Origin of the sequence: Mycobacterium sp. ST-F2 (assembly GCF_001905655.1) — a bacterium.
Lineage (GTDB): Bacteria > Actinomycetota > Actinomycetes > Mycobacteriales > Mycobacteriaceae > Mycobacterium.
Map to the genome: position 1 here is coordinate 1 of NZ_JMHT01000037.1, position 101570 is coordinate 101570.

The 101570-nt window shown below is 67.3% G+C and carries 89 protein-coding genes; 46 read left to right on the forward strand and 43 right to left on the reverse strand.

Annotated features, from left to right (window positions below; genetic code table 11):
* Together EB75_RS14790 and EB75_RS14795 are read right to left on the reverse strand one after the other, a co-directional pair.
* The coding region (locus EB75_RS14790; protein ID WP_142239609.1) for a 2-oxoglutarate dehydrogenase E1 subunit family protein at positions 1-209 on the reverse strand (209 nt) is incomplete at its 3' end.
* A 156-nt stretch (positions 210-365) separates the two neighbouring features.
* Positions 366-1136 carry a hypothetical protein gene (locus EB75_RS14795; RefSeq protein ID WP_073696132.1) on the reverse strand — a complete coding sequence of 257 codons (771 nt, stop codon included), beginning with the start codon at positions 1134-1136 and terminating at the stop codon, positions 366-368.
* A 160-nt stretch (positions 1137-1296) separates the two neighbouring features.
* Between EB75_RS14795 and EB75_RS14800 the strand changes: the two genes are divergently transcribed.
* On the forward strand, positions 1297-2583 hold the full coding sequence (locus tag EB75_RS14800; RefSeq protein WP_073696133.1) for a multidrug effflux MFS transporter: 1287 nt from the start codon (positions 1297-1299) through the stop codon (positions 2581-2583).
* A gap of 187 nt (positions 2584-2770) precedes the next feature.
* On the forward strand, positions 2771-4576 hold the full coding sequence (locus EB75_RS14805; protein ID WP_073696134.1) for a DHA2 family efflux MFS transporter permease subunit: 1806 nt from the start codon (positions 2771-2773) through the stop codon (positions 4574-4576).
* A 452-nt stretch (positions 4577-5028) separates the two neighbouring features.
* Here EB75_RS14805 and EB75_RS14810 read toward each other — a convergent pair whose 3' ends face one another.
* Genes EB75_RS14810 through EB75_RS14820 form a run of 3 tightly spaced genes read right to left on the reverse strand, consistent with a single transcriptional unit; the run spans position 5029 to position 10445 of the window.
* Positions 5029-5637 carry a hypothetical protein gene (locus EB75_RS14810; protein ID WP_142239610.1) on the reverse strand — a complete coding sequence of 203 codons (609 nt, stop codon included), beginning with the start codon at positions 5635-5637 and terminating at the stop codon, positions 5029-5031.
* A gap of 33 nt (positions 5638-5670) precedes the next feature.
* On the reverse strand, positions 5671-7023 hold the full coding sequence (locus EB75_RS14815; protein ID WP_073696136.1) for an FAD-binding oxidoreductase: 1353 nt from the start codon (positions 7021-7023) through the stop codon (positions 5671-5673).
* Positions 7020-10445 (reverse strand): TM0106 family RecB-like putative nuclease, encoded by a 3426-nt coding sequence (locus tag EB75_RS14820; protein WP_073696137.1) that lies wholly within the window; start codon positions 10443-10445, stop codon positions 7020-7022. The genes EB75_RS14815 and EB75_RS14820 overlap by 4 nt, the downstream gene beginning before the upstream one ends.
* An 11-nt stretch (positions 10446-10456) precedes the next feature.
* On the opposite strand from EB75_RS14820, the gene EB75_RS14825 reads away from it, so the two are divergent.
* A complete protein-coding gene (locus tag EB75_RS14825; RefSeq protein ID WP_217267701.1) occupies positions 10457-10837 on the forward strand; it encodes a DUF2200 domain-containing protein in 381 nt (126 codons plus the stop codon).
* Here EB75_RS14825 and EB75_RS14830 read toward each other — a convergent pair.
* Positions 10834-11373, reverse strand: coding sequence for an LppP/LprE family lipoprotein (locus EB75_RS14830; RefSeq protein WP_174557677.1), 540 nt, complete (start codon positions 11371-11373; stop codon positions 10834-10836). The two genes, EB75_RS14825 and EB75_RS14830, sit on opposite strands and share 4 nt — an antisense overlap.
* Before the next feature lie 117 nt (positions 11374-11490).
* Between EB75_RS14830 and EB75_RS14835 the strand changes: the two genes are divergently transcribed.
* Positions 11491-13413: a DEAD/DEAH box helicase gene (locus tag EB75_RS14835; RefSeq protein ID WP_083612292.1), complete on the forward strand. Its 1923-nt coding sequence runs from the start codon at positions 11491-11493 to the stop codon at positions 13411-13413.
* Complete coding sequence (locus tag EB75_RS14840; protein ID WP_073696140.1) at positions 13410-14510, forward strand: acyltransferase family protein; 1101 nt, start codon at positions 13410-13412, stop codon at positions 14508-14510. Before EB75_RS14835 ends, EB75_RS14840 begins: the two co-directional genes overlap by 4 nt.
* Here the strand turns inward: EB75_RS14840 and EB75_RS14845 are convergent.
* Positions 14507-15607, reverse strand: coding sequence for a DUF5685 family protein (locus EB75_RS14845; RefSeq protein WP_073696141.1), 1101 nt, complete (start codon positions 15605-15607; stop codon positions 14507-14509). The two genes, EB75_RS14840 and EB75_RS14845, sit on opposite strands and share 4 nt — an antisense overlap.
* Before the next feature lie 98 nt (positions 15608-15705).
* Here EB75_RS14845 and EB75_RS14850 point away from each other — a divergent pair, with 98 nt between their 5' ends.
* Positions 15706-16431 (forward strand): siderophore-interacting protein, encoded by a 726-nt coding sequence (locus EB75_RS14850; RefSeq protein ID WP_073696142.1) that lies wholly within the window; start codon positions 15706-15708, stop codon positions 16429-16431.
* Here the strand turns inward: EB75_RS14850 and EB75_RS14855 are convergent.
* From EB75_RS14855 to EB75_RS14865, 3 genes are all read right to left on the reverse strand, one after another.
* Complete coding sequence (locus EB75_RS14855; RefSeq protein ID WP_073696143.1) at positions 16416-17000, reverse strand: TetR/AcrR family transcriptional regulator; 585 nt, start codon at positions 16998-17000, stop codon at positions 16416-16418. The genes EB75_RS14850 and EB75_RS14855 overlap by 16 nt on opposite strands.
* Positions 17000-18247, reverse strand: a complete 1248-nt coding sequence (locus EB75_RS14860) for a cytochrome P450 (RefSeq protein WP_073696144.1) — start codon at positions 18245-18247, stop codon at positions 17000-17002. The genes EB75_RS14855 and EB75_RS14860 overlap by 1 nt, the downstream gene beginning before the upstream one ends.
* A gap of 147 nt (positions 18248-18394) precedes the next feature.
* Positions 18395-19819 (reverse strand): FAD-binding oxidoreductase, encoded by a 1425-nt coding sequence (locus tag EB75_RS14865; RefSeq protein WP_286150201.1) that lies wholly within the window; start codon positions 19817-19819, stop codon positions 18395-18397.
* 41 nt (positions 19820-19860) lie between these two features.
* Here EB75_RS14865 and EB75_RS14870 point away from each other — a divergent pair, with 41 nt between their 5' ends.
* Complete coding sequence (locus EB75_RS14870) at positions 19861-20208, forward strand: hypothetical protein (protein ID WP_142239611.1); 348 nt, start codon at positions 19861-19863, stop codon at positions 20206-20208.
* Here EB75_RS14870 and EB75_RS14875 read toward each other — a convergent pair.
* Positions 20195-20833, reverse strand: coding sequence for a TetR/AcrR family transcriptional regulator (locus EB75_RS14875; RefSeq protein WP_286150202.1), 639 nt, complete (start codon positions 20831-20833; stop codon positions 20195-20197). The two genes, EB75_RS14870 and EB75_RS14875, sit on opposite strands and share 14 nt — an antisense overlap.
* Positions 20834-20913: 80 nt before the next feature.
* Between EB75_RS14875 and EB75_RS14880 the strand changes: the two genes are divergently transcribed.
* Genes EB75_RS14880 through EB75_RS14890 form a run of 3 tightly spaced genes read left to right on the forward strand, consistent with a single transcriptional unit; the run spans position 20914 to position 23779 of the window.
* Positions 20914-21864 (forward strand): oxygenase MpaB family protein, encoded by a 951-nt coding sequence (locus tag EB75_RS14880; RefSeq protein WP_073696147.1) that lies wholly within the window; start codon positions 20914-20916, stop codon positions 21862-21864.
* Between the two features lie 28 nt (positions 21865-21892).
* Entirely contained in the window at positions 21893-22723 is an 831-nt protein-coding gene (locus EB75_RS14885) for a uracil-DNA glycosylase (protein ID WP_073696148.1), read from the forward strand.
* 3 nt (positions 22724-22726) lie between these two features.
* Entirely contained in the window at positions 22727-23779 is a 1053-nt protein-coding gene (locus EB75_RS14890; RefSeq protein ID WP_073696149.1) for an LLM class flavin-dependent oxidoreductase, read from the forward strand.
* Here EB75_RS14890 and EB75_RS14895 read toward each other — a convergent pair.
* The 3 genes from EB75_RS14895 to EB75_RS14905 are packed head-to-tail and all read right to left on the reverse strand — an operon-like array spanning position 23776 to position 25156.
* The gene (locus EB75_RS14895; protein ID WP_142239612.1) at positions 23776-24222 is read right to left on the reverse strand and encodes a nitroreductase family deazaflavin-dependent oxidoreductase; all 447 of its coding nucleotides are present in this window, start codon (positions 24220-24222) and stop codon (positions 23776-23778) included. The two genes, EB75_RS14890 and EB75_RS14895, sit on opposite strands and share 4 nt — an antisense overlap.
* Entirely contained in the window at positions 24219-24665 is a 447-nt protein-coding gene (locus EB75_RS14900; protein ID WP_073696206.1) for an HIT family protein, read from the reverse strand. Before EB75_RS14900 ends, EB75_RS14895 begins: the two co-directional genes overlap by 4 nt.
* 23 nt (positions 24666-24688) lie before the next feature.
* Positions 24689-25156, reverse strand: a complete 468-nt coding sequence (locus EB75_RS14905) for a VOC family protein (protein ID WP_073696151.1) — start codon at positions 25154-25156, stop codon at positions 24689-24691.
* A gap of 27 nt (positions 25157-25183) precedes the next feature.
* Between EB75_RS14905 and EB75_RS14910 the strand changes: the two genes are divergently transcribed.
* The gene (locus tag EB75_RS14910) at positions 25184-26011 is read left to right on the forward strand and encodes a helix-turn-helix domain-containing protein (protein ID WP_073696152.1); all 828 of its coding nucleotides are present in this window, start codon (positions 25184-25186) and stop codon (positions 26009-26011) included.
* Here EB75_RS14910 and EB75_RS14915 read toward each other — a convergent pair.
* Positions 26008-26970 (reverse strand): esterase family protein, encoded by a 963-nt coding sequence (locus EB75_RS14915; RefSeq protein WP_073696153.1) that lies wholly within the window; start codon positions 26968-26970, stop codon positions 26008-26010. The two genes, EB75_RS14910 and EB75_RS14915, sit on opposite strands and share 4 nt — an antisense overlap.
* A gap of 76 nt (positions 26971-27046) precedes the next feature.
* Positions 27047-27535 carry a DNA-deoxyinosine glycosylase gene (locus tag EB75_RS14920; RefSeq protein WP_083612284.1) on the reverse strand — a complete coding sequence of 163 codons (489 nt, stop codon included), beginning with the start codon at positions 27533-27535 and terminating at the stop codon, positions 27047-27049.
* Between the two features lie 42 nt (positions 27536-27577).
* Here EB75_RS14920 and EB75_RS14925 point away from each other — a divergent pair, with 42 nt between their 5' ends.
* Entirely contained in the window at positions 27578-28657 is a 1080-nt protein-coding gene (locus EB75_RS14925; protein WP_073696154.1) for an adenylate/guanylate cyclase domain-containing protein, read from the forward strand.
* A 68-nt stretch (positions 28658-28725) separates the two neighbouring features.
* Positions 28726-29526: a glycoside hydrolase family 16 protein gene (locus EB75_RS14930; protein ID WP_073696155.1), complete on the forward strand. Its 801-nt coding sequence runs from the start codon at positions 28726-28728 to the stop codon at positions 29524-29526.
* Here the strand turns inward: EB75_RS14930 and EB75_RS14935 are convergent, their stop codons facing one another.
* Positions 29527-31638: a heavy metal translocating P-type ATPase gene (locus tag EB75_RS14935; RefSeq protein ID WP_073696156.1), complete on the reverse strand. Its 2112-nt coding sequence runs from the start codon at positions 31636-31638 to the stop codon at positions 29527-29529.
* Complete coding sequence (locus EB75_RS14940; RefSeq protein WP_061002753.1) at positions 31635-31838, reverse strand: cation transporter; 204 nt, start codon at positions 31836-31838, stop codon at positions 31635-31637. Before EB75_RS14940 ends, EB75_RS14935 begins: the two co-directional genes overlap by 4 nt.
* Before the next feature lie 97 nt (positions 31839-31935).
* Here EB75_RS14940 and EB75_RS14945 point away from each other — a divergent pair, with 97 nt between their 5' ends.
* The 3 genes from EB75_RS14945 (at position 31936) to EB75_RS14955 (ending at position 33318) form a co-directional block, all read left to right on the forward strand.
* On the forward strand, positions 31936-32148 hold the full coding sequence (locus EB75_RS14945; protein ID WP_073696157.1) for a hypothetical protein: 213 nt from the start codon (positions 31936-31938) through the stop codon (positions 32146-32148).
* A gap of 79 nt (positions 32149-32227) precedes the next feature.
* Complete coding sequence (abmR, locus tag EB75_RS14950; protein ID WP_073696158.1) at positions 32228-32779, forward strand: ATP-binding transcription factor AbmR; 552 nt, start codon at positions 32228-32230, stop codon at positions 32777-32779.
* A 65-nt stretch (positions 32780-32844) separates the two neighbouring features.
* Positions 32845-33318, forward strand: coding sequence for a hypothetical protein (locus EB75_RS14955; protein WP_073696159.1), 474 nt, complete (start codon positions 32845-32847; stop codon positions 33316-33318).
* A gap of 42 nt (positions 33319-33360) precedes the next feature.
* Here the strand turns inward: EB75_RS14955 and EB75_RS14960 are convergent, their stop codons facing one another.
* From EB75_RS14960 to EB75_RS14970, 3 genes are all read right to left on the reverse strand, one after another.
* Positions 33361-33654 (reverse strand): WhiB family transcriptional regulator, encoded by a 294-nt coding sequence (locus EB75_RS14960; protein ID WP_406804307.1) that lies wholly within the window; start codon positions 33652-33654, stop codon positions 33361-33363.
* Positions 33655-33858: 204 nt separating this feature from the next.
* Complete coding sequence (locus tag EB75_RS14965) at positions 33859-35232, reverse strand: cytochrome P450 (protein ID WP_073696161.1); 1374 nt, start codon at positions 35230-35232, stop codon at positions 33859-33861.
* Between the two features lie 33 nt (positions 35233-35265).
* A complete protein-coding gene (locus EB75_RS14970) occupies positions 35266-35973 on the reverse strand; it encodes a dienelactone hydrolase family protein (protein WP_073696162.1) in 708 nt (235 codons plus the stop codon).
* Positions 35974-36122: 149 nt separating this feature from the next.
* Here EB75_RS14970 and EB75_RS14975 point away from each other — a divergent pair, with 149 nt between their 5' ends.
* Positions 36123-36809 carry a TetR/AcrR family transcriptional regulator gene (locus EB75_RS14975; RefSeq protein ID WP_073696163.1) on the forward strand — a complete coding sequence of 229 codons (687 nt, stop codon included), beginning with the start codon at positions 36123-36125 and terminating at the stop codon, positions 36807-36809.
* A 63-nt stretch (positions 36810-36872) separates the two neighbouring features.
* Here the strand turns inward: EB75_RS14975 and EB75_RS14980 are convergent, their stop codons facing one another.
* Both EB75_RS14980 and EB75_RS14985 read right to left on the reverse strand, forming a co-directional pair.
* Positions 36873-37544: a class I SAM-dependent methyltransferase gene (locus EB75_RS14980; RefSeq protein ID WP_073696164.1), complete on the reverse strand. Its 672-nt coding sequence runs from the start codon at positions 37542-37544 to the stop codon at positions 36873-36875.
* Positions 37545-38075: 531 nt separating this feature from the next.
* Positions 38076-39443 carry a cytochrome P450 gene (locus tag EB75_RS14985; RefSeq protein ID WP_083612285.1) on the reverse strand — a complete coding sequence of 456 codons (1368 nt, stop codon included), beginning with the start codon at positions 39441-39443 and terminating at the stop codon, positions 38076-38078.
* A gap of 231 nt (positions 39444-39674) precedes the next feature.
* On the opposite strand from EB75_RS14985, the gene EB75_RS14990 reads away from it, so the two are divergent.
* Positions 39675-41798 carry an Rv1355c family protein gene (locus tag EB75_RS14990; protein ID WP_073696166.1) on the forward strand — a complete coding sequence of 708 codons (2124 nt, stop codon included), beginning with the start codon at positions 39675-39677 and terminating at the stop codon, positions 41796-41798.
* A 26-nt stretch (positions 41799-41824) separates the two neighbouring features.
* Here the strand turns inward: EB75_RS14990 and EB75_RS14995 are convergent, their stop codons facing one another.
* The 3 genes from EB75_RS14995 to EB75_RS15005 all read right to left on the reverse strand — a co-directional run bounded on the left by EB75_RS14995 (position 41825) and on the right by EB75_RS15005 (position 47400).
* Entirely contained in the window at positions 41825-43678 is a 1854-nt protein-coding gene (locus tag EB75_RS14995; protein WP_142239614.1) for a putative bifunctional diguanylate cyclase/phosphodiesterase, read from the reverse strand.
* A 96-nt stretch (positions 43679-43774) separates the two neighbouring features.
* Entirely contained in the window at positions 43775-45670 is a 1896-nt protein-coding gene (locus tag EB75_RS15000; RefSeq protein ID WP_502689374.1) for an ABC transporter ATP-binding protein, read from the reverse strand.
* Positions 45667-47400, reverse strand: a complete 1734-nt coding sequence (locus EB75_RS15005) for an ABC transporter ATP-binding protein (protein ID WP_073696210.1) — start codon at positions 47398-47400, stop codon at positions 45667-45669. Before EB75_RS15005 ends, EB75_RS15000 begins: the two co-directional genes overlap by 4 nt.
* Before the next feature lie 147 nt (positions 47401-47547).
* On the opposite strand from EB75_RS15005, the gene EB75_RS15010 reads away from it, so the two are divergent.
* Positions 47548-48060, forward strand: a complete 513-nt coding sequence (locus tag EB75_RS15010) for a DUF3558 domain-containing protein (protein ID WP_073696211.1) — start codon at positions 47548-47550, stop codon at positions 48058-48060.
* Positions 48057-48596: a DUF3558 domain-containing protein gene (locus tag EB75_RS15015; protein WP_073696167.1), complete on the forward strand. Its 540-nt coding sequence runs from the start codon at positions 48057-48059 to the stop codon at positions 48594-48596. Before EB75_RS15010 ends, EB75_RS15015 begins: the two co-directional genes overlap by 4 nt.
* Here EB75_RS15015 and EB75_RS15020 read toward each other — a convergent pair.
* Complete coding sequence (locus tag EB75_RS15020; protein ID WP_073696168.1) at positions 48593-49093, reverse strand: SixA phosphatase family protein; 501 nt, start codon at positions 49091-49093, stop codon at positions 48593-48595. The genes EB75_RS15015 and EB75_RS15020 overlap by 4 nt on opposite strands.
* 89 nt (positions 49094-49182) lie before the next feature.
* On the opposite strand from EB75_RS15020, the gene EB75_RS15025 reads away from it, so the two are divergent.
* From EB75_RS15025 to EB75_RS15035, 3 genes are read left to right on the forward strand one after another with little or no spacing between them, the layout of a single operon-like run.
* Positions 49183-50322 (forward strand): metallophosphoesterase family protein, encoded by a 1140-nt coding sequence (locus EB75_RS15025; protein ID WP_073696169.1) that lies wholly within the window; start codon positions 49183-49185, stop codon positions 50320-50322.
* A complete protein-coding gene (locus EB75_RS15030) occupies positions 50319-52943 on the forward strand; it encodes an AAA family ATPase (protein WP_073696170.1) in 2625 nt (874 codons plus the stop codon). Before EB75_RS15025 ends, EB75_RS15030 begins: the two co-directional genes overlap by 4 nt.
* 60 nt (positions 52944-53003) lie before the next feature.
* Positions 53004-54521: a GMC family oxidoreductase gene (locus tag EB75_RS15035; RefSeq protein ID WP_073696171.1), complete on the forward strand. Its 1518-nt coding sequence runs from the start codon at positions 53004-53006 to the stop codon at positions 54519-54521.
* Here EB75_RS15035 and EB75_RS15040 read toward each other — a convergent pair.
* Positions 54512-55714, reverse strand: a complete 1203-nt coding sequence (locus tag EB75_RS15040; protein WP_073696172.1) for an acyl-CoA dehydrogenase family protein — start codon at positions 55712-55714, stop codon at positions 54512-54514. The genes EB75_RS15035 and EB75_RS15040 overlap by 10 nt on opposite strands.
* Positions 55715-55792: 78 nt before the next feature.
* Here EB75_RS15040 and EB75_RS15045 point away from each other — a divergent pair, with 78 nt between their 5' ends.
* Positions 55793-57049 carry an alpha/beta fold hydrolase gene (locus EB75_RS15045; protein ID WP_073696173.1) on the forward strand — a complete coding sequence of 419 codons (1257 nt, stop codon included), beginning with the start codon at positions 55793-55795 and terminating at the stop codon, positions 57047-57049.
* On the opposite strand, the gene EB75_RS15050 is transcribed toward EB75_RS15045, so the two are convergent.
* Genes EB75_RS15050 through EB75_RS15065 form a run of 4 tightly spaced genes read right to left on the reverse strand, consistent with a single transcriptional unit; the run spans position 57036 to position 62456 of the window.
* Positions 57036-58733: an ABC transporter family substrate-binding protein gene (locus EB75_RS15050; protein ID WP_142239615.1), complete on the reverse strand. Its 1698-nt coding sequence runs from the start codon at positions 58731-58733 to the stop codon at positions 57036-57038. The genes EB75_RS15045 and EB75_RS15050 overlap by 14 nt on opposite strands.
* The gene (locus tag EB75_RS15055) at positions 58730-60565 is read right to left on the reverse strand and encodes a dipeptide ABC transporter ATP-binding protein (RefSeq protein WP_073696175.1); all 1836 of its coding nucleotides are present in this window, start codon (positions 60563-60565) and stop codon (positions 58730-58732) included. Before EB75_RS15055 ends, EB75_RS15050 begins: the two co-directional genes overlap by 4 nt.
* Positions 60562-61485: an ABC transporter permease gene (locus EB75_RS15060; protein ID WP_073696176.1), complete on the reverse strand. Its 924-nt coding sequence runs from the start codon at positions 61483-61485 to the stop codon at positions 60562-60564. Before EB75_RS15060 ends, EB75_RS15055 begins: the two co-directional genes overlap by 4 nt.
* Positions 61482-62456 (reverse strand): ABC transporter permease, encoded by a 975-nt coding sequence (locus tag EB75_RS15065; RefSeq protein WP_073696177.1) that lies wholly within the window; start codon positions 62454-62456, stop codon positions 61482-61484. Before EB75_RS15065 ends, EB75_RS15060 begins: the two co-directional genes overlap by 4 nt.
* A 226-nt stretch (positions 62457-62682) precedes the next feature.
* Between EB75_RS15065 and EB75_RS15070 the strand changes: the two genes are divergently transcribed.
* The 7 genes from EB75_RS15070 (at position 62683) to EB75_RS15100 (ending at position 71167) form a co-directional block, all read left to right on the forward strand.
* Positions 62683-62928 carry a hypothetical protein gene (locus EB75_RS15070; protein WP_073696178.1) on the forward strand — a complete coding sequence of 82 codons (246 nt, stop codon included), beginning with the start codon at positions 62683-62685 and terminating at the stop codon, positions 62926-62928.
* A gap of 351 nt (positions 62929-63279) precedes the next feature.
* Positions 63280-63525 carry a hypothetical protein gene (locus EB75_RS15075; protein WP_073696179.1) on the forward strand — a complete coding sequence of 82 codons (246 nt, stop codon included), beginning with the start codon at positions 63280-63282 and terminating at the stop codon, positions 63523-63525.
* 121 nt (positions 63526-63646) lie between these two features.
* Positions 63647-64351 (forward strand): response regulator transcription factor, encoded by a 705-nt coding sequence (locus EB75_RS15080; RefSeq protein ID WP_073696180.1) that lies wholly within the window; start codon positions 63647-63649, stop codon positions 64349-64351.
* A complete protein-coding gene (locus tag EB75_RS15085) occupies positions 64329-65933 on the forward strand; it encodes a sensor histidine kinase (RefSeq protein WP_073696181.1) in 1605 nt (534 codons plus the stop codon). The genes EB75_RS15080 and EB75_RS15085 overlap by 23 nt, the downstream gene beginning before the upstream one ends.
* 14 nt (positions 65934-65947) lie before the next feature.
* Positions 65948-67846: a glycosyltransferase family 39 protein gene (locus tag EB75_RS15090; RefSeq protein ID WP_073696182.1), complete on the forward strand. Its 1899-nt coding sequence runs from the start codon at positions 65948-65950 to the stop codon at positions 67844-67846.
* A gap of 131 nt (positions 67847-67977) precedes the next feature.
* Positions 67978-69234 (forward strand): bifunctional glycosyltransferase family 2/GtrA family protein, encoded by a 1257-nt coding sequence (locus EB75_RS15095; RefSeq protein ID WP_073696183.1) that lies wholly within the window; start codon positions 67978-67980, stop codon positions 69232-69234.
* 34 nt (positions 69235-69268) lie between these two features.
* On the forward strand, positions 69269-71167 hold the full coding sequence (locus EB75_RS15100; protein ID WP_142239616.1) for an ArnT family glycosyltransferase: 1899 nt from the start codon (positions 69269-69271) through the stop codon (positions 71165-71167).
* Positions 71168-71258: 91 nt separating this feature from the next.
* On the opposite strand, the gene EB75_RS15105 is transcribed toward EB75_RS15100, so the two are convergent.
* Both EB75_RS15105 and EB75_RS15110 read right to left on the reverse strand, forming a co-directional pair.
* Positions 71259-71672, reverse strand: coding sequence for a PaaI family thioesterase (locus EB75_RS15105; RefSeq protein WP_073696184.1), 414 nt, complete (start codon positions 71670-71672; stop codon positions 71259-71261).
* Between the two features lie 88 nt (positions 71673-71760).
* Positions 71761-75042 carry a LuxR family transcriptional regulator gene (locus EB75_RS15110; protein ID WP_073696213.1) on the reverse strand — a complete coding sequence of 1094 codons (3282 nt, stop codon included), beginning with the start codon at positions 75040-75042 and terminating at the stop codon, positions 71761-71763.
* A gap of 162 nt (positions 75043-75204) precedes the next feature.
* On the opposite strand from EB75_RS15110, the gene EB75_RS15115 reads away from it, so the two are divergent.
* The 4 genes from EB75_RS15115 (at position 75205) to EB75_RS15130 (ending at position 80334) form a co-directional block, all read left to right on the forward strand.
* Positions 75205-76461 carry a cytochrome P450 gene (locus EB75_RS15115; RefSeq protein WP_073696185.1) on the forward strand — a complete coding sequence of 419 codons (1257 nt, stop codon included), beginning with the start codon at positions 75205-75207 and terminating at the stop codon, positions 76459-76461.
* Between the two features lie 297 nt (positions 76462-76758).
* Complete coding sequence (gene cysD, locus EB75_RS15120; RefSeq protein WP_174557675.1) at positions 76759-77709, forward strand: sulfate adenylyltransferase subunit CysD; 951 nt, start codon at positions 76759-76761, stop codon at positions 77707-77709.
* Entirely contained in the window at positions 77666-79591 is a 1926-nt protein-coding gene (gene cysN, locus EB75_RS15125; protein ID WP_502689375.1) for a sulfate adenylyltransferase subunit CysN, read from the forward strand. The genes cysD and cysN overlap by 44 nt, the downstream gene beginning before the upstream one ends.
* Positions 79588-80334 carry a 3'(2'),5'-bisphosphate nucleotidase CysQ gene (locus tag EB75_RS15130; protein WP_073696187.1) on the forward strand — a complete coding sequence of 249 codons (747 nt, stop codon included), beginning with the start codon at positions 79588-79590 and terminating at the stop codon, positions 80332-80334. The genes cysN and EB75_RS15130 overlap by 4 nt, the downstream gene beginning before the upstream one ends.
* Before the next feature lie 69 nt (positions 80335-80403).
* On the opposite strand, the gene EB75_RS15135 is transcribed toward EB75_RS15130, so the two are convergent.
* Both EB75_RS15135 and EB75_RS15140 read right to left on the reverse strand, forming a co-directional pair.
* On the reverse strand, positions 80404-81558 hold the full coding sequence (locus EB75_RS15135) for a hypothetical protein (protein ID WP_073696188.1): 1155 nt from the start codon (positions 81556-81558) through the stop codon (positions 80404-80406).
* Positions 81551-82477: a metal-dependent hydrolase gene (locus EB75_RS15140; RefSeq protein ID WP_073696189.1), complete on the reverse strand. Its 927-nt coding sequence runs from the start codon at positions 82475-82477 to the stop codon at positions 81551-81553. Before EB75_RS15140 ends, EB75_RS15135 begins: the two co-directional genes overlap by 8 nt.
* 109 nt (positions 82478-82586) lie before the next feature.
* Here EB75_RS15140 and EB75_RS15145 point away from each other — a divergent pair, with 109 nt between their 5' ends.
* Genes EB75_RS15145 through EB75_RS15160 form a run of 4 tightly spaced genes read left to right on the forward strand, consistent with a single transcriptional unit; the run spans position 82587 to position 84682 of the window.
* Positions 82587-83207 carry a TetR/AcrR family transcriptional regulator gene (locus EB75_RS15145; protein WP_073696190.1) on the forward strand — a complete coding sequence of 207 codons (621 nt, stop codon included), beginning with the start codon at positions 82587-82589 and terminating at the stop codon, positions 83205-83207.
* 45 nt (positions 83208-83252) lie between these two features.
* Positions 83253-83534, forward strand: coding sequence for a hypothetical protein (locus tag EB75_RS15150; RefSeq protein WP_073696191.1), 282 nt, complete (start codon positions 83253-83255; stop codon positions 83532-83534).
* A gap of 53 nt (positions 83535-83587) precedes the next feature.
* Positions 83588-84184, forward strand: coding sequence for a cysteine hydrolase family protein (locus tag EB75_RS15155; RefSeq protein WP_073696215.1), 597 nt, complete (start codon positions 83588-83590; stop codon positions 84182-84184).
* A gap of 27 nt (positions 84185-84211) precedes the next feature.
* On the forward strand, positions 84212-84682 hold the full coding sequence (locus EB75_RS15160; protein ID WP_073696192.1) for an Rrf2 family transcriptional regulator: 471 nt from the start codon (positions 84212-84214) through the stop codon (positions 84680-84682).
* Positions 84683-85000: 318 nt separating this feature from the next.
* Here the strand turns inward: EB75_RS15160 and EB75_RS15170 are convergent, their stop codons facing one another.
* Entirely contained in the window at positions 85001-85390 is a 390-nt protein-coding gene (locus tag EB75_RS15170; protein ID WP_073696194.1) for a VOC family protein, read from the reverse strand.
* Between the two features lie 75 nt (positions 85391-85465).
* Here EB75_RS15170 and EB75_RS15175 point away from each other — a divergent pair, with 75 nt between their 5' ends.
* Entirely contained in the window at positions 85466-86479 is a 1014-nt protein-coding gene (locus EB75_RS15175) for a nitronate monooxygenase (RefSeq protein WP_073696195.1), read from the forward strand.
* A gap of 20 nt (positions 86480-86499) precedes the next feature.
* Positions 86500-86994 (forward strand): DUF4232 domain-containing protein, encoded by a 495-nt coding sequence (locus EB75_RS15180; protein WP_142239617.1) that lies wholly within the window; start codon positions 86500-86502, stop codon positions 86992-86994.
* Here the strand turns inward: EB75_RS15180 and EB75_RS15185 are convergent, their stop codons facing one another.
* The 3 genes from EB75_RS15185 to EB75_RS15195 are packed head-to-tail and all read right to left on the reverse strand — an operon-like array spanning position 86995 to position 89736.
* Positions 86995-87876 carry a DUF4097 family beta strand repeat-containing protein gene (locus EB75_RS15185; RefSeq protein WP_073696197.1) on the reverse strand — a complete coding sequence of 294 codons (882 nt, stop codon included), beginning with the start codon at positions 87874-87876 and terminating at the stop codon, positions 86995-86997.
* A 19-nt stretch (positions 87877-87895) separates the two neighbouring features.
* Positions 87896-88540, reverse strand: coding sequence for a response regulator transcription factor (locus EB75_RS15190; protein WP_073696198.1), 645 nt, complete (start codon positions 88538-88540; stop codon positions 87896-87898).
* Entirely contained in the window at positions 88528-89736 is a 1209-nt protein-coding gene (locus EB75_RS15195; RefSeq protein ID WP_353651652.1) for a sensor histidine kinase, read from the reverse strand. The genes EB75_RS15190 and EB75_RS15195 overlap by 13 nt, the downstream gene beginning before the upstream one ends.
* A gap of 296 nt (positions 89737-90032) precedes the next feature.
* Between EB75_RS15195 and EB75_RS15200 the strand changes: the two genes are divergently transcribed.
* Complete coding sequence (locus EB75_RS15200) at positions 90033-90929, forward strand: LLM class flavin-dependent oxidoreductase (RefSeq protein WP_073696217.1); 897 nt, start codon at positions 90033-90035, stop codon at positions 90927-90929.
* A complete protein-coding gene (locus EB75_RS15205; RefSeq protein ID WP_083612288.1) occupies positions 90926-92179 on the forward strand; it encodes an amidohydrolase in 1254 nt (417 codons plus the stop codon). The genes EB75_RS15200 and EB75_RS15205 overlap by 4 nt, the downstream gene beginning before the upstream one ends.
* 27 nt (positions 92180-92206) lie before the next feature.
* Here the strand turns inward: EB75_RS15205 and EB75_RS15210 are convergent, their stop codons facing one another.
* The 3 genes from EB75_RS15210 to EB75_RS15220 all read right to left on the reverse strand — a co-directional run bounded on the left by EB75_RS15210 (position 92207) and on the right by EB75_RS15220 (position 97091).
* On the reverse strand, positions 92207-95179 hold the full coding sequence (locus tag EB75_RS15210; RefSeq protein ID WP_083612290.1) for a PQQ-dependent sugar dehydrogenase: 2973 nt from the start codon (positions 95177-95179) through the stop codon (positions 92207-92209).
* A 185-nt stretch (positions 95180-95364) separates the two neighbouring features.
* On the reverse strand, positions 95365-95814 hold the full coding sequence (locus EB75_RS15215) for a hypothetical protein (RefSeq protein WP_073696200.1): 450 nt from the start codon (positions 95812-95814) through the stop codon (positions 95365-95367).
* Between the two features lie 143 nt (positions 95815-95957).
* On the reverse strand, positions 95958-97091 hold the full coding sequence (locus EB75_RS15220; RefSeq protein ID WP_073696201.1) for a helix-turn-helix transcriptional regulator: 1134 nt from the start codon (positions 97089-97091) through the stop codon (positions 95958-95960).
* Positions 97092-97228: 137 nt separating this feature from the next.
* Here EB75_RS15220 and EB75_RS15225 point away from each other — a divergent pair, with 137 nt between their 5' ends.
* The 3 genes from EB75_RS15225 (at position 97229) to EB75_RS15235 (ending at position 101365) form a co-directional block, all read left to right on the forward strand.
* A complete protein-coding gene (locus tag EB75_RS15225; RefSeq protein WP_286150204.1) occupies positions 97229-98938 on the forward strand; it encodes an FAD-binding oxidoreductase in 1710 nt (569 codons plus the stop codon).
* 172 nt (positions 98939-99110) lie between these two features.
* Positions 99111-99755, forward strand: a complete 645-nt coding sequence (locus EB75_RS15230; protein ID WP_073696202.1) for a DUF1942 domain-containing protein — start codon at positions 99111-99113, stop codon at positions 99753-99755.
* A gap of 440 nt (positions 99756-100195) precedes the next feature.
* Positions 100196-101365: a tyrosine-type recombinase/integrase gene (locus tag EB75_RS15235; protein WP_073696203.1), complete on the forward strand. Its 1170-nt coding sequence runs from the start codon at positions 100196-100198 to the stop codon at positions 101363-101365.
* Positions 101366-101570 lie beyond the last annotated feature (205 nt).

Genomic DNA, 101570 nt, shown 5'->3' on the forward strand with positions numbered 1-101570 from the left:
TGCGGGGCCGCCGGAGCCGCGGGTGCGGCGGCGGGGGCCGGGGTTGCCGCGGCCACGGAATCCGTTGTGTCCGTTATGGGTTCGGGGTTGTAGTCACGAAGGAAGTCGTGCCAACTCGGGTCCACCGAGGACGGGTCCTCACGGAATTTGCGATACATCTCTTCGACCAGCCACTCGTTCTGACCGAATGGTGAAGGTGATGTGCTCACGGCCGCTATTCGCCTCGTTTCCTTCTGTCCGACGAGCGCTGGACCTCAGCCCGGCGTTCCCGCCATCTGTTGTGTTGGCGGTCGCCCGCCCGCGTGCCGCCTAAGGCTAACCCGTCGGTCGATTCCTTGGACGGCGGAAGCCCACCTATTGGTGGATCAATCTGCCGAGAGTTTGCTATCGCGTGCCTCAGGTAGCACGAGCAGCGTCTGCCGCCACCGCGCGGGGGCAGGCCCGAAGGCCGCGCGGGCGTTCTCGATGATCTTCTTGCTCATCAACCGGTTGCCGACACCGCCGATCACCGCGCCGACGCCGACCGGCAGCAGCTTGCCGAAGGCGATGGCGCCGCGCTTGAGCGTGTACTTCTTCACGAAGAACTTCAGCAGCCGCGAATTCAATTGCGAGACAGCCGGTAGCGGTACCGTCGCGGCGCCGTCGGCCAGCCACGCGCCGCTGGTGCGGCCGGTGCCGAGCAGGTCCCCGATGGCGTGCTTGCCCTCGTCGCCGACGAGAACGGCGAGCACCAGCGCGCGACGACGTTCCCGCTCGGTGACAGGGATGCCGTGCACCTCGGCCACCGCCAGCGCGAACACCGCGGTCGCTTCGAGGAACACCACCGTCTCGCCGGCGACCGCCGACATCGCGACGAGGGTGCCGATGCCGGGGAAGGCCGCGGCCGATCCGACTGCGGCGCCGCTGGCCATGGTCGCGGCCAGGTAGTGCTTCTCGAGTTTGGTGATGATCTCGGCCGGGGTGGCACCGGGGTTGTGCTCACGCAGCCGGTTCACGTAGGCGGCCACGGCCGGCGCCTGCACCCGGGCGCCGCCTTCGAGGATGCGCGAGAGCGCCTTGGCGGCAGCGCCAGGGTTCTCGGCGTGGGCGTCATGCTTCACAGGCAACTGCCCCTTCATGCTGGAGCGAGCACTCATCGGCCGGCCTCTCCATCTCCGTACTCAGGAATTCAGGCTAACGCGTGGTCAACGATCGGCGCGCCATCTGAGTGCCCAGCACCGGCTGAGCCGGTGATCACATCTGAATGCTGCAGGTTTGCCGGGAAGAAAAAACCGGTATGCATTGCTAACCATATTCATGGCAGCATCGCCCCTTGTGGATCTGACAGCGGTAGGCGACGCCACCGATAGTGGCGTGCCCGCCGAGGCCCCGGACGTACGTCCGGCGCCGAGCCGTACCCGGATGATCGTGGTGCTCGGCCTGCTGGTCGCACTCGGTCCACTGACCATCGACATGTACCTGCCGGCGCTGCCCCGGATTGCCTCTGAGCTGGGGTTGTCGTCGTCGGTCGCGCAGCTGACGCTGACGGGGACACTGGGCGGCCTGGCCCTCGGCCAGCTGATCGTCGGCCCGCTGTCGGACGCGCTGGGCCGTCGGCGGCCGCTGGTCGCCGGCATCCTGCTGCATATGGCGGCCTCGCTGCTGTGCCTGTTCGCGCCGAACATCGAGGTGCTGGGCATCGCCCGCGCGCTGCAGGGTGTGGGTGCCGCCGCGGCTTCCGTGGTGGCCGTCGCCGTCGTGAGTGACCTGTTCGAAGAGTCGGTCGCGGCCGTCGTGATGTCGCGGTTGATCCTGGTCCTGGGCGTGGCGCCGGTGTTGGCGCCGTCGCTGGGCGCCGCCGTGCTGCTGCGGGGTTCGTGGCACTGGGTGTTCGCCGCACTCGCCGTACTGGGCGGCGCGATCCTGGCGGTGGCGGTGCTGGCCCTGCCCGAGACTCTCGCCGTCGCCGACCGGCGCCCGCTGAAACTACGGGCCATTCTTCGCACTTATGTCGAGGTGCTGAGCGATATCCGTTTCGTGGTGCTCGTCCTCGTCGGCGCCCTCGGCATGTCGGGCCTGTTCGCGTACATCGCCGGTGCGGCCTTCGTCCTGCAGGGGCGGTACGGCCTCGACCAGCAGTCCTTCGCGCTGGTCTTCGCCGCCGGGGCCATCGCGCTCATCGGCTCCACCCAGTTCAACGTCGTGCTGCTGCGCCGGTTCGAGCCGCAGAAGATCGCGCTGGTCGCGCTGGTAGCCGCGTCGGTGTTCGGCCTCGCGTTCGTCGCACTGGCGGCGTTCCATGTGGGCGGGCTGGCGGGTTTCCTGATCCCGGTCTGGGCGATGCTGGCCGCGATGGGGCTCGTGATTCCGAACACACCCGCCGTCGCACTGGCCCGTCACCCCGACGCTGCCGGTACTGCGGCGGCCGCGCTCGGCGCGGCACAGTTCGGGCTCGGCGCGGCAGTGGCGCCACTCGTCGGCGCGTTGGGTAACGGTGAGTTGGCGCTCGCGGGTGTGATGACGACGGGCGTCGTGGTCGCGCTGCTGGCGCTGCTGGCAGTGGGGGACAAGGGCGAGTCGGGACACGAACGCCATCCGCATTAGGCCTGCGGTGGCGGCGCGGAACTGCTGAACTTGTTCGGATTCGCGACTGTCCGTAGCGTCGAAGTCGAGACCGGCACATCGGCCGGCCACCCGAACTTGATACCCACTGCATGCATACGTTGATTTCCGCCGGAGTCCGCCGGTGAGCACTGCGCAGGTCAGTCGACCGTGGAACGCCCTCTGGGCCATGATGTTCGGCTTCTTCATGATCCTGGTGGACTCCACGATCGTCGCCGTCGCCAACGTCGTCATCATGCAGAAGCTCGGCACCGACTACGACGGTGTCATCTGGGTGACCAGCGCCTACCTGCTGGCGTATGCGGTGCCGCTGCTCGTCGCGGGACGGCTCGGTGACCGCTTCGGGCCACGCAACCTCTACCTGGCCGGGCTGGCGGTGTTCACGCTGGCGTCGTTGTGGTGCGGACTGTCCGGCAGCATCGGGATGCTGATCGCCGCGCGCGTCGTGCAGGGTTTCGGCGCGGCCCTGCTGACGCCGCAGACGCTGTCGACCATCACCAGAATCTTCCCGCCGGAGCGCCGGGGCGCGGCCATGAGCGTGTGGGGCGCCACGGCCGGAGTGGCGACGCTGGTCGGTCCGCTGGCCGGCGGCGTGCTCGTCGACCACCTCGGCTGGCAGTGGATCTTCTTCGTCAACGTGCCGATCGGCATCGTCGGCCTGGCCCTGGCCTGGGTGCTGGTGCCGGAACTTCCCACCGAGCGGCACCGGTTCGACGTCCTCGGCGTGGTGCTGTCGGGTGTCGGCATGTTCGGCATCGTGTTCGGTCTGCAGGAGGGGCAGACGCACGACTGGGCCTGGTGGATCTGGCTGGTGATCGTCGGCGGCCTGGGCTTCATGGCCGCCTTCGTGTACTGGCAGTCGGTCAACCCCGACGAGCCGCTGATTCCCCTGACGGTGTTCCAAGACAACGACTTCTGCCTGTCGAACGTGGCCGTGGCCACCATCGGCTTCTGCGTCACCGCCATGATCCTGCCGGTGATGTTCCACGCTCAGGCCGTCCTCGGCCTGAGCGCGACGGAGTCGGCACTGCTCACCGCGCCCATGGCGGTGGTGTCCGGCATGCTGGCACCGCTGGTCGGCAAGCTGATCGACCGCTACCCGCCGCAACCCATCGTCGGGTCGGGGTTTTCCGCACTGGCGATCGGGTTGACGTGGTTGTCGTTCGGGCTGACCCCGGAAACCCCGCTGTGGCAGCTGGTGCTGCCGTTCGTCGCCATGGGCATCGGCATGGCCTTCATCTGGTCGCCGCTGGCGGCGACCGCCACCCGCAACCTGCCGCCGCGGCTGGCCGGTGCCGGCTCCGGTGTCTACAACGCCACGCGGCAGGTCGGTTCGGTGCTCGGCAGCGCCGGTATGGCCGCCTACATGACGTCCCGGATCACCGCCGAGATGCCGACGGGCGGCCGGCCTGTCGCCGGCGAGGGTGCGCCGGTGACCCTGCCGCCGTTCCTGCACGAGCCGTTCGCCACCGCGATGTCGCAGTCGCTGCTGCTGCCGGCGTTCGTCGCGTTGTTCGGTGTCGTCGCCGCGCTGTTCCTGCGAGGTCAGGCGACGGCGGCGCCGCTGGTGCGGCCCCGGACCTCCGTGCCGGAACCGCCCGAGCCCAACTACTTTCCCGATGACGACGAGTACGTCGAGTACACCGTCGACCGCGCGGCGTTCGACGCGGTGGACGAATCCGACCCATGGGACTGGCACGACGTGCCCGCCGAGCCGGATGAGCTCGACGAGGACTACGCGCCCTACGAGTCCGAGGAACCCGACGAGGACTACGCGGCCTACGAGTCCGAAGAACCCGCCGAACCCGACGAGCCGCGCACCTCACCTATTGCGATGCGCGTCGACCACTGGCACAGTCCGCGTCGCCCGGAGGTCGTGGTGGCTGATACGACTTCGCCGCCTCGCCGGGGCCGGCACTACCGCGAAGACGACGAGGCCACCGATCCCGGCGTCTACGGCCTGCACTCGATGTGAGTCAGGTTGGGGTCGCCGAGCGTGCAGTCAGATCACCGAGATCGCTGAATCGGTGATCTATTCGCACGCTCGTGCCGCGGGATCGCCGTCAATCCATACGAGTGTGCGATGTACGTATGTAGAACACCGCGGATTCAAGCGATTGCCGCTACACAGTGGACTGCAGGGTGCGTGAGTTCAATCGCGATGGCAGTCGGCGGTTGGTGGTTGAGCTCAGGGATCTCCGACCTCCCGAGAAAGTACCTGGCTTCAGTCGGGACGACCGCCGGTGGCTTTCCACTGAAATCAGGTATCTCTGCGTGTATGCGACGGGCCCGGTGCGCTGGGCACGCGACTAGCAAATCTCTTGAGGTGGTTGAGATTGAGTTGACGCAGAGAAAGTCCGATCAGCCGCCTGCACAGACACACGGTCAACGCGCAGAATGCGAATGCTTGTCGAGCTCCGCCTGCGCTCAGTAGACCCGGCTGCCCTGCGCTGACAGCACGAAACCGTGCGTCTTCCGGTCCTGGCCCCAGGCCTCGCCGGGATTCTGGATCTCGCAGGTGAGGGATCCGTCGCCGGCTGTCGCGCACACCTCGTCGTTCTCGTCGACGGATCCCTTGGCGCCGGGGACGACGATCTTCTGACCGGGCGCCAGCTCCCGGTAACTGGCCGGGTCGACGGGTGCGCCGCCGTTCTGCGTTTCCTTCTGCTTCACGTCCGCCTGGCCGTAACTCGCCACGCCGCCGGCCGCGACCTCCACCTGGGTGACGCCCGCCGGTACGCCCGGCAGCTTCCCCCAGCACGTGATGCTGGAGTAGTACTGCCAGGAGTTCGGCCCGTCGTACAGCTCGCAGTGCACGTCGCCGGTGGCCTTGAACCGGTATGACGACCAGCCGTAGTGGTTGGGCCCGGCGTAGTCGCAGAGGTTCACCGCGGCGTAGCCGTCGAACCCGGTGATGACCGCGGGCGCGCGGCTCGGATCGGGAGCGGCGCACGACGGCGTGGCCTGGCCGGCAGGTGCCGACGTCATCGCGAGCAGGGGCAACGTGAGGGCAACCACCAGGGCGTATCGGCACACCATATTGACGCTACCGGCCAATGTGACCGCGAATCAGCGGAACAGCACTGCGGGATTGAGGTACCCGGTCGGGTCGAACGCCGCCTTCACCGTGCGCATGGCAGCGATGTCGGCGTCGGTGCGCGACATGGTCAGGTAGTCGCGCTTGCGGGTGCCGACACCGTGTTCGGAGCTGACGTTGCCGCCGCAGTCGGCGATCAGGGCCATCATCGCGGTGTAGAGGGCGTGTTCGGTTTCGCCGGAGACGTTGCAGCGCACCAGGTTCAGATGCAGGTTGCCCTCGCCGATGTGGCCGAACAGCACGGGGATGGCCTCGGGTGCGTGCTCGGCCACCACCGTGACGGCGCGGTCGGTGAACTCGCGGATCTTCGAAAGCGGCAGCGACACATCGAATTTCAGTGGCGGACCGTACCAGCCCAGGACATCGCCGATCGATTCGCGCACCTGCCACAGTCGCTGGGATGCGCTGACATCCATGCCCACGGCCGGTTCGCCGACCAGAGCGGCGTCCGCCAGCGCCGAGGCCAGCAGCTCGGTCTGATCGGTGTCGTCGGCCATCTCGATCAGCAGCTGCCAGACACCGTCCACCGGGGCGGCAACCCCGAGATGTTCGGCGGTCAGCGCGCTGCCGCGCGCGTCGACGAGCTCGAGTGCGGCGATGCCGTCCATATCGCGGAATCGGCGGCCGGTAGCGATCAATGCGTCCAGGTTGTCGAACCCCGCCACCGCCGTAACCCGGTGCGGCGGAGCCGGATACAACCGGAGATCGAGTCCGGTGATGACCCCGAGCGTGCCCTCCGCGCCGACGAACAGCGAGGTCAGGTCATAGCCGGTGTTGTCGCTGCGCACCTGGCTGTGCCGGCGCACCAGTGAGCCGTCGGGCAGCGCCACCTCGAGACCCAGAATCTGCTCGCGCATGTTGCCGTAGCGCACGGTCCGCAGCCCGCCCGCATTGGTCGACGCCATGCCGCCGACCGTGGCCGAATCGCGGGACGCGAGGTCGACGCCGAACACCAGCCCCGCTGCCGCGGCGGCGTGCTGCACCGCGGCGCAGGTCGCACCGGCCCCGACCCGGATGCGGCGTTCCGCGGTGTCCACCGCACCGACCGCCGACAGCCGTTCGGTGGACAGCAGGATGTCGTCGCGCTCGGGCACGGTGCCGGCCACCAGCGACGTGCGTCCGCCCTGCACCGTGACGTATGCGCCGGCGTCGCGGCATGCCCTCAACACCGCCGCGACCTCCTCGTCGCTGCCCGGGCGGACCAACGCCTGCGCGTGGCCGCGGTAGCGGCCGGTGTGGTCGACGACCCGGCCGGAGAGCACATCGGCATCGGTGGTGACGTGGCCCGCTCCGACGATCGCGGCCAGCTGGGTGAGCAGTGTCATTGCGCGCCGGTCACCGACAGAAACGCGCCGAGTTCGATCATCCCGTCCGGTGTCGAGGGCAGGTAGTCGGTCAGGAACGTCGAACGCACCACGTAGGCGGCATATTTCGCGCGGCTGATCGCCACGTTGAGCCGGTTGCGGTTCAGCAGGAACGCCATGCCGCGGGGTACTTCGGCGATGGACGACGCCGTCATCGAGACGAACACCACGGGCGCCTGCCGGCCCTGGAATTTGTCGACGGTGCCCACCTGGACGTCGCCGTAGCCGGCGGCGTCCATTCGCTCGCGCAGCAGTACCACCTGCGCGTTGTAGGGCGCCACGATCAGAACATCTTCGGGCCCAAGGGTTTTGGTGCCATCCTCGTCGCTCCACTCCCGGCCGACCAGACCGCCGATGGCGGTGACGATCGCCTCGGCCTCTTCGGAACTCTCGGTCGCGTTGCCCTCGTGGTCGACGGTCATGAGGTGCACACCGGGTTCGATGCCGGCCAACCTCCTTGCGCCGCTGACACTTTCGGCGGACAGTAGCCGGTTGTCGTATGACAGTGCCGATACCGGAGCGCACACCGCCGGGTGCATCCGGTACGACACGTCGAGGAAATAGCCGCGTTCGGCGGGCAGCGTGTGGCGACCTTCGACCAGCCAGCTCAGAGCCGATTCGTCCACCGGCTCGGGGTGGGTGCCCTGGCTGACCTGCGGCAGCTGCTGCGGGTCGCCGAGCAGCAGTAGGTTCCTCGCCGCCGGGGCGACGGCGATGGTGTTGGCCAGGCTGAACTGGCCGGCCTCCTCGATGACGAGCAGGTCCAGGCAGCCTCGCGGGACCCGGCCGTCGTTGGCGAAATCCCAAGCGGTGCCGCCAATGACGCAGCCGTTGCTGTCCTCGATGAAGCGCGCGTACTGGTTGTCCGGCACGTCGGTGAACGGCGCGTCCTCGGGGGCGCGCTTCTTGCCGACCGCGCTGCCGTCGACCCCGGCCTTGACCACGCTGCTGAGTACGTTCTCCACGACAGCGTGCGACTGCGCCACCACACCGATGCGCCAGTGGTCGCGGCTGACGAGGTCGGCAATGACCTTCGAGGCGGTGTAGGTCTTGCCGGTCCCCGGCGGCCCGTGCACCGCAAGGTACGACGAGTCCAAATCCCGCAGGGCGGCGACGATATCCCGGGCCGCATCGCCGGTACGGGGGAGTGGCCCCGTGGACACCGTGCGTGGAGCGGACCGCAGCAGGATGTCGAGCGCCGCATCGGGCGGCAACGAGGGCAGACCGGCGGCGACGTCGGCAGCCGTCGTCTCGATCGAATTCCGCAGCGGTTTGGTGTTCGGAGGCGGACCCGGCGTCAGAGCGAAGGGCAGCTGCGGGAACTGGTCGCCGTCCTTGCCGGTGCGGTGCATGATCAGCACCTCGGTGCCGTCCTCGCTGCAGTCCAGCACCTTCGCGGTACCGGCCGCCCGGACATCGGGATCGTCGGAAAGACCTGGCGGAGAAGGCGGTTCGTACAGTGCGAAGACCTCGGCGCCCGGCGGGACCGAGCCGGCGGCGATCTCACCGCGCAGCAGCACCTGGCGCTGCGGCTTGCGGGCCTTGGGCGGGGTGTTCCAGTCCACGGCGATGTGCGGGGTGGTCGTGGCCACGAAAACGTCTGTGCAGTCGGCCCATTCGTCCACCGGATTGTTGATCCGGTCGAAATGCTCCCACCAGAACGGCTTTTCCTCGCGCTGGTGGTACCCGCGGGCGGCCGCGATCATGGCGACGGCCTGCTGCTTGTCCGAGCGTGCCGCGGTGCCGTCGCCCGCGTACTTCGCCAGCGCGCGCTGCGTCGCGTCATCGGCCAGCGCCGCCGTCTCGGGTTGCGTCAACCCGCCGCGGGCCTGTGCGCGTGGCGCGATGCCCGCGGCCCACGCCACCCCGAGCAGCCACTCGCGCAGCCGCAGCGTCGAGCGGCAGTCGTAGTGGTTGTAGTCCTCGATCTCCTTGAGAACCGTTGCGGCTTCCTCGTGTTCGCCGGCCGCCTCGAGTTCGGTGTAGCGCGCGTACTGCGTGATGGAGTCGGTGGCCTTGGTGACCTCGCCGACACGCAGCTCGCCGCCCATGTACAGCGGCTCCAGATACTTGATGCTGTAGCTCTCGGTGCCGACCCGAATGCTCTTGCGCACCAACGGCAGCAGGTCGACCAGCACACCGCTGCGCAGCAGCTCGTCCACCTCGGCCTCGCCGACGCCGTAACGCCCGGACAGCCGCAGCAGCGTGCTCTTCTCGTAGGCCGCGTAGTGGTAGATGTGCATGTTCGGGTAGCGCTTGCGTTGCCTGCGTACGAGTGCGAGGAAGTCGACGAGCGCCTTGCGCTCACTGGCGCGGTCATGCGCCCAGATGGGGTGGAATTCCCCGGTCGCGGTCAGGGTGCCCCACAGGTACTCCAGACCCCAGTCCCGGCCGTTCTCGGTCCACAACGGGTCGCCCTCGTAGTCGAAGAACAAGTCGCCGCGGTCGGGTTCGGGCAGCCCGGTGAGCGGCTGTGCGTCGATGACCTCGAACTGCGGCTTGTCGTCGACCGGGGGAGCGACCTGCAGCCGTGCCTGGCCGACGAGATTCGCCACGATGCGCGACGAGAGGCCCGGCACCGCACCGCTGTGCTCGGCCAGTTGGTGCATGGTGGTGATCCCGGCGTCGAGCAGCCGGGCCCGCTGGCTGACCCGCATCCCGGCCACCAACAGCAGGTCATCCCGCTCGCGGACCTCGACTTCGCAGTCCTCGCATTGGTGGCAGGCCCGCAGCGTCGGGGTCTCCCAGGACACAGGCGCTTCGCCGGCCCGGTGCTCGTCGAGCAGCCGCTGCAGCGCTGCGCGCCGCGGCAGGTACACCGGAAGCAGTTCGGCCACCGGATAACTGGCGATGGTGCCGTCGCCGAGGACCAGGTCCACCTCGGGCGCCACCGGCACGCCGGCCTGTGCCAGGGCATCGGCGTAGGCCGCCAACTGCAGGAGCGCCTCGACCTTCACCGAACGCGCCAGCTTCGTGTCCCGTAGGCGGTAGCGGCCGTCCTCCAGGATCAGGAAGTCGGCGAAACCCAGGAAGCGGCCGTCGAACATCGCAGCCTGATAGATCACCGGCGCACGGCGGTCGACGGCGGCGCGGGTGGCCTCGGCGGCGCCGATCAGCCCGGCCACGGTGTACGGCCGCGGCCGGCCGATCATCGTGACGTTGTCCCCGGACGCCTCCCGCAGCTGCTCCAGATGCCGCTGCTCATGGGCGTCACCCAGCTCGGCGGTGCGGGCCAACAGGTCGTCGTCCACGACGGCCTTCGGCCCCCAGCCCAGCAGCCCGTCGAACCGGCGCAGCAGCGCGTACTCGCAACGCGCCGCCGCCGCGAGATCCGATGCGCTGTAGATGACCGGCGCAGCGTGATCGGTCGGACTGAGGAACACGTCGCCACCATATGGCAGCCCGCCGACAGAGCGGGGTTACCTTGGCTGGAGTGAGCAGGATTTTCACCACGAGCGTCGCGTCGGTCTATCCCCACTACGTCAACAAGGTGGAGAAGAAGGGGCGCACCACCGCCGAACTCGACCAGGTCATCTGCTGGCTGACCGGCTTCGACCAGGCCACTCTGGCCGAACACCTGAAGGCGGAGACGACGTTCGAGGACTTCTTCGCCGCGGCGACGCTGAACCCGAACGCCGCGCTGATCACCGGCCTGGTGTGCGGCGTCCGCGTCGAGAATGTCGAGGACCCGCTGATGCGCAAAATCCGCTACCTGGACAAGCTGGTCGACGAGCTGGCCAAAGGCAAGGCCATGGACAAGGTGCTGCGCGCCTAGTGCGTGTTGCCGATCAGCTCGACGCCGTTGCCATTCCAGTGGAACCGCACGATGCTCTTGAGCCCGGAGCCCGGGTTGGTGTAGCTCAGGGCGACGGTGTCGCCGGTGGTCTGGGCCAGGTCGATGCCGTTGAATCCGTAGGTGTCGGGCACCCCGGTGGGGATCAGCTGGCCCAGGTGGAACATCACGGCGCGGGTGTTCGGCTGCTCGGCGTTGGTGTTCGCTTTCACAATCACCACCGACAGTGGCGCGCACTGGTTGTAGTTGCCGGCCAGCGGCTCCGGGCTCCAGCCCTGCTTGCTGCGGGGATCGGCCGGCAGTGTGGACACCGCCTTGGCGATATCGGGGGCCGTGAGGCTGACGGCGCAGGGGTCGGCGGGGGCGGCGGTGGTCTTCGGACCTGCGACGACGGTCGGCGCCGCGGATTTCGTGGCGGCGGCCGGCGCGGTCGGGTCGGGGGTCTTGGAGGCGGTGGAGTCGCCCGACCCACAGGCGGACAGGCTTGCCGCCGCGAGTGCGGCCACCGCGATCGTCATCAGTTTCGGTTCGGCGCAGCGCACCCGGCCACCCTATAAGGCGGACCAGCGCGAGTCCGGTCAGCCATGCTGGGCGTACCTGGCCTGATAACCCTCTAGACTCCTTGCATAATGACGATGTCTTCACCCGAGGCCGACCCGGATTCGGGCGGCCCCACCACCACCGCTGATCCCGCTGCAGAAACCTCCGCCGACACCGGCGCCGAGGTCACGTTCGCCGACCTGAACATCCGGCCGGAGGTGCTGCGGGCACTGACCGATGTCGGATACGAATCACCGTCGCCCATCCAGGCGGCCACCATTCCCGCGATCCTGAACGGCTCCGACGTCGTCGGCCTCGCCCAGACCGGTACCGGCAAGACCGCCGCGTTCGCGGTCCCGGTGCTGTCCAAGATCGACCCGACCAGCCGCAACACGCAGTGTCTGGTGCTGGCGCCGACGCGCGAGCTGGCCCTGCAGGTGGCCGAGGCGTTCGGCAAGTACGGCGCGCACCTGAACGTCAACGTCCTGGCGATCTACGGCGGCTCGTCCTACACACCGCAGCTGGCCGGCCTCAAGCGCGGTGCGCAGGTCGTGGTGGGTACCCCGGGCCGCGTCATCGACCACCTGTCGAAGGGCAGCCTGGACCTCTCGCACCTGGACTACCTGGTGCTCGACGAGGCCGACGAGATGCTGCAGATGGGCTTCGCCGAGGACGTCGAGCGCATCCTGGCCGACACCCCGGAGTACAAGCAGGTCGCCCTGTTCTCGGCGACCATGCCGCCGGCAATCAAGAAGATCACCTCGAAGTACCTGCACGACCCGGTCGAGGTGACCATCAAGGCCAAGGCGCAGACCGCCGAGAACATCACGCAGCGCTACATCCAGGTGGCCGGCGCGCGCAAGATGGACGCCATCACCCGGCTGCTCGAGGTCGAGCCGTTCGAGGCGATGATCGTCTTCGTCCGGACCAAGCAGGCCACCGAGGAAGTCGCCGAAAAGCTCAGGGCCCGTGGCTTTTCCGCCGCCGCGATCAACGGCGACATTCCGCAGGCGGTCCGCGAGCGGACCATCAACGGGCTCAAGGACGGCTCGATCGACATCCTGATCGCCACCGATGTCGCGGCCCGCGGTCTGGACGTCGAGCGCATCTCGCACGTGCTGAACTACGACATCCCGCACGACCCCGAGTCCTACGTGCACCGCATCGGGCGCACCGGCCGGGCCGGGCGCTCGGGCACCGCGCTGCTGTTCGTCACGCCGCGGGAGCGGCACCTGCTCAACTCCATCGAGCGCGTCACCCGCAAGAAGCTCATCGAGTCCCAGCTGCCGTCCGTCGACGATGTCAACGCCCAGCGCGTGGCCAAGTTCCGCGACTCGATCACCGACTCGCTCAGTGCACCGAGCGTCGAGTTGTTCCGTCGGCTGATCGAGGACTACGAGCGCGACAACAACGTGCCGCTGGCCGAGATCGCCGCGGCGCTGGCGGTGCAGACCCAGGGCGGCGAAGAGTTCCTGATGAAGGAGCCGCCGCCGGAGAAGCGGCGCGAGCGTCCGGATCGTGACGACCGCAGCGACCGTGGGGACCGCGAGCGCAAGCCCCGGTCGACGCGTGACGACCTGGCCACCTACCGCATCGCGGTGGGCAAGCGGCACAAGGTGATTCCGGGTGCCATCGTCGGCGCCATCGCCAACGAGGGCGGTCTGAACCGCAGCGACTTCGGGCACATCAGCATCCGCGTCGATCACTCGCTGGTCGAGCTGCCCGCCAAGCTGAGCAAGGACACGCTCAAAAAGCTTGAGAACACCCGCATTTCGGGCCAGTTGATCCACCTCGAACTCGACAAGGGTGGGCGCTCGGGCGGCTATCAGGATCGCGGCGGTTACCAGGATCGCGGCGGACGCCCGGACCGGGGCTCGGACCGCGGTTCCTACTCCGACCGCGGTGGCCGCCAGGATCGTGGTCCGCACAAGGACCGCGGCTCCCGGCCCGGCCGCGACGACGATCGGCGCGGTGGCTACAGCGAAGGTCGAGGCGAGGGCAAGCGCAAGTACAAGTGACCCGGGTCGATTCACTTACCGGGGTCCGTGCGGTTGCCGCACTGCTCGTTGTACTGACCCACGCGGCATTCACGACGGGTAAGTACACCCAGGACTACGTCGGGCTGATGTACTCGCGCGCCGAGATCGGCGTACCGATCTTCTTCGTGCTGTCCGGCTTCCTGTTGTTCACGCCGTGGGTCAAGGCGCTGGCGCGGGCCGACGCCGAAAAGCCTTACGAGGCACCGTCGGTGCGGCGCTACGCCTGGCACCGGGTCCGCCGGATCATGCCCGCCTACGTGGTCACGGTCCTGGCGGCCTACGCGCTGTATCACTTCCGGACGGCCGGCCCGAACCCCGGCCACACCTGGCTGGGGCTGTTGCGCAACCTCACACTGACCCAGATCTACACCGACAACTACCTGTTCTCGTGGCTGCATCAGGGCCTGACCCAGATGTGGAGCCTGGCGGTGGAAGTTGCTTTCTACGTTGCTCTTCCGCTGCTGGCCTATCTTCTGATGGTGGTGCTGTGCCGAGGACAGTGGCGGCCCGGAGTGCTGCTCGGTGCGCTCGCGGTGCTGGCCGCATCCAGCCTGGGGTGGCTGACGCTGGTGCACACCACCGATTTCCTGCCCGACGGTGCCCGGCTGTGGCTGCCCACCTACCTGATCTGGTTCGTCGGCGGCATGCTGCTGTCGGTGCTGTCCGTGATGGGTGTGCGGGCCTACGGATTCCTGTGCATCCCACTGGCATTGGTCTGCTACCTCATCGCCTCGACGCCCATCGCCGGCGCACCCACGACCTCGCCCGCGACGCTGCCGGAAAGCCTGTGGAAGGCGGTGCTCTACGCGGCCATCGCGACCCTGGCCGTCGCGCCGCTGGGTCTGGGCAACCGGGGTTGGTACGCGCGGCTGCTGGGGAGCCGGCTGATGGTCTTCCTCGGTGAAATCTCCTACGAGATCTTCCTGGTGCATCTGGTCATCATGGAACTGGTCATGGTCGAAGTGATGCACCAGCACATCTGGACCGGGTCGACGTTCAAGTTGTTCATGCTGACCATGGTGTTCACCGTCCCGGCGTCGTGGCTGTTGCACCGGTTCACGCGGGTGCGGAGCTAGGAACAGTCGCAGCAGCCGTCACAGTCGCAACAGCAGCCGTCGCATTCGCAGCAGCCATCGCAATCACAACAGCAGTCGCCGCAATCGCACGCGCAGCAGCCGTCGAACCAGCCGGCCTTCTGCTGCTTCTTCTCCTCGGGGTTCTCCTCGCCGAGCTGCAGCACGTAATCTCCGTCGAGCGGTAGCTCGCCGGAGGACTCGGCTGGAGGCTCGGTGCCGGGCGGCACGTCCGTCGCCTCGAACCCCGCGCCGCTGAAAGTCCGGGTGACGGCCCGTCGCAACTCGCGCGTCAACAGCCGGTGCACCAGCCGCCCGTCGGTGAATTCCACATCGGCCAAGGCGAGTTCGATGCCGAGGACGGCGTCGTCACACGTCGCGCGGACGGTCCTGATCGGTGTTGCGGTGGCGGACACCGGATTCCACTTCCCGTGGACCCGGTCGTCGTGCAGATCCTCGACCGCGTCGAGCAGGTGCGCGACCCGCCCGAACAGCTGGCCGACTTCCCGCAGCGGCTCCACGTTTCCCGGCCGACCGGCCAGCACCGCGGTGTGTGAGAAGGCCGCTCCCACCGAGGTTTCGGTCGGTTCGGTGACGGCGAGCAACGAACTACCCGGCGCCGCAGCGGCTTCCAGCGTTGCCTGACGGCCGATCGCGTCCGTCAGCACGCCGGTGTCGAAGCCCAGGGCGGAGCCGACGCCCGCGCCCTGACGCTCCCACCGATCGGCGATCCGTCGGGCCGCGGGCCGCACGCCCGCCGCGGCGAACACGCCGTCGCCGTCGTCGACGTGATCGCGCACTCGGGCCGCGGCGAGCACGAGGGAGACGACGGCCGCCAGGCGCACCGATTCACCCACAGCGACGTCGGCCTTGCGCATGCCGCGCAGCGGGCACCGGCCGGCTTCTCGACGTCCCGGCGCCGCGGTGGATTGCGCTTCCACCAACGCCGACACCACCAGTCCGTCGTAGTTGGTGGCGACGCGGCCGCCCTGGCCGTAGTCGTCGCGAAGCGCGAGGCACAGGCCGCACAGTTGGGCGGTCCAGACGGCGGCGAGTTCCTTGCCGAGTCGATGCCGGCAGGGCCGGAGGATGCCGAACACGGCTTGAAGATAGCTGTGGCCAGCGCAAACCGCAGGGCAATCAACCAACACCATTAATTAGGTTATGCTGCCCTAATAGTCCAACCGGAGGGTGCAACATGACCGAGTCGAAGCCATCGCGCGGAATCCAAGGCGCGCTCGTCAAACTGTGGCGGGGCGGCGACTACGAGCTGACCGTCACCGGCCGCACCCAGATCACCCCGAACTACCTGCGCCTGCACTTCACCACCGGCAACCTGCTGGCTGAGCGGCCGGTGCACCCGACCATGTGGGTCCGCGGCTGGTTCCCCGACGGCGACAAGGCGCACCAGCGCGGCTACACGCTGGTCAACCCCGATCCGGCCGCCGGCACCACCGACATCGACTTCGCTCTGCATGACGGTCTGGCCACCCGCTGGGCGCAGGAGGCCAAGCCCGGCGACACTCTCGAGGTGACCCTGCTGGGTAGCAGCTTCGAGTTGCCCGAGCCGGCACCCGCCGGGTACCTGCTGGTCGGTGACATCGCATCGCTGCCGGCCATCAATTCGCTGCTGCGGGCCATCGGCGAGGCGCCCATCCAGGTGTTCCTCGAGGCCGGGCACGACGACGACCGCGATCTGGAGGTGGGTACCGGGGCTCCGGGCTTGACTGTCACCTGGGTCGACCGCAAGAACAACGGGGAAGCGCTGGTCGAGACCGTGCGGGCCTCGGCGTTCGACGCCTCCGACCACTTCGGCTGGGTGGCATGCGACAACCGGACCACGCGGTCGGTGGCCAAGGTGCTGCGTGAGGACTACCAGATTCCGAAGAAGGCGATCAAGGCCCGGGCCTACTGGGAGGCCTGATCGCTCGGAACCAGCTGGGGCACCACGAATTCGTCGATCATGGCGCGTTCGTCGTCTTCGTCGGCGCCGGGGAACATCAACAGCGACACCAACATTCGGACCAGCCAGGTGGCCCGGCGGTGCGCGGCCTCGCTCTCCAGCTCGGGCCACGACGCCGACAGGAACGCCGCCACCAGCCCGGTGATGACGTCGGACTGAGCGGCCACCTCGCCACCGATGGGCCGTTGGGTGGCGACGAACCACGATGACAGGGCGGGGCTTTCCCGCACGCTGCGCAGCGCGATCGCCACTCCGTCGAGCAGGCGGGTGCGTGGGTCGGTGATGTCCGCGATCTGCTCGCCGACGTGGGCGAACACCCGGAACGCCTCGCGGTGCACGTACGCCAGGTGCAGCACGTCGCGGTTCTCGTAGTACCGGTACAGCGTGGCGCGGGAACAGCCTGCCGCCCTGGCGATTTCGAGCATCCCGACGGTCGCGGCGTCCTGCTCGGCGAACAAGCGGTCGGCTGCGTCCAGGATGGCTTCCGCCGCGACCTCGGTGCGTCGGCCGGCCAGCCAGTCGTTTGCCATCAGCGAATGGTAAACGGCACCGACAGTGGGCGTCGCACATAGCTGCCGCCGGCCCAGTCGATGTTGTCCTCGTCGACGGTGAATTCCGGTATCCGCGAGAGCAGTTCGGTCAGGGCGACGCGGGACTGCATCCGCGCGGCCGCCGCGCCCAGGCAGTGGTGCGCGCCGTGGCTGAAGGTCAGGATGTTGCGCGGTGCCCGCGTCACGTCCAATTCGCCTGCGTTCGTACCGTATTGGCGTTCGTCGCGGTTACCCGAACCGTAGAGCAGGAGGGCTTTGCGGCCGGCGGGGATGGTGCTGTCGCCGATGGTGACGTCGCGCGTCGTGGTGCGGGCCAGGCCCTGCACCGGCGAGGTGAGCCGCAGCAGTTCGTCCACGGACTCCGGGATCAGATCGGGGTTTTCGACGAGCAGCTTCCGTTGATCGGGGCGCTGATGCAGCAGTTGCACCGAGCCGCCCAGCATCCCGGTGGTGGTGTCGTTGCCGCCGGTGACCATGGTGAACGTGAAAGCGAGGATCGACAGCACGCCGGTGATGTCGCCGTCGGCGCCGATGCCCGCGGCGACCAGATGCGAAACCGTATCGTCTTCAGGCTCTTTGCGGCGGCGCTCGATCAGTGCGGTGAAGTAGCCCATCATGTCGCCGAGCGCGCTGCCCAGCGTCTCCAGCGCATTGCCGAGCCCGCCCTCGGCCGTGTTGGCCGCGACGATGGCCTCGGTCCAGCCGTCGAACTGGTCGCGGTCGGCCTCGGGGACGCCGAGGTAGTGCGCGACGACCATCGACGGCAGCGGCTTGAACAGCTCGGCCACGATGTCACCACCGCCGGCGGCCTTGAGCTTCTCCAGCCGCTGCACCACGAACTCGCGGACCTTGGGCTCGACGGCCTCGACCTGCCGTGGCGTGAAGCCGCGCGACACCAGTTTGCGGAATTCGGTGTGCACGGGTGGGTCCGTCATCACCATCGGCGGATTGTCCTGCAGGCCAATGAGTTCCAGCTCGCCGTAGTTGACCGTCAGGCCCTGCGCGGAGGAGTAGGTCTCGTGATCGCGCGCGGCGGTCCAGATGTCGGCGTGCCGGGACAGCACGTAGTAGTCAGCGCCGGGATTGTCGGCGGGCACCACGTGGTGCACGGGATCGTGGTCACGCAGCGACCGGTACATCGGCCAGGGGTCGACCCACCCGGCCGAATCGGCAAGCTGGAACGCCACGGGGGAGTCGGATGTCTCATGAGACAAAATCGCCGTCATGTCTTATGTGTACGGCGGCGGGCCGGATGTGTCAAGGGCGTTGGCGGTCCGAGGAACTGTTCTCCAACGCAATGTCGGCCTGAGAGTGTCGTTGAGATATATACAGCTCAACGACACTCTCAGGCCGACATTGTGACTGCGTGGCGGCTAGATACCCGCGCCCGGATTCAGGATGTTGTCGGGATCCAGTGCCGCTTTGATCCGGCGGTTCAGTTCCATGACCTCCGGGCCGAGTTGGCCCGCCAGCCAGGGCCGCTTGAGTCGGCCGACGCCGTGCTCGCCGGTGATGGTGCCGCCCAGCGACACGGCCAGGTCCATGATCTCGCCGAAGGCGATGTTGGCGCGCCGGGTGTTCTCGGCGTCGTTCGGATCGTGGACGATCAGCGGGTGGGTGTTGCCGTCCCCGGCGTGCGCGATCACAGAAATCAGCAGCTCGTGCTTGCGGGCGATGTCACCGACACCGGCCACCAGGTCCGCCAACGCCGGGAGCGGTACGCCGACGTCCTCGAGCAGGAGGGGACCCTTGGCTTCCACGGCCGGGATGGCGAATCGCCGCGCCGCCACGAAGGCCTCGCCCTCGTCGGGGTCGTCGGTCAGGAACACCTCGGTGGCACCGGCCTCGGTGAAGACCCGGGCCATGAACTCGGTGTCCTCGACGCCCGCCGCACCGCGATCGTCCGACGCCGCCACCATCATGGCTTTGGCGCCCCGATCGAGTCCCATCTTGAGCTTGTCCTCGACGGCATTGATCGCGACGTCGTCCATGAACTCGAGCATCGACGGGCGAATCTTGCCGGTGATGGTCACGACGGCATCGGCCGCGGCCCGTACCGAATCGAAGCTCGCCACCACGGTGCAGCCGCGGTGCTGCGGCGGCAGCAGGCGCAGCGTGGCCTCGGTGACGATGCCCAGCGTCCCCTCGCTACCGACGAACAGTTTGGTGAGGCTAAGTCCTGCCACATCTTTCAGTCGCGGCCCGCCGACCCGCACCGCGGTGCCGTCGGCCAGCACCACCTGCAGGCCCAGGATGTAGTCGGTCGTGACGCCGTACTTGACACAACACAGGCCGCCCGCGTTGGTGGCGACATTGCCGCCGATGCTGCAGATTTCGAACGACGACGGATCAGGTGGGTACCAGAGTCCGTGGGCGGCAACGGCTTTCTTCACCTCGGCATTGAGCAGGCCGGGCTGTACGACGGCGGTGCGCGTCGTCGTGTCGACCACGATGTCGCGCATCCGTTCGGTGGTCAGCACGATGCCGCCGTCGACCGCCGTGGCACCACCGGACAGGCTGGTGCCTGCGCCGCGCGGCACTACCGCGATCTTGTGCGCGCTGGCCCATCGCAGGACCGTCTGCACTTCTTCTGTACTCCGCGGCCGCACCACCGCGATGGGGGTGCCGGCGTCGGGATCGAGCGCCCGGTCCTGCCGGTAGGAGGCGACGATGTCCGGGTCGGTGACGACGGCGTCGGCGGGCAGGTCGGCGATGAGGCTCGGCAGCGCGGTATGCACGGGGGCAAGTCTAGGAGTCGGCTGGTACCAGCGAAGACTCGCGTCATGTGCCGTGCGCATTAATCGCATGTAACGACCGTGTTACCGGTATCGTCAGCAATGTGTACAGCAAGGCCCTGTTGGCCGAGATGGAAGCGCTCCGCGACAGTCGTCGCGGAGCCGATGTGTCTGCGACCGCGATCGAGCTTCACGTGCGTTCCGTCTATCACAGTGTGCGTACCTCGCGCCCGACGTTCGTGTCCGATGCCGACCTCGATGCCCTCGCCCCCGGTACGGTGACAAGCGTTGCAGCACTGGAACTTTGGATGGCCGGCCTGTGGCAGCGGGTGCCCGGTGGCTATCTTGTGGTCGACCGGGAATTGATCGCGCATCTGTCGGCCGGCCCGGTTCGGCGGTGGGCGCGCCGGGTGTGGCTGCATCTCAACAGCGAGTCGATCATCCCGTTCTGACGGCACCCGCGGTGGTGCGGACCGCGCGCAATGAAGCAAACAACAGGTCGTTCAGCATGTCGATGAGGTATTCACGCTCGACGGTGATCGCCCCGACGAGGACCGCGGTGAGCGTCTCGCCGACCCCGCCGATGACGAACTGCGCCGCCAACCGCAGGTCGAGCGGTCGGGGGTCGGTGGCCGAACCGCTCAGCCCCGCGACGATGCCGGCGAAGCGCTGAGCCTCGGCGAGCCGGCGCGGGCCGAGCGCGGGCGACGAGGCGGACTCGATCAGGATGACGCGGCCCTTGCGCGGATCTGTCAGCACGAGGTCGACCAGCGACCCGAGCGCCGCCCGCGAGCGAGTCCTGGGACCCCCGTCGGTGTCGGCGATCGCGGCGAGCCCGCGCTCTTCCAGTTCGGCGACGATCTCGTCGAAGACGGCGATGTGCAGGTCTTCGATGGTCGGGAATGATTCGGCGAAATAGCGTGCCGCGAGCCCCGACCGCTCTGCCACGCCCCGCAGGGTCGTTGCGGGGATGCCCTTGGTGCCCATCAGGTCCAGGCCGGCCGCGACGAAGCGGCGCCGCCGCTCGGCTGTGCGGTCGGCGCCACTGAGGCCACCGTATTGCCTGGACCCGCTCACGAATCCAATCTTGACACAGGTGTTGACAGATGGTTGCCTCAATTCATCTATCAACGCTTGATGACAGATTGGATTCGCGCATGACGACGAGCACCGCAGCATCCGTTGGCGCCGCAGTCGAGCCGTGGCATCCCGGTCAGCCGCATGCGGAGCTGGCTGCCGACGTCCGGTGGTGGTTGGGCTCACCGCTGAGTCTCGGGCTATTCGGCCGCCTGGCGCTCGACCAGGTCGCGTACCGCCCCGTCGCCGCCGCGGTCGACCGTTCGGGGCGGTTCCAGGAGAACTTCACCGACCGAGGCATCCGATCACTGACCTACGGCATGTTGATGTTGTTCGGCGATGAGGCGGACCGCCGCTTCGACACCGAGGAACTCAAGCGCCTTCACGCCGCGGTGAAGGGCACCGGCAACGGCGAGTTCGCCGACACCAGGTTCAGTGCGCTCGACCCCGACCTGTGGAAGTGGATCGCGGTGAGCGGATTGAATGTCCTCTATCGGGGCTACCTGGCCGTGTGCGGTCGCGATCTCGACGTGGAGGAACGCGAAATCGTCTACCAGACCACCCGCTGGATGCTGAGCTACCTGGAGCTGCCCAGCGCCCGGGCCAAACTGCCGGAAACGCTGGCCGACATGGAGGCGTACTACGACCAGGTTGCCGAAGAGTGCTTGGCGGACAACGCCTTTCTCCAGTACGCCGACGACAGCTTCGATACCCTGCCCATGCCGGCGTTGTTGCCGAAACGCCTGCGTGGCCTCGTGTCGCCGGTGTGGAAACTGGTGACGCCCCTGGCGTTGCGGGTGCCGAAAGTGTTGGGGCAGCGCCATGCCCACTCGAAGATGCGGGACCTGCTCGACATTCGATCGACACCCGTGACCCGCCTCGAATACGCCCTGTACCTGAAGGCGTCGCAGCTGGCCTGGCGGTACCTATCACGGGCCGTCGTGCTTGATCCGTTGGCGTACAACCGGTACCGCTACGAACGCCTGCGGTCGGCTTACCACGGGCTCCAATTGGACAGCTTCGCGGCGTAGCCGCCCGGGTGGGGCGCAGAATCTGGGGGTGCTGCCGCATCCCCGAACCGGAGTGTTGTTCCCGTCCCCGGTGCCGCCCGGGTCGGGCTGGCCGGGTGATCCCGCCGTGGCCGACACCCCCGTCGCGCGGTCTGCGGCACAGGTGCGGGCGAGGGCCCGACGCTGCACCGAGCTGATCGATCTCGACGCCCAGGTGTCGGTGTGCCGCGGCTGCCGGCGCCTGGTCACCTGGCGCGAAGATGTCGCAACGCGGACGCTGGCCAAGCGCAAGGCCTACGCGGCCGAGCCGTACTGGGGCCGGCCGGTGCCCGGTCTCGGTGTGGAGCGGCCGCGCATCTGGGTGCTGGGGTTGGCGCCGGCGGCGCACGGCGCGAACCGCACCGGCCGCGTGTTCACCGGTGACCGGTCGGGGGACTTTCTCTTCGCTTCCTTGCACCGGGTGGGGCTGGCCAGCAGCGGGGTGAGCATCGACGCGGCAGATGGGCTGACCCTCAACGATATTCGCGTGGTCGCCGCCGTCAGATGCGCACCGCCCGACAACGCGCCGACACCCGAGGAACGCGACACGTGCGAGCCGTGGCTGAGCGCGGAGTGGCGCCTGACGGGTCAGGACGTCCGGGTCGTCGTCGCTCTCGGTGGTTTCGCCTGGAAGGCCGCGCTGGACCTGACGGGAGCGGGACGGCCGTATCCGAAGTTCGGCCACGGAGTGCTGGCCGCGCTTCCCGACGGACGACGGCTGCTCGGCTGCTACCACCCCAGTCAGCAGAACACGTTCACCGGCCGGCTCACTCCGGCCATGCTCGATGACGTGTTCACCGTGGCCAAGGGAATCGCTTCCAGCCCGAAGGAGTTGGATTAGATCGTGCAGTTGTCAGTTCTTGATCTCGTCCCGGTCCGCAGTGACCAGTCCACCGCCGACGCCTTCGCCGCCACCGTCCGCCTCGCCAAGGCCGCCGACCAGTTGGGCTACCACCGCTACTGGGTGGCCGAGCATCACAACATGCCCGCGGTCGCCGCGACGAGCCCGCCGGTGCTCCTGGGGTACCTGGCCGCGCAGACCGACCGCATCCGGCTCGGTTCAGGTGGTGTGATGCTGCCCAACCACGCGCCGTTGGCGGTTGCCGAACAGTTCGCGCTCCTTGAGGCGGCAGCCCCTGGCCGGATCGACCTGGGTGTCGGGCGGGCGCCGGGCACCGACCCCGTCACTTCGATCGCGCTGCGGGGCCCGGCCGGACGCACCGACGAGGACATCCAGCGCTTTCCCGAGTACCTCGACGACGTCGTCGCGCTGATGAGCCCCGGCGGGGTCAAGGTGTCTCTCGAGGGGCGAAACCTGTTGGACAAGAACTACATCCTGAAGGCCACCCCGGCCGCGGTGAGCCCGCCGAAGCTGTGGCTCCTCGGTTCGTCGATGTATTCGGCGCACCTTGCCGCAGCGAAGGGGCTGCCGTATGTGTTCGCCCACCACTTCTCGGGGCAGGGCACCGAAGAAGCGTTGGCCACCTATCGCGAAGAGTTCCGACCCAGCGAATTCGCCGACAAGCCAACGACATTCATGACCGTCAACGCGTGTGTGGCGGAAACTCGCGATGAGGCCGAGCAGCTGATTCGGCCCAACCTGCAGATGATGGCGTGGCTGCGCACCGGCGAACCGCTGCGCGCGCTGGACCTCGTCGAAGACTCGGAGAAGAACCAGCTCACTCCGCAGCAACAGGCCATTGTGGCCGCCGGGATGCAGCGGGCCGTGCTCGGCGCACCCGAAGAGGCCGCCGCCCAAATCCGGGAACTGGCAACACATTTTGGCGTCGACGAGGTGATGGTCAGCCCCGTCGCCGCCGCCCGCCGTGGTTGCGATCCAGCCACCGCCCCGGCTAGGGAGACGACGCTAAGGCTGCTGGCCGAGCAGCTGCTCTAACGCGGGGTCAGCGCGATCACCGGAATCGGCCGGGTGGTGCGCTTCTGGTAGCCCGCGTAGCGGTTGGCATTGTTCTTGTTCACGACCTGCCACAGCCGCGGGTAGTCGGGGTCGTCCTTGCCGACGACACGGGCGGTCACCGGGATTCGCTTTGTCCCGACGTTGATTTCGATCTCCGGGTCGGCCTTCACGTTGAAGTACCAGCCCGGTGCCGTCGGCTCCCCGCCCTTGGACGCGACCACCAGGTAGGAGTCGCCGTCCTTCGCGTAGGTCAGCGACGTGGTGCGCGCCAGGCCCGTCTTGGCGCCGACGGTGTGCAGCAGCAGGCTGGGCGGGACACCGGGGAACTGGTGGCCGATCCGGCCTTCCGTCTTCTGATAGATCCGGTCGTGCATCTTCAGCATCGGGAGGCCGAGGTACTTCTCCCACAGGGGCATACTCATGTGCTCAAGTCTGCCTGCGGATCTTCGAGCCGCGCGACCGCCTCCAGTAGGATTTTTCCACTGGCTTCGCGGTCCGGATCGCGCCGCAGCAGCATGCCCTTGGCAAACGCCAGCTTGTCGCCGGTCTTGCGCGGGACGACGTGCAGATGGATGTGAAAGACCGTCTGAAATGCGGCTTTACCATCGTTGATCGCGATGTTGTTGCCGTCGGCGTGCAGGCCGGATTCGCGCGACGCCTGGGCAACCCGCTGACCGAGCCTGGCCAGGCCGGCGACCACGTCCGGCGGGGTGTCGACCAGGTTCTCGTAGTGCTGCTTGGGCACCACCAGGGTGTGGCCGCGGGCGAACGGCCGGATATCCAGGAAGGCGATGTAGTCGTCGTCCTCGTAGATCCGGATCGCGGGCGCCTTGCCGGCGATGATGTCGCAGAACACACAGGCCATCAGTCCACGGTAAGCCAGCAGGGTCAGACGTTGCTCGCCGCCCACTCCGACAGCCGGCGGTCGCGCTCGGCGGCGTCGACCTCTTCGACCCGCGTCATCACCGCCCACCGCTGGCCGAAGGGGTCGACGATCGACGCGAACCGGTCGCCGGTGACGAAAGTCTGGGTCGCCTCCCGGATCGTCGCGCCGGCGCGCTCAGCCCGTTCGACCACGGCGTCGACGTCGGGGCAGTACAACACCACCGAATGGGTGACCGGCCCGCTGCGTGGTGGCGCCGTCAGTTCGTAATCGGGGTTGGGATCGGACAATTGCAGCCGGCCGGTACCGAAGTCCAGCTCGGCGTGTGCCACGGTGCCGTCACTCGCGTCCATCTTCTCGATCAGTTGGGCGCCGAACACCTCGACGTAGAGGTCGATCGCGGCGGCAGCCCCATCGATCACCAGGAACGGGGTCAGGCTGGTGTAGCCCTGGGGAATTGGTTGCACGCTCATGTCTGCAAGTCTCGTAGGGTCGGTGGTGTGGTGGCTTGGAAAAACCCGACAGCTACAGCGCAACTGGGTGTGGTCGGTCGCGCCAACACGGCCTCGGTGTTCGACCTGCGGCAGTGGCAGCCGTCCGCCGCCGCGGCCGTCTGGGTCGAGAATTTCTGGTCGGTCACGTGGGATCTCCGTGGCGAAGAGCCATTCGACAGCACTGTCATCACGTTTCCCGCCGTGCATCTGACACACGAGTGGGGCACCGACGGTGTGCGGCACGGGCACCGGTTGCCGGCGACGCTGGTGCACGGCGTGGTCGAGCGGGTGTTCACCACCACGCTGTCCGAGAGCGGCTCGGTCGTCGGCGCGCGGTTCCGGCCCGGTGGATTCACCGCCCGGTTCGGCCGGGACGCAGGGGCTCTGACGGGCCGGGTCCTGCCAGTTGACGTCGAACTGTTCGGCGTGCCAGTCGGTTTCGTCGACGATATCCAGCGGACGGCCACCGCCCTCGACGATGCGATCGGCGATCACCCCGACTCCGACACCACGTATCGCGACCTGTTGACGCTGCTCGAGCGGGTCAAGGCCGACGACCAGCTGCACCGGGTCGAGCAGGTGATGGCGCTGTCGCCCTGGAGCGAGCGCACCACTCAGCGCGTGTTCCGCCGCTACGTCGGTGTGCCGGTCAAGTGGGTGCTGTGCCGGTACCGCCTGCAGCACGCGGCGCTGCAGATCGAGACGGTGCCGGACGTCGACTTCGCTGATCTCGCAGTGTGTTTGGGCTGGTATGACCAGGCGCATTTCAGCAACGACTTCCGGGCCATGCTCGGCTGCACGCCGGGGGAGTACGCCAGTCGGCACCGCGGTTAGCGCGCTCCGAGGGCGGCCTGGATATCCGGCTTCATCTGCAGCAGTTGCTGACCCCAATATGCCCAGGTGTGGGTACCGGTCGGCGGGAAGTTGAAGGTGGCGTTGTGGCCGCCTGCAGCCTGGTATGCGCCCTGGAATTTGGTGTTCGACGCGAGCGTGAAACTCTCCAGGAATTGTTGCGGCACACCGCTTGTCGCGCCTGCCAGGTCGTCCGGCGTGCCGGTGCCGCAGTACACCCACAGCCGTGCACCGGACGAGGCGATCCTGCCGACATTGACAGTCGGGTCGTTGCGCGCCCACGCCGAGTCACCGGGAGGACCCCACATGGCACCGGGATTGAAGCCGCCGGAATCGTTCATCGCGAGCCCGACCATCGGTGGCCAGAACCCGTCCGACAGGTTCAGGAATCCCGACAGTGAGCCGGCATACCGGAACTTGTCGGGGTGGTAGGCGACGTAGATCAGGGCGGTGGAGCCACTCATCGACAGCCCGACGACGGCGTTACCGCCTGTCGAGATGTGCTTGTTGGCGGCCAGCCAAGCCGGCAATTCGCTGGTGAGGAAGCTTTCCCACTTGTAGGTCTGCGTGGTGCCATTGCCGACGGCCGGTTGATACCAGTCGGTGTAGAAGCTCGACATGCCGCCGACCGGCATCACCACGGACACGCCCGATTCGTTGTACCACTCGAAGGCGGGGGTGTTGATGTCCCAGCCGTTGGTGTCATCCTGGGCGCGCAGGCCGTCCAACAGGTAGAGGGCGTGCGGACCGCCGGCCTGGAATTCGACTTTTATGTCGCGGCCCATGGCCGCCGACGGCACATTCAGGTATTCGACGGGTAGCCCGGGCCGGGAGAATGCACCGGCAGGCGTCGCTGTGATCAGACCGGCGATCGTCAGCGCCGTCAGCGCCGCACCCAGAAGCTTGGTGAATCCCGGCAGGTTCGTAGTGATGCGTGGCATGGGTAAACCCCCTGGGTCCGGATGCGGATACACACCGCATGCGGCCGGCATACCCCGATCGGCACAGGTGAAACGTTCAGCCGACCACTCGCCACGCTGCGAGCTTCTCGGCGAATGACATGGTCAAGGCCCCGCTGCTCGACGGCAGCCGGCCGGCGGGCAGCGCGGTATCGGCTTGCTGAAACAGTGTGTACGCGGTCAGGCCGTTGATGAAGCCCCGCTCGATCGTCGGGTGCTCGCCGAGGAACGCGCTGAAATCGTTGAGCACCAACGTCTTCCGGTCGATGTTGGCGTCCAGGCTGCCGACCCGCCGACAGCTGTGCACGACGTCCCACAGCGCCACCCCCGCGCCGGTGACGGCCTCGAGGCGCTCGGGGTAGGGCAGGTCCACGTCGAATCCGAGGAGTGCGGCCAGCAGCCGCCAGAACTGGTTGCGGGTGTTGGCGTAGTACTCGCCGGTGTCCAGTGACTTCTCGCTGGGAAACGAGCCCAGGATCAGTACTCGTGGGTTGGCGCCGACGACCGCCGGCAGGCCGGTGCGCAGCGGCATCCGTGGTTCGGTCATGTGCCCATTCTGCGAGGCCTCCGGTCAGGCTAAGTTGGCCGGGTGAGCGAACAAGCTGCCGAGCCGGCCGACAGCGCCGAGCTGACCGACTGGCTGTTGTCGGAAGGCTTCAGCGAGCAGGAGATCGACGAGGCCTTCGCGCCGATGTTGCTGCCGGCCCGGCGCGCCCTCGGCGACGACGGTATCCGGCTCTCGGCCCGGGATATCGCCACCCGGTGGGACATGGATATCGATCTGCTGCAACGGATTCTGCATGCGGCGGGCCGGCCCCGGTCCGATGACCCGACTGCCGCGCTGTACCTGACGGTGGACAGCCAGCTGGTCGGATATGCGCAGCAGTGCCTGGGCCTGGGACTGCCGATCGAGCAGGTCGTCGCGGTGATTCAGGTGATGACGGACGGCCTCGCGAAAACTGTGGAGGTCATGCAGTTTGCCGCGTTGTCGGCGATCCTGCAGACCGACGCGACCGAGTTGGAGAACGCCAAGGCCGTCGCTGCGCTGACCGGAAACGTTGCGCCTCTTCTGGGACCCATGGCCCAGGACATGCTCCGTACGCAGATGCTGCACGCGCTGTTGCAGCAGGAGGTCGCCGCCACCGAACGCCTGACGGGTCCGGCGCTGCCGGGCGCGGGGATGGTGTCGATCGCCTTCGCCGATCTGGTCGGCTTCACCAGCCTGGGTGAGGAACTGCCGCCGGAAGGATTGGAGCGGCTGTCACAGCGGCTGGCTGATCTGGCGCGCACCCTTGCCGAGCCGCCGGTGCGGTTCATCAAGACCATCGGCGACGAGGTCATGCTCGTCAGCCCCGAACCGGTGCCGCTGCTGAACATGATCCTGGACCTCGTCGACGCGGCTGAAGCCGATGAGGCCCTGCCGCGGCTCAAGGCCGGCATGGCGACGGGGCTGGCCGTGAGCCGGGCCGGGGACTGGTTCGGCGGTGCGGTCAACAATGCCAGCCGGGTGACCGGAGTGGCCCGGCCCGGGGCTGTTCTGCTGGCTGAATCGGCACGCGAGGCGGTCGGTGACGCACCTGGTTTCGACTGGTCTTTCGCCGGTGCGCGACGGTTGAAAGGCATCCGTGACGAGGTGAAAATGTTCCGGGCCCGTCGCAAAGAGCTTTAGCCGCGGCGCCGGTGCCCGGCTTGCACTTGACTTGCACGCTGGCCGGGACGCGGCTTACATGGGTAGGCATGCCAGACATTGATCGTCGCAGCATGCTGTCCATGGCGGGGCTGGGCCTGTTGGCCGCCACGCTTCCCACGGCCGAGTCCCGCGCAGATACGCCCGGAAAACTGATCTTCGAGGACAACTTCGACGGGCCGGCGGGATCGTCGCCCGACACCTCCAAATGGGAGATCGCGACGGCCCGCGAGTCGATGGAGAACCCCACCTACTGGGAGCTTCCCGAACACGTCGGCCAGTACCGCAACGACCGCAAGAACCTGTTCCTCGACGGTAAGTCGAACCTGGTGATCCGCGCCGCCAAGGACGGGAATACCTACTTCAGCGGCAAGGTTTTCGGCACCTTCCGTGCCGGCATCGGCCACACCTTCGAGGCCCGGATGAAGCTCAACTGCCTGACCCCGGGCTGCTGGCCGGCCTGGTATCTGGCCAACAACACCCCGGGGATCGGCGGCGAGGTCGACATCATGGAGTGGTACGGCAACGGGAGCTGGGCTCCCGGTACGACCGTGCACGCCAACCTCAATGGCGGCGAACATGTTTCGCACACCATCACGCCCGACAGCGCCTGGCACAACTGGCGGTGCCAGTGGGACGACGCCGGAATGCGGTTCTGGCTCGACTACACCGACGGCGCCCAGCCGTACTTCAACGTCCCGGCAAAGTCGTTGCCCAACTGGCACTTCAACGATCCCGGCTACACCCTGTTCCCGATCCTCGGCCTCGCCGTCGCCGGTTCCGGAGGTGGTGATCCCGGCCCGGGCACCTACCCCGCCGACATGCTGGTCGACTGGGTGCGGATCTGGTAGCTACCGGCGGGGCGTGAAGCTGCGCAGCCGCAGGCTGTTGCTCACCACGAACAGTGAGCTGAAAGCCATTGCCGCACTGGCGATCATCGGGTTGAGCATGCCGGCAGCCGCCAGCGGGATGGCCGCGACGTTGTAGGCGAACGCCCAGAACAAGTTGCCCTTGATGGTCCCCAGCGTCGCCCGGGACAGCCGGATGGCGTCTGCCGCGGCCCGCAGGTCGCCACTGACCAGGGTCAGATCCGAGGCCTCGATCGCCACGTCGGTGCCGGTGCCCATCGCCAGTCCCAGGTCGGCCTGGGCAAGGGCGGCAGCATCATTGACGCCATCGCCGACCATCGCCACGACCCGGCCCTGATCCTGCAGCCGCTTGATCTCGTCGACCTTGTCGGCGGGCAGCACCTCGGCGATCACCGTCTCGATGCCGACCTCAGCGGCCACCGCGCCGGCCGCGCGCGCATTGTCGCCGGACAGCAGCACGGGCATCAGCCCCAGTTTCTTGAGCTCGGTAATGGCCTCGGCGGCAGTGTCTTTCACCGTGTCGGAGACGACGATGACGCCCGCGATGGCTCTGTCGACCGCGACCCACACCGGCGTGCGGCCCTGGGCTTCCGCGGTCTGCGCGGCGGTCTGCAACTCGGGGGAGGCCTCAGCGGTGAGCCAGCTGCGCCGCCCCACCGCCACGTCGTGACCGTCCACCACGCCGGTGACGCCGCGACCGTCGTGGTTGACGAAGTCGGTGACCGCCGGCAGCGGTCCGTCCGCGGCGGCCCGGGTTGCGATGGCCTGGGCGATGGGGTGTTCGGATGCGTGCTCCAACGCGCCCGCGAGTCGTAATACGTTGTCGGACTCGGCATGTACCGCGGCAACCGTCATCTTTCCGGTGGTCACGGTGCCGGTCTTGTCGAGGACGACGGTGTCGACCTCACGGGTCGATTCCAGCACCTGCGGGCCCTTGATCAGGATGCCCAACTGCGCACCGCGGCCGGTGCCGACCAGCAGGGCCGTCGGAGTGGCCAGGCCCAGGGCGCAGGGGCACGCGATGATCAGGACCGACACGGCGGCGGTCAGCGCGGCGCTGACCGTGCCTCCCGCGACCAGCCAGCCGATCAGCGTCACCAGCGCCAGACCGATCACCACGGGGACGAAGACCGCCGACACCCGGTCGGCCAGACGCTGCACTTCGGCCTTGCCGCTCTGGGCGTCGGCCACCAGGCGCGCCATCTGGGCCAGTTGGGTGTCCGCGCCGACGCGGGTGGCCCGGACCTCGAGCCGACCACCGGCATTCACCGTGGCGCCGGCGAGTTGGTCACCGGGACCGACCTCGACCGGTACCGACTCGCCCGTCAGCATCGAGGCGTCGACTGCGGACGTCCCGCTGATCACCACGCCGTCGGTAGCGATCTTCTCGCCGGGACGGACGACGAAGGTGTCGCCGACTGTCAATTGTTCGATGGGAACCCGGATTTCGTGACCGTCGCGCAGTACCGCCACATCCTTGGCCCCGAGGTCCAGCAGTGCGCGCAGCGCGGCGCCCGATTGCCGCTTGGCGCGGGTCTCGAAGAACTTACCGGCGAGGATCAGCGTCGTGACGGTGGCGGCGACCTCGAGGTAGAGGTGGTCGCTGCCCATCGCCAGCATCCAAGCCGACCACAGGTACGACGTGAGCACACCGAGCGATACCAGGGTGTCCATGGTCGCCGCGCCATGTCGCAGGTTGGTCCACGCGGCGTGGTGCAGCGGCCAGGCGCCCCAGAAGACCACCGGGGTGGTGAGCGCCAGCGCCCACAGCGGCCAGTGCGGGAACTGCAGCGCCGGAATCATCGACAGCGCCAGTACGGGGATGGTCAGAGCCAGTGACACCAACAGCCGCGGCAGGTAGGCCGTTTCGGTGGGGGTGTCGGTCTTGTCGACGCTCGCGGTGTAGCCGGTGGCCTCGACGGCCGCGACCAGCTCGTCGGTGGTCACGCCGTCCGGGTAGGTGATGGCCGCCTGTTCGGTCGCGAAGTTCACGCTGGCGTGAACTCCGTCAATCCGGTTGAGCCGCTTCTCGATCCGGGCCGCGCATGACGAACACGTCATGCCGCCCACGGACAGCGTGACCGACGTGGTCATGCCGGTTGGACGACGTCGTATCCGGCGTCTTCGATCGCGGCGGCGACGGCGGCCCGGTCAGGCTCGCCGTCCACTCGTACGGTGCCGGCCTTCAGGTCCACCTCGACGCCCGTCACGCCGGGCAGCGGCTCGACAGCTGAGGTGATGGACGCGACGCAGTGTCCGCACGACATTCCCTGAACTTCAAGTACCTGACTCATGCCTGAAGTATATACCCATAGGGAGTATAGGTAGGTGTGTGATGTGGGTCTCGGTGTTGCCTCGTCATTTGGTCGTGCAGGGTGGCATCCTGGTTCCATGGCGCGCAAAGAAATTGACCCGATCCGGGCGAAGAGTGCCCTCGCGGTAGCGAAGGAACACCCGGGCATGCTGCTGTTCGTGGCGTCGCCGGTGATCGCCGCCATCGTGCTGGTCGGTGTCTTCGTGAGCCCGGGCTGGGCGGTGTTCCTGGCCTTGGTGGCGCTCGGGCTGGCCGTCTTCGGCGGTTCCGCGCTGTTGCGTAAGCGCTGACAGACCCACTCTTCCCGCACACGTTCGCCCCGGGTGAAACGCTGTTTCATTACAGATGTAACGGTGTAATCATGTAAGCATGAGGCAACGTCATTCTGGCCAGGACCGCCGCGGCGGCTGGCAACAAGCGCAGCAGCCCGACGCGGGCGACGCCGCCGACTGGTTCGCCGGTCGGCTCCCGGAAGAGTGGTTCGCCGGCGACCCGGACGTCACGGTGGACCGCGAGGAGATCATCGTCATCGGGCGACTGCCCGACCCGGAGAATCCCGAAACGGCCGCCCGGGCCTCCGGGCGGGTGGCGCGCTTCCGGGAGGAGACCCGGTCCGAGCGCATGCGGATCGCCGACGAGGCCGAAGCTCGCTACGGGCGCAAGGTGGCCTGGGGTGTATCGGTCGGGGAGTCGGAGCGAATCCTGTTCACCCACTTGGCCGTTCCGGTGATGACGCGGCTCAAGCAGCCGGAGCGGCAGGTGCTCGACACCCTGGTCGACGCCGGCGTGGCGCGCTCACGGTCCGATGCGCTGGCCTGGTCGGTCCGGCTGGTCGGTGAGCATGCCGAAGAGTGGCTCGCCAAACTGCGTGACGCCATGACGGCGGTCGACGATCTTCGCGCGGAGGGCCCGCAACTCTGATCAACCATTGACGTTCGCCGCCGCTCGGGTGCAGGCTCAAGGTACCGGCCCGATGGGAGCGCGTCATGAGCGATCGGTTGTTCAATTACATCGGCGAGATGCTGTGCGGCAGCCTGAATGCCGACCTCGCGTCGGCCCGTGTGCTGGCGCCGGGTGACTTCACGAAATTCCTCACGGATGACGTGCGGCTGCACGTCATCCAGGGACGGTTGGCGGCCGAGGAGTGGGGCACCGCCGAGCGGCACGGGCCGGTGCGGGTCCTGGCCACGCACGTCATCATCACCGAGCATGGGCTGCTGTACGCGGCCGAGGTCGGCGGTCCGAATCCCGGTTACTACCTGGCGGCGCCGCGGACCTTGCTGGAACCCGTCGCCGACCACATCGCCGACAGCCCACCGCCGTCGGGCACGGCCGCAGCCGTGGACTGCCGGCTGGACCACGACCTCGCGTCCATCTGGCAATTCGAGAGCGCGCTCCGGCACCGCCTTGAGTCCGATCCGGTCATCCGGGTCCAGCTGACGGCTGCGTTCGCGGCCTGAGGCATCGCGGGCTTCCCGGCGTCCCCGCAACGTCAATGCCTGTCACGCCGTATCGGCCATGGGCCTGCCGGGCGGGCCGGCGAGCGCGGCCACGGCCCGCAGCTGCCGCAGGGCGAACGTGCGGGCGCGACCGCCCTCGGGCACATTCACGCCGGCGACCACGCCCGAGATGCCCGGGGTGCTGATGGCTTCGCCGGCGCAGCGCCGGCGGCGCGGGCACCCGCGGCACAACGCCTTGACTTCGGCGTCATCGCCGGGGCTGACCCACCGGTCCGGGTCGGACATGCACGGCGGCAGCTGCAGCGGAACAGCTGGTGTCTGCAGTGGCGCAGCCAATTTCTCCCTCCCCGACAGTGACGACGCGAGACCGCCCTGGACTCGTGTGGTTCCCCCAAACCTGAGCAGCGCGGCGTTCTTCGCGGTTCCACGTGCAAATATAGTCATATTGCATACAAGGTGTCTAATATTGTCCAGCGATATGGGTGAACCGTGCGCGGTGACCGCGCGGGCGGTGCCAGCCGTCGACCATGCCGGCCAGGCTCATGACCGACGGTGCGCCACCGCCGGGATCGGGGCGCCCGCGACCATCGTGAACGGCACCGCAAGCGGGAAATCCTCTGTCAGGGACTCGATTTCAACGGCGCGCACGATCGTGGCCAAGGCGAGAGTGGCTTCCAGAACGGCGAAATGATCTCCGATGCACGTCCGCGCGCCGGCGCCGAACGGAATGTAATGCCACCGGTCGCGGGCGCTGACGTTCTCGGGGCCGAACCGGTCGGGGTCGAATGTCAGCGGGTCCGGCCACAGCTTCGGGTCGCGGTGCATGCCGAAGATGCCCACCAGAACCATGTTGCCGGATTCGATCTTGTAGCCGTCAACGGCGATGTCCCGCAAGGCAGTACGGCCGGCGACCACCACCGGTGGGCACAGGCGCAGCGCTTCGCGCAGGACCTGGGTGGTGTATTCGAGCCGGGGGACGTCCTCGTGGGTGAGGTCATGATCGCCGATGGCCGCGACCTCTTCGGCAACCCTGCTCTGGATCTCGGGGTGGCGTCCCAGCGCCCACAAGGCGTACGCGATGGTGGTCGCTGTGGTGTCGTGGCCGGCGACCATGAATGCAATGAGGTCGTTGCAGATGTCCAGGTCCGAGAGCGCGTGGCCGGTCTCGGGGTCGGTCGCGGCGATCAGGGCGTGAACCAGGGGAGCGTCGCGGGTCGGGTCGGCGCGGCAGGATTGGAGGACCTCTCCGGCGAGCCGCCGCAGCGTCGCGGTGGCGGCCCGGGCGCGGCGCCGTGCCGGGGTGGGCAGCCACCACGGGGCGCGCACGGGCCGCATGCCGCGATCGGCCACGTAGGCCAGCGCGATGTTGAGGGGGTCGGCCAGAGCTTCGGCGCGATCGTCCAGATCGATTCCGAGCACCGAGCGTCCCAGGACGCGCATGGTCAGTCGGCGCGCTTCGGCGTCGAGATCGAGTTGGGCACCGTCTGGCCAACTGTTGCTGATGGCGGCTGCCGCGTCGGACATGTGGGTGCCGAATGCGGCGACCCGGTGCCGCGTGAAGACCGGCTGCAGAGTCCTCTTGCGTGCCCGCCAGGGCAGGTTGGGCAGGTCTGCGAGATTGTCCCCGAGAAGCCGCCGCATTTCGTGATGCACCAGTGTGCGATCGCAGGCATCGTTGTTGCGCGCCAGTACATCTCGGGCACCTTCGGGTGACATCACGAACACGATGCTGGGCCCCAGCCAGCGCGGCCCGAGTCCCACTCGGGTGATGCTGGCGCCTGCGGCCTCGCGCAGTGCCACCTGTCCGTAGTGGTTCTGCCGGGCCCATTTCATCCGTTCGCCGACCGGCAGCGGGTTCATGGGGACCAGGGGCAGCTGGTCAGGGTCCGGCAGGGCGTCGTTGTGGTCGGCCATCCTGGTGAACGTGCCCTTCTGCCGGGTGCGAGGTTATGCCAGATGCTTTTCGAGAAAGTCTGTCATGCGTTTCCAGGCGTCTTCGGCTTCGTCGGCGAAGTAGGACAGCCCGACCGCGCTTTCGATCTTGCGCATCGCCGGTGGGAGCCGCCAGTCGTTCATGAAGCTGTGGCCGACGTTCGGATATTCCTTGATGTCCCGTGGCACATTGCCCTCGGCGAGTGCGGATTCAAGTCTGGCGGCGCTACCGCGGGGCACGATGCGGTCTTTGGCGCCGAAACTGGCGACGACGGGACACGATTCTTTCAGCGGTTCGAGATCACGTGGTAGCACACCGTAGTTCGGTGCACTGGCATCGAACAGTCCCCCCGGGGACAGTTGAACGACGAATTGTGCGCCCATGCAGAAGCCCACCAGTCCGACCTTCCCGGTGCAGCGTGCGTCGGCGAGGAGGTGGTCGCGGGCGGCGATGATTGCTTGCTGGGCGCTGCCCCGACCGACGACGGCTGCGTACATGGTGCTGAGCATGCACTTGATCTTTGGTCCGCGGCCGTAGAGGCCGGGGACCAGAGTGAGATAGCCGTTGTCCGCGAGTCGTTCTGCGGTTCGACGCAGGTCAGCGGTCATTCCGAGGACGTCCTGGACGACCACCACTGCCGGCCACGGACCAGTGCCGGCCGGCACTGCCAGGTACGCGGGTACGGGGTCGCCGGTGTGATCGAGGTAGCTGATGTCGGGCATGGGTCGCTATCGAGTCCGGGCGGCGGCGGAAGCTGGGGGATGGGGTGTTTGCTGTGCCGCCATTTCTCGCAGCTCCTTCGCCTCTTGATATACTTGTTTTGGCTAGTACGATAGTTTTATATTGTTTGCCGGTATGCCTGTATTCTCCCATGAGATGGCTGTATGGTCGATGTGTGGCAGAGACCCGCTTATTTCCGTTCAAGCCGCCGGCTCCGCCAGAGCCGTCCACTGAGGACAGGATTCTCGACGCCGCATTGACGGTGTTCGCGCTTCATGGCATCACCGCGACGACGTTCAAGATGATCGCCGAACAAGCAGGGGTTTCGGTAGGTGCCGTGCAGCACCACTTCCACACCAAAGCGGATTTGACCGCAAAAGTGGACAACTACGTCTTGCAGGTTCTCGGCGAAGGCCTGGAGCCGGAGATGATGCCGAAAGAGGACGCCCTCGAGGAGGCCGGCCGGCGCATGACGCGCCTGATCGAGACTCATCCGCGTGTCATGGACTATGTCGGGCGCGCACTCGTTGAGATCGATTCGGATTCAACGATCGGTGAAGTGATCTTCGATGGGTTGACCGGAATCAGCGAGGCGCAGGGCAGGCAGTTCGTCGAGCGCGGTGAAGTCCTGGGCGACCTGGACTACAAATGGCTGATTCTCATTCCGCTGATCTTGCGCGTCGGCCCCATGATCCTGCGCCGCCATATCGAGCGGTATCTGGGCGAGCCGTTCTACACCGGCGAGCAATTGGAACGCTGGGATAGCACCGTCACCGGTCTGTTGCGTCACGGCGCCTTCCGGTCGAAGGCCCAGAACCCGACCGAGACCCCTGGCTGAACCGCGCTCCATGACTCGACCGCTGCGCTGAATAATCCAGCGCAGCAGTGAGTTCCGATTCGCCTACGGCTTGCGCGCCGCGAGCAGCAGCGCCGGAAGCTGGGCAACTCCGTTCTCATCGGTGGGGAAGTTGCGTTCCGGATGTCCCGGAAATTCCGGTGGTTTCACCGCGACGAGCGCCGGGTGCAACGTGATGTCGGACCAGTATTTGCCCACCGCCGCGGTGACTTCGGCTTCGGTCACCAAGTTGGGGATCGGGAATGGGGAGTCGGGCGGGATCGCTTCGGTGGTGAAGACCAACAGGTACAGCGCAGCGCCGCTGTCGGCGGCGTCGTAGATCCCGCGCATGTAGTCGTCGCGCCCATCGACGGGCAAGGAGTGGAACAGCGTGCAGTCGAGCACCGTGCTGAACCGTTGCGTCAAGCCGACAGCGTCGAGGTGTCGCAGATCGCCTTGCAGGAAGCGAACGTTCGACAGTCCGTGCTGCGCTGCGGCGTCTTCGGCGGCTGCGATGGCAACGGCGGAGATGTCGACGCCGGTGACGTCGTAGCCGCGTGCGGCGAGTTCCAGCGCGGTGTCGCCGACGCCGCAACCGGCGTCCAGGACGGGGCCGTGCATTTTTCCCTGGTCAATCAAGGTCAGGATCTCTGGTTGTGGCGCCCCGATGTTCCACGGCGGTGGCCCCATGAACAGTTCGCCCTGGTATGCCTTGTCCCAGTCCATCACTTCGCCCATGGCCAGAGCGTAGCGCCATGCCGCTGGGCGCCGGCAGTGCAAACCTTTCCGCATTGGCCCTGGTGTGGCCATGGCTGCCGGGATTCGTCGACCTCGCGTCGTGATCAGACCCAGGCTGATTGCGGGTTCGGTTGGTCGACAACTGAATTCGGGCGCGCCTGCATCAGGTGAGACGGTCTGCGGACACCGTGGGAACCGGCTTCGCGTAACCGTGCCCGTGCACCTTGTCCCGCTGCAGCAGACCGTCTCGGTACATCGATTTGGAGCGTCAATTGCTGCATATTGTCGATGGTTACTGTTGTATCGCTGTACGTGCAGTATGTATTGTCGTCGACGTGTGGAGGGTGATTCGCGACGTCCGAGGGGCGGCCGACATCACCTCGGTGGCGCGGCCATGACCAGGCGCGGAATGAGTACGACTGCGCTTGAGGCCGGCGCTCAGTGACAAAAGCGGCAGTGCTGGTCGATGTCGAGGGGTCATCGACCGGCACTGCTGTCTGACGGGCCTCTCGATCAGCAGGCCTGGGCGGTTCAGCGGAGCTTGATCCTGGCGGGAATCGGGCCGCCGGCAACAACGGTGAACGGTGCGGCCGTGGGGAATTCGTCTTCGAGAGAAGTGATTTCAGCACGACGCTCGATGGTGGCCAACGCGAGTGTGGCCTCCAGCATCGCGAAATGATCCCCGATGCATCCTCGAGGCCCACCGCCGAACGGGACATACTGCCAGCGGTCACGACTCTTCGAGGCTTCCTCGGTGAACCGGTCGGGGTCGAACCGCAACGGGTCTGCCCACAACGTCGGGTCCCGTTGAACAGACATCCGGCCGACAACCAGCATCGTCCCGGCTGGAATCCGATAGCCGGCCACCTGGACGTCCCGCATCGTCATACGCGATCCGGTCGCACCCGGCGGGCACAACCGCATCGCCTCTTTGAGCACCTGAACGGTGTATCCGAGCCGAGGAACGTCGTCGGGGGTGAGCCGACCGGCACCGAGTGCGGCGACCTCGGCGGCGACGCGGTCCTGAATATCAGGGTTACGCCCCAGCTGCCACAGGGCATACGAGATCGACGTCGCCGTCGTGTCATGTCCGGCGAAGATGAAGATGATCAACTCATCAGCAATCTCGTTGTCCGTCAGAGGCTTTCCGGTATCCGGATCCCTGGCCGCGATGAGCTGCTGCACCAGCGGTGCGCTTCGGGCCGGATCGGCCTTGCACGCTCGGACGATGTCGAGGGCCGCCGTGCGCAAAGTGGCTGCCGCTCTGCGTGCCCGCCGACGTGCGGGCGTCGGGAGCCAATGGGGCGCCCGCACCGGGCTGATGGCGCGCGAGACGGCATAACTGACCGCCTCCCGCATGGGTGCGGACAACGAATCGTTGTTGCTGGTGACGTCAAGGCCCAGCACCGAGTGCCCCAATGCGCGCATGGTCAGCTTGCGCGCCTCGACGTCCAGGTCGATCTCGCTACCGTCCTGCCAAGCGCCGCAGACCGATTCGGTTGCCTTCGACATGTGGCCGCCGAACGTGTTGACCGACTGTTTGGTGAACACCGGTTGCAGCGTGCGGCGACGCGGCTTCCACTGCTCGAACGGCGTGACGAACAGGTTGGGGCCGAGGAGACGCTGCATCTCCACGGTCACGCCGGCGGTTTTGTCGATCGAACTGTCACGGCAGGAAACGACGTCGCGGATGCCCTGTGGGGAGGTGACGACCACCAGAGGTGGCATCAGCCACCGGGGCGCCAACCTGAAGCGCGTCACGGGACCGCCCGCATCGCGCAAGATATCCGTACCGGTGTGAAAGCTGCGGCACGCCGCCAGGCGCTCTTTGTACGGCAGTGGGTTCAGCGGCGGTAGCGGCAACGATGCGACATCTCGCATGTCCGACGACACCGCCATGACGATCCCTCCCCGGAATACAATGCGCGTCTACGCAACTGGCGAATTCGCCACCATAGCACCGTTGCAAACGGTAATGACCAATTGCGTGGTCGATCCTGGTTTGACGAATCGTCTTGCTAATGCGCGGTTTACGCTCCAAGATTAGCCGATGGTGAAAGTGCCGAAAAAGGGTGACTCCAAGCGTGGCGCCCGCCGGCACAGCACGATTCCCAGAATTGGGAGCCGATAATGCATCACACTGATCCGGATGAATATCGTCCGCAAATTCTGGACCCCAGGGATTCGGCTGACGCGACCGTTCTCGATCGGCTTCGATCCGAACCCCATGTCCAGACCCTCGATCACCACGGCGCCGAGCTGGACAACCTGCGCAGGCTGCGCCCGGAACCCGCCGCGGCGCTGTTGGACGAACCGGGCCGGTGGGTCTGGTACCCGTGGCGGCGCACCCTGGTCTCGATACCCGGCCCGCGGGGTTTCAAGGCACTGCGCCTGGACCGCAATCGCAACGCCGTCACCGTCGAAGAACAGAGTCGCCTGGCCGAACTCACCGTCGGTGTCGCCGGCCTGAGCGTCGGTCATGTCATTGCCCACACGCTGGCGCTCCAAGGCCTGTGCGGGCGCCTGCGGCTGGCCGATTTCGACCGCGTCGAGCTGTCCAATCTCAACCGGATACCGGCCACCGTGTTCGATCTCGGGATCAACAAGGCGGTCGCGACGGCACGCCGGATCGCCGAACTCGACCCCTACCTCCCCGTCGAGGTCTTCCATCAAGGCCTGACCACCGACACCGTCGACGACTTCCTCGACGGCCTCAATGTCCTTGTCGAAGAATGTGATTCGCTCGACATCAAGGCCGTCGTGCGCGTTGCCGCCGGGCACCGGCGCATCCCGGTGCTCATGGCCACCAGTGACCGCGGCATCGTCGACGTCGAACGCTTCGACGACGAGCCAGGCCGGCCGATCTTGCACGGACTCCTGGGCCCGCTCGACATCGGCTTGCTGCCCGGCATGAGCAGCAAGGAGAAGATTCCGCACATCCTGCGCCACCTGGAAGCCGAGAAGCTCTCACCGCGCACCGCGGCGTCGCTGATCGAGCTGGACCGCACGCTGGCCACCTGGCCGCAGGTGGCCTCCGAGGTCATCATCGGTGCGTCAGCGGTCGCCGAAGCCGTGCGGCGCATCGGGCTCGGAGAGGAACTGCGCTCGGGCCGGACCCGCATCGACATCGGCTCGTCCCTCGACCAGCTCGCCGAACCGGCGATGGCCGCGGCGCGACCCACCACGCCGCCGCAGCAGCCATTGACCCCCGCCGGCGTCACCGGGCTGATCACGATCGCCGCGATGCGCGCCCCCTCGGGCGGCAACATTCAGCCCTGGTCGATCGAAGCCGGCGAAGATGAGATCGCCATCAGCCTTGCCCCGCAATACAGTCCGACCATCGACGTCGGGTTCCGGGGCGGTGCCGTTGCGATCGGCGCAGCGGTGTTCAATGCCCGGGTGGCCGCCGCCCACCATGGCGTCCTCGGGCCGGTCACCTTCGACGAGCACCCGGGCGGGTCGCCGCTGCAGGCGACGCTCCGGTTCGGCGCGGAGCGCTCCCAGGACCTTGCGAACCTGTATGGCCCGGTGCTCGCGCGCGAGACCAACCGGGGCAAAGGCACCGCCGCGCCCCTCTCCGACGCCGTCGCCGGCGCGTTGACCGCGGTCGCCGAACGTGAAGGCGGCCACCTGCGACTCATCGCCGCACCCGATGAGATCGATTCCGCTGCAAAGATTTTGGGTACTTCCGACCGGATCAGGTTCCTCACCCCGCACCTGCACCAGGAGATGATCGCGGAGCTGCGCTGGCCCGGCGATCCCGACCCGGACGCCGGGATCGACGTGCACAGCCTCGGTTTGGACGATGGTGGTCTGATCCTGCTCGAGCTGCTGCGCCGGCCCGAGGTCATGGCCCAACTGGCCGACTGGAACGCCGGCGATGCGCTGGGTGACGACATGCGTGACCGGGTGCGCGCAAGTTCGGCGCTGGCCGTCATCACTGTCACCGGCGGCACCCTGCGCGACTACGCAGCCGGTGGCTCAGCCGTGGAAGCTGTTTGGGTACATGCACAACAGCACGGCCTGGCCGTGCAACCGGTTTCTCCGGTGTGGCTGTTTGCGCAGGACACCACCGACCTCACCAAGCTCTCGGCGCGCTTCGCAGACGAACTCGGCAGACTGCAACGCGAATTCATCGACCTGGCGGGCGCCGGCGCGGACGAAAGGATCGCGCTGATCCTGCGACTCACCACCGCCGCTCCGTCTGCGGTGACCAGCCGGCGCAGCGCCGACCGGATTCGGCTACCCCAGTAGCCTTCGAGTTCTCCAGCGCAGACTTTTCATGCGGCGGGGGTGCGCAGCGTCGGCGCTTTCAAGAGCTCCTCCATGCCGTTCGCGTCAACCGGACCTGACACCAGAAGCCCTTGTGCGCGGCGGTAACCCATGGCGATGAGTCGTTCTGCGGCGGACTCGGTCTCCAGCCCGTCGGCGGTCAATTCAAGGCCGAATGCGTCGGCCAGGACGGCGATCGACTGGACGAACAGCGCGTTCTCGCCGTCGTGATCGAGCGTCTGGACAAACGCGCGGCCGACTTTCAACGAATCGATGGGCAGCTCTTTCAAACTGGGCAGGAAGCTGTACCCGGTGCCGAAGTTGTCCAACGCGAGGTGCACTCCGATGTCCTTGAGCGCATGCAGAATCTGGCCACAGCGTTGGGCCTCGGTGACAAGCAGGTCTTCCGGTAGTTCCAGGCACAGCGAAGCCGCCGGAATGTCGAACTTGGCCAGCGTCGCGGCGAGATGTTCGGTGAACCCGTCGGTCACCACTTGGGCGGGGGACAGCTTCACCCGGAGCATGACGTTCTGTGCCAACCCCTTGATTCGCCAACGCTGGAATTGCTCGCAGGCCAGTCGCAGGACCTCGCGCCCTACGGCGCCGCCGAAATTGGTGGCTTCGGCGGTCGGCATGAACTCCTCGCGGAGCAACAGCCCGCGGGTGGGGTGGTTCCACCGGACCACCGCCTCCATCGCCACGAGTCGTCCGGTACGGAGATCAACCTCGGGCTGGTAATGGAGAAACAGTGCGCCGTTGTCGACGCAGTCCTGCAGGTGCACTTCGATGTCGGTCTGGAGCGAATGCTGCGCCGCCAGTTCGTCGCTGAACGCGATCACCGTGTTGCCGCCGGCGGCCTTCGCGGCGGTCAGCGCGTGTTCGGCAAATCTGAGCAGGTCGGATACGGAGTCGGTTCCTGGAATCCCCACGGCGACGCCGATACTCACTCGGTGCCTGATGTAGGACGAGCCGAGCATCAGTCGAGCTGCCAACGTCTCGCGTAGCTGTTTGGCGTATGCGTACGCATCTGCGAGTGAGGTGGGCGCGTTGAGCACCGCGATGATCTCGTCCCCGCCGAGACGGGCGAGAAAGGCCGTGTCTGCCGCGTGTTCGCGTAACCGTTGCGTGAGTTCGACGAGAACCCGGTCCCCGGTCTCGTGACCGAGCAGGTCGTTGACCGCTTTGAGGTGATCGGGATCGATGTAGAGCGCCGCAACCGGTCCCGGCTGACCTGCCGCAAGCCGGTGTTCGAGATGCTCGAGCAGACTTCGGCGGTTGCGCAGGCTCGTCAGGTCATCATGCTCGGCAAGGTGCTGGACCGATGCGAGCGTCTCAACCCGGACTTTGACGTGGGCGAACATGGTGGCGATGACTTTCAGCGCCGTGATCTCCTCGTCCGACCATTGCCGGTCGCCGTACTTGATGAAACCCAGTGAGCCCGTTGTGACGAACCCTGCCGGTGCCGTCTTGTCAGTGACGTTCATCGGCACTGCGGCGATCGAGACAACGGGCACGGTGGTGCCTTCTTCGATGCGCTGCTGGTATTCGTCGGGCTCGGCCCCGGGTCGCAGGATGACGGGTTCTGCGATGTGCTCGGCCATCGCGAAGACCGGGTCGGCGTCCTTGAAGTAGACGATTCCGAGCGGGTCGGGGTCCGGGATGTAGGTGCGGATCGGCCATTGCGCGATCAGGATCGTCGCGCCGATGGTGTGATCGTTGTGCCGCAGAAACGCCACGTCCAGCCCGAAATGGGCCGCCACGTCGGTCAACGCCTGCTCGCTGGCTGCGACGTAGTTGCCCGCGTCGGCCGCCATCAGGGTATGGGCGACCCCCTCGACAAGCTCGTTGAGGGCACTCAGCACTTCATTACGGTAGCCAACAAATCGGGCAGGTGGTGAGCTTGTCGCCGGTTAGGTCTCAAACCGCGTGCCCGCAACCGGTAGGGCGACGGCGCTGGTTCAGGCCTGCAACATCTCCCAGTACGCCCCGCGGCGCTCGATCAGCTCGTCATGGGACCCGCGCTCGACGATCCGTCCGGCCTGGACCACCAGGATCAGGTCCGCGTCGCGGATGGTGGAAAGCCGGTGCGCGATAATGAAACTCGTCCGGTTGCGGCGCAGTTCGGCGGTGGCTTGGGCGATGAGCAGCTCGGTGCGGCTGTCGACGGAACTGGTGGCCTCGTCGAGGATCAGCAGCAGTGGTTGCCGCAGCAGCGCCCGGGCGATGGTGATCAGCTGCTTCTCTCCGGCGCTGATGTTCACGCCGTTCTCGCCCAGCCGGGTCTGGTACCCGTTCGGCAGTGTGTGCACGAAATGGTCGACGCGCGCGGTGCGGGCAGCCGCGATCACCTCGGCCTCGGTGGCGTCCGGGCGGCCGTAGGCGATGTTGTCGTAGATGGTGCCGCCGATCAGCCAGGTGTCCTGCAACACCATGCCGATGCGTGACCGCAGCTCGGCGCGGCTCATCGTCGCGATGTCGTGACCGCCCAGCAGGATTCGGCCGGAATCGGGCTCGTAGAACCGCATCAGCAGGTTCACCAGTGTGGTCTTGCCGGCGCCGGTCGGCCCGACGATCGCGACGGTGGTGCCCGGTTCGGCGACGAGCGACAGCTCCTCGATGACGGGAGTTCCGGCGGTGTAGGAGAAGTTGACCCGCTCGAACTCCACCCGGTCCGGTGCGTGCGACACCCGCGCCGGAGCCGCCCCGGCCATCCCCGCGGGCTCTTCGTCGGCGTCCAGGAATTCGAAAACCCGCTCGGCGCTGGCCATCCCGGACTGCATGGTGTTGTACATCGACGCGATCTGGGTCAGTGGCTGATTGAACTGCCGCACGTACTGGATGAACGCCTGAATGCTGCCGAGGCTGATCTGCCCGGTCGCCACCTGGATGCCACCGACAACGGCGACCCCGACATAGCTGATGTTGCCGATGAACGTCGTGATGGGCGAGACCAGTCCGGACAGCGACTGCGCACCGAAACTCGCCTGGTACAGCTCGTCATTCAGCGCGCGGAACTTCTCCTCGGCCAGTGCCCGGTGCCCGAACGTCTTGACCACGGTGAAGCCGCTGTAGGTCTCTTCGATGTGGGCGTTGAGGCGGCCGGTGCCCTGCCACTGCGCCATGAACTGTTGCCGCGACCGCTTGGTGATGAGTCGCGTCGCGAGCAGGGTGAAAGGCACTGTGAGCACGGTGATCAACGCCAGCAGCGGCGAAATCCAGATCATCGCCGCCAGCACCGTCACCACCGTCAGCGCCGAGGTCAGCAGTTGACTGACGGTGATGGTCAGAGACGTCTGGACGTTGTCGATGTCGTTGGTGACGCGGCTGAGAATCTCCCCGCGGGGCCGGGAGTCGAAGTAGGACAACGGCAGTCGGTGAACCTTGTCCTCGACGTGGGCGCGCAGTGTGAACATGGTGCGCTGCACGATCGTGTTGAGCAGTCGCGCTTCGGCCCACACCATCAGCGCCGAACCGAGATACAGCAGCAGCGCGTACGTCAGTACATGACCGATCGCGGTGAAGTCGACGCCCTGTCCCGGAACCACGCCGGACCCGGCGAGCAGATCGGCAAAAGTGTTGTCGCCGCGGGCCCGGGCCGCCGCCACCGCCTGCTCGCGGCTCATGCCCGCCGGCAGGCCGCGCCCCAGCACACCGTTGAACAAGAGGTCGGTGGCATGGCCCAGGATGCGTGGTCCGATCACGCCGACGGCGATCCCGGCGATCCCCAACAGCATCACCACGGCAACCCTGGCGCGTTGCGGCGCCAGCTGTTTCACCAACCGCAGTGCCGTGACGCGGAAGTTCTCGGACCGTGAACCGGACGCCAGCATCGCGGCTGACGGCGGCCGGGTCACGCCACGTCTCCGGCCGCCACGGCCTGCGAATCCGCGAATTCGCGGTACACCGGGCACGACTGCAGCAGTTCGTCGTGGCTGCCGGTGCCGACCACGTGGCCGTTGTCCAGAACGACGATCTGATCGGCGCTGACGACCGTCGAAAGACGTTGGGCGACAATGACCACCGTGGCATCGGCGGCCGCCGCCGACAACGCGGCCCGCACCCGGGCATCGGTGTGGACATCCAGGGCCGAGAAGGCGTCGTCGAACAGATACACTGCCGGTCGCCGGACCACCGCACGGGCGATGGCGAGGCGCTGACGCTGTCCACCGGAGAAGTTGATGCCGCCCTGGGCGACGGGCATACCGAGGCCCTCGGGGTGGTCCGCCACGAAGTCGGCCGACGCGACACCCAGCGCCGCCCACATTTCGTCTTCCGTCGCATCGGCTTTCCCGAACCGCAGGTTGTCGGCGACCGTGCCGGAGAACATGTGGCCGCGCTGCGGCACTACTCCGATGGTCGACCACAACTGCTCTGGGTCGTAATCCCGTACGTCGACGCCGTCGACCGACACGGAGCCGGAGGTGACGTCGTACATCCGGCACAGCAATGCCATCAGCGTCGACTTGCCGGAACCCGTCGACCCCACGATGGCCGTCACCGTGCCCGGACGGGCGGTCAGCGAAACGCCGTGCAGCACTGGATCGTCGGCGCCGGGGTAGCCGAATGTGGCTGCCGTCACCTGGATTTCCCCGCGCCGCACCTCCGGCACCACGGGCGAATCGGGCGCCACGATGGTCGGCTCGGTGGCGAGCACAGCGGCGATCCGCTCGGCACACACCGATGCCCGCGGCAGGATCACCAGCACGATCGTCACCATCAGCACAGCCATCAGGATCTGCATGAAGTACGACAGGAAAGCGATCAGCGAGCCGACTTCCATCTGGCCGTGGTCTATGCGGATGCCGCCGAACCAGATCACCGCGACGCTGGACAGGTTCACCACGAGCGTCGTCGCGGGCAGCATCAGCGCCTGCCAGCGGCCGACCGTCATGGTGGTGTCGGTCAGGGCGTGGTTGGCGGCGGAGAACCGGTCGCGTTCGGCGTCCTCCCGGGAGAAGGCCCGGACCACGCGGATACCGGTGAGCTGCTCGCGCAGCACCCGGCCCAAGTTGTCGATCAACCGCTGCATGCGGCGGAACAGCGGCAGCAGCCGCGAGATGATCAGGTAGTTGCAGATCGCCATCACCGGCACACTGACCAGCAGCAGCCAGGACAGGCCGGCGTTCTGGTGCACGGCCATGGCGATGCCGCCGATGCTCATGATCGGTGCGGTGATCAACATGGTGCAGGTCATCTGCACCAGCACCTGAATCTGCTGAACATCGTTGGTGGTGCGGGTCATCAGCGTCGGCGCCCCGAACCGCGCGGCTTCGGCGTTGGACCAGCCGAGCACCTGCCGGAACACCGCCCACCGCAGGTCCCGGCCGAAACCCATGCCGGCGCGCGAACCGAAATAGACCGCGCCGATCGCGCACAGCACCTGCACCGCGCTGACACCGAGCATGACGCCGCCGAGTCGCCCGATGACGGCGGTGTCACCGCGGGCGACGCCGTGGTCGATGATGCGGGCGTTGAGCGTCGGCAGATACAGCGAGGCCAGCGTGCTGATCAGTTGCAGCGTCGCCACCACCGTCAGCTGCCGCCGATACGGCCTCGTGTACTGCCGCAGCAGTGCCCAGAGCATGCGGTTACTGTGGCACACCCGAGAAAGCTTGTAGAAAGACCAGGTCAGTCGGCCTGTCGGTGGTTGACCTCGGAACCTGCCGCTACAGTGCATGGCGTGACCCGCAGACAGGTGAAGACCGCCGCCGCGACCGTGCTTGCCGCGGCCATGATTCCGGCGATGTCCGCCTGCTCGGACGACGGCAACGCCAGCGGGGCACCGGCCGGTGGTCCGTCGGGCCCGTCGGCGGCGGGGCCGGCCAAGCACGGCCCGATGTTCCCCGTGTGTGGCGGCGTCAGTGACCAGACCGTGGCGCAGCTGACCCAGGTCCCCGGCCTGGTCAACACCGCGAAGAACTCCGTCGGCTGCCAGTGGCTGGTCAACGGCGGCATCCTCGGTCCGCACTTCTCGTTCACCTGGTACCGGGGCAGCCCGATCGGCCGTGAGCGCAAGACCGAGGAACGGACGCGAGCCGACGTCAACGACATCAACATCAACGGCCATCCCGGTTTCGTGGCCCTCGGCGAGGACCCGATGATCGGCAAGAGCCTGTGTGAGGTCGGCATCCAGTTCGACGACGACTTCATCGAATGGTCCATCAGCTTCTCCCAGAAGCCGTTCCCCGATCCGTGCGACATCGCGAAGGAACTGGCCCGGCAATCGATTGCGAACGCGAAATGACACAGCGAAAACTGGCTGGAGCAGTCGTCGTGATGTCGGCGTTGGCACTTGTTGGCTGCGCACGGTCGGTCGAGGGCACCGCGATGAAGGAAGGCGCCGGCGGCGGCAGTGAGCACTCGGCGGAGTCGTATCCGAACCTGCTCAAAGAGTGCGACGTGCTGACCAACGACGTGCTGGCCAAGACGGTCGGCGCGGACCCGCTGGACATCCAGAGCACCTTCGTGGGCGCGGTGTGCCGGTGGCAGGCGCTGAACCAGACGGCCGGCCTCATCGACATCACCCGGTTCTGGTATGAGCAGGGCAGCCTCGACGAGGAAACCAAGGTCGCCAAGCACCTCAACTACAAGTACGAGAACAAGGCGATCGCCGGTGTGAAGTCGATCATCATGCACCCGAACGACCCCAACGGTTCGTGCGGTGTGGCGAGCGACGCGGCCGGTGTCGTGGGCTGGTGGGTCAACCCGCAGGGCCCGGGCGCGGATGCCTGCGGCATGGCCACCAAGCTGATGGAGCTGACGCTCGCGACCAACTCCTAACGGGGTATGTGGAACTGCGCCAGCGTGGCGCTGCGCAGTTCCAGCTGCGACCAGGGCCGGTCGGTGTGCAGAACCGCGATCGCGGACGTCGGGTACTTCATCGCGATCTGGCCGGCGGCGTCGGCGTCGCTCGTGTCGAGCGACGCCAGACTCAGCGCGAGCGATGACATCACCGGCTCGTGGCCGATCAGCAGCACCGTGTTCGCGTCCTCCGGTGCGCCGTTGATGACGTCGATGGCGATGCCTGCCGTCGCATCGTAGAGGCGGTCGACGTACGTCACGGGTGCGGTGATCCCGGTGCGGGCGAGGGTCTGCCGGGTTCGGGTGGCGGTCGAGCACAACACGGCGTCGACGGCCGGCAGGTGCTCCCGGATCCAGTCCCCGGCGAGCGCGGCTTCGCGGATGCCACGTTTGGCCAGCGGCCGCTCGTGGTCGGCGACCCCGTAGGGGTAGTCGGACTTGGCGTGCCGCAGCAGGATCAGCGTTCGGGTTCCCACCCGCCCACCGTAGATCCCCGGAGTTGTCGGTGTCCGGTTTTACACTCGCCGCAGGACATTTCGAACAGCAGAAGAAAGGGGACGCCGAGATGCGTTTCGTGCACACCGCCGACTGGCAGCTCGGCATGACCCGGCATTTCCTGAACGGTGAGGCGCAGCCGCGCTATTCGGCTGCCCGCCGCGACGCGGTGGCGCGCCTCGGTGCGCTGTGCGCCGAGGTCGGTGCGGAGTTCGTCGTCGTGGCGGGGGATGTCTTCGAGCACAACCAGCTGGACCCGCGTGAGGTCAGCCTGTCGCTGGAAGCCATGCGCGCCATCAAGGTTCCGGTGTTCCTGTTGCCCGGTAATCACGATCCGCTGGATCCGTCGTCGGTGTACACCAGCGCGCTGTTCCTGGCCGAATGCCCGTCCAACGTCACGGTGCTCGACGGTGTGCACGAGCTGCGCCCGGGCGTCCAGATCATCGGCGCCCCATGGCGCTCGAAGGCGCCCACCACGGACCTGACGGGCGACGTGGTCGGCGGCCTGCCCGCCGATGGCGTCACCCGAATTGTCGTGGGCCACGGTGGGGTTGACGTCCTGGACCCCGACCCGACCAAGCCGTCGCTGATCCGGCTCGACACCGTGGAGGCCGCGGTGCGCCGCGGCGCGGTCCACTACGTGGCGTTGGGGGACAAGCACTCTCGCACCGAGGTGGGCAGCACCGGCCGGGTCTGGTACTCGGGTGCGCCGGAAGTCACCAATTACGATGACATCGAAGCGGATTCGGGTCACGTGCTGGTGGTGGACCTCGACGACGAGGATCAGACCGTGACGGTGCAGGCCCGTCACGTGGGCCGGTGGCGGTTCGTCACCCTGCGCCGGATCGTGGACACCAACCGTGACATCGCCGATCTGGACCTGAATCTCGACGGTCTGCCGGACAAGGAGCGCACCGTCGTCCGGCTCGCGCTGACCGGGTCGCTGACCATCTCCGACAAAGCCGATCTCGACGTCCGCCTCGATCGCTACGCGCGGCTGTTCGCCGCACTGACCACCTGGGAACGGCACACCGATCTCGTAGTGGTCCCGGCCGACGGCGAATTCGACGACCTGGGTATCGGCGGCTTCGCCGCGGCGGCGGTCGACGAACTGGTCGGCACCGCGCGCTCTGCGGGGGACGGCGCCGACGACGCGCAGGCGGCCCTCGCGCTGCTGCTGCGCCTCGTCGATCGGGGGACCGCGGCATGAAACTGCACCGCATGGTCCTGACCAACTACCGCGGAATCACGCACCGGGAGATCGACTTTCCCGATCGCGGCGTGGTGGTGGTTGCCGGCGCCAACGAGATCGGCAAGTCCTCCATGATCGAGGCGCTCGATCTGCTGCTGGAGTCCAAGGACCGCTCGACCAAGAAAGAGGTCAAGCAGGTCAAGCCGACTCACGCTGATGTCGGAGCCGAGGTGACCGCCGAAATCTCCACCGGCCCTTACCGGTTCGAGTACTACAAGCGCTTCCACAAGAAGGCCGAGACCCGGCTGACCATCCTCGCGCCGCGGCGCGAGCAGCTCACCGGCGAGGAGGCGCACAACCGGGTGCGGGCCATGCTCGACGAGACCGTCGACACCGAACTGTGGCGGGCCCAGCGCGTCCTGCAGTCGGCGGCCACGGTCCCGGTCGATTTGGCGGGGTGCGATGCCCTGGCCCGGGCCCTCGATGTCGCGGCCGGGCAGGCCGGCGCGCTGGAGGGCGCGCTGTCGGGGAACGAGCCGTTGCTGGTCGATCGGATCGACGGCGAGTATCTGAAGTACTTCACCCAGACCGGCCGCCCCACCGGTGTGTGGGCCGAGGCCATCAAAGGCCTGAAGGCCGCGCAGGCCGAGGTCGCGACGCGTATCGCAGCGGTGGCGGAGGTCGACGAGGCGGTCCGCCGGCACGGTGAGCTGACCACGGAATTGGCCACGGCCACTGAGCAATTGGATGCCGCGGAGGTCCGGCTGGTCGCGGCCCGTGAGGCAGCCGGTGCCGTGGCCCGAATCCGTGACGAGCTGGGACAGGCGCGTGTGCAGGCCCAGGCCGCGGTGGCGACGGCGACGGCCGGACGAAGCGCGCTGGACGAGCGGCAGCGGCTGCAGGCCGATGTCGAGCAGCGGACCGGCAGTATCGGCGCACTGACTGCCGCCGCCGAGCAGGCCGGACAGCAGCAGCTGGTCGCGGTCGAGTTCCAGAAGACCGCCGATACCGCTGTGGCGGTCGCGCGGTCCGTGGTCGACGCCGGCCGCGCACGCCTCGATGCGGCCCGGCGGGTGGTGGACCAACTGTCGCAGCGTGCCGAGGCTGATCGACTGGCCGGGCAACTGGACCGGGTGCAGGCTGCCTCCCGCGAACTGGCCGGCGTCGTCGAGCAGCTGGCCAAGGTCACCCTCACCCATGCCGGCATGCGTGCCATCGAAACGGCTGCGGCAGCTGTCGACCGTGCGGCCGCGGCAGCTGAACTCGCCTCGGCCCGAATCGAATTGGTTGCGCAGAGCAACATGCAGCTGCGGGTCGGCGACGAGGAGGTGACGTTGTCGGCCGGAGCGGAGTGGGCGTCCAGCGTGGGTGGCCGGACCGATATCGAGCTTCCCGGCCTGCTGACCGTACGGGTGCTGCCCGGCACGCCGGCGGCGGACACCAGCGCGGTTCTCGACGCCGCGCGCAGCGCGCTGGCGGCGGCACTGCAGCCGCACGGGGTGGCCGACGTGGAGGCGGCGCGGGCACTGGATGCCCGGCGGCGCGAACTCGAGGCGGAGCGGGACCGGCTGAACGTCACCCTGCAGACCCTGCTGGGCTCCGACACTGTCGAGGTCTTGACGACGCGGCTCGCGGGGCTGCGGGAACAGGTCGGCGACACCGGTCCCATCGATGTGGGCGCGGCTCGGGCGGAATTGGAGGCTGCCGATGCCGAACAGCGCCGTGCCGCAGCCGATTACGAGCAGTGCCGCGATGCCGCCACCGCGGCGGCCGGTGCGGCGGCGTCCGCGCTGACCGCGGCGACGGTTGCCCGCGAGAAGGTCACCGCGGCGACGGCCGCGCTCGCCGAGACCACCGAGCGGCTGGCCCGGCAGCGTGAATTCGAAGACGACGCGGCCCTGACACAGCGCGTCGCGACCTTGGCGGAGCAGGCTGCCGCCGCCACCGCCCGCGAACAGGAACTCGCGGCCGCGCTGGCGGCCACCACTCCCGACGTCGTCGACGCGGAACTGGCTGCGGCCACCGCGGATTCGACCCGGATCGCCACCCGCCGCCGCGAACTCGACGACCAATTGCGGGACGTGGCAGCGCAATTGAAGGTGTACGGGACGCAGGGTCGGCAGAGCCAGTTGGATGCCGCCGAGGTCGCGTTGCGGCACGCGGAGTCCGAGCACGCCGCGGTGGGCCGTCGGGCCCGGGCCGCTGAGCTGCTGCGCTCGGTGATGGGCCGGCATCGCGACCAGGCTCGCCAACGGTATGTCGAGCCGTTCCGGACTGAAGTGGAACGCCTGGGGCGCATCGTGTTCGGCGACAGTTTCGCCGTCGAGGTCGACAGCGACCTGCGGATCTGCAGCCGCACCGTCGCGGGGACCACCGTGCCGTACGAGTCCCTGTCCGGTGGGGCCAAGGAACAGCTGGGCATCGTGGCCCGGCTCGCCGGTGCGGCGCTGGTGGCCAAGGAGGACAGCGTCCCGGTGATCATCGACGACGCACTGGGTTTCACCGATGCCGGCCGGCTGGCCCGGATGGGTGAAGTGTTCGACGCCGTCGGCGGCGACGGTCAGGTGATCGTATTGACCTGCAGCCCCGAGCGTTACGCCGGCGTCGGTGACGCAACCCGAATCGAGCTCACCGCCTGACGGTTGCTGTGACTGATGAATCGCTGGAAAGGTCACACCGGCGCGTGACAGACTGCGGCGGTGATCGCTGATTTCATCGTCGTAGGGACCGGCTCGGCCGGTGCGGTGCTGGCTGATCGACTGAGCGCCGACGGCGCCTCGCAGGTGGTGGTACTGGAGGCCGGAGGCGCCGACAAGAACCAGTTCATCCACATCCCGGCGGCCTTCTCGAAGCTGTTCCGCGGCGAATTCGACTGGAACTACTCGACCGAGCCGCAGCCCGAGCTCGCCGACCGCGAAATCTACTGGCCGCGCGGCAAGACCCTGGGCGGCTCGTCGTCGATGAACGCCATGATGTGGGTGCGCGGCATGGCCGCCGACTACGACGAGTGGGGTGAGCTCGCCGGGGAAGAGTGGTCGTACGCGGCGGTCGAGAAGTACTTCGACCGCATCGAGGCGGGGCCGCTGGTGCTCAGCCCGCAGCGCAGCCCGCGCAGCATCACGGCGGCGTGGCTCGAGGCGGCCCGGCAGTGCGGCCACGAGGGATTCGTCGAGACCACGGTCTGTCAGCGCCGCGGCGCGCGCTGGAGCACCGCGGACGCCTATCTGCGGCCGGCGCTGAAGCGTTCCAACCTGCATCTGCGTACCGGTGCCACCGCAACCCGTGTCCTGATCGAGGACGGCCGGGCCGTCGGCGTCGAGTACGAGGCGGACGGCCGTCGTCAGATCATCCACGCGCGCCGCGAGGTGATCCTCAGCGGCGGCGCGATCAACAGCCCGCAGCTGCTGATGCTGTCCGGCATCGGTCCGCGCGAACACCTGGCCGAGCACGGCATCGACGTCGTCTATGACTCCCCTGGGGTAGGGCAGAACCTGTTGGACCACCTGGTGGTGCTGCTCGGGTTCGACGCCAACTGCGAGACGCTGATCGGTGCCGAAAAGCCGCTGCAACTGCTCAACTACCTGACCCGCCGCCGCGGCATGCTGACGTCGAATGTCGGGGAGGCATACGGCTTCGTGCGCAGCAACCCGGAGCTCGAGCAGCCCGACGTCGAGCTGATCTTCGCGCCCGCGCCGTTCTACGACGAAGGCATCGGCGAGCCGTATCCGCGCGAAGCGGTGGCGATGGGGCCGATCCTGGTGAAGCCCAAGAGCACCGGCACCATCCGGCTGGCCTCGGCCGATCCGCTGGCCAAGCCGATCATCGATCCGCGCTACCTGTCCGACCCGGAGGGCGCCGACCGCAAAGCACTGCTCGCGGGCCTGCGGATGATGGCCGACATCTGTCAGGCGCCGGCGCTCAAAGGTCTGCTCGGGGACATCGCCCGCCCGGTCGGCGCGCACGATCTCGACGACCGAACCTTGGAGCTGGCCCTGGCCACCACCTCACACACGCTGTATCACCCGACCACCACGTGCCGGATGGGCACTGACGAGGCCAGCGTGGTCGACCCGCAGCTCCGCGTACGTGGTGTCGCGGGACTGCGGGTCGCCGACGCGTCGGTGATGCCGACCATCGTCCGGGGCCATACCCACGCCCCGAGCGTGCTGATCGGTGAGAAGGCCGCTGACCTCATCACCGCCGGAGGTCAGAAATAGGCGTTGGCAGGAATTGCGGTGCCGTGCAGCAGGTTCTGCCCGACCACCCGGGCCTTGTAGCCGACCGGATTGTGCAGCGTGATGGTGCGGATATTGCGCCAGTGCCGGTCGAGGTTGCGCTGCCGGCTGGCCGCGCTGGCGCCTCCGAGCTCCAGGAGCTTGGTGGCGGCGCGCGGCGCGATGTCGTCCAGGTGCACCTTCACCTTGGCTGCCTGCAGCTGGGCCTCGGCGGTCAGTTCGGCGTCGGGCACACCGTCCGGACCGGTCGAATCGATGGCGGCCCCGATCGCCGCCGCCGCATCCAGCACCGCGGCCCGGGCGATGTAGGCGGAGCTGGCCAGTTCGCCGAGCTGGCGCTGCAGCAAGGGGTCGTCGGTCGGTGAGGCCGCGGAGGCATGGCTGAAGCTGCGCTCGCGGGACCGCAGGAGCGCAATACCGTCGTCGACGATGTTCTCGAGAATTCCGGCGACCACGGCGTGGATGTACAGCTGCAACAGGGTGTACTGCACCGAGGGCACGGGCTCGGCGTCATACCGCGTGTCCGAGAGCACCTCGTCGGGCAGCACCGTCACGTCCCGGAAACGGGTGGTGCCGGTGCCGGTCCGGCGCTGGCCGAAACCGTCCCAGTCGTCGATGATCTCCACGCCCGCTCGCTCGGCCGGCACGATGACGATCGCCACCGAATCATGATCGGTGGTCGCTGTCACGGTCAGGTAGTCCGAGAACAAGGTTCCGGTGCTGTAGAACTTCTCGCCGGTCAAGGTGAAACCGCCGTCGTGGCCCGGCGTCAAGCGGGTGTTGAACACGAGGCTGCCCACCGCGTGGGAGCCCTTCTCACTGAACGCGTTGCCGAACACCTTGCCGGCGGCGACCTTTTCCAGCCAGGCCCGGGACCCGGGCTGGTCCAGGGTGCGCAGCCGCTCCTCGACGAACCAGAAATGTGTGCGGAAGATGTGTGCCACCACCGGATCGGCGCGGGCGACGTCGATCACGGCGGAAAACAGTTGCGGCACTGTGAGCCCGGCTCCGCCCAGTTCTGGAGGCAGGCGCAGGGTGCCGAATCCGGCGCGCTTGAGTGCGGCCACCTGGTCGAAGGGATTCACGTCGTCCAGATCGCGGTCTTTGGCGCCCGCTGCGATGTCGGCCAGCAGGTCGGTCCACGTTGTCGTGTCGGGGAGGTCGAGGATGGTCATGTCCCAGTTCTACGGACCAGCACCGTCACAGGCACTGCTTACGCTCGCGCCGAACCGAACGCGGCAGAATGAGTGTCGATGACCATGAACGCCAAACGCCGCAAGGCGCACGACAAGCTCGCGGCGCTGCCGGGGGTCCGGTCGGTACGGCGACCGGTCCGATCAAGTGGCGCAGAGGAATTCGATCTGTACTACGTGCGGACCGGACCGCTGAGCGAGCATCCGCTGGTGATCATTCCCGGCGGGCCGGGTGCGGCGTCCATCGGGCACTACCGCAATTTGCGCCGCCGGGCGACGGCCGCCGGTCTGGACGTCATCATGGTCGAGCACCGCGGCGTGGGCATGTCGCGACACGACGACGCCGGCGCCGATCTACCCGCTGAGGCGCTGACCATCGAGGCCGCGGTCGACGACATCGCGGCGGTGCTGGACGACGCCGGGGTGCAATCCGCGGTTGTCTATGGCACGTCCTACGGCAGCTACCTGGCCGCGGGTGTCGGGGTGCGCCATCCCGATCGAGTGCATGCCATGGTGCTTGACTCGCCGCTGCTGTGTGCCGACGACATCGACGCGGTGCGCGACGCCACCCGGGCGGCGTTCTGGGACGGCACGGCACCGTCGACCGAGGGCCTCGCCAGCCGCATGCGTGGTTTGGCCGAGGACGGCAAGTTGACGCCGTGGGTGGTGCAACTGGCGGCCGGGTTGTACGGTCTGGTCGGCCCCGAGGTGCTGGAGCAGCAGCTCGAACTGCTGCTGACCGGGCGGGGCCTGCTGTGGCACGCCATCGGACACAGCACCAAGTTGCTCTTCGAGAGCAAGACGCCGTACCGGCACGAACCGGATCTGGTCGAGCACATCGGCTATCAGGAGCTCAACTATGCCCCCGAGCCCGACGGCCTGCCGATCGACCCGGCGCTGGCGTACCGCGAATCTGCCACCGGTGACCCGGATTTCGTCGCGGAGCCCTTCGACCTGGTGGCCGCGATGCCGGGATTCGACTGGCCCACTGTCGTGATCTCCGGTGGCCGGGACCTGATCACCCCACCGGCCATTGCACAGCGGGTGGCTGAGTTGATTCCCGGTGCCGCACTGGTGGAACTACCCAGCGCGGGCCACAGCGTGCTCGACATGCGCGAGGGCTCGGCCCTGACCATCGCGGCCGCGGTGTGTGCCGGCGACTACGCCGGATTGCCGGACCGGGCAACAGAATTGGACAACGCACCGCTGGATTTCACGGTGCGCCTGATGGTTCGGGGTATCACGACGGCCGCGGCCGCGGAGTCGTTGGTTCCCGCCGCGCTGCCGCGGGCCATCCGGCAGCTCAGGACTTGGTGAACCCGATCGTCATGTAGTTCAGGTCGCCCAGACCCGCAGCTCCGAAGTTCGCCAAAGTGCTTCGGACCGCGACGTTTCCGGCTGACTGGGCAAGAGGGAGATTGAACGTCTCGGCCCAGAGCAGGCGATCCAGCTGATTGGCCAGTGCTTGTGCCCTGGTGGGATCGAGTTCGTCGAGGGTCTGCTCGATCTTGGCATCGATCTCAGGCGTGCCGATCTTGCCGAAGTTGCTCTCGCCGCCCGAAGCATAGATCTGGGTCAGACCACTCAAGGGGAAGGCATCGCCCTGCCAGGCGAAGGCGGCGATGTCGAAGTTACTGGGAATGATGTACTGGCTGAAGAAGTCTGCGCCGGAGGACACCACGAGTTCCAGCTTGACGCCGATATCGGCGAGGGTCTTCTGCGTGATCTGCCCGATTTGCCGGCCGCTCGGGGCGTCATAGAAGACGATCCGAACGTTCAACGGCTTGCCGTCCTTCTCCCGCACCGAGCGGCCGGCAGGCAGCTTCCAGCCCAGGGAGTCGAGCTCGCGCCGTGCCGCTTCCGGGTCGAAAGGTGTTCCGCTGCTGTTGTTCTGGTAGCCCGCCTGCCCCGCGACGTAGATGTGGTTGTTCAGCGGTACCGGGTTCTCCACCAGACCGTGCTGGAGCACGGTGACGATGGTCTTTCGGTCGATGCCCATGGCGACAGCGTGCCGCACTGCCGGATCGGCGAGGATCGAACCGGGCGCGCCGTTGAAGGTCAGGTGCGACCACGTGGGCCCGGGTGCGGTGCGGATGTCGACGCCCTTGGCGCGGCGGGCCAGCACCATGTCATCGAGCGAGCCGAGCCCGGTGGCGTCGATGGCGTTGTTCTGCAACGCCGGGATACGGGCCGCATCGTCGAGCACCAGGTAGGTGATGCTGTCCAGCAGCGGCCGGGCGCCCCACCATTTCGGGTTGCGGGTCAAGGTGATTCGCTGCGCGCCGCGGTCGACGTTCGAGATGACGAACGGGCCGGCCGACGGCCCGGGCTTGGCCAGCTGCCCCTTGTTGAACATTTCCGGGTCGGCCGTCGAGACCTTGGGCAGCAGCATGCCATTGCCCGCGAACATGCCGCGCCAGTCGGCGTAGGGGCGCGCGAACGTCATGACGGCCTGGCGGTCGTCGACGCCGCGGGTCACCGAGGCCACCCGCTCGCTGCCGTTGGGGCTGGCGATCTGGAACCGGGGGTCCTTGCCGGTCGTGGCGGTGACCTGTGAGGCAATGTCTTGCCAGGTGATGGGGGAGCCGTCGCTCCACACCGCCTTGGGGTTGATGGTGTAGGTGACCACCTGAGGGTTGGTGCCGGTCAGCTGGATGTCGGTGAAGTAGTCGTGGTTGACGGTCGTGGAACCGTCGGGGCCGACGATGAAGGCCCGCGGCAGGGTGGGTCGCAGAACCGAGGCAGTGTCGACGGTGTTGCCGTCGATGTTCAGGGGGTTGAAGTTGTCCGGGAACGCGGTCAGCGCCAGGCGCAGATTGCCACCGTCCTTCAGGGTGGCCGGGTCTCGGGGATTGAGGTCGTTCGCCGCACCGACTTTCGGCGCACCGGCGCTGGATCCGCGGTACTCGCTCGAGCAGCCGCTGATGGTGACGACCAGCGCGAGACTGGCCATGACGGCCATCAGCACCATCAGCAACCGACTCCGACGCGAATCCATCATTCACCTCCCGGCTGCGGCACGGCATTGAGCAACCGCTGGGTGTAGGGGTCCTGTGGATCGCCGAAAACCTTTGCGGCATCGCCCTGTTCGACGACGGCGCCCTTGTACATCACGGCCACCGTATGGGCCAGATGCCGGACCACCGAAAGATCGTGCGAGACAAACAGATACGACAGGTCGAAACGCTGCTGCAGGTCCAGCAGCAGGTTGATGATGCCGGCCTGGATCGAGACGTCCAGCGCCGACACCGGCTCGTCGAGCGCCAGAATCCTGGGTTGCCGCGCCAGCGCGCGGGCGATGCCGATGCGCTGCTTCTGGCCGCCGGAGAACTCGGCGGGGTAGCGGGCGGCGTCCTCGTGCCGGAGGCCCACGATGCCGAGCAGCTCGGCGACGCGATCGTCGATGCGGTTTTTGTCGAAGCCGCCGGCCCGCAGCGGTTCGGACAGGACATCGAACACCGGCAGCCGCGGGTCGAGTGCTGCTACCGGGTCCTGGAACACCACCTGCAGTTCGCCGCGGAGTTCGCGCCGGGTTTCGCGGTTCAGGCCGGCCACGTCATGTCCGAGGACGGTGATCGAACCCGATTGCGGCGCGGTCAGATTCAGTATCTGATGCAGCGTGGTGGTCTTGCCGGAACCGGATTCGCCGACGATGCCGAGGGTGCGGCCCTGCTGCAGCTGAAGACTGACGCGGTCGACGGCACGCAGCTCGCCGACCCGGCGCCGGAGCATGCCGCCGGTGAGCTTGTAGGTCTTCACCAGGTCGGTCACCGTCAGCACGACGGGGGCGTCCGGGGCGTCTGCCGGTGCCGATTCGGGCTCCGTTGCCACTCCGTAGATTTCGGCGGCACTGCGGCCCGTGACCTGGTCGGTGTGGATGCACGCGACGGCGTGGTCCGGCCCGACCTCCAGCAGTGCCGGTTCGGCCGCCCGGCAGTCGTCGTCGGCCAGCGGGCAGCGCGGCGCGAACGGGCAGCCGGGCGCGAGGTTGACCATCGAGGGTGGTGAGCCGGGGATCGGCACCAGCCGCGACCCCTGCGGCGCGTCGAGCCGCGGCACCGACCCGAGCAGGCCGACGGTGTAGGGCATCACCCGGTCGCGGTACAGGTTCGGCACCGGCGCGGTCTCCACGGTGCGGCCGGCGTACATCACCATTGCGCGGTCGGCGAATTCGGCGACGACGCCGAGGTCGTGCGTGATCATCAGCACCCCGGCGCCGGTGACGTCGCGGGCGGTGCGCAGCACGTCGAGGATCTGCGCCTGCACGGTGACGTCGAGTGCCGTGGTGGGTTCGTCGCAGATGATGAGGTCGGGGTCGTTGGCGATGGCCGTGGCGATGACGACGCGTTGCCGCTCCCCACCGGACAGCTCGTGCGGAAACGCCTTCGCGCGGGCCGCGGGCTGCTTGATGCCGACCAGCTCCAGAAGCTCGACCGCCCGGGCCCGGGCGGCGCGCCGGTCGACCGAACGGTTGTGCACGCGAAGCGCTTCGGCGATCTGGTCCCCGACGGTGTACACCGGGGTGAGGGCCGACATCGGGTCCTGGAACACCGTGCCGATCACGCGGCCGCGCACCTGTGACATCGCGGCGTCGTCGAGCCCGATCAGCTGCTTGCCCTGAAGTTTCACCGAGCCCGTCACCTCGGCGTGTTCGGGCAACAGACCCACGACCGCCATGGCCGTGGCCGATTTACCGGCACCGGATTCGCCGACCAGCGCCAGCACCTCACCGGGGGCGATGTGAAAGTTCATGCCCCGCACCGCCGAGACATTTTCCTCGCCGGCCTGGAAGCTCACGGTGAGGTCGTGGACCTCGAGCAGCGGTGTACTCATCGCTTCACCGCGTTGCGTCCATGAAGCCGGTGAGGCCGACGCGGCCGTGACGAGGGATCGAGTGCATCACGCAGCCCGTCACCGATCAAGTTGGCGCACAGCACGATCAGCACCAGTACCCCGGCCGGGAACAGGAACACCCAGGGAAACGTGGTGACCGACGGGGTGCCGTCGGCGATCAGCGTGCCCAGGGACACGTCGGGCGGCTGGATGCCGAAACCCAGGTAACTCAAACCGGTCTCGGCCAGGATGGCGATGCCGACGTTGAGCGTGGTATCGATGATCAGGATCGACGCCACGTTCGGCACGATGTGCCGCGCGATGATCCGGGCATCGCTGACCCCCATATACCGTGCCGCCGTGACGAACTCGCGTTCGCGCAGGCTCATCGTCAGGCCGCGCACCATGCGTGAGCTGACCATCCAGGAGAACAGCGCCAGGAGCACTACGAGCCACAGCACCGTGCTCTGATGCTTGATGCGGGGCGTCACGATCGCGATCAGGATGAAGCCCGGGATCACCAACAGCAGGTCCACGATCCACATCAGCACCCGGTCCCGCCAGCCGCCGAAGTAGCCGGCGATCGAACCGACCGTGGCGGCGATGACCGTGGCGATCACGGCCACGCAGACCCCGATCAGCATCGACTTCTGCATACCGCGCAGCGTCTGTGCGAGCACATCCTGCCCAAGGGCATTGGTGCCGAACAGGTGTCGGCCGTCCGGTGGCTGCAGCAGGGCGTTGAAGTCCATGTCTGTGTAGGTGTACGGGAGCAGCGGCGGCAGCGCGTAGCAGCCCAGGAAGAGTAGGCACAACGCACATAGCGCTACCACCGCAGGGCGATTCCGCACGAACCGCCGCGCCACCAGCGTGCGGCGCGAGGCGAATCGGGCGCGGGGCAACCCGAACTGGATGCTCATGAGACCCGCACCCGCGGGTCGAGCGCGGCGTAGATGACGTCGGACAACAGGCCGCCGAGCAGGATCGTGGTTCCGGAGAACAACGTGAAGGCAGCGACGATGTTGGCGTCCTGGCTGTTGATGCCCTGCACCAGCCATTCACCCATGCCGTGCCAACCGAAGATCTTCTCGACGAACACCGCGCCGGTCACCAGGCCGGCGACCCCGTAGGCGAACAGTGTGGCCATCGGGATCAGTGCGGTCCGCAGGCCGTGTTTGAACAACGCCTGGCGCCGGGTCAGGCCCTTGGCGCGGGCGGTGCGGATGAAGTCCTGGCCGAGCACGTCGAGCATCGCGTTGCGCTGGTAGCGGCTGTAGCCGGCGATGGCGCCCAGCGCCAACGTCGTCGTGGGCAGCACCAGGTGTTGCAGTCGGTCGACGAATCCGTGCCAGCCGCCCTCGGCGAACGGCGACGTCTCGCCCGTGTACTGGAACAGCTGGAAGCCCAGCACCTCGTTGACCCCGAGCGCGCCGAGAATCAGGAGGTTGGCGATGACGAACGTCGGGGCGCTGAGGATCAGCAGGGCCAGCACGGTGATGGTCCGGTCGGAGAGCCGGTATTGCCGGACGGCGCCCCACGCCCCGACGATCACGCCGATGATGCTGCCCAGGATCGATCCGATGGCCACCAGTCGCAGGCTGGTCCACACCCGTCGTCCCAACTCTTCTGAAACGGGTTGTCCGGTAACGGTTTTTCCGAAGTCCCCGCGCACTGCGCCGGACACCCAGTTGCCGTAGCGCGGCAGGAGGGTCTTGTCGAGGCCCAGGTCGTGTGCTTTGGCGTCGATGACCGATTGCGGTGGCCGGGGGTTGCGCTGCAACAGGCTGTCCAGCGGGTGAAAGGTCACCGACGTCAATGCGAAGGTCAGGAACGTCGCCAGCGTCAACAGAATCACGTAGTTGAGCAGTCGGCGGAGCAGGAACCGCGTCATGGGCCGCTCGCTGGAATCCGCATGCGCACAGGTTAAGAGATCCCGGCGCACTCGTGCGGGATTGGCGCCCGATGGCCGCGGCCGCCTTGTGCCCGAGCCGGTGACCTGGCAGTTCTGGCTCGGTGGAATACCTGACAGCGGGGGCGACTTGGAACACATGAGCAGGCCGCGCGCCCCAACGGTGTGGCGAAGCGTGGCAGATTCGCGTCTACAGGGGAGACCCGCGATGAGTCATTCCAAGAAGTCTGAAATCAACAAGAAGTGGGCCGTCGGCGTTATCGCCGGAAGCATGGCTGTCGGTGTCACGACCGTGGTGCTCGTCGGAGCGCAGGCGCACTCTGTGCAATCGACATCGGCCAACGGAACCTCCGTCAGTTCAGTTGTCAGCAGCGCCGGCCGCGGGCCGATCATCAGCGCCGCGCCGTCGATCACCGGGCCCGCTCCGCTGTACCCGGGGCAGGACCCGGGCTGATGAGTTTCGCGGCGGGGGCGTTCATCACCCCGGCGGCCCAACTCTCCTGAAACCCGTTGCCTGGTCATGGTTTTCCGAAGTCCTGCTGCACGGACGCCGAGTTGCCGTGGCGCGGCAGGGGGTGTCGAGGCCTGAATCGGGTGCTTTGGCGTCGATGACCAGCTTGAGCGGTGTTGGCGAACTGCCAGAACCAGTCCAGCGGCCTCTCAGATGGGCGAGAGGGCGTTGGTGAACTGGCAGAGCCAGTCCAGCGCACTGTCAGAGTGGCGCGGTTGACTCGAAGTGTATGACCAGCCGCGCGAACAAGTGCGCGGGGTAGCGAAGTGGTCCCACGTACACGGGAGGCAAGCCATGAGTCGACCTGAGACATCCGGCATCACCAGGAAATGGGCGATCGGCATCATCGGTGGCAGTGCCGCAATGGGTGCGGCAGCTGTCTGCGCAGGCGTGTTGGCCGGCCCGGCCGAGACGACGAGCGCCGGCAGCACGCTGATCACGACGAGCACGACCGCGCCCGTCACCTTCGCGGCACCGTCGATCACCGGCAAGGCGCCGTTGTACGCGGGGGAGGCCCCTGACTCCAACCCGCAGGGTTGAGGGCTGCGTTTCACAGCCGGCGCATAGATTCGTCACAGTCGCGGCTCACACCGGTGCGAATAATGGAGCTGTGACAGGTCCCAGCAGCACCGCCCGTGACAGTGAGGCCCAGCGAGTCGTCATGCACCGGGCCGATGGCAAGCCCATCAATGTCCTGGTGGTCGACGACGAGCCGGTTCTGGCCGAGCTCGTCTCCATGGCCCTGCGCTATGAGGGCTGGGATATCGCCACCGCCGGCGACGGCGCCTCCGCGATCGCGCTGGCCAAGGACAACCCGCCCGATGTGGTCGTGCTGGATGTGATGCTGCCCGACATGAGCGGCCTCGACGTGCTGCGCAAGTTGCGCGAACAGATTCCCGGCCTGCCGCTGCTACTGCTGACTGCCAAAGATTCGGTCGAAGACCGCATCGCCGGACTGACCGCGGGCGGCGACGACTACGTCACCAAGCCGTTCAGCATCGAGGAAGTGGTGCTGCGGCTGCGGGCGCTGCTGCGGCGTACGGGCGTCGCCAACGAAGTCGGTGGGGCACAGATCGTCGTCGGTGACCTGGTGCTCGACGAGGACAGTCACGAGGTGACGCGGGCCGGCGAACAGATCACGCTGACCGCCACCGAATTCGAACTGCTGCGGTACATGATGCGCAACTCGAAGCGGGTGCTGAGCAAGGCGCAGATTCTCGACCGGGTGTGGAGCTACGACTTCGGTGGCCGCTCCAACATCGTCGAGCTGTACGTGTCCTACCTGCGCAAGAAGATCGACAGCGGACGCGAACCCATGATCCACACCCTGCGCGGCGCCGGATATGTCCTCAGACCTGCCCGCTGACGCCCGCACCCGGTTCCCGCTGCCGCGGACCTGGTCGCTGCGGGTCCGGCTGCTCGTCACCCAGGTGCTGCTGTTGGCATTGGTCATCATCGGCGTCGGCGCGGCGACCGAGTTTGCGCTGCAACGCTTCCTGCTGCACCAACTGGACGACCAGGTGCTGGAGGCGGGCCGGCGCTCGGCCGCCATCTTCGAACTGCCGCCACCGCCCATGGCCCCGCCACTGACAGGTGGGGTACCCCGGCCGGCCATGGATCCGCATTTCCGCATGCGCTTTGACCCCGAGGCCGGTCCCGGTCCCGGGTTCCTCAACGCGCCCGGACAAGCCGTCGGCACCATCGGAGCAGTGGTGTTCCGGGGGCAGGTCGACGCCGGTGTCATCACCTCGGAGGGCAGTCGCGACTCGGTGAGCACCGCCGCCACAGCGCAATTGGCGCAGGTGCCGCCGGATCGCAAGATTCGCACCATGGACATCGACGGGCTGGGCACCTACCGCGTCATCGGCCTGCATCCCCGCCACGGCGGACCACAGACCATCGTCACCGGCCTGCCCACCAGACATGTCGACAACACCCTGCTGTGGGTGCTCGGCATGTTCTGCGCGGTGGGGGCCTTGGCCCTGATCGGGGCGACGGTGGTGGGGGTGTGGATCATCCGGCGCCAACTCGCCCCGCTGTCAAGGGTTTCCGCGGCGGCGCGCGACGTCGCCGACCGTGAACTGGACCGCGGCGAGGTGCAGTTGCCGACGGAGATCGTGCACGTCGACCCCGACGCCGCGCACACCGAGGTGGGCCAGTTGGGTACAGCGCTGAACCGCATGCTGGACCGCATTGCCGGCGCGCTTGCGGCCCGTCATGCCAGTGAGACGCGGGTGCGCCAGTTCGTGGCCGACGCCAGTCATGAACTGCGGACGCCGCTCGCGGCGATCCGGGGCTATACCGAACTGGCGCAACGCAAGAGCGACGAGCTGCCCGCCGATGTCGCGCACGCCATGAACCGCGTCGAATCCGAGACGGCACGAATGACCCGCCTCGTCGAGGACATGCTGCTGCTGGCCCGGCTCGATGCCGGCCGGCCGCTGGAGATGGAGGCCGTCGACCTGTCGCAATTGGTGGTCGATGCCGTCAGCGACGCCCACGTCGCCGGGCCGGACCACGATTGGTCACTGGATCTGCCCGACGAACCGGTCACCGTCGAGGGTGACCCGGCACGGCTGCACCAGGTGCTGGTGAACCTGTTGGCGAATGCGCGGACGCACACGCCGGCCGGCACGGCGGTGACCATCGCGCTGTCGTCGGATCCGGACGCCACGGTGATCAGCGTCGCCGACGACGGCCCGGGCATTCCAAAGACGTTGCAGCCCGAGGTGTTCGAGCGGTTCGCCCGTGGTGACTCGTCGCGGTCCCGGCAGGCCGGCAGCACCGGATTGGGGCTGGCCATCGTCGCCGCTGTGGTGAAGGCGCACGGCGGCACCATCAGTGTCGACAGTCGGCCCGGCGCGACGGTCTTCACGGTGCGCCTGCCCGCGGGACCGGCGGCTCCGGCCTCACAGCCACCGCACAGCGTCGCCTCGACGTCCGCCTAACCTGCCTGCCCACAATCAGACCGGTGATTCGCGTACTGTGCCGCCGTCCGATCGGCGAGCAACTCCGGCTCGGTTTCCTGCTGGCGGGGACCGCTGTGCTGTATCTGTGGAACCTGTCGGTCAATGGTTGGGCCAACAGCTTCTATTCAGCGGCGGCACAGGCCGGGGCCAGCGACTGGACCGCAATGTTGTTCGGCGCCAGCGACTCCGGCAACGCCATCACCGTCGACAAGACCCCCGGTGCGCTGTGGGTGATGGATCTCTCGGTACGGCTTTTCGGGCTGAGCTCCTGGAGCATCCTGGTCCCGCAGGCACTGATGGGAGTGGCCGCGGTGGCGGTGCTCTATGCCGCAGTGCGCCGCGCGACCGGACCTGCCGCCGCCCTGTTGGCCGGGACGCTGTTCGCGTTGACGCCGGTGGCCACGTTGATGTTCCGCTTCAACAACCCCGATGCGCTGCTGGTTCTGCTGTTGGTGGTGAGTGCCTACTGCGTGCAACGCGCCTGCGAAAAGGACGCGGGCCGTTGGTGGTTGGTCGCCGCGGGGGTGGCCGCCGGCTTCGCGTTCCTGGCCAAGATGCTGCAGGCGTTCCTGGTGCTGCCGGCCTTCGCGGCCGCATACCTGGTGGCGGGGCCGGGTTCTCGGCGCAACCGACTGTGGCGCCTGCTCGGCGGCACCGTGGCGATGGTCGTCGCGGGCGGCTGGTACCTGGCGCTGGTCGAACTGTGGCCTGCCGAGTCGCGCCCGTATGTCGGCGGATCGCAACATGATTCGATCGTCGAACTGGCGCTGGGCTACAACGGCGTGGGCAGGCTGAACGGGAACGAACCCGGTGGTCTGGGCAACCCGAATTTCGACGTCGGCTGGGATCGACTGATCGGCGCGAGCATGGGCAGTTACGCCGGCTGGCTGCTGCCGGCCGCGCTGATCTGTCTGGCCGTGGGACTGGTGCTCACCCGGCGCGCCCCGCGCACGGATGCGACCCGGGCCGCCCTGATCATCTGGGGTGGGTGGCTCGTGTTCACCGGTTCCGTGTTCAGCTTCGCGAACGGCATCGTGCATCAGTACTACACGGTCGCGCTGGCGCCGGCCATCGGGGCGTGCGTGGGTATCGGTTCGGTTCTGTTGTGGCGCAACCGCACTGCGTGGCAGGCCCGGCTGACCATGGCAGGCGCCGTGGTGGCGACGGCGACCACGGCTGCGATACTGCTGGGCCGCGCTGACGTGACCTGGTTACGGACCTCGGTGCTGATTGTCGGCGCCGTCGCGGTTCTGCTGCTGCTGGCGCCGCCTCGATTCAGCCCCGCACGCCTGGCGGTGGCCACGGCGGTCCTGGTGTGCCTGGCCGCTCCCGCGGCGTATTCGATTGCCACCGCGGGTGTTTCGCATACCGGGGCCATGCCGTCGGTGAGCGGGCCCGGTGGACGCAGTTCCGGCTGGGGTCCGCAGCCTCCCGGGCACATCAAGGCCCGAGGCCCCGCCGGTGGACCGGGCGGTGCGATGGGCGCACCGCCGCAAGGTTTCCGGCCCGGCGGCGGGCTGCTCGATTCGCCGGTGCCGGGCGCTGCCCTGACGACACTGCTCGGCACCGATGCCGCGCACTACCGCTGGACGGCCGCCGTCGTCGGCTCCAACAACGCCGCCGGCTACCAGCTGGCGGCCCGCGTCCCGGTGATGGCCGTCGGCGGCTTCAACGGCACCGATCCCGCGCCCACGTTGGCGCAGTTCCAGCAGTACGTCGCCGCGGGCCAGATCCACTACTTCATCGAAGGCGACGTCAACATGGGCTGGGGACGCCACGGTCAGGACGGTTCCAAGCAGGAATCGCGCCAGATCGCCGGATGGGTCCGCGAGCACTTCACCGCCACCACCGTCGACAACACCGTCGTCTACGACCTGACCCAGCCTCGTTGATCCCGCGGTGCGGGTGCTCCGTTCTCGCACTTCTACGCCCGGGCTGCGGAGTCAACGGCAGCGCCAAACACATAGCTTGCCCATAGCTTCAGCCCATGGCCGGCTAAAGGAACCAACCAAAAATCGGTGTCATGACAAACCTGGTCGAGCGTGACGCCGAGCAACGCTTCAGCACCCGCCCCAACGCTGCCCTCGCCGCGCGCGCAGCCGGCGTACCGGTGCTGGATGTCGTGGTCCCGGTCTACAACGAGCAGGTCGCCCTGCCCGGCTCGATCCGCCGCCTGCATCGGCACCTCGAGGAGCACTTCCCGTACCCGGTGCAGATCACCATCGCCGACAACGCCAGTGTCGACGACACCCCGCGCGTCGCCGCCGAACTGGCTGCCGAGCTGGCCAACGTCCGCGTCCTGCACCTCGACCTCAAGGGCCGGGGCCGTGCGCTGCATGCGGCGTGGTCGACTTCCCCCTCGCCAGTGCTGGTCTACATGGACGTCGACCTGTCCACCGACCTGGCCGCTCTCGGCCCGCTGGTGGCGCCGCTGATCTCCGGCCACTCCGATCTGGCGATCGGCACCCGGCTGGCCCGCGCCTCCCGCGTGGTGCGGGGACCGAAGCGCGAGTTCATCTCCCGCTGCTACAACCTGATCCTGCGCGGCGCGCTCGCGGCCAAGTTCTCCGACGCCCAATGCGGTTTCAAGGCCATCCGGGCCGACGTGGCCCAGGCGCTGCTGCCGCTCGTCGAGGACACCGGCTGGTTCTTCGACACCGAACTGCTGGTGCTGGCCGAGCGCACCGGGCTGCGCATCCACGAGGTGCCGGTGGACTGGGTCGACGGCCCCGACAGCCGGGTCGACATCATCGCGACCGCCACCGCCGACCTCAAGGGTGTGGGCCGGCTGCTGCGCGGCTTCGCCAACGGCTCCATTCCAGTGAACACCATTGCCGCCCAATTGGTTTCGTCGACCAAGTCCGCGGCGCCCGGGTCACTGCTGCGGCAGGTCGTCCGGTTCGGCACCATCGGCGTCGCGTCGACCCTGGCCTACCTGTTGCTGTTCATGATGATGCACGCGGCGCTCGGCGCACAGACGGCCAACCTCGTCGCACTGCTGCTCACCGCCGTCGTCAACACTGCGGCCAACCGGCGCTTCACCTTTGGCGTCAGAGGCGGCGGTGCTGCCAGTGCGACACGACACCAGTTCGAAGGGCTGATCGTCTTCGGCATTGCCCTGGCGATCACCAGCGGCGCCCTGGCGGGGCTGCACGTGTTCGTCCCGCGGGCCCACCACCTCGTCGAGCTGAGCGTGCTGGTGGCCGCCAACCTGGTCGCAACCGCGGTGCGGTTCGTGCTGCTGCGTGGTTGGGTGTTCCATCCCAAGCGCACGAATTGACCTGGATACCAACCGCTTCCGAGGAGAGCCAATCGTGATCGCCACCGCTCCCACCGTCGCTCATTTGCCGAAACCCCGTCGGCGCTCAGCAGTCTGGGCCCGCCCGGCATGGGAGCGATCCGCGCTGCTGACGCTGCTGGCCGGGACGGCGGTGCTGTACGTGTGGGCACTCGGCTCGTCGGGCTGGGCCAATTCCTATTACGCTGCCGCGGCCCAGGCCGGTACCCAGAACTGGGAAGCGTTGCTGTTCGGCTCATTCGACGCCGGCAACGCGATCACGGTCGACAAGCCGCCGGCCGCCCTGTGGCTGATGGGTCTGTCGGGCCGACTCTTCGGATTCAGCGCGTTCAGCATGCTGCTGCCGCAGGCCCTCATGGGTGCGGCGTCGGTCGGGATGCTGTACGCGACGGTCCGCCGCACCAGCGGGGCAGCCGCCGGACTACTGGCCGGCCTGGTGCTGGCAGTGACTCCCGTTGCGGCCCTGATGTTCCGGTTCAACAACCCCGATGCGCTGCTGGTGCTGCTGCTGATCAGTGCGGCCTACTGCACGGTGCGGGCCATCCAGTGCACCGACTTCTCGGTGTCCGCCCGATGGATGGCGCTGACCGGCGCCATCGTCGGCTTCGCCTTCCTGACCAAGATGCTGCAGGCCTTCCTGCCGGTGCCGGGACTGGCGGTGGCCTTCCTGGTAGCCGCACCGTTCGGACTGGGGCGCCGCATCAGTGCGCTGCTGATATCCGCTGTGGCCCTGGTGATTTCGGCGGGGTGGTACATCGCGCTGGTCAGCTTGTGGCCCGCCGACGCCCGCCCGTACATCGCCGGGTCCACCGACAACAGCCTGCTGCAACTGGCGTTGGGCTACAACGGTATCGAGCGCATCACCGGCGGTGACCGTCCCGCCGGTGGTCCCGGACCCGGCGGCGGCATGCGCGACAACCTGTTCTTCGGTGGGCACGCCGGCATCACCCGGCTGTTCGGCCCGTCGATGGGTGTCGAGGTGTCGTGGCTGTTGCCGGTGGCGTTGATCGGGCTGGTGCTGCTGTTGTGGGCCACTCGCCGCGCGCCCCGTACCGACCTGGTTCGCGCCGGGGTATTGCTCTGGGGTGGTTGGCTTTTGGTGACCGGCGCGGTGTTCAGCTTCATGGACGGCACGGTGCACCCGTACTACAACGTCGCGCTGGCGCCGGCGGTCGCCGCGTTGGCCGGCATGACGGTCGCCCATCTGTGGCAACGTCGGGACAAGCTCTCGGCGCGCCTGACCCTCGCGCTGCTCCTCGTCGTCACGGCCGGCTGGGCGTTCACACTGCTGTCTCGCACCCCGGACTGGATGCCCGCCCTGCGCTGGGTCATCGCGGTGGTGGCGGTCCTGGCAGCAGTGGCCATCATGGTGGCCAAGCAGCGTTCGGGACGGCTCACGGCCGTCGTCGCCGGTATCGCGATCGCCGCGGCCCTGGCTGGGTCGGCGTCGTTCACGCTGTACAACGTGGCGGCGGTCCACAGCAGCGGCCCCGGCTCGATGTCCGGTCCGCCGCGGCCCGGCGGCGACTCCTGGCCGGGTGGTCGCCCGGGTGGCCCCCACCGTGACGGTCCCAATGCCGAACTCGAGAACCTGATCCGTGGCACCAACAACCGTTGGGCCGCAGCGACGGTCGGGTCCTTCCAGGCCGGCGATCTGGAGTTGAGCACCGGCAAGTCGTTGATGGCGATCGGCGGATTCTCCGGCGGCGACAACGCGCCGACCCTGACGCAGTTCCAGCAGTACGTGGAAGACGGCCAGATCCACTACTTCATCGCCGGCGACCACAAGGGCCCCGGCGGCGGCCCTCGGCGTGACCGCGGGAGTGCCGCGGAGATCACCGCATGGGTGACGGGGCATTTCGCCAAGCTCGACGTCGGTGGCACGACGGTCTACGACCTCGAGGCGCCCCACTGATCGGAGCACGCGTCTATGCCTCGGATTGCAGTCACATGGTGACTGCAATCCGAGGCATAACCTCTCATTGGCCTCGATACCGTGTCCGCGATCAGCCGATCTTGTAGGTACCCACGGCCTTGGCCACCGGGTCGCCGCCCGGGGTTCCGATCTCGACTTCGCAGTGCACCAAGGACTTTCCGCGGTGCAGCACGCGGCCGACGGCGATCAGGTCGGTTGAGCGGGCCGGCGCCAGGTATTGGACCGACATCGAGATCGTCACGCCGCGAAGCGATTCCGGCGCCTGTTCCGTTGACCACGCCGCGGTCATGACGGTGACGTCGGCCAGCGTCGCGATCGCGCCGCCGTGCACCATGTCGGCGAGTGTGGTGTTGGACGGGTCCCACGGCATCCGCAACCGGACCTCGGGGGCGTCGAGACCTTCGGCGACGATGCCCAGCTTGGCGACAAGTGGGGACTGAGGGATGAACTGCGCCATGACCTCGGCGCCGGTGTGGGGGCTCATGACATCGAAGTCTGCGCCGCGCGGGTAGTCGGTTCAATTACCTGGCAGGTAGTGATGGCTGCTTGGCATGAAATGAGGGCCGACGCCGCTAATTGCGGCGGGCCGCTTCTTGTGCAAGCTGGACACGCGACGAGTACCCGAGTTTGGCGTAGATATGGCTGAGATGTGTTTCGACGGTGCGCGGTGACACGAACAGCCTGACGCCGATGTCCTTGTTGCCCAAGCCCTCGCTGACCAGCCGTGCGACGTCGAGTTCAGTCGGGGTGAGAGCGGCCCAGCCAGTGGGTGGTCGTTTGCGTTCGCCGCGCCCACGGCGTGCGTAGCTGATGGCCTCTTCGGTCGTCAGTGCCGTCCCCTCGTCCCACGCCGCGTCGAAGTCGTGCTGTCCCATGGCATTTCGGATGGTATTCAGGAGCGTTTCGTGGTCCGCTTGGTAGATTTCATACCGCACCTCGCCCGTGCGCTGCCGGATGCCCTGTGCTGCTCCGAGGAGGCGGGCTGCTTCGGCGTAACTCTGGTCTGTCGACGCCATCTGAGCCAGGAACTCCAGAACGGCCGGCAAGCCGATCTGCACCCGCGTCTCCGTCGCACGGACGAGGGCTTCGTGCGCGTCACGTTCGGCCGCTTCCCGGTCGCCTTGAGCGAGCGCGACGCGGGCGCGTGCGGTGACCGCCCACATGCCGAAGTATCCGGTCATGGCGGCTACGCCTTCGTCGGCAAAATAGGTCGCTTTGGCGATGTCACCTGCGGCAAGCGCGGCCTCGGCCCGAAAACTCATGTTGGCCCGGGTGAATGAAACGTCCGGGATCCGGCTGTAGCCCCTCTCGAACGAATGCTCCGCAGATGCGATGTCACCGGCAGCAAGGTGTGCCACTCCCAAGGACAGGTCGCCCAGGCCATCGATAATGGGCCCGAGTTCAGCGCCGGATTCCGCAACCGCTTCCGAGACCGTCAGCGACTCGGCCCACCTGCCCAACCAGCCCAGGACGGGGCTCAGTACGAGGAGGCCGTTGAACTTGGACAGCGGGTCGCCAGTCGTATCGGCGTCAGCGATGAATTCTCGCAACGTGACTTCTGCTGCGCGCAGGTCGCCCAGCATGGCTGTCGACCCGCCCAGTCCCCAGGCCCGACACATGCCAGAGGCAAAGCGGTCGCCGATCGCGTCGGCCAGGATGCGGCCCTCGGTGGCTGCCGTACGTGCGCCGACGGCGTCGCCCGTCATCGCGGCCCCATATGCCTGAAAGCCCAAGAGCTGGCTCAGTCGCCATTTGTCTCCCAGCTGTCTGGCCAGCTCGATGGCCTCGGTGAAGAACGTCGCGACCTGTTCGGCGTCGAGGGCCGCGGTGGCGAAGCACGCTGTCAGGGTGCGGACCAACAGCGCCGGGTCGTCGACCCTGCGCGCGATCGCCAGCGCCTCGGCAGCTTGCTCGCGCCGCTCCGGCACGCCCAACCAGCCGTCGAACAGCGCACCGTCGGCGAGCGCCCGCGCCAGCACCGCGGGCCCGACGTCGCCGCCGCTCGATTTCAGTTCGGTCAGCGCATCGTCGATCCAACCCAGCCCTTCGCGCAGTCGGCCGCGGGTGAGCCAGAGCGGCTGCAGCGTCGACGCGATCTGCAGGGCTCTCGCGATGTCACCGCTTTCACGACTCCAGGCGAACGCCGCACGGAGGTTGTCGATTTCGGCTTCGGCTTCGTCGACCAGCTGTTGGTGCCCGGTGGCGGCCGGGGCGTCGAGCCGGGCCGCCAGTCCGGTGTAGTAATCGCAGTGGCGGACCCGGACGTCGTCGGCTTCACCCGACTCGCCCAGTTTCTCCAGGGCGTACTGGCGCACCGTTTCCAGCAGTCGGTACCGCGTGCGGCCGCCGCCACCGTCGGCCACCACCAGTGACTTGTCCACCAACAGCGCGAGCTGATCGAAGACCTGGTAGCGCTCGGCCTCGGTGACGGCGGCGACGGCACGCGCGGCCGCGAGGTCGAAGCCGCCGAGGAAAGGGGCGAGCCGGCGGAACAGGATTCGCTCGGACTCGGTCAGCAGTGCATGCGACCAGTCCACCGATGCGCGCAGGGTCTGCTGGCGCCGGACCGCGGTGCGGCGTCCACCCGTCAACAGGCGGAAACGGTCGTGCAGGCTGCTCACGATCTCGTCGAGGGACAATGCCCGCACCCGGGCCGCGGCCAATTCGATGGCCAGCGGCATGCCGTCGAGCCGAGCGCAGATTTCGCTGACGGTGTGAATATCGTTGTCGTTCAAGGTGAAATCGGCACGTGCGCGGTGGGCGCGGTCAATGAACAAAGCGATGGCGTCGTCGTCCAGCGACATCGACGGCACTCGCCAGGTGACTTCACCCGCGACACCGATCGGCTCGCGGCTGGTTGCCAAGAGCGTCAGACCGGGGCAGTTGCTCAGCAGCGTGGTGATCAGCGCGGCAGTGGAATCCACAAGGTGCTCACAGTTGTCCAGCAGCACCAACATGTGGCGATGCCCGATCGATCGGACGAGCGTGTCGACGGTGGAGCGGCCGGGCTGGTCCACCAGCGCCAGCGCCGTCGCCACGGCGCCCGGCACCAGATCGCCGTCGGCGATCGACGCCAGATCGACGTACCAGACTCCGTCGGCGAAATCGGCCGCCAGTTGGCCCGCGACTTGAATGGCTAGTCGGGTCTTACCAGCGCCGCCGGTAGCGGTCAGCGTGACCAACCGGTTGCCGACGACATTGATCCGTACGTCCTCGATCTCGGCGCCACGCCCGATGAAACTGGTCAGTTGTACCGGGAGTCGTTCGGCCGCAGGGGGATTCCCGGTGCGCAACGGTGGAAATTCATTGCGGATCTCCGGGTGACACAGTTGTGCCACCCGTTCGGGACGCGTCACCCCGCGCAGTTCGTACTTACCGAGATCGGCCAGCCAGGCACCGTCGGGGAGTGCTTCGGCCACCAGGTCCTCGGTGGTGCCGGAGAGCACGGTCTGGCCGCCGTGGGCGAGATCGCGGATTCGCGCGGCCCGGTTGATCGCCGGTCCGATGTAGTTGGCGGCGTCGCGCAGCTGCACTTCCCCGGTGTGTAGCCCGATGCGCAAGCGGATCGGGGCAAGCGCCGTCTTCTGGAGGGCGAGAGCGCACGCCACTGCTTCGGTCGCGCGGGCGAACGCGACCACGAAGCTGTCGCCTTCACCCTGCTCGACAGGTCGTACCCCGCCGTGAGCGGCAAGCAGTTCGGCAAGCGTGTGGTCGAGGAGCTGAACCGCTGCGGTCATCTGTTCCGGCTGGGCCTCCCACAACCGGGTCGAGTCCTCGACATCGGCGAGGAGCAGCGTGACCGTGCCGGTTGGTAGATCGCTCACGCCCAACTCGCTCCCGCTGACCGGCGGCATGCCCGCGCGTAGATCCGATTCGGTCATGCTAGCCAGCATCCGGGTCCCGGAAACGGGAAACATCAGGGAAAGCACGTAGCAGATACGTGGATCCCCTGATGTTCACTGACGTGCTCAAACCACATAGTCGAGGAGATAGAACACCGACCCGGGAGCGCCGCCATGACCGCTGTTGCCGAACGAAGCAGCTGCCCCAATGTCTTCGAGGCCGGCTTGCCGACCATCGACTACGGGCAGGCTCACCATCCCGACGATGTGCACGCCATTCTGCGCGCGGCTCGCGAGCAGGCTCCGATCGCGATCGGGCCCTACGGGCCGGAACTGCTGACCTACGACCTCGTGCATGCGGTGCTGCGCGATGCACGCTTCGTAATGCCGCCGGGAATGTTCCTTGTGGCACAAGGCATCACGTCGGGTCCGGTATGGGATCACGTGGTCTCCAACATCATCAGCCTCGACGGCGAGCCGCATCTGCGGCTGCGTCGCTTGGTATGTAAGGCATTCACGCCACGAGCGACGGCGCGTATGCACGCCACCATCACCGACATCATCACCGGGTTGGTCGAGCGCCAGCTGACCCGCGGGCACTGCGATGTCGTCACCGACATCGCACGGCAATACCCGATCCCGGTGATCTGCGCGATGCTCGGTGCACCACCGGAGGACTGGGAGTTGTTCTCGGACTGGACCGACGACATCCTGAAGGCCTACAGCTGGGGTGCCGCTGACAATCTTCCGGTGATCCAGCGTGCCTGGGAGGCGATGGATGCCTACATCGACGACATGGTGGCCCAGCGCCGGCGGTGTCTGACCGACGACCTCATCTCCGAACTTATCCGCGCCGAGGACGACGGAGACCGCCTGAACGCCGGCGAGCTGCGAATGCTCGTCGCTGCGATGCTCACCGGCGGTACCGATACGACGCGTCATCAACTGAGCGCATCGGTCCACACGCTGTGCGATCACCCGGACCAGTGGACGTTGCTCGGCAGCCATCCGGAGTTGGCCGACGGCGCGGTTGAGGAACTCATCCGGCACTCACCGATGACGTTCGTGACCTTGCGCGCCGCGGTCGAGGACGTCGTACTCGCGGGCGTGGAAATCCCGGCCGGCACATTGATCGTGATCAACACCGGCGCGGCCAATCGCGATCCCGCCGTATTCGACGATCCGGACCGTCTCGATATCCGCCGGCAGGGCGCGCCACCGATTCAGACGTTCGGGGGAGGGGTGCACTACTGCCTGGGTGCGCATCTGGCGCGACTGGAATTGACCGAGGCGCTGAGAGTCATGACACAGCGGTGGCCACATGCCCGCCGCACTGGTCCTGCTCCGTGGAATCCGGTGAATGAACTGGGCGGGCCGACGACGCTGCCGATCGAGTTCGGACCGGAGTCGGGGGTGGGTCATGCCGAGTGACCCGTTTCAGATGGTGATGGTTCAGGGCTACCGGGTGAAGCTCGCCGTGTGACAAGCCACCCTGGCCTCTGACCCAACACACTTCCGGAACGCGATATCACCGGCGATATCGCGTTCCGCGAAGTGTGTGCAGAGACACCGACTGGTGCTCATGTGGTTCGTGTGACGCGGCTGCCAATGTCGCCGGCGTCCCGGTGAGTCGGACGCCCTGCGCGAAACCATTGACACTCCCGGCCGACCACCGTAAATTCCGACTATGGTTCTTAACTTGACCAGTTCTACCAACTTTACGGGGAAATGATGACCGTCACTCCCGACGCCGCGGAGGCGTCCAAGGTGGACCAGCGGGCCGCCAAATACGAATTGAGCCATCTGCGATCGTTGGAGGCCGAGGCCATCCACATCATCCGCGAGGTCGCCGCGGAGTTCGAGCGGCCCGTGCTGCTGTTCTCCGGTGGCAAGGACTCCATCGTGATGCTGCACCTGGCCATCAAGGCGTTCGCGCCGGGCCGCCTGCCGTTCCCCGTCATGCACGTCGATACGGGCCACAACTTCGAAGAGGTCATCGCCACCCGCGACGCCTTGGTGGAGAAGTACAACCTGCGCCTGGTCGTGGCCAGCGTGCAGGAGGACATCGACGCCGGCCGTGTCGTCGACAACGGTCCGTCGCGCAACCCGCTGCAGACCGTCTCGCTGCTGCGCGGCATCCGGGAGAACAAGTTCGACGCCGCCTTCGGTGGCGCCCGCCGCGACGAGGAGAAGGCCCGAGCCAAGGAGCGCGTCTACAGCTTCCGCGACGAGTTCGGTCAGTGGGACCCCAAGAACCAGCGCCCCGAGCTGTGGAACCTGTACAACGGCCGGCACCGCAAGGGCGAGCACATCCGCGTCTTCCCGCTGTCGAACTGGACCGAGTACGACATCTGGGCGTACATCGGCGCCGAGGAGATCGCGCTGCCGAGCATCTACTACGCGCACGAGCGTCAGGTCTTCGAGCGCGACGGCATGCTGCTCGCGGTGCACGAGTACCTCAAGCCGAACGACGACGAGCCGGTGATCACCAAGACCGTCCGGTTCCGCACCGTCGGCGACGTCACCTGCACCGGCTGCGTCGAGTCGGAGGCTTCGACCGTCGAGGAAGTCATCGCCGAGACCGCGGTGTCCCGACTGACCGAGCGCGGCGCGACCCGCGCAGACGACCGGATTTCTGAGGCCGGCATGGAAGACCGCAAGCGGGAAGGCTACTTCTGATGAGCGCTCGCGCGAAGAAGGGAATGCAAAGCTAATGGCAACCTTGTTGCGTATCGCCACTGCCGGTTCGGTGGACGACGGAAAGTCCACGCTGATCGGCCGGCTGCTCTATGACAGCAAGGCCGTCATGGAGGACCAGCTGGCCGCCGTCGAGCGCACCTCCAAGGAACGCGGCCACGGCTACACCGACCTCGCTCTGGTCACCGACGGCCTGCGCGCCGAGCGCGAACAGGGCATCACCATCGATGTCGCATACCGCTACTTCGCCACGGCCAAACGGAAATTCATCATCGCCGACACGCCGGGCCACATCCAGTACACCCGGAACATGGTCACCGGCACCTCGACGGCGCAGCTGGCCATCGTGCTGGTCGACGCCCGCCACGGCCTCTTGGAGCAGTCGCGCCGGCACGCCTTCCTGGCGTCGCTGCTGGGCATCCAGCACATCGTGCTGGCGGTCAACAAGATGGACCTGATCGATTGGGACCGTGAGCGTTTCGAGAAGATTCGCGATGACTTCCACGAGTTCGTGGCCCGCCTGGACATCCAGGATGTCACCACCATCCCGCTGTCGGCGCTGGCCGGCGACAACGTGGTGACCAAGTCGGACAAGACACCGTGGTACGAGGGTCCGTCGCTGCTGAGCCACCTCGAAGAGGTGTACATCGCCGGTGACCGCAACCTGAAGGACGTCCGCTTCCCGGTGCAGTACGTCATCCGGCCGCAGACTCACGAGCACGCCGACCACCGCAGCTACGCGGGCACCATCGCCAGCGGCGTCATGCGCCCCGGCGACGAAATCGTCGTCCTCCCAGCAGGAAAGACCAGCACCATCACCGCCATCGATGGACCGACAGGTCCGGTCGAGGAGGCGTTCGCGCCGATGGCGGTGTCGGTCAGCCTGGCCGACGACATCGACATCTCGCGTGGCGACATGATCGCCCGTGTGCACAACCAGCCGCACACCACGCAGGAATTCGACGCCACCGTGTGCTGGATGTCCGACGACGCGAGCCTCGAGCCGGGCCGGGACTACATCATCAAGCACACCACCCGCACCACGCGGGCCCGGGTTTCGGACCTGGACTACCGCTTGGACGTCAACACCCTGCACCGCGACAAGAGCGCAACGGCGTTGAAGCTCAACGAACTTGGCCGCGTCACGCTGCGTACGCAGCAGCCGCTGCTGCTCGACGAGTACTCGCGCAACTCGGTGACGGGGTCGTTCATCCTGATCGACCCGGACACCAATGGCACCGTCGCCGCGGGCATGGTGCGCGAGACGACGCCGGCCGCCGGCCGGGCCGCCACCCCGAACGCCGTGCGGCACGCCAACCTCGTCACCGCCGAGGACCGGCTGTCCAAGGGCAGCACGGTGTGGTTCACCGGCCTGTCCGGCTCGGGCAAGTCGTCGGTGGCCATGCTGGTGGAGCGCAAGCTGCTCGAATTGGGCCGTCCCGCATACGTTCTCGACGGCGACAACCTACGCCACGGGCTGAACGCTGACCTGGGCTTCTCCATGGCAGACCGCTCGGAGAACCTGCGCCGCCTGGCTCACATCGCCACGCTGCTGGCCGATTCGGGTCAGATCGTGCTGGTGCCTGCGATCAGCCCGTTGGAAGAGCACCGCGAGCTGGCCCGAAAGGTCCACACCGACCAGGGATTCGAGTTCTTCGAGGTGTTCATGGACACCCCGTTGGCTGACTGCGAGGCCCGCGATCCCAAGGGTCTGTACGCCAAGGCGCGTGCCGGTGAGATCACGCACTTCACCGGTATCGACAGCCCGTACCAGCGGCCGAAGAACCCGGATCTGCAGCTGTCGCCGGAGGACCTGGACGCCCAGGCGCAGCGCGTCGTCGACATGCTGGTGGCCCAGCGATGATGGATCACGAGGTGGCCGAGCGGCTGGCCACCCGCGCGGGTGACCTGCTCCTGGATGTGCGGGCCGAGTTCGCCACGGCCGACGCTTCCGAGCGGAAAGCCGCGGGGGACAAGCGCGCTCACGAGTTCTTGATGACGGAGCTCGCGCGGTTGCGTCCCAATGACGCGGTGCTCTCCGAGGAGGCGACGGAGGAGGAGCGGGCCAACAGCGCCCGCCTGACGTCCGACCGGGTGTGGATCGTCGACCCGCTCGACGGCACGCGCGAGTTCTCCGAGCTTGACCGGGAGGACTGGGCCGTGCACGTGGCGCTGTGGGAGTCCGGCGAGTTGGTCGCCGGCGCCGTGGCGCTGCCCGCGCAGAACACCACGCTGCACACGCCCGCCGTGGCCGCGCCCCGCCCGGTCGACGGCCCGCCGCGCATCGTGGTGTCCCGCACCCGGCCGCCGGCCATCGCCCTCGCGGTGCGTGACGCCCTCGACGGCGTTCTGGTCGAAATGGGTTCGGCGGGAGCCAAAGTCGCGGCCGTGATCCAGGGCCGGGCCGACGTCTACGTCCACGCCGGTGGTCAGTTCGAGTGGGACTCCGCCGCGCCGGTCGCGGTGGCCCGTGCCGCCGGACTGCACACCTCACGCATCGACGGCTCGCCGCTGGTCTACAACCGCGAGGACCCGAAGCTGCCCGACCTGGTGGTGTGCCGGCCGGAACTGGCTGAGCGGGTACTGGCGATCACTGCCACGCAGTAGCTTTCGCGAAATCGACGAAATGGCTGTGGGAACTTACGCTCCCGCAGCCATTTCGCGTATCTCGGCGACCTAGCTCGGCACGGCAGCCAGGTCCGGCGTCCGGGATTTCGCCGGTGCGATGGTGCGGACCGCGACGATGCACCCGATGGCAATCACAAAGCACAAGACCGTGTACCACAGGCTGCCGATCGGATCCCCGTGTGCGGTAACGTCGTTGACTGCTCCGAAGTAGGCGGGCAACGCACTGAGCCAGAGCGCCGCCATGACCACCAGGTAGGCGACGGCGTAACCGATCAACCACGGCGGGCTGACGTAGCGCGGCTCGGTTGGGCTGGCGACGGTGCCACGTAGTCGGCGCCACTGGGAGACGAGCGCCCAGATCGCCACGGCGCACACCGCCACGAGTTCGGCCGCGTAGGCGATGCCGCCTGCGGTGCTGCTGCCGGTCACGCCGCCGATGACGGTTGCGGGCAATGGCAGGATCGCGGTTCCCAGCGAAGCCAACACCCCGGCCACCACTGTGCGCCAAACGATTTCGAATCCGGTGAAGCGGCGGCCCCGATCCGCGTGCCGGCCCACGAAGAACTGCACGCAGAGCGCCAGCGACATTGGCCACAGCGCGGCGAAGACGACCACGCTGGGCAGCGGTACGGAGTCGAACATCGGCTGGTTCATCGGGTTGTGCACCGACCATTCCCACCACCGCAGCTGCGGGCCCAGATGGTCGAAGATCTCGTAGAACGCGTGGTGGACGAATCCGACGCACACTGCCCCGACCAGGGTGCCGTAGCGCCGGAAAACCCCTAGGCTGCGGACGATTTCGAACGCGACCGTCGCCATCATCGGGTAGATCGCGACGATGTACAGCGGTAGTCGGCCCCACAGGAAGTCCACCGTGAACACGTTGTGCGCGAACATGGTGTCGACGCGGTCGGCGATGCCGAAGGCCGCCGGAAAGTACAGCGGCGGCTCGATGATCAGCAGGTAGGCCACCGCGCCGAACCACAGTGCGATGTTGGTGGCGTCACCGTGGCGACGCAGCCGGATGATCGCGTAGACCAGGGTCAGCACCGCGCCGGTGATCACCGTCAGCTCGAGGACCGGCAGGGTCCAGTTCTCCAGCTGCAGGGGATTGCGGACCTCGAGTAGGCCGCCGGCCGTCTGGCAGGAAAAGCCAAGGCGCCCGGCAAGATCGGCGAACGTCGGGGAACACAGGTCAGACATGGGCGCTCTGCTTTCCGGCGGTGTACCAGTGGGTGACGTCGTAGCCGGCGTCGTAGCGTTCGAACCATTCGGCCGCGAGAGCGGGCAGCTTCTCGTGCTCCGGGTTGTGGCCCGGAATCTGGCTGCGGACGATGCCCGAGAGGGCCACCAACTGCTCGCGGACCGGCAGGTCGTGGAACGCGCTGGTGAACGGCCCGAAGTCCGGGATTCGGCCCAGCCGCTTGAGGATCGTGTTCTTGCGGCGCTCGAGCGCGAACGCCGACAGTGCGTCGACCTTGCGGACCTCCAGCGGCAGATGCTTGTTGAATCCGTTGCACGCCATCCGCACGCAATCCATCACGTGCTTGAAGATCGACGGCGCCACCCGCATGCGATACCACGGATCGTCGACCAGGCCGTTGTAAATGATGAGCGCAGAGCTCCGGTGCTCGACCTCTTCGACGAAGTGCCACAAGAACAGTGACGCGACGCGGTCGTCGCCCGGTGCGAACAACGTGTCGTCGTGGTCGAGCATCAACTTGAAGACCGGCGTGAAGGTCGCCTCCAGGTCGGCGGTGTAGGCCAGCCGATATTTGAGGGGCTTGTTGGCGACGAGATCGTCGAACGCGGCGATCACCTCGTCGAGGGTCTCCTTGAGCTCCGGGTGCGCCTTGATGAGGCCACGCGCATGTGCCCGGTGGGCCATCGAATGTTGGCCCTCCTGACGGACGAAGGCATCGGCCTCTTCAGCGATCACCGGGTCGGTCAGCAGCGGCTTGGCCTCGGACATGGTGCTGACGATCATCTTCTCGAACGCAATTGCCAAGAAGGACACGGCATTTGCCATTGCGGAGAACGCGGGGTTGGTCTCGTTCCAGAGGAACGGCACGGGGTGGTCGGCGAAAGCGAACCGCATCTTGCGGACCTGTAGATCGGTCACGTGGGCACCTCGATCAGTAATCATACAAATAATGTCGCTTGTGTATGGTTACAGTGTTGCCCCGATCCGTCAATGCCTGCGATGGCATGCGCCGTGTACCGTCCGGCGCATGGCACGCAAACGTCGCGGTTGGGGTGGGGAGCCGCCCGCCGATGACGACGAGGCGACCGAGCGCATCGTGGCCGCCGCTGTCGAGCTGCTGTCCAGTACGGGCACCGCGATCACCATTGCCGATGTCGCCGAATCCCTCGGCGTCATCCGGCAGACGGTCTACCGGTACTTCCCGACGGCCGACGATCTGATGCGCGCTGCCGCCATTGCATCGGTCGACGGATTCCTGGACCAGCTCAGCGAGCACGTGCGGGGGATTCACAGCCCCGCCGATGCGATGACCGAAGGTGTGCTCTACACGCTCGACGCGGTGACCCGGACGCCACACCTGGGCATCCTGATGTCGGCGCCGTACGCCGGCACGCACAGCAGTGACATGGCCTCCGCCGAGGCGCAGGACTTCGGCATGCAGATGATCACCCGATTCGACGTCGACTGGGCCCGTTACGGATACGACGACGCGGCACTGCGCGACCTGGTCGAGTTCACGCTGCGCATCATGCTGTCGTACTTCCTCGCGCCGGCCGGCGACGGGCGTACTCCCGAGGAGTTGAGGGCGTTCATTAGGCGCTGGCTGGGCGCCGCGATTCTGGGCCAGCGGCCTGGCGGAGCCGATTGAGCCAGCAGTGGCGATAACAGCCGGTCAGGGCTAATTTGGGTTCGCATGAGCACACACGTGTCCACTCGACAGTTGATGGCCGCGGCCGGCGGCGCCGCTCTCGTTGCGATGGGCGTGCTCACCGCAGGCTGTAGCAACAACGGCGGGCAGTCGCCGTCGACGACCACCACGACGACAACAACGTCGCCGTCTGCGTCGCCGACGCCGACGCCGACCGAGAAGAGCATCAACCCCACCGGCGGCAACCTGTTCAGTCCGGGCGTCACCGCGCCGGGCGCGCCGAGTGTGGCACCCGGTCTGCATCCGGGCCTCAACGGCAACAACTGACCGTCGGCGAAAATCGGCTCCTGGAAACATCTTTGAGCCACTAGGCTCGCGTGATGACTCGCCCCACTCTGCGTGAATTGTCCAGCCTGCCTGTCGAACCGGTTCGCCTCGCGGACTCGGCCCTGGTTCTGATCGACTGCCAGAACACCTACACGCAAGGGGTGATGGAACTCGAGGGCGTGCAGGCCGCACTCGATGAGACCGCCGCACTGCTCGACCGTGCCCGCACAGCAGGCATTCCCGTCATCCACATCCAGCACGACGACGGGCCGGGCTCGCTGTACGACATCGGCGGCGACAGCGGCGCGATCGTCGACCGGGTGGCGCCGCGCGGCGACGAGCCGGTGATCGTCAAGCAGTTCCCGAACTCCTTCGTGCAGACCGATCTGGATGAGCGGCTCAAGGCGCTCGGTGCGTCGAACCTGGTGCTCGCCGGGTTCATGACGCACATGTGCGTCAACTCCACCGCCCGTGGCGCGTTCAACCTCGGGTACGCGCCGACGGTCGTGGCCGCCGCGACCGCGACCCGCACCCTGGCGGGGCCAGACGGCCAGGCGGTGCCGGCCGCTGCATTGCAGGCGGCGAGCCTCGCCGCGCTGGCCGATCTGTTCGCCGTGGTGGCTCCGAACGTCGCGAGTATTCCGGACTAATCCGGCACGGAATGGCATGATTGCCTGATGCGGATGTCGGCCAAGGCGGAGTACGCCGTCCGCGCCATGGTCGAATTGGCGGCCGCGGAGGCCGGTGTGCTGGTGAAGACCGAAGACCTGGCCAAGGCGCAGGGCATCCCCCCGCAGTTCCTGGTCGACATTCTGACCAACCTGCGGACCGACCGCCTGGTGCGCAGCCATCGCGGACGCGACGGCGGCTACGAGCTCGCCCGCCCGGCCGCGGACATCAGCATCGCCGACGTCCTGCGCTGCATCGACGGTCCGCTGGCCAGCGTCCGGGACATGGGGTTGGGCGATCTGCCGTACTCCGGGCCGACGGCCGCACTCACCGATGTGTGGCGGGCCTTGCGCGCCAGCATGCGTTCGGTACTCGAACAAACCAGCCTCGCCGACGTGGCCACCGGCAAGCTGCCCGACCACGTCAGCACGCTGGCGGGGGACTACCGGACGCAGGAAGCGCGCCGCGGCCACAGCTAGCCAAACCCACGCGAGCGGCCGTGTCTGTACGGCCATTCGCGGTGTGTCGCGGGCACTTTGCGCACCCTCACCGCTGTCGAGCGGCCGCTAACTGCCCGGCGCGCCCTAAGGCGCCGACGAGCGCGTCCGCCACGGCGAACCCGGTGGCCGACGCGATGCGCCGGGTCAGGACCAAAGGGATGGCTGCTGGATGCGCGCGCACCCCGCGCCATATCGCCGACGCCACGGCCGCCGAATTGATCTCAGTGTTGGGCAACCGACCGAAAGCGTTGCCTCGATTGCGGGGAGAGGGCGTCGAGGTGTTGGCAGACCGGGTGCTCAGCCGCCGGATCCGTACGGCTGGGTGATGATCTCCAGGTAATGTCCGCTGGGGTCCTGGAAGTAGACGCCCCGGCCACCGTCGTTGTGGTTGATCTCGCCAGGATGCTGTCCACGCGGGTCGGCCCAATGTTGCAGTCCGCGTTCGACCATCCGGCCGTAGATCGCGGTGAATTCGTCCTCGGACACCAGAAACGCGTAGTGCTGGGGAAGGACGGCGGTGCCGTCGGGCATCTGCGCGAAATCCAGGCTGACGCCGTGGTTCAGTTCGACGGCGAGGAACGGTCCGGCTTCTTGGGCGGCAGGTAAGCCGAACAGCTCGGTGAAGAAGGTCGCCGCGGCCGAGCGGTCGGTCGAGTGGACGATGGTGTGGTTGAAGGTGATGGCCATATCCCTCCGTTGTACCCGTCCGTGTACGCCGCGTCACTGCCGCGGCGTACAGCCCGGGCCTGTCATCATTGACCTATGGCGTTCGACCTGCGTGAGCTGGCAGTTCCGGTGATCGTCGCGCCCATGGCCGGCGGTCCGACGACACCCGAGTTGGCCGCTGCCGGTTCGAATGCCGGCGGTCTGGGCTTCGTCGCCGCCGGGTACCTCACGGCAGGTGCGCTGGCCGACCGCATCGCCGCCACGCGCGCGCTGACCACCGGACCGCTGGGCGTGAATCTCTTTGCCTCCCAGCCCAGTACCGCCCAGCCTGGCGAAATCGAGCGCTACACAGCCGAACTCGCCGGTGAAGTGACCCGATACGGGGCAGCGCTCGGCGACCCGAAGTTCAACGACGACGACTGGGCGGCCAAGCTCGACGTCGTCGCCGAGCTGCGACCGGAGGTCGTGTCGTTCACCTTCGGTGGACCCACCGCCGACGAGTGCGCGCGGCTGCGTCAGGCCGGCATCACCACCGTTGCGACGGTCACCACCGTCGCCGAAGCCCGGTTGGCCGTCGCGTTCGGTATCGATGCCCTCGCCGTCCAGGGGCCCGGAGCGGGTGGCCACCGCGGCACCTATGACCCCTTGGCCGCGCCCGGCACACAGCCCCTCACGGAGCTGTTGGTCGAGGTGCTCGCCGCGACGGAGCTACCGGTCGTTGCGGCCGGTGGTCTGATGACGGCCGACGACGTCGCCGCGGTGACCGCGGCCGGTGCGGTGGCCGCGCAACTCGGCACCGCATTTCTGCTTGCTGACGAATCCGGCTCGAGTGCTGTGCACCGGGCCGCGCTGGTCGACCCGCGTTTCACCGAAACTGTTGTCACCAAAGCATTCTCGGGGCGCTATGCGCGAGGGCTGCGCAACCGGTTCATCGACGAGCACGAGGCCCAGGCACCGTTGGGGTACCCGGAGGTGCACTACCTGACCAGCCCGGTACGAAAGGCGGCCGTCGCCGCCGGCGATTCGGATGGGACGAATGTGTGGGCGGGCACCGGATTCCGGAAAATCCGGACGGGGTCGGTTGCCGACATCATGGCCGGGCTCGGGTGAGCACTGTGAAAGGAGTCGGTGTGCGAACTGTCTTCGCGATCCCGTTGATGGTGGCCTGCTCCTGGCCGATCGCCGTCGCCCATGCTGACCCGGTTCAGGTACCGCGTTGTGCCAGTGCCCAATTGACGCCCAGCCTCGGCCCGCCCGATGGCGCCGCAGGGACCACGTTCTATCCGGTGATCCTGAAGAACTCCGGTAACGCCCCGTGCAGCATGTCGGGCTATCCGGCGGTGTCCTTCATCGCGGGCTCGGACAATCACCTGGTCGGCGTGGCCGCCAGTCACGATGCGGACATCATCGGCATCGTGGTGATCGAACCCGGCCAGGCCACCTCGGCGAACCTCGGCATCGTCAACGCGGGTAACTTCCCGGCGGACTGTGATGCGGTGCCCGTCAGTGGTTTACAGGTCAACCTGCCGGGGGAGACCGATCCCATCATCATCGGGCACGCCGACACCGCGTGTGCGAGTACGGCGTACCCGACGTTGCGGGTCGGTCCGTTCACCGGTGCCTGACTATCGACGTGTCGTGACGGCGACGCTGCCGTTGGGGGCGCTGGCGGTGATCTGGGCTACCGCGCGAGACGCGTCATCGGTCTGCGGAACGCGCACCCTCGCGTCATCGCCGGCCTGCGCCCGAACCAGGTACGGCCCACCGGACGGCACGGTGATGTCGACGTCCGAGTCCTGACTGGTGACGTCGATGGTGCGCGGGGCGACCTCCTTGAAGTCCACACCGATGTGGCCATCGGCAGACGTGGCGATGAAGGCGTCGGTGACGACGATCGGGTCGCGGGTCTGCACGTCGGCGCTCTGGGTGTGGAGTTCGACCCGGCGGGCGTTGCCGCCGAGCACGACCGCGCCGTCGGTGTTGTGCACGGTCAGTTGATCCAGGTTGGTCTGCGTCAGCAGCACACCGACCTGCTGGTTGGCGGTGACTGAAAGTCGGTGTGCGACATCAGGCGGCAGGGTCACGGTGATCTCTCCGGGCGGACCGAAGCTGAACAACGGGGAGGTCCCGCCGGCTACGGTCAGCCCGACTGAACTGCCGTTGCGGGTGACCTTCAGCGCCTGCTCGTCGTTCTTCGCGGTGTTGAGCAGGCGCATGCGGACCCGCGGTTCGCGGACGTTGCGGTCGCTGACGATGCGGACGGCGGCCGGTGTATCGCCGGTGTCGATGGTCAACGACTGCAGGTCGGTGGGGAGCGTCTCGGTGTCGGCGGCGACGCGCACCGAACTGAGGCCCCAGGCCAATCCGCCGAGACCCAAGGCGGCCGACGCCGTCACCACCACGGCGGCGAGTACCAGCATCGTCCGGATCGCGGACCGGCCGCCCGGCGAGAGTGGGGGTGGGCCGGACGGTGCGTCCAACGGTTCGGTATCCAGCTGCGAGGTCATGGAAAGTCCTTTTCTGTATTCAGGATTCGAGGTAGCGCAGGACCGCGAGGACGCGGCGGTTCTCGCTGTCGTCGGGGGTGAGGTCGAGCTTGGTGAAGATCGAGGCGATGTGCTTTTCCGCGGAGCCGACCGAGATGTGCAGCAGGGCGGCGATGGCCGAGTTGGTCTTGCCTTCCGCCATCAGCTGCATCACCTCCTGCTCGCGTGGCGTGAGGACGGCGAGGGTGGAACGCCGGTGCGAGCGCACCAGGATCTGTGACACCACTTCGGGGTCCAGGACGGTGCCACCGGTGCCCACGGTGTTGACGGCATCCAGGAACGCCGGGACATCAGCTACGCGGTCCTTGAGCAGATAGCCGAAACCCCTTGTGTCAGAGGCGATCAGTTCGGCGGCATACCGTTCTTCTACGTAGTGCGAGAGCACCAGCACCGGTGATTCGGGGTTCTGGCTGCGGAGCAGGGCTGCCGCGCGGATGCCCTCGTCGGTGAAGGTCGGCGGCATCCGGACGTCGACGATGACGAGGTCGGGCTGGTGCTCGTTGACCGCACGCAGCAGCTCCGTGGCGTCGGGCACCCCGGCGGGTACGTCGTGGCCGGCGTCGATCAGGATGCGCTCGATTCCCGCACGCAGCAGGGCTGAATCCTCGGCAATCACAATGCGCATGGCAGCACCGCCGTCACGGTCGTCGTTCCGGTTTCGGGACTGGAGACCGCGAAAGTGCCTCGCGCCGCGCGCACCCGTTCGCCCAGCCCGCGCAAGCCGGTGGTGTCGTCACCGTTCGACTGAGCGCCGCCGATACCGTCGTCGAACACCGAGATGTGCAACTGGTCGGTGGGCTCGTGGTAGCGCACCGACACCACGGCGTGCGTGGCCTTGGCATGCTTGGCGATATTGGTCAACGACTCCGCGACGACGAAGTACGCGCATGACTCGACCTCATCGGAAAAGCGTTTCGGCAGTTGCAGTTCCAGCGTCACCGGAACACCGGCGGTTTCGGTGCGCTGCACCACGGCCGACAGTGCCGCGTCCAGACCGCGGTCGGCCAGGATCGTCGGCGCAATGCCACGCACCACATTTCGCAGTTCGAGGAGTGCGGCCTTGGCGTCGTCGTGCGCTTCGGCGATCAGTTTGCGGGCCTCGGGGAGGTCCGTGTCGAGCTTGGTCTGGGCCAGCCCGATGGTCATGGCCAGCGACACAAGCCGGGGCTGGACGCTGTCATGCAGGTCGCGTTCGATGCGGTGGCGCTCGGTGGACGCCGAGGACACCGCGCCGCGGCGGGCCTGGTGCAGAGCGGTGACCTCGTGCTGCAGCGCTTCGGCGGGAGAAACCGGAAGCAGCCAGCGGTCGATGACGGCGTCCACCTTGGGACCGAACACCAGGATCGCCGCGGCGGCGGCCAGCGCGATGACGGCCAACAGCCAGGACAGTGGCGGTGAGATGAAGCTCAACCCGGCGGCGGGGTCGCTGTTGTGGATCGCGGTGGCGGCGGCAGGCCCGATCAACGCGAAGGCGAGGAGCGTGAACGCCAACCCGACAGCGAGGATGTCGAAGACCATGCGGAGATAGCTGTGGGCCAACACTTTCCAGAACCGGCCGCTGCTGACGTCCAGCCACAGCTGGTGGGCCCACCCGTGGAATCCGCTGTAGGGCGTCAGTTTTCGGAACGGGACGGCGATGCCGAAGCCGAACACCGCTTCGCTGCGCAGCCGTTCCACCCGGTCGGTGGCGCGGACGGCGTAGACGAACACCACCCCGCCCAGCACGGTCCCGATCACTGACGGGATCGAGCTGAGGGCCAGGACGAGCAGAGACAGAGGGATCCAGAACCAGACCATGCCCGCCATGGCGCCGACGATCATGGAGGCCGTGGGGACGACGCCGAGATCAGGTGCGCGGCGCACTGCCGGAGCCGTTGTCGGAACTGCCGGCTCGGCCACTGTCGTCTGATTTGTCGGCTCGGCCACCGTTGTCTGATTTGTCGGCTCGGCCGACCCGGCGCCTGTACCTGTTACAACCATGCCTCCAACTTAGGCACCGGCCGATGCCGACAACACGGCGTTTTCCCGCGACTGAACTGGGGGTTAACCCCCACCGGTTCGCCAACACGGACTTCACGCTGGACGCGCGTGCCAGAATCGGCGGTGTGCAGATCGGGATGACGATGCCAGTGATGGAGCCCAACCTCGATGCGGCCACGCTCACCGCGTGGGCCCGCGTGATCGATGGCGGGCCCTTCTCGTCCCTGTGTTGGGGCGAGCGCATCGCCTTCGACAATCCCGATTCACTGACCCTCCTCGGTGCCTTGGCCGCCTGGACCGATCGGGTGCGCCTGGTCACCACGGTGATCGTCCCGCAGCTGCACGATCCGGTGATGCTCGCGAAAGCGCTTGCCACGGGTGACATGCTCAGCGGCGGTCGGTTGACGGTCGGGCTCGGTGTCGGCGGCCGGCATGAGGACTACAACGCCGTCGGCGCCGACACCACGACGCAGACGATGCGCGGCATGGCCGAGCGCGTCGCCCTGATGAAGCGTGTCTGGGCGGGGGAGAAGCTGACCGAATCCGTGTTGCCGGTTGGTCCGGAGCCCGTGCAGCCCGGTGGCCCGCGACTGCTGGTCGGCACCATCGGACCGAAAACCATACGCAGCGCGGCCCATTGGGCCGACGGCATGGCGGGCACCACCCTGGACCTCAACGTGGAGCGCGAGAGCGAACTGTTCGACGTCGCCCGCGAGGCGTGGGCCGAGGCGGGAAAACCCAAGCCGCACTTGGCCACGTCGTTCTGGTTCGCCCTCGGTGAGAATGGCAACGCGCGTGCCCAGGTGCACCGGCACCTGCGCCGGTACATGAACTGGATTCCGGAGGAATACGTCGACGCCATGGCGCCGACCACCGGCTGGGCGGGCACCGAGGACGAATTGCTCGATGTGCTGCAGAAATTCGATGACATCGGCGCCGACGAGGTGCATCTGATTCCGACCAGTTCGGACATCGACCAGCTGCGTCGGGTTGCCGACGTGGTAAAGGACTTCACCGGAGAGGCAGCGATATGAGTCGTGCGACGGATGTGCTGGCCGGCCTGCCCGAGGTGCGGGTGTGGCAGGAGGACCTGTACCGGGACCTGCATCAGCATCCGGAGCTGTCTCATCAGGAGCACCGCACCGCAAAACTGGTGTCGGACAAGCTGACCGAGCTCGGGTATCGGGTGACCGACGGCATCGGCGGCACCGGCGTCGTGGGCATTCTGCACAACGGTGACGGTGCATCGGTGTTGATGCGCGCCGACATGGACGCGCTGCCCGTCGCCGAAGCCACCGGGCTGCCGTACGCCAGCACGGTCCGGGCAACCGATGCCGCCGGCAAGGACGTGCCCGTCATGCACGCATGCGGCCACGACACCCACGTCACGTGCCTGCTCGGCGCGGCGGCGCTACTGGCCGACGGGCGAGAGCACTGGCAGGGCACCGCGATTGCGCTGTTCCAGCCGGCCGAAGAGGTCGGCGGCGGTGCCGCCGGCATGGTCGCCGATGGGTTGGCGGGCATCGTCGGCAAGGTCGATGTGGCGCTGGGTCAGCATGTCGCTCCGGCGCCCTCCGGATTCGTCGGCACTCGCAGTGGGCCGGTCATGGCCGCGGCCGACAGCATCCGCGTGACGGTGTACGGGCGTGGCGGCCACGGGTCCATGCCGAACGCCACCATCGATCCCGTCGTGCTCGCCGCCATGATCGTGATCCGGCTGCAGACCATCGTGTCGCGCGAGGTCGCGCCGACCGAGACCGTGGTGCTCACCGTCGGCAGCATCAATTCGGGTACCAAGAGCAACATCATCGGTGACCACGCGGTGCTGGAACTGAACCTGCGTACCTACGACGACGCCGTGCGGGCTGCGGTCATCGCCGCCGTCAAGCGCATCGTCGTCGCCGAATGTCAGGCCTCGGATTCTCCGAAAGAGCCGGAATTCGAGTTCTACGACCAGTTTCCGGTGACCGACAACGACGAGGCCGCCACCGCCCGCGTGCATGACGCGTTCGTCGAGCAGTTCGGCGACCGCGTGCTGGCCATCCCGCAGGCCTCCGCGAGTGAGGATTTCAGTGACATTCCGCGGGCCCTGGGCGTGCCGTACACGTACTGGATGTTCGGTGGTATCGATGCCGGCCAGTTCACCAAAGCGGCCGCAGCCGGCCGGATCAGCCAGGACATCCCGGTCAACCACTCACCGACGTTCGGCCCGGTGATCCAGCCGACACTGGACACCGGCACCGAGGCGCTCGTGGTGGCCGCGCTGGCCTGGCTCCAGCCCTGAAGTTGTTGGGGCGCAGAGCGATAGCCGCTACACCACAGCGCTGAGCGGCACCACGTCGAACGTCACCGTGTAGGTCCCGTCGGCGTTGGGTGTGACGATCATGTGGCTCTGTGCGCCACCGTCAGACCAGCCGTCGAAGACGAGTTGGTCGGTGCCCGAGTACTGTGGTGACGCCACGTTCAGGACATGCTGGACGCCGACCACACCCTGTTCGGTGAAGGTGCCCTTGTGCGGCACCCCGTCGATGGTGAAGGTCCCGTTCGGGTGGTTGGACTGATAGGTCATGGTCACCAGATTGGGGTGGACATCGACGTACTCGTCGGTGGACAGGCCGCTGCTGTCGGTGACCGTCACGATGATGCGGTACCAGGTGTTGGAAAGCTGGTCGGGCGTGCGGGGAATGGTGATGGCGCCGCCCGTCCCCGTGCCGTTGTCGAGGAACGGATGCAGGTGCTCGCCGTGATGGAACTCGACCTTCCAGCTGTAGGCAGTGGTAGGCAGCGTCCCGTCCTCGGCGTCGGTGCCGACGGCGCTGTACGTGATGGTGTCGCCGGCGTTGTACTTGTTGTTGCTCACCGTGATCACGGCACTCGGCGGCGTGCTGCCCACCACGATGCGCTGCGTTGCCTTGTTGGACTTTTCGCCGTCGCTGGTGGTGAGCGTCACCGTGTACGCGGTGTAGGCGCCGCTGTTGGTGAACGTCGCGGTGGGATTGGCGATGTTCGAGGTTTGTCCGTTGCCGAAATCCCAGTGGTAGGTCAGGGGGTCGCCGTCGGGGTCGGTGGATTGGCTGCCCGTGAAGTTGACCGTCAGAGAATTTCCGGGGCCCGAGGTCGACGACGCGTGGATCACCGCGGTCGGTGCCCGGTTACCAGCCGAGGGAGCGATGACCGACAGCGTTCCCGGGAAGATGTTCAGCTGGTAGATGTTGCCGTCCGGACCCTGGCTGAGTTTCACGACCGCGCCGGCGGTGGAGTCCAGCATCCGCTCACTGATCAGGCTGGTGTACTGCGAATCGAAGGTCAGCTCCTTGATCCAGCCCAGCGAGTAGTCGGCGATGAAGACCTTGCCCTGGTACTTGGCCGGCAGCGCCGTCCCGGAGTACGGCAGCACGGCGGTGATCGATCCGGTGTGGAACTGCGTCTGGTGGGCGTACTGGTAGATCGGATTGATGGTCGTGCAATCCGTGCACGCGCCTTCCTCGCCGGGCCAGCCGTAATTACCGCCTGGTGTAACGACATCGAGCTCTTCCCAGGCGGCTTCGCCGACGTCGCCGACCAGCAGCTTGCCGTCGGCGGTGAAGTTGAAGCGGAACGGGTTGCGGAACCCGTAGGCGTAGACCTGGGGCACGGCGCCGGGGACGTCGACGAACGGATTGTCCGCGGGGGCGCTGCCGTCGCGGTTCAATCGCAGGACCTTGCCGTGAATGGTGCTCAGGCTCTGCGCGTTTGCCGAGTTGGCGTTGTCGCCGACAGCCCAGTACAGGTGCGTGCCGGTGGGGTCGAACGCCAGGTCGCCGCCGTGGTGGAAGTTGTTACCCAGCTGGTCCGATTTGAGCAGCATCGTTTCTGAGGCAACGTTTTCCACGGTCTCGTCGACCACGAAGCTGCTCAGCTGATCGTAGTTGTCGGCATTGGTGTAGGACGCGTAGATCGTGTGGTAGCCCACTTTGTCCGACGACCAGAAGTTCGGGTCCACCTCGATACCGACCAGGCCGCGCTCACCGTCGGCCGACACCGTGCCGAGGGTGATCAGGGTGGTCGTGGTCTCGGTATCCGGGTTGTAAACCTTGATGGAACCGGCTTTTTCGGTGATCAGGATCCGGTACGGCTTGGTGGGATCGTTCTTGTCCGCCAGGATCGCGAAGTCGGTCGGTTCACTCAGGCCCGAGACGACGGTGGTCCGGTCCAAGTCGGCCGGCAGCTTCGCCGACGACTCGCATTGCGCCAGGAATTGGCCGACCCGCGACGAGAACTGATAGCCCAACGGGGACAGGCCGATGTCGGTGATGTACTTGGTGATCTGCGTGGTCACCCCGTTGATCGCATGCCCGATCGGCGAGCGGTTGAATGCCGTCGCGACGAACTCGGTCTGCTTGCGGACCCAGCCGAGCACGGCCCACATACCGACCGCTTGTCCGCCGCCGTTGTTGGGTGCCGAGGGCGCCGATGTGAACATGTCCCCGAGCGCCTTCATCGCCTTGAGCGTGCCGGTGATCACCGTGCACGCACACTGCGTCACAAAGGCTTTGATGGTTTTCACCACTTGATTCGGAGTGGGAAGCGCCGGTGCTTTGGGCGTGACGGCGGCAACCGGGTTGGATTGGGTCGCCGCCAGCGCGGTCGGTCCGGCGAGGGCAGGCGGCACCGCCGAGGTCGCTGCCGGCCCCGACGTCGCGGTCGCGGTGGTGCCCGCGAAATTCATTGGGGTGGTGATGTTTTGGGTACCCACCGGCGACGGCTGGCCGGGATCGTCGTCGTTGGTATCCGGCGCCGCAGGCTTGGGCGTCGTCGCGGTGGCCGATTTGGGTGTCTTGTTGGGCCGCTTCGGGGCGCGCGGTGGCTTGGCCGCAGCTGCGGCCGGCTTGGGGCTCGATTCGTCGGACGACGACGATTCGCCGGAGGTTGACGAATCGCCGGAGGGCGACGAGTCGTCGGTGGCGGATCCGGTGGAGTCGTCGACGATCACCGGTGCGGGCTTCTTGGGTTGGCGCCGTGGGGGTTTCGGTTTGGTCGGCGCCTTGGCGCTGGGGTCCGGCGTCGAACCGGAGTCACCACCGGTGGTCGACGACGTGCTGCTGGATGTGGTCGACGTCCCGTCGGCCCAGGCCATACCGGGTTGGGCGCCGAAAGCACCCGCGACGCCGAGGGCCACGGCCAGAGCGCCGACTCGTCCGATGTAGCGGGCGTACTTGGTATTGATCGGGGGGAGGAGCGGCGAAGGAGGGGCGACCGGCCCCCCGCTGAGCGTGTCTGTTTGCGTCCGATCTGTGGGCACCATGACAACCTCCCCCTGAGGTTACTGACGTGACGACCTGTACCTGTTGGCGAACACTATGCACCCGTATGGCGGCTTGCTGGTACGGAACTGGCCGATTGCTGTGGATTGACGCAAAACTTGCGAAAAGGTCGGCATCTGCGACCGAACGATGTAGTGCTGGCGCCGCATCGTTCGCTTCGGGAAAGCTAGTCGTTCGCCCTCGTCGACTGCGGCCGGTAGGCGATCTCGAACAGGCACGCGGCCAGCACGCACAGCGCGATGGCTTCGATCATCTGGATGATCAGCATCGTCCACGTGGTGTGCGCGACGGCGACGAAGAACTGCATGTTGGGGATGACGACGAACAAGCCGCCCCAGATGCCCCACCACGCGGCTTTGCCCAATCCGCGGCCGGGGTACAACCGCAGGAACAGGAAGCACAGCATCGTCAGCTGTAGGACGTAGGTGAAACCCAGGAACGGAAACAGGTCCATGATCTCTGCCAGTGGGCGCTGCGGATAGTCCGGTGCCGGGTAGCTGCTGCCGAACAGTGCCGGCGCTGCGGTCTTGTGGAAGACCACGTCGAGGATGAACGTCAGGATCGACACCGGCAGCGCGATCACCAAGAAGCGTCCCCACCCGAACTGCGCGCCCATGACATCCTTCCGATCTTGAAATTCAGATCGTTCATATCCCGGCCGGCTTCACAGCGGAATCCCAGGTTCCCGGCTGCCGGGCGGGTGGGTGGGCCGTGAGCTGATCAGCGGGACGGCCGGCAACATCACAGTGGCCGCGGGCGTCAGCCCACGAACCAGCCACTGGGGCCGATCTCGGAGCCGATCCGAGGGATGTATTGGTCGAAATAGACGCGGGAGATCAGCTCGCGCCGACTCCGCACACCCGCCTTGTCGAATACCGACTTGAGGTGATCCTGCACGGTGTAGGTCGAGACATGCAGGTTCGCCGAAATCTCCTTGGTGTCGATGCCCTGCAACACCATTCGCGTCACGTCGCGCTCGCGGGCCGTCAGCCCGAACGCCGCGACGACGAGTTCGACGATCTCCGGTGGCCGTGCCTCTTCGATCGTCACCACGACGTCCCCAGCCGTACCGTCGCGCCCGGTCAGTGGGGCCGCGTGCAGTACGAGCCACATGCCTGATCCGGTGCGGACGCGCACCCGCGGCAGTTTGGCTCCCGCTGCACCTGGGATGCGGCGCGCCGCGGCAACGAGACCGTGGACGACGCTCATCGGGTCGGTCCGGTTGGGGGAGGTGTTGAGCTCGGCGATCCGCTCCTCAGCTCCGATACTCATCTGCGCAACCTGGTTGGCGTCGTCGAAAATCATTACCACCGGACCGGTTTCGGTCATGTCGGCAATCGAAGACCCGGCGAGCCGGGCCAAGGTGCCCAACCGGATGCCACGGGCGAACGCATCGGCCAGCGTCGCAAGGTAGTCGATTTCGTTGGTGCTGAACGCTGCGTCGCCCGGATCGCGGAATAGTGCCATCGCGCCCCACACGCCGACCTTGTCGCGGAACACCAGGCGGGACTCGTCGCCGAACCCGAATACCGGGCGGATCAAGCGCTCCATCCGCGTAGATCGCTCCAGGTCACCGCCCGTCGCCTGCGACATGCCGATGGATGCCGTTTCGTCGAGCACGAGCTCCCGAAACGCGGTTGGCTCCTCGCCCGAGTACTCGATCTGCGCGAACAGTTCATCGCACGAGTCCCGTTCGGCCAGCGCTCCGTACTTGCGGCCACTGGTCATCAACACGGTCGACGGATCGTGGGTCCCGACGCACGCCGCGATCCAGGGCACGGCGCGCTTGACCGCGGCTGTCGCTTCGGCCAGGAAGTCATCGACGGTCAGCCCCGCGCGGGACAGTACGTCGAGGTCGCTGCGTACGCGCTCCTCTGTCAATGCGCTAGTCATCGGGATCAGTATCGCTGGCGGTGTGCCCGCCCGGTATCCCAACTTTGTGGGGGGCGGAGATCCCAGATCTCTGGGTGCTGAAGTCCCTCCCGCGCTGGGATGGTGTGCCGCACGCCGGCGGCCCACGCTCATGTCCCGTGACCATCACCATCGAAACGGCGCCGGTCGACGAACATGGCCGGCTCATGCACGCCGACGATCCGATCGCCCAGACCTGTCTGGCGGTCAGGCGGCTGGAATCGGCGCTCGCGCATCGCGATCTACCGGCATCTGCGATCACGGCGATCCTGCTGCTCACTGCCGAGCCGAGCGCAGCCGGCGACCTTGTCGACGTCGTTGCGGAGGAGCTTGACCGGCTGCGGTCCAGCGCTTCTGTCGGCATCGGCCCGGATGACGGCATTGATGTCGAGCCCGGCATGCTCGTTCGTCTCAAAGCGGACGTCGACGTTTCAATCATTACCGAAAAGGAAAGAAGCACAATGTATTCCACCAATGCCGAGGTCGACGCCCTGAGTGAGTTGCGGTCGGTGCTGGTTCCCGGTGATGCCGGATATGCCGACGCCTGCCGAGCCTGGAATCTCGCAGTCAGCCAACGTCCGGCCGCTGTTGCGGTGCCCGAGTCGATCGAAGACGTCGCACGGGTGGTCCGCGCGGCGGCGGCGACTGGTCTGCGGATCGTCCCGCAGAGCACCGGACATGCCGCGTCGGCGCTCGCCGACGTCGACTTCTCCGGGGTGCTGCTGCTTCGGATGCACAAACTTACGGGCGTCACCGTCGATCCGGCCACGCGGACCGCGCGAGTGCTCGGCGGGACTGTCTGGTGTGACGTGGTCGAGGCGGCTGCGCCGCACGAACTCACCGCATTGCACGGCAGCGCGGGGGACGTGGCGGTCGCCGGCTACGTGCTCGGCGGCGGACTTTCGTTCTTCGCGCGCGAATACGGATTCACGACGAACACCGTGCGGGCCATTGAGGTCGTCACCGCGTCGGGGGACCTGATCCGGGCGACACCAGCACGCCATACCGAGCTGTTCTGGGCATTGCGTGGTGGCGGCGGAAATTTCGGGGTTGTGGTCGCGATAGAGCTTGAGCTGCTGTCGATTTCAGATGTGGTCGCCGGAATGTTGCTGTGGGACATGGATCAGGCGCCCGACGTCCTGCGCGCGTGGGTGTCCTGGACCGAGTCGGTGCCCGAGACCGTCACCACGAACATCCGGCTGATGCGATTCCCCGCCGTGCCCGAACTGCCGCCGTTCCTCAGCGGACGCAGCCTCGTCGTGATCGACGGTGCTGTCCATGAGAGCGACGAGCGGGCGACCGAACTGCTGGCGCCGCTGCGAGCTCTCGAGCCTGAACTCGACACGTTCGGTCGCATCCCCGCCGCCGGATTACTTGCGGTGCATATGGATCCGCCCGGTCCGACGGCGGGGGTCAGTGATCACTGCATGGTGATTGGGCTCCCGGAGGCGGCTGTGGCCGCATTGCTCGATGCCGCGGGCCCCGGTGTCGAGACGTCGCTGCTGTTCGCCGAGCTTCGACACGTGGGTGGTGCAGTGGCTCGCCCGCACGACGCAGCCTTGGCGAGGCTCGACGGTGAGTACGCGTTGTTCGCGCTTTCCGAGGCGCCGACGCCCGAACTGCAGCGCGTCGGTGAAGTGCAGACGCGTTCTGTTGTCGACGCGCTACGGCCCTGGTCGACGGGACGGTGCTACCCCAACTTTGCCGAACGCCCTACGGGCGTTGAGGATTCGAGCCCGTTCGACGTCCCGACGCGGCAGCGGCTGACCCGGGTGCGCGATGTTTACGACCCCGACCGGCTCTGGGTGGCGGCACATCCGATCGGGTGATTTGCGCCTGGGGAGCGCCGCATGGCGCCCGGTCGGCGCCATGGCCGAGTTCGACCTGATCACAGGACATTCCCGCCGGGAGAACATCCCCTTGAGCGTTACCCCGCGCGACAGCTGACCGCGAGGTACCCTCCGCGTTGAACACTGCCTTGAGGCACGAAGGGGACTAACGGTGAAGATCAAATTTGTGGCGCCCATCGGCGTCGTCGCAGTCGCTTTGGGCATGGCCGGTGTGACGGCGGGTCCCGCCTCGGCGGCCAACAACATCAAGCCGTTCGGTCAGCAGGAGACGCTGAACGAGATCGGCTACACGGTCAAGGGCCTCAAGCCGAGTTCGGACCCCGTGCCGCACAACGGCCGGCTCTACTCGGCGACGGTGACGGTCGAAGGGGTCGGAGGCTGGGCGAACCCGATCGTCGGTTTCTTCAACGCCCGAGCCGAGAGCGGCGCGAACTACCGGGTCATCGGCGGCGGCGTGCCGTCGGCACCTCCCGGAGGGACGACGACCGGCAAGCTGTACTTCGACGTCGTCGGCGACGTGCCGAACAGCGTCGTCTACAACGACGGCTTCCAGGACCTTCTGGTGTGGGTGCCTCGCCCTTCCGCGAGTGTCGTAGCTGCTGCCGACGCCGACGAAGACGTCGTCGGGACCAGCGAGATCATCACCGCACCGGCCGCCGAGAGCACGCCGCCTGCCGAGGGGACGCCGACCGGAGGCAATTTCTTCGCCCCTGAAGTCGTCGCTCCGCCACCCTTCGAACTCACCGAAGCCGAAGTGGCTTCACCGGGATACAACGAAGGCGGCGGCCGCCGCTGAGCGATCTTTGATTGCCTACCAACAGAAGTCGCACGAATCCTGACGGACATTCGGCGGGTTGTCGCCGTCCCACACGCCGCTGGGCAGGTGGCCCTGATAGGGCGCTTGCCCACGTCGCCGGCGCGGCGGCTGTCGGTGCTGCGACTCGTCGGTTCATGATCGGCTGCGTCCTGGTCTAGGTTGGTGGCCACAGACTGCGACAGGGCGCTTGGGGAAGTCCTGGAACGAAAAGGCGTGCTGAACCGCACCTGCAAGTTTGGAGAGTGCCCCCGGCAGGATTCGAATTTGCCGGATGGCCTCGTGCAATCTTGCCGGTGACCTCGGCGAACCCGTCGAAACAGTGATCTAGCTGCGGCAACGGTTGTTCTGGTCTGTGTGGTTCTGTGGGGTTCCGTTAGGGTGACTATTGCACGGAGGTTGCACGGAGCGGAGGGCATGCAATGGCGGTCAAGGGTGAGCGGACGCGGCGGCAGTTCGGGCGGCTGCGGCAGTTGCCGTCAGGACGGCATCAGGCCAGCTATCTGCACCACGGGACGGTCTACAAGGCTCCGGCGACGTTCCCGACCAAGGGCAGCGCCGTGCATTGGTTGCAGGCCGAGGCCGACTTGATCGAGCTGGACCGGCGCAACCCCGGCACCTGGTCGCCACCTGCCGAGCGGGCCGCCCGCCGTGAAGCGGAGAAGCTGACCCTGCGCGACTACGCCAAGACGTGGCTGGAGAACAAAACCAAGCTGTCCCGCCGGACCCGCGACAACTACCGGGGACACCTGGACAACAACATCCTTCCGGCGCTCGGTGATCGGGGACTGGCCGAGGTGACCCCGGAGGATGTGCGGACCTGGTTCGCCGGTCTGGGGAACACACACGAGACCCGCAACGCGCAGGCGTATGCCGTCCTGAACGGGGTGTTCAACACCGCGTTGGCCGACGACCTGATCGAACGTAACCCGTGCCGTATCCGGGGAGCCGCGCAGGTGAAGCACGCCAAGCGGTCGGTGGTGTTGCTCGATGCCGCCCAACTGACCGAGCTGGCGGCGGCGATGCCGGAGCCGCTGCGGCTGGCCGTTCTGCTGGCCGGGTGGTGCGGGCTGCGTAAGGGGGAGATTTTCGCGCTGCGTCGGGCCGATATCGCCGCCGACGGCTCGACCGTGAGCATTGAGCGGGCCGTCACGTATCGAGACGGCAAGTTCGACGTTGGCCCGACCAAGACGCGGGAGTCCCGCCGGGTGGTGTCGGTGCCGCCGCATGTCCGGCAGGCCGTCCTGGACCACCTGGAGAATCACACCGCCGCCGCTCCCGGCTCCCTGGTGTTCATCGACCCGGCGACGGGCAGCTACTCCGGCGAGTGGCAGTTCCGGGTGCCGTGGGACGCAGCACGGGCGGCAATTGGCAAGCCAAACTTGCACTTTCACGATCTGCGACATGCTGCCGGTGTGATGGCCGCGCAGACCGGCGCGACGTTGCGGGAGCTGATGGACCGCCTGGGGCACACGTCGCCGAACATGAGCATGCGCTACCAGCACACCGCCGAGGGCCGAGCCGCTGCGCTGGCCGACCGGCTGTCGGCACTGGCCAAGGCCGGGGCCGACAAACCCGAGTCGCTCGGATAACTTCCGGCACAATACAATTCGTTCTGACGCACCCTGCTTGACTCTCGCCTAGGGGCGTGTACAGTCGCCGGTGACTTAGCGCAATGACCCAGAGTGGCGGGTGGCGCGAAGTTTCCGGGTAGCGGTCCCCGATGGACGGCGACCCGGATTCCACGGCTAGGAGCTTGGGTCGGTAAGCCGTTGGTGGGGTGAGGTCGTCGAAGGT

What these genes read in the sequence shown, in the direction of transcription:
- EB75_RS14895 (WP_142239612.1), bottom strand. Translation starts at nt 24,222, where the DNA reads ATGAGTATGCCCCTGTGGGAGAAGTACCTCGGCCTCCCGATGCTGAAG.
- EB75_RS15095 (WP_073696183.1), top strand. Translation starts at nt 67,978, where the DNA reads ATGACAAACCTGGTCGAGCGTGACGCCGAGCAACGCTTCAGCACCCGC.
- EB75_RS14905 (WP_073696151.1), bottom strand. Translation starts at nt 25,156, where the DNA reads ATGAGCGTGCAACCAATTCCCCAGGGCTACACCAGCCTGACCCCGTTC.
- EB75_RS15115 (WP_073696185.1), top strand. Translation starts at nt 75,205, where the DNA reads ATGACCGCTGTTGCCGAACGAAGCAGCTGCCCCAATGTCTTCGAGGCC.
- EB75_RS15005 (WP_073696210.1), bottom strand. Translation starts at nt 47,400, where the DNA reads ATGCTCTGGGCACTGCTGCGGCAGTACACGAGGCCGTATCGGCGGCAG.
- EB75_RS14860 (WP_073696144.1), bottom strand. Translation starts at nt 18,247, where the DNA reads ATGACGGCGATTTTGTCTCATGAGACATCCGACTCCCCCGTGGCGTTC.
- EB75_RS15210 (WP_083612290.1), bottom strand. Translation starts at nt 95,179, where the DNA reads ATGGTGCCCACAGATCGGACGCAAACAGACACGCTCAGCGGGGGGCCG.
- EB75_RS14805 (WP_073696134.1), top strand. Translation starts at nt 2,771, where the DNA reads ATGATGTTCGGCTTCTTCATGATCCTGGTGGACTCCACGATCGTCGCC.
- EB75_RS15105 (WP_073696184.1), bottom strand. Translation starts at nt 71,672, where the DNA reads ATGAGCCCCCACACCGGCGCCGAGGTCATGGCGCAGTTCATCCCTCAG.
- EB75_RS14930 (WP_073696155.1), top strand. Translation starts at nt 28,726, where the DNA reads ATGCCAGACATTGATCGTCGCAGCATGCTGTCCATGGCGGGGCTGGGC.
- EB75_RS15080 (WP_073696180.1), top strand. Translation starts at nt 63,647, where the DNA reads ATGCACCGGGCCGATGGCAAGCCCATCAATGTCCTGGTGGTCGACGAC.
- EB75_RS15170 (WP_073696194.1), bottom strand. Translation starts at nt 85,390, where the DNA reads ATGGCCATCACCTTCAACCACACCATCGTCCACTCGACCGACCGCTCG.
- EB75_RS15075 (WP_073696179.1), top strand. Translation starts at nt 63,280, where the DNA reads ATGAGTCGACCTGAGACATCCGGCATCACCAGGAAATGGGCGATCGGC.
- EB75_RS15085 (WP_073696181.1), top strand. Translation starts at nt 64,329, where the DNA reads ATGTCCTCAGACCTGCCCGCTGACGCCCGCACCCGGTTCCCGCTGCCG.
- EB75_RS15175 (WP_073696195.1), top strand. Translation starts at nt 85,466, where the DNA reads ATGGCGTTCGACCTGCGTGAGCTGGCAGTTCCGGTGATCGTCGCGCCC.
- EB75_RS14990 (WP_073696166.1), top strand. Translation starts at nt 39,675, where the DNA reads ATGCATCACACTGATCCGGATGAATATCGTCCGCAAATTCTGGACCCC.
- EB75_RS15130 (WP_073696187.1), top strand. Translation starts at nt 79,588, where the DNA reads ATGATGGATCACGAGGTGGCCGAGCGGCTGGCCACCCGCGCGGGTGAC.
- EB75_RS14955 (WP_073696159.1), top strand. Translation starts at nt 32,845, where the DNA reads ATGAGCGATCGGTTGTTCAATTACATCGGCGAGATGCTGTGCGGCAGC.
- EB75_RS14980 (WP_073696164.1), bottom strand. Translation starts at nt 37,544, where the DNA reads ATGGGCGAAGTGATGGACTGGGACAAGGCATACCAGGGCGAACTGTTC.
- EB75_RS15235 (WP_073696203.1), top strand. Translation starts at nt 100,196, where the DNA reads ATGGCGGTCAAGGGTGAGCGGACGCGGCGGCAGTTCGGGCGGCTGCGG.
- EB75_RS15070 (WP_073696178.1), top strand. Translation starts at nt 62,683, where the DNA reads ATGAGTCATTCCAAGAAGTCTGAAATCAACAAGAAGTGGGCCGTCGGC.
- EB75_RS15220 (WP_073696201.1), bottom strand. Translation starts at nt 97,091, where the DNA reads ATGACTAGCGCATTGACAGAGGAGCGCGTACGCAGCGACCTCGACGTA.
- EB75_RS14965 (WP_073696161.1), bottom strand. Translation starts at nt 35,232, where the DNA reads ATGGCCGACCACAACGACGCCCTGCCGGACCCTGACCAGCTGCCCCTG.
- EB75_RS14985 (WP_083612285.1), bottom strand. Translation starts at nt 39,443, where the DNA reads ATGGCGGTGTCGTCGGACATGCGAGATGTCGCATCGTTGCCGCTACCG.
- EB75_RS14900 (WP_073696206.1), bottom strand. Translation starts at nt 24,665, where the DNA reads ATGGCCTGTGTGTTCTGCGACATCATCGCCGGCAAGGCGCCCGCGATC.
- EB75_RS14940 (WP_061002753.1), bottom strand. Translation starts at nt 31,838, where the DNA reads ATGAGTCAGGTACTTGAAGTTCAGGGAATGTCGTGCGGACACTGCGTC.
- cysD (WP_174557675.1), top strand. Translation starts at nt 76,759, where the DNA reads ATGATGACCGTCACTCCCGACGCCGCGGAGGCGTCCAAGGTGGACCAG.
- EB75_RS15045 (WP_073696173.1), top strand. Translation starts at nt 55,793, where the DNA reads ATGACCATGAACGCCAAACGCCGCAAGGCGCACGACAAGCTCGCGGCG.
- EB75_RS15205 (WP_083612288.1), top strand. Translation starts at nt 90,926, where the DNA reads ATGAGTCGTGCGACGGATGTGCTGGCCGGCCTGCCCGAGGTGCGGGTG.
- EB75_RS14815 (WP_073696136.1), bottom strand. Translation starts at nt 7,023, where the DNA reads ATGACACTGCTCACCCAGCTGGCCGCGATCGTCGGAGCGGGCCACGTC.
- EB75_RS14880 (WP_073696147.1), top strand. Translation starts at nt 20,914, where the DNA reads ATGACGACGAGCACCGCAGCATCCGTTGGCGCCGCAGTCGAGCCGTGG.
- EB75_RS14945 (WP_073696157.1), top strand. Translation starts at nt 31,936, where the DNA reads ATGGCGCGCAAAGAAATTGACCCGATCCGGGCGAAGAGTGCCCTCGCG.
- EB75_RS15015 (WP_073696167.1), top strand. Translation starts at nt 48,057, where the DNA reads ATGACACAGCGAAAACTGGCTGGAGCAGTCGTCGTGATGTCGGCGTTG.
- EB75_RS15010 (WP_073696211.1), top strand. Translation starts at nt 47,548, where the DNA reads ATGATTCCGGCGATGTCCGCCTGCTCGGACGACGGCAACGCCAGCGGG.
- EB75_RS14975 (WP_073696163.1), top strand. Translation starts at nt 36,123, where the DNA reads ATGAGATGGCTGTATGGTCGATGTGTGGCAGAGACCCGCTTATTTCCG.
- EB75_RS14865 (WP_286150201.1), bottom strand. Translation starts at nt 19,819, where the DNA reads ATGCGCACGGCACATGACGCGAGTCTTCGCTGGTACCAGCCGACTCCT.
- EB75_RS15160 (WP_073696192.1), top strand. Translation starts at nt 84,212, where the DNA reads ATGCGGATGTCGGCCAAGGCGGAGTACGCCGTCCGCGCCATGGTCGAA.
- EB75_RS14825 (WP_217267701.1), top strand. Translation starts at nt 10,457, where the DNA reads ATGGCAGCCCGCCGACAGAGCGGGGTTACCTTGGCTGGAGTGAGCAGG.
- EB75_RS14835 (WP_083612292.1), top strand. Translation starts at nt 11,491, where the DNA reads ATGTCTTCACCCGAGGCCGACCCGGATTCGGGCGGCCCCACCACCACC.
- EB75_RS15135 (WP_073696188.1), bottom strand. Translation starts at nt 81,558, where the DNA reads ATGTCTGACCTGTGTTCCCCGACGTTCGCCGATCTTGCCGGGCGCCTT.
- EB75_RS14830 (WP_174557677.1), bottom strand. Translation starts at nt 11,373, where the DNA reads ATGACGATCGCGGTGGCCGCACTCGCGGCGGCAAGCCTGTCCGCCTGT.
- EB75_RS15025 (WP_073696169.1), top strand. Translation starts at nt 49,183, where the DNA reads ATGCGTTTCGTGCACACCGCCGACTGGCAGCTCGGCATGACCCGGCAT.
- EB75_RS15215 (WP_073696200.1), bottom strand. Translation starts at nt 95,814, where the DNA reads ATGGGCGCGCAGTTCGGGTGGGGACGCTTCTTGGTGATCGCGCTGCCG.
- EB75_RS15110 (WP_073696213.1), bottom strand. Translation starts at nt 75,042, where the DNA reads ATGCCGCCGGTCAGCGGGAGCGAGTTGGGCGTGAGCGATCTACCAACC.
- EB75_RS15155 (WP_073696215.1), top strand. Translation starts at nt 83,588, where the DNA reads ATGACTCGCCCCACTCTGCGTGAATTGTCCAGCCTGCCTGTCGAACCG.
- EB75_RS15150 (WP_073696191.1), top strand. Translation starts at nt 83,253, where the DNA reads ATGAGCACACACGTGTCCACTCGACAGTTGATGGCCGCGGCCGGCGGC.
- EB75_RS14935 (WP_073696156.1), bottom strand. Translation starts at nt 31,638, where the DNA reads ATGACCACGTCGGTCACGCTGTCCGTGGGCGGCATGACGTGTTCGTCA.
- EB75_RS14850 (WP_073696142.1), top strand. Translation starts at nt 15,706, where the DNA reads ATGACCGAGTCGAAGCCATCGCGCGGAATCCAAGGCGCGCTCGTCAAA.
- abmR (WP_073696158.1), top strand. Translation starts at nt 32,228, where the DNA reads ATGAGGCAACGTCATTCTGGCCAGGACCGCCGCGGCGGCTGGCAACAA.
- EB75_RS15060 (WP_073696176.1), bottom strand. Translation starts at nt 61,485, where the DNA reads ATGAGCATCCAGTTCGGGTTGCCCCGCGCCCGATTCGCCTCGCGCCGC.
- EB75_RS15030 (WP_073696170.1), top strand. Translation starts at nt 50,319, where the DNA reads ATGAAACTGCACCGCATGGTCCTGACCAACTACCGCGGAATCACGCAC.
- EB75_RS14915 (WP_073696153.1), bottom strand. Translation starts at nt 26,970, where the DNA reads ATGCCACGCATCACTACGAACCTGCCGGGATTCACCAAGCTTCTGGGT.
- EB75_RS14800 (WP_073696133.1), top strand. Translation starts at nt 1,297, where the DNA reads ATGGCAGCATCGCCCCTTGTGGATCTGACAGCGGTAGGCGACGCCACC.
- EB75_RS15185 (WP_073696197.1), bottom strand. Translation starts at nt 87,876, where the DNA reads ATGACCTCGCAGCTGGATACCGAACCGTTGGACGCACCGTCCGGCCCA.
- EB75_RS15065 (WP_073696177.1), bottom strand. Translation starts at nt 62,456, where the DNA reads ATGACGCGGTTCCTGCTCCGCCGACTGCTCAACTACGTGATTCTGTTG.
- EB75_RS15190 (WP_073696198.1), bottom strand. Translation starts at nt 88,540, where the DNA reads ATGCGCATTGTGATTGCCGAGGATTCAGCCCTGCTGCGTGCGGGAATC.
- EB75_RS15200 (WP_073696217.1), top strand. Translation starts at nt 90,033, where the DNA reads ATGACGATGCCAGTGATGGAGCCCAACCTCGATGCGGCCACGCTCACC.
- EB75_RS15050 (WP_142239615.1), bottom strand. Translation starts at nt 58,733, where the DNA reads ATGATGGATTCGCGTCGGAGTCGGTTGCTGATGGTGCTGATGGCCGTC.
- EB75_RS15145 (WP_073696190.1), top strand. Translation starts at nt 82,587, where the DNA reads ATGGCACGCAAACGTCGCGGTTGGGGTGGGGAGCCGCCCGCCGATGAC.
- EB75_RS14970 (WP_073696162.1), bottom strand. Translation starts at nt 35,973, where the DNA reads ATGCCCGACATCAGCTACCTCGATCACACCGGCGACCCCGTACCCGCG.
- EB75_RS14795 (WP_073696132.1), bottom strand. Translation starts at nt 1,136, where the DNA reads ATGAGTGCTCGCTCCAGCATGAAGGGGCAGTTGCCTGTGAAGCATGAC.
- EB75_RS14920 (WP_083612284.1), bottom strand. Translation starts at nt 27,535, where the DNA reads ATGACCGAACCACGGATGCCGCTGCGCACCGGCCTGCCGGCGGTCGTC.
- EB75_RS15055 (WP_073696175.1), bottom strand. Translation starts at nt 60,565, where the DNA reads ATGAGTACACCGCTGCTCGAGGTCCACGACCTCACCGTGAGCTTCCAG.
- EB75_RS15195 (WP_353651652.1), bottom strand. Translation starts at nt 89,736, where the DNA reads ATGATCGTCGGCGCCATGGCGGGCATGGTCTGGTTCTGGATCCCTCTG.
- EB75_RS14855 (WP_073696143.1), bottom strand. Translation starts at nt 17,000, where the DNA reads ATGGCAAACGACTGGCTGGCCGGCCGACGCACCGAGGTCGCGGCGGAA.
- EB75_RS15040 (WP_073696172.1), bottom strand. Translation starts at nt 55,714, where the DNA reads ATGACCATCCTCGACCTCCCCGACACGACAACGTGGACCGACCTGCTG.